The sequence below is a fragment of the Burkholderia sp. THE68 genome (genome assembly GCF_009938265.1).
Classification (GTDB): Bacteria; Pseudomonadota; Gammaproteobacteria; order Burkholderiales; family Burkholderiaceae; genus Caballeronia.
Genome location: NZ_AP022315.1, coordinates 1,418,389 through 1,532,521 on the forward strand (window position 1 = coordinate 1,418,389; position 114,133 = coordinate 1,532,521).

The 114,133-nt window shown below is 63.8% G+C and carries 105 protein-coding genes (2 of these 105 running past the window's edge); 28 read left to right on the forward strand and 77 right to left on the reverse strand.

The features are described 5' to 3' along the window. The 7 genes from pcaF to BTHE68_RS06765 all read right to left on the reverse strand — a co-directional run. Positions 1–1,152 carry the 5' portion of a 3-oxoadipyl-CoA thiolase gene (gene pcaF, locus BTHE68_RS06735; RefSeq protein ID WP_162065677.1) on the reverse strand. Its footprint begins 51 nt before the window's first position, so only the first 1,152 of its 1,203 coding nucleotides appear in the window; its start codon is at positions 1,150–1,152; the stop codon falls past the left edge of the window. 148 nt (positions 1,153–1,300) lie between these two features. Then, complete coding sequence (gene paaE, locus BTHE68_RS06740) at positions 1,301–2,389, reverse strand: 1,2-phenylacetyl-CoA epoxidase subunit PaaE (protein ID WP_162065678.1); 1,089 nt, start codon at positions 2,387–2,389, stop codon at positions 1,301–1,303. A 46-nt stretch (positions 2,390–2,435) separates the two neighbouring features. Further along, positions 2,436–2,960, reverse strand: coding sequence for a 1,2-phenylacetyl-CoA epoxidase subunit PaaD (gene paaD / locus BTHE68_RS06745; RefSeq protein WP_162065679.1), 525 nt, complete (start codon positions 2,958–2,960; stop codon positions 2,436–2,438). Beyond that, positions 2,961–3,761 carry a 1,2-phenylacetyl-CoA epoxidase subunit PaaC gene (gene paaC / locus BTHE68_RS06750; RefSeq protein ID WP_162065680.1) on the reverse strand — a complete coding sequence of 267 codons (801 nt, stop codon included), beginning with the start codon at positions 3,759–3,761 and terminating at the stop codon, positions 2,961–2,963. A gap of 13 nt (positions 3,762–3,774) precedes the next feature. Then, entirely contained in the window at positions 3,775–4,059 is a 285-nt protein-coding gene (paaB, locus tag BTHE68_RS06755) for a 1,2-phenylacetyl-CoA epoxidase subunit PaaB (protein ID WP_014191517.1), read from the reverse strand. Between the two features lie 17 nt (positions 4,060–4,076). Then, positions 4,077–5,081: a 1,2-phenylacetyl-CoA epoxidase subunit PaaA gene (paaA, locus tag BTHE68_RS06760; protein WP_162065681.1), complete on the reverse strand. Its 1,005-nt coding sequence runs from the start codon at positions 5,079–5,081 to the stop codon at positions 4,077–4,079. A gap of 319 nt (positions 5,082–5,400) precedes the next feature. Further along, on the reverse strand, positions 5,401–5,715 hold the full coding sequence (locus tag BTHE68_RS06765) for a DUF4148 domain-containing protein (RefSeq protein ID WP_162065682.1): 315 nt from the start codon (positions 5,713–5,715) through the stop codon (positions 5,401–5,403). Between the two features lie 379 nt (positions 5,716–6,094). Here BTHE68_RS06765 and BTHE68_RS06770 point away from each other — a divergent pair, with 379 nt between their 5' ends. Next, a complete protein-coding gene (locus BTHE68_RS06770; protein WP_162065683.1) occupies positions 6,095–6,421 on the forward strand; it encodes a DUF4148 domain-containing protein in 327 nt (108 codons plus the stop codon). Between the two features lie 156 nt (positions 6,422–6,577). On the opposite strand, the gene BTHE68_RS06775 is transcribed toward BTHE68_RS06770, so the two are convergent. Both BTHE68_RS06775 and BTHE68_RS06780 read right to left on the reverse strand, forming a co-directional pair. Next, the gene (locus BTHE68_RS06775; protein WP_162065684.1) at positions 6,578–7,693 is read right to left on the reverse strand and encodes a hypothetical protein; all 1,116 of its coding nucleotides are present in this window, start codon (positions 7,691–7,693) and stop codon (positions 6,578–6,580) included. Positions 7,694–7,868: 175 nt separating this feature from the next. Next, positions 7,869–8,075 (reverse strand): hypothetical protein, encoded by a 207-nt coding sequence (locus BTHE68_RS06780; protein ID WP_162065685.1) that lies wholly within the window; start codon positions 8,073–8,075, stop codon positions 7,869–7,871. A gap of 269 nt (positions 8,076–8,344) precedes the next feature. Between BTHE68_RS06780 and BTHE68_RS06785 the strand changes: the two genes are divergently transcribed. Both BTHE68_RS06785 and BTHE68_RS06790 read left to right on the forward strand, forming a co-directional pair. After that, positions 8,345–9,391, forward strand: coding sequence for a T6SS phospholipase effector Tle1-like catalytic domain-containing protein (locus tag BTHE68_RS06785; protein WP_162065686.1), 1,047 nt, complete (start codon positions 8,345–8,347; stop codon positions 9,389–9,391). A gap of 205 nt (positions 9,392–9,596) precedes the next feature. Then, positions 9,597–11,162 (forward strand): hypothetical protein, encoded by a 1,566-nt coding sequence (locus BTHE68_RS06790; protein ID WP_162065687.1) that lies wholly within the window; start codon positions 9,597–9,599, stop codon positions 11,160–11,162. Here the strand turns inward: BTHE68_RS06790 and BTHE68_RS06795 are convergent. Next, complete coding sequence (locus BTHE68_RS06795; protein WP_162065688.1) at positions 11,151–11,471, reverse strand: hypothetical protein; 321 nt, start codon at positions 11,469–11,471, stop codon at positions 11,151–11,153. The two genes, BTHE68_RS06790 and BTHE68_RS06795, sit on opposite strands and share 12 nt — an antisense overlap. Before the next feature lie 161 nt (positions 11,472–11,632). On the opposite strand from BTHE68_RS06795, the gene BTHE68_RS06800 reads away from it, so the two are divergent. Beyond that, entirely contained in the window at positions 11,633–12,391 is a 759-nt protein-coding gene (locus BTHE68_RS06800) for an SDR family NAD(P)-dependent oxidoreductase (RefSeq protein WP_162066812.1), read from the forward strand. 96 nt (positions 12,392–12,487) lie between these two features. On the opposite strand, the gene BTHE68_RS06805 is transcribed toward BTHE68_RS06800, so the two are convergent. From BTHE68_RS06805 to BTHE68_RS06820, 4 genes are all read right to left on the reverse strand, one after another. After that, entirely contained in the window at positions 12,488–13,735 is a 1,248-nt protein-coding gene (locus BTHE68_RS06805; protein WP_162065689.1) for a porin, read from the reverse strand. Between the two features lie 500 nt (positions 13,736–14,235). Then, positions 14,236–14,508 (reverse strand): hypothetical protein, encoded by a 273-nt coding sequence (locus BTHE68_RS06810; protein ID WP_162065690.1) that lies wholly within the window; start codon positions 14,506–14,508, stop codon positions 14,236–14,238. A gap of 79 nt (positions 14,509–14,587) precedes the next feature. Beyond that, positions 14,588–15,745: a Rieske 2Fe-2S domain-containing protein gene (locus BTHE68_RS06815; protein ID WP_162065691.1), complete on the reverse strand. Its 1,158-nt coding sequence runs from the start codon at positions 15,743–15,745 to the stop codon at positions 14,588–14,590. Between the two features lie 112 nt (positions 15,746–15,857). Beyond that, positions 15,858–16,778, reverse strand: coding sequence for a LysR family transcriptional regulator (locus BTHE68_RS06820; RefSeq protein ID WP_162065692.1), 921 nt, complete (start codon positions 16,776–16,778; stop codon positions 15,858–15,860). Positions 16,779–16,874: 96 nt separating this feature from the next. Here BTHE68_RS06820 and BTHE68_RS06825 point away from each other — a divergent pair, with 96 nt between their 5' ends. After that, positions 16,875–17,804 carry a DMT family transporter gene (locus BTHE68_RS06825; RefSeq protein ID WP_162065693.1) on the forward strand — a complete coding sequence of 310 codons (930 nt, stop codon included), beginning with the start codon at positions 16,875–16,877 and terminating at the stop codon, positions 17,802–17,804. On the opposite strand, the gene BTHE68_RS06830 is transcribed toward BTHE68_RS06825, so the two are convergent. Next, positions 17,805–18,452 carry a DUF938 domain-containing protein gene (locus tag BTHE68_RS06830; RefSeq protein ID WP_162065694.1) on the reverse strand — a complete coding sequence of 216 codons (648 nt, stop codon included), beginning with the start codon at positions 18,450–18,452 and terminating at the stop codon, positions 17,805–17,807. It lies immediately after the preceding gene. A gap of 352 nt (positions 18,453–18,804) precedes the next feature. Between BTHE68_RS06830 and BTHE68_RS06835 the strand changes: the two genes are divergently transcribed. The 3 genes from BTHE68_RS06835 (at position 18,805) to BTHE68_RS06845 (ending at position 21,888) form a co-directional block, all read left to right on the forward strand. After that, positions 18,805–19,341 (forward strand): ankyrin repeat domain-containing protein, encoded by a 537-nt coding sequence (locus tag BTHE68_RS06835; protein WP_162065695.1) that lies wholly within the window; start codon positions 18,805–18,807, stop codon positions 19,339–19,341. 146 nt (positions 19,342–19,487) lie between these two features. Then, entirely contained in the window at positions 19,488–20,615 is a 1,128-nt protein-coding gene (locus BTHE68_RS06840; protein WP_232077858.1) for a PRC-barrel domain-containing protein, read from the forward strand. 31 nt (positions 20,616–20,646) lie between these two features. After that, positions 20,647–21,888 (forward strand): MFS transporter, encoded by a 1,242-nt coding sequence (locus BTHE68_RS06845; RefSeq protein WP_162065696.1) that lies wholly within the window; start codon positions 20,647–20,649, stop codon positions 21,886–21,888. Positions 21,889–22,562: 674 nt separating this feature from the next. Here the strand turns inward: BTHE68_RS06845 and BTHE68_RS06850 are convergent. After that, a complete protein-coding gene (locus BTHE68_RS06850) occupies positions 22,563–23,945 on the reverse strand; it encodes an FAD-containing oxidoreductase (RefSeq protein WP_162065697.1) in 1,383 nt (460 codons plus the stop codon). Between the two features lie 197 nt (positions 23,946–24,142). Here BTHE68_RS06850 and BTHE68_RS06855 point away from each other — a divergent pair, with 197 nt between their 5' ends. Beyond that, positions 24,143–25,456 (forward strand): cation:proton antiporter, encoded by a 1,314-nt coding sequence (locus BTHE68_RS06855; RefSeq protein ID WP_162065698.1) that lies wholly within the window; start codon positions 24,143–24,145, stop codon positions 25,454–25,456. Beyond that, a complete protein-coding gene (locus BTHE68_RS06860; RefSeq protein WP_502710550.1) occupies positions 25,453–26,058 on the forward strand; it encodes a P-loop nucleotide/nucleoside kinase family protein in 606 nt (201 codons plus the stop codon). Before BTHE68_RS06855 ends, BTHE68_RS06860 begins: the two co-directional genes overlap by 4 nt. On the opposite strand, the gene BTHE68_RS06865 is transcribed toward BTHE68_RS06860, so the two are convergent. From BTHE68_RS06865 to BTHE68_RS06875, 3 genes are all read right to left on the reverse strand, one after another. Beyond that, positions 26,055–27,164: a saccharopine dehydrogenase family protein gene (locus tag BTHE68_RS06865; protein WP_162065699.1), complete on the reverse strand. Its 1,110-nt coding sequence runs from the start codon at positions 27,162–27,164 to the stop codon at positions 26,055–26,057. The two genes, BTHE68_RS06860 and BTHE68_RS06865, sit on opposite strands and share 4 nt — an antisense overlap. A gap of 158 nt (positions 27,165–27,322) precedes the next feature. Beyond that, positions 27,323–27,778: an Lrp/AsnC family transcriptional regulator gene (locus tag BTHE68_RS06870; RefSeq protein ID WP_162065700.1), complete on the reverse strand. Its 456-nt coding sequence runs from the start codon at positions 27,776–27,778 to the stop codon at positions 27,323–27,325. Positions 27,779–27,875: 97 nt separating this feature from the next. Then, positions 27,876–28,766, reverse strand: a complete 891-nt coding sequence (locus BTHE68_RS06875) for a LysR family transcriptional regulator (RefSeq protein ID WP_162065701.1) — start codon at positions 28,764–28,766, stop codon at positions 27,876–27,878. A gap of 163 nt (positions 28,767–28,929) precedes the next feature. Here BTHE68_RS06875 and BTHE68_RS06880 point away from each other — a divergent pair, with 163 nt between their 5' ends. Next, positions 28,930–29,448, forward strand: a complete 519-nt coding sequence (locus tag BTHE68_RS06880) for a Spy/CpxP family protein refolding chaperone (protein ID WP_162065702.1) — start codon at positions 28,930–28,932, stop codon at positions 29,446–29,448. A gap of 119 nt (positions 29,449–29,567) precedes the next feature. Beyond that, positions 29,568–29,996 (forward strand): PGDYG domain-containing protein, encoded by a 429-nt coding sequence (locus BTHE68_RS06885; RefSeq protein ID WP_162065703.1) that lies wholly within the window; start codon positions 29,568–29,570, stop codon positions 29,994–29,996. 7 nt (positions 29,997–30,003) lie between these two features. Here BTHE68_RS06885 and BTHE68_RS06890 read toward each other — a convergent pair whose 3' ends face one another. The 8 genes from BTHE68_RS06890 to BTHE68_RS06925 all read right to left on the reverse strand — a co-directional run bounded on the left by BTHE68_RS06890 (position 30,004) and on the right by BTHE68_RS06925 (position 38,236). Then, complete coding sequence (locus tag BTHE68_RS06890; RefSeq protein WP_162065704.1) at positions 30,004–30,369, reverse strand: DUF3022 domain-containing protein; 366 nt, start codon at positions 30,367–30,369, stop codon at positions 30,004–30,006. Between the two features lie 27 nt (positions 30,370–30,396). After that, positions 30,397–31,188 (reverse strand): YhfC family glutamic-type intramembrane protease, encoded by a 792-nt coding sequence (locus BTHE68_RS06895; RefSeq protein WP_162065705.1) that lies wholly within the window; start codon positions 31,186–31,188, stop codon positions 30,397–30,399. Beyond that, entirely contained in the window at positions 31,189–32,268 is a 1,080-nt protein-coding gene (locus BTHE68_RS06900) for a LacI family DNA-binding transcriptional regulator (protein ID WP_162065706.1), read from the reverse strand. It abuts the gene before it with no gap. Positions 32,269–32,372: 104 nt separating this feature from the next. Next, a complete protein-coding gene (locus tag BTHE68_RS06905) occupies positions 32,373–33,341 on the reverse strand; it encodes a 2-hydroxyacid dehydrogenase (RefSeq protein ID WP_162065707.1) in 969 nt (322 codons plus the stop codon). A gap of 673 nt (positions 33,342–34,014) precedes the next feature. Then, the gene (locus tag BTHE68_RS06910) at positions 34,015–35,295 is read right to left on the reverse strand and encodes an MFS transporter (RefSeq protein ID WP_162065708.1); all 1,281 of its coding nucleotides are present in this window, start codon (positions 35,293–35,295) and stop codon (positions 34,015–34,017) included. A 45-nt stretch (positions 35,296–35,340) separates the two neighbouring features. After that, positions 35,341–36,342 (reverse strand): sugar kinase, encoded by a 1,002-nt coding sequence (locus tag BTHE68_RS06915; RefSeq protein ID WP_162065709.1) that lies wholly within the window; start codon positions 36,340–36,342, stop codon positions 35,341–35,343. A gap of 55 nt (positions 36,343–36,397) precedes the next feature. Next, positions 36,398–37,198: a sugar phosphate isomerase/epimerase family protein gene (locus tag BTHE68_RS06920; RefSeq protein ID WP_232077859.1), complete on the reverse strand. Its 801-nt coding sequence runs from the start codon at positions 37,196–37,198 to the stop codon at positions 36,398–36,400. Between the two features lie 147 nt (positions 37,199–37,345). Next, entirely contained in the window at positions 37,346–38,236 is an 891-nt protein-coding gene (locus tag BTHE68_RS06925; protein ID WP_162065711.1) for a LysR family transcriptional regulator, read from the reverse strand. A gap of 116 nt (positions 38,237–38,352) precedes the next feature. Between BTHE68_RS06925 and BTHE68_RS06930 the strand changes: the two genes are divergently transcribed. From BTHE68_RS06930 to BTHE68_RS06945, 4 genes are all read left to right on the forward strand, one after another. Continuing rightward, positions 38,353–39,417 carry a YeiH family protein gene (locus tag BTHE68_RS06930; RefSeq protein ID WP_162065712.1) on the forward strand — a complete coding sequence of 355 codons (1,065 nt, stop codon included), beginning with the start codon at positions 38,353–38,355 and terminating at the stop codon, positions 39,415–39,417. Between the two features lie 72 nt (positions 39,418–39,489). Continuing rightward, complete coding sequence (locus tag BTHE68_RS06935; protein ID WP_162065713.1) at positions 39,490–42,426, forward strand: molybdopterin oxidoreductase family protein; 2,937 nt, start codon at positions 39,490–39,492, stop codon at positions 42,424–42,426. Positions 42,427–42,438: 12 nt separating this feature from the next. Next, the gene (locus BTHE68_RS06940) at positions 42,439–43,161 is read left to right on the forward strand and encodes a 4Fe-4S dicluster domain-containing protein (protein ID WP_162065714.1); all 723 of its coding nucleotides are present in this window, start codon (positions 42,439–42,441) and stop codon (positions 43,159–43,161) included. A 19-nt stretch (positions 43,162–43,180) separates the two neighbouring features. After that, positions 43,181–44,119, forward strand: a complete 939-nt coding sequence (locus BTHE68_RS06945; RefSeq protein WP_162065715.1) for a dimethyl sulfoxide reductase anchor subunit family protein — start codon at positions 43,181–43,183, stop codon at positions 44,117–44,119. 3 nt (positions 44,120–44,122) lie between these two features. On the opposite strand, the gene BTHE68_RS06950 is transcribed toward BTHE68_RS06945, so the two are convergent. Further along, positions 44,123–45,364, reverse strand: coding sequence for a cystathionine gamma-synthase family protein (locus BTHE68_RS06950; protein WP_162065716.1), 1,242 nt, complete (start codon positions 45,362–45,364; stop codon positions 44,123–44,125). Positions 45,365–45,530: 166 nt separating this feature from the next. Between BTHE68_RS06950 and BTHE68_RS06955 the strand changes: the two genes are divergently transcribed. From BTHE68_RS06955 to BTHE68_RS06975, 5 genes are all read left to right on the forward strand, one after another. Further along, the gene (locus tag BTHE68_RS06955) at positions 45,531–46,253 is read left to right on the forward strand and encodes a glutathione S-transferase (protein ID WP_162065717.1); all 723 of its coding nucleotides are present in this window, start codon (positions 45,531–45,533) and stop codon (positions 46,251–46,253) included. A 27-nt stretch (positions 46,254–46,280) separates the two neighbouring features. Beyond that, entirely contained in the window at positions 46,281–47,084 is an 804-nt protein-coding gene (locus tag BTHE68_RS06960; RefSeq protein WP_162065718.1) for an aldo/keto reductase, read from the forward strand. Positions 47,085–47,227: 143 nt separating this feature from the next. After that, a complete protein-coding gene (locus tag BTHE68_RS06965) occupies positions 47,228–48,964 on the forward strand; it encodes a ClcB-like voltage-gated chloride channel protein (RefSeq protein ID WP_162065719.1) in 1,737 nt (578 codons plus the stop codon). A 229-nt stretch (positions 48,965–49,193) separates the two neighbouring features. Further along, positions 49,194–49,460, forward strand: coding sequence for a hypothetical protein (locus BTHE68_RS06970; RefSeq protein WP_061179224.1), 267 nt, complete (start codon positions 49,194–49,196; stop codon positions 49,458–49,460). A gap of 31 nt (positions 49,461–49,491) precedes the next feature. Continuing rightward, the gene (locus tag BTHE68_RS06975) at positions 49,492–49,734 is read left to right on the forward strand and encodes a DUF2795 domain-containing protein (protein ID WP_162065720.1); all 243 of its coding nucleotides are present in this window, start codon (positions 49,492–49,494) and stop codon (positions 49,732–49,734) included. Between the two features lie 187 nt (positions 49,735–49,921). Here BTHE68_RS06975 and BTHE68_RS06980 read toward each other — a convergent pair whose 3' ends face one another. The 4 genes from BTHE68_RS06980 to BTHE68_RS06995 all read right to left on the reverse strand — a co-directional run bounded on the left by BTHE68_RS06980 (position 49,922) and on the right by BTHE68_RS06995 (position 54,137). Next, entirely contained in the window at positions 49,922–50,485 is a 564-nt protein-coding gene (locus BTHE68_RS06980) for a hypothetical protein (RefSeq protein WP_162065721.1), read from the reverse strand. Positions 50,486–50,487: 2 nt separating this feature from the next. Further along, positions 50,488–50,877, reverse strand: a complete 390-nt coding sequence (locus tag BTHE68_RS06985; RefSeq protein WP_162065722.1) for a DUF3592 domain-containing protein — start codon at positions 50,875–50,877, stop codon at positions 50,488–50,490. Further along, positions 50,874–51,365, reverse strand: a complete 492-nt coding sequence (locus BTHE68_RS06990; protein ID WP_162065723.1) for a type VI secretion system tube protein Hcp — start codon at positions 51,363–51,365, stop codon at positions 50,874–50,876. Before BTHE68_RS06990 ends, BTHE68_RS06985 begins: the two co-directional genes overlap by 4 nt. Positions 51,366–51,773: 408 nt before the next feature. Beyond that, a complete protein-coding gene (locus BTHE68_RS06995) occupies positions 51,774–54,137 on the reverse strand; it encodes an AsmA family protein (RefSeq protein ID WP_162065724.1) in 2,364 nt (787 codons plus the stop codon). Positions 54,138–54,247: 110 nt separating this feature from the next. Here BTHE68_RS06995 and BTHE68_RS07000 point away from each other — a divergent pair, with 110 nt between their 5' ends. Both BTHE68_RS07000 and BTHE68_RS07005 read left to right on the forward strand, forming a co-directional pair. After that, positions 54,248–54,955, forward strand: a complete 708-nt coding sequence (locus BTHE68_RS07000) for an ABC transporter ATP-binding protein (protein WP_162065725.1) — start codon at positions 54,248–54,250, stop codon at positions 54,953–54,955. Then, positions 54,952–55,767 carry an ABC transporter permease gene (locus tag BTHE68_RS07005; protein ID WP_162065726.1) on the forward strand — a complete coding sequence of 272 codons (816 nt, stop codon included), beginning with the start codon at positions 54,952–54,954 and terminating at the stop codon, positions 55,765–55,767. The genes BTHE68_RS07000 and BTHE68_RS07005 overlap by 4 nt, the downstream gene beginning before the upstream one ends. Before the next feature lie 10 nt (positions 55,768–55,777). On the opposite strand, the gene BTHE68_RS07010 is transcribed toward BTHE68_RS07005, so the two are convergent. The 11 genes from BTHE68_RS07010 to BTHE68_RS07060 all read right to left on the reverse strand — a co-directional run bounded on the left by BTHE68_RS07010 (position 55,778) and on the right by BTHE68_RS07060 (position 68,470). After that, positions 55,778–56,254: a VOC family protein gene (locus BTHE68_RS07010; protein WP_162065727.1), complete on the reverse strand. Its 477-nt coding sequence runs from the start codon at positions 56,252–56,254 to the stop codon at positions 55,778–55,780. Positions 56,255–56,291: 37 nt separating this feature from the next. Then, positions 56,292–56,762 (reverse strand): VOC family protein, encoded by a 471-nt coding sequence (locus BTHE68_RS07015; RefSeq protein WP_061179232.1) that lies wholly within the window; start codon positions 56,760–56,762, stop codon positions 56,292–56,294. A 131-nt stretch (positions 56,763–56,893) separates the two neighbouring features. Next, entirely contained in the window at positions 56,894–58,831 is a 1,938-nt protein-coding gene (locus BTHE68_RS07020; RefSeq protein WP_162065728.1) for a hybrid sensor histidine kinase/response regulator, read from the reverse strand. A gap of 74 nt (positions 58,832–58,905) precedes the next feature. Beyond that, the gene (locus BTHE68_RS07025) at positions 58,906–59,367 is read right to left on the reverse strand and encodes a response regulator (RefSeq protein ID WP_162065729.1); all 462 of its coding nucleotides are present in this window, start codon (positions 59,365–59,367) and stop codon (positions 58,906–58,908) included. Continuing rightward, on the reverse strand, positions 59,360–61,717 hold the full coding sequence (locus tag BTHE68_RS07030; protein WP_162065730.1) for an ATP-binding protein: 2,358 nt from the start codon (positions 61,715–61,717) through the stop codon (positions 59,360–59,362). The genes BTHE68_RS07025 and BTHE68_RS07030 overlap by 8 nt, the downstream gene beginning before the upstream one ends. After that, positions 61,714–62,343 carry a biliverdin-producing heme oxygenase gene (locus tag BTHE68_RS07035; protein WP_162065731.1) on the reverse strand — a complete coding sequence of 210 codons (630 nt, stop codon included), beginning with the start codon at positions 62,341–62,343 and terminating at the stop codon, positions 61,714–61,716. Before BTHE68_RS07035 ends, BTHE68_RS07030 begins: the two co-directional genes overlap by 4 nt. A gap of 212 nt (positions 62,344–62,555) precedes the next feature. Further along, a complete protein-coding gene (locus BTHE68_RS07040; RefSeq protein WP_162065732.1) occupies positions 62,556–62,807 on the reverse strand; it encodes a hypothetical protein in 252 nt (83 codons plus the stop codon). Positions 62,808–62,847: 40 nt separating this feature from the next. Further along, the gene (gene ligD, locus BTHE68_RS07045) at positions 62,848–65,547 is read right to left on the reverse strand and encodes a DNA ligase D (protein ID WP_162065733.1); all 2,700 of its coding nucleotides are present in this window, start codon (positions 65,545–65,547) and stop codon (positions 62,848–62,850) included. Positions 65,548–65,573: 26 nt separating this feature from the next. Beyond that, positions 65,574–66,470 (reverse strand): non-homologous end joining protein Ku, encoded by an 897-nt coding sequence (gene ku, locus BTHE68_RS07050; protein WP_162066815.1) that lies wholly within the window; start codon positions 66,468–66,470, stop codon positions 65,574–65,576. A gap of 276 nt (positions 66,471–66,746) precedes the next feature. Next, positions 66,747–67,298 (reverse strand): DUF6013 family protein, encoded by a 552-nt coding sequence (locus tag BTHE68_RS07055; RefSeq protein ID WP_162065734.1) that lies wholly within the window; start codon positions 67,296–67,298, stop codon positions 66,747–66,749. 155 nt (positions 67,299–67,453) lie between these two features. Further along, positions 67,454–68,470, reverse strand: a complete 1,017-nt coding sequence (locus tag BTHE68_RS07060) for a zinc-binding alcohol dehydrogenase family protein (RefSeq protein ID WP_162065735.1) — start codon at positions 68,468–68,470, stop codon at positions 67,454–67,456. A gap of 101 nt (positions 68,471–68,571) precedes the next feature. Between BTHE68_RS07060 and BTHE68_RS07065 the strand changes: the two genes are divergently transcribed. Further along, the gene (locus BTHE68_RS07065) at positions 68,572–69,528 is read left to right on the forward strand and encodes a LysR family transcriptional regulator (protein ID WP_162065736.1); all 957 of its coding nucleotides are present in this window, start codon (positions 68,572–68,574) and stop codon (positions 69,526–69,528) included. A 46-nt stretch (positions 69,529–69,574) separates the two neighbouring features. Then, entirely contained in the window at positions 69,575–70,414 is an 840-nt protein-coding gene (gene serB, locus BTHE68_RS07070; protein WP_162065737.1) for a phosphoserine phosphatase SerB, read from the forward strand. Between the two features lie 39 nt (positions 70,415–70,453). Here serB and BTHE68_RS07075 read toward each other — a convergent pair whose 3' ends face one another. From BTHE68_RS07075 to rimO, 5 genes are all read right to left on the reverse strand, one after another. Continuing rightward, positions 70,454–71,647, reverse strand: coding sequence for a cystathionine beta-lyase (locus tag BTHE68_RS07075; protein ID WP_162065738.1), 1,194 nt, complete (start codon positions 71,645–71,647; stop codon positions 70,454–70,456). Positions 71,648–71,728: 81 nt separating this feature from the next. Continuing rightward, a complete protein-coding gene (locus BTHE68_RS07080) occupies positions 71,729–72,373 on the reverse strand; it encodes a hypothetical protein (protein ID WP_162065739.1) in 645 nt (214 codons plus the stop codon). Between the two features lie 11 nt (positions 72,374–72,384). Next, on the reverse strand, positions 72,385–73,569 hold the full coding sequence (gene bktB, locus BTHE68_RS07085) for a beta-ketothiolase BktB (RefSeq protein WP_162065740.1): 1,185 nt from the start codon (positions 73,567–73,569) through the stop codon (positions 72,385–72,387). A gap of 42 nt (positions 73,570–73,611) precedes the next feature. Next, complete coding sequence (locus tag BTHE68_RS07090) at positions 73,612–74,535, reverse strand: sugar kinase (RefSeq protein WP_162065741.1); 924 nt, start codon at positions 74,533–74,535, stop codon at positions 73,612–73,614. Positions 74,536–74,538: 3 nt separating this feature from the next. Beyond that, on the reverse strand, positions 74,539–75,876 hold the full coding sequence (gene rimO, locus BTHE68_RS07095; RefSeq protein ID WP_197919656.1) for a 30S ribosomal protein S12 methylthiotransferase RimO: 1,338 nt from the start codon (positions 75,874–75,876) through the stop codon (positions 74,539–74,541). Positions 75,877–76,194: 318 nt separating this feature from the next. Here rimO and BTHE68_RS07100 point away from each other — a divergent pair, with 318 nt between their 5' ends. Then, entirely contained in the window at positions 76,195–76,890 is a 696-nt protein-coding gene (locus tag BTHE68_RS07100; protein ID WP_353622638.1) for a hypothetical protein, read from the forward strand. 23 nt (positions 76,891–76,913) lie between these two features. Here the strand turns inward: BTHE68_RS07100 and BTHE68_RS07105 are convergent, their stop codons facing one another. The 10 genes from BTHE68_RS07105 to BTHE68_RS07150 form a co-directional block, all read right to left on the reverse strand. Continuing rightward, positions 76,914–78,566 carry a hypothetical protein gene (locus BTHE68_RS07105; protein WP_162065743.1) on the reverse strand — a complete coding sequence of 551 codons (1,653 nt, stop codon included), beginning with the start codon at positions 78,564–78,566 and terminating at the stop codon, positions 76,914–76,916. Between the two features lie 33 nt (positions 78,567–78,599). Beyond that, positions 78,600–78,992 (reverse strand): GtrA family protein, encoded by a 393-nt coding sequence (locus BTHE68_RS07110; RefSeq protein ID WP_162065744.1) that lies wholly within the window; start codon positions 78,990–78,992, stop codon positions 78,600–78,602. Beyond that, a complete protein-coding gene (locus BTHE68_RS07115; RefSeq protein ID WP_225936144.1) occupies positions 78,989–79,927 on the reverse strand; it encodes a glycosyltransferase family 2 protein in 939 nt (312 codons plus the stop codon). The genes BTHE68_RS07110 and BTHE68_RS07115 overlap by 4 nt, the downstream gene beginning before the upstream one ends. Next, positions 79,920–80,771 carry a class I SAM-dependent methyltransferase gene (locus tag BTHE68_RS07120; protein ID WP_162065745.1) on the reverse strand — a complete coding sequence of 284 codons (852 nt, stop codon included), beginning with the start codon at positions 80,769–80,771 and terminating at the stop codon, positions 79,920–79,922. Before BTHE68_RS07120 ends, BTHE68_RS07115 begins: the two co-directional genes overlap by 8 nt. 300 nt (positions 80,772–81,071) lie before the next feature. After that, entirely contained in the window at positions 81,072–81,647 is a 576-nt protein-coding gene (gene phaR, locus BTHE68_RS07125) for a polyhydroxyalkanoate synthesis repressor PhaR (protein WP_162065746.1), read from the reverse strand. Between the two features lie 155 nt (positions 81,648–81,802). Then, a complete protein-coding gene (locus BTHE68_RS07130) occupies positions 81,803–82,543 on the reverse strand; it encodes a 3-ketoacyl-ACP reductase (RefSeq protein WP_061179253.1) in 741 nt (246 codons plus the stop codon). A 74-nt stretch (positions 82,544–82,617) separates the two neighbouring features. After that, entirely contained in the window at positions 82,618–83,799 is a 1,182-nt protein-coding gene (locus tag BTHE68_RS07135; RefSeq protein WP_162065747.1) for an acetyl-CoA C-acetyltransferase, read from the reverse strand. A gap of 78 nt (positions 83,800–83,877) precedes the next feature. Then, positions 83,878–85,890, reverse strand: a complete 2,013-nt coding sequence (gene phaC / locus BTHE68_RS07140) for a class I poly(R)-hydroxyalkanoic acid synthase (protein WP_162065748.1) — start codon at positions 85,888–85,890, stop codon at positions 83,878–83,880. Positions 85,891–86,208: 318 nt separating this feature from the next. After that, positions 86,209–87,045 (reverse strand): peptidoglycan editing factor PgeF, encoded by an 837-nt coding sequence (gene pgeF, locus BTHE68_RS07145; protein ID WP_162065749.1) that lies wholly within the window; start codon positions 87,043–87,045, stop codon positions 86,209–86,211. Further along, positions 87,042–88,202, reverse strand: coding sequence for an RluA family pseudouridine synthase (locus BTHE68_RS07150; RefSeq protein WP_502710551.1), 1,161 nt, complete (start codon positions 88,200–88,202; stop codon positions 87,042–87,044). Before BTHE68_RS07150 ends, pgeF begins: the two co-directional genes overlap by 4 nt. Positions 88,203–88,288: 86 nt before the next feature. Between BTHE68_RS07150 and BTHE68_RS07155 the strand changes: the two genes are divergently transcribed. Continuing rightward, entirely contained in the window at positions 88,289–89,122 is an 834-nt protein-coding gene (locus BTHE68_RS07155) for an outer membrane protein assembly factor BamD (RefSeq protein WP_061178597.1), read from the forward strand. A gap of 77 nt (positions 89,123–89,199) precedes the next feature. On the opposite strand, the gene yoaA is transcribed toward BTHE68_RS07155, so the two are convergent. The 3 genes from yoaA to BTHE68_RS07170 all read right to left on the reverse strand — a co-directional run bounded on the left by yoaA (position 89,200) and on the right by BTHE68_RS07170 (position 92,613). Then, positions 89,200–91,428 (reverse strand): DNA repair helicase YoaA, encoded by a 2,229-nt coding sequence (yoaA, locus tag BTHE68_RS07160; RefSeq protein WP_162065751.1) that lies wholly within the window; start codon positions 91,426–91,428, stop codon positions 89,200–89,202. Between the two features lie 84 nt (positions 91,429–91,512). Continuing rightward, a complete protein-coding gene (locus tag BTHE68_RS07165; RefSeq protein ID WP_061178599.1) occupies positions 91,513–91,698 on the reverse strand; it encodes a DUF465 domain-containing protein in 186 nt (61 codons plus the stop codon). Positions 91,699–91,809: 111 nt separating this feature from the next. Then, the gene (locus BTHE68_RS07170) at positions 91,810–92,613 is read right to left on the reverse strand and encodes a flotillin family protein (protein ID WP_162065752.1); all 804 of its coding nucleotides are present in this window, start codon (positions 92,611–92,613) and stop codon (positions 91,810–91,812) included. 264 nt (positions 92,614–92,877) lie between these two features. On the opposite strand from BTHE68_RS07170, the gene BTHE68_RS07175 reads away from it, so the two are divergent. Beyond that, positions 92,878–95,217: a Tex family protein gene (locus BTHE68_RS07175; protein WP_162065753.1), complete on the forward strand. Its 2,340-nt coding sequence runs from the start codon at positions 92,878–92,880 to the stop codon at positions 95,215–95,217. A 77-nt stretch (positions 95,218–95,294) separates the two neighbouring features. On the opposite strand, the gene BTHE68_RS07180 is transcribed toward BTHE68_RS07175, so the two are convergent. From BTHE68_RS07180 to rlmN, 16 genes are all read right to left on the reverse strand, one after another. Then, positions 95,295–97,187 carry a potassium transporter Kup gene (locus tag BTHE68_RS07180; protein WP_162065754.1) on the reverse strand — a complete coding sequence of 631 codons (1,893 nt, stop codon included), beginning with the start codon at positions 97,185–97,187 and terminating at the stop codon, positions 95,295–95,297. Positions 97,188–97,450: 263 nt separating this feature from the next. Further along, a complete protein-coding gene (locus BTHE68_RS07185; RefSeq protein WP_008349397.1) occupies positions 97,451–98,011 on the reverse strand; it encodes a phosphoribosyltransferase in 561 nt (186 codons plus the stop codon). 101 nt (positions 98,012–98,112) lie between these two features. Beyond that, positions 98,113–99,459: an adenylosuccinate synthase gene (locus BTHE68_RS07190; RefSeq protein WP_162065755.1), complete on the reverse strand. Its 1,347-nt coding sequence runs from the start codon at positions 99,457–99,459 to the stop codon at positions 98,113–98,115. Between the two features lie 151 nt (positions 99,460–99,610). Continuing rightward, on the reverse strand, positions 99,611–100,762 hold the full coding sequence (locus BTHE68_RS07195; protein WP_162065756.1) for an ATP phosphoribosyltransferase regulatory subunit: 1,152 nt from the start codon (positions 100,760–100,762) through the stop codon (positions 99,611–99,613). Positions 100,763–100,888: 126 nt separating this feature from the next. Continuing rightward, on the reverse strand, positions 100,889–101,074 hold the full coding sequence (locus BTHE68_RS07200; protein ID WP_061178603.1) for a DUF2065 domain-containing protein: 186 nt from the start codon (positions 101,072–101,074) through the stop codon (positions 100,889–100,891). Between the two features lie 60 nt (positions 101,075–101,134). Next, positions 101,135–102,037 (reverse strand): protease modulator HflC, encoded by a 903-nt coding sequence (hflC, locus tag BTHE68_RS07205; protein ID WP_162065757.1) that lies wholly within the window; start codon positions 102,035–102,037, stop codon positions 101,135–101,137. Between the two features lie 11 nt (positions 102,038–102,048). Continuing rightward, positions 102,049–103,458 carry an FtsH protease activity modulator HflK gene (hflK, locus tag BTHE68_RS07210; RefSeq protein ID WP_174257994.1) on the reverse strand — a complete coding sequence of 470 codons (1,410 nt, stop codon included), beginning with the start codon at positions 103,456–103,458 and terminating at the stop codon, positions 102,049–102,051. A 67-nt stretch (positions 103,459–103,525) separates the two neighbouring features. Then, complete coding sequence (gene hflX, locus BTHE68_RS07215; protein ID WP_162065759.1) at positions 103,526–104,794, reverse strand: GTPase HflX; 1,269 nt, start codon at positions 104,792–104,794, stop codon at positions 103,526–103,528. 88 nt (positions 104,795–104,882) lie between these two features. Continuing rightward, positions 104,883–105,119 carry an RNA chaperone Hfq gene (hfq, locus tag BTHE68_RS07220; protein ID WP_008349383.1) on the reverse strand — a complete coding sequence of 79 codons (237 nt, stop codon included), beginning with the start codon at positions 105,117–105,119 and terminating at the stop codon, positions 104,883–104,885. A gap of 161 nt (positions 105,120–105,280) precedes the next feature. Beyond that, a complete protein-coding gene (der, locus tag BTHE68_RS07225) occupies positions 105,281–106,621 on the reverse strand; it encodes a ribosome biogenesis GTPase Der (protein WP_061178606.1) in 1,341 nt (446 codons plus the stop codon). 397 nt (positions 106,622–107,018) lie between these two features. Then, the gene (bamB, locus tag BTHE68_RS07230) at positions 107,019–108,164 is read right to left on the reverse strand and encodes an outer membrane protein assembly factor BamB (protein WP_162065760.1); all 1,146 of its coding nucleotides are present in this window, start codon (positions 108,162–108,164) and stop codon (positions 107,019–107,021) included. A gap of 122 nt (positions 108,165–108,286) precedes the next feature. Continuing rightward, complete coding sequence (locus tag BTHE68_RS07235) at positions 108,287–108,916, reverse strand: tetratricopeptide repeat protein (RefSeq protein ID WP_162065761.1); 630 nt, start codon at positions 108,914–108,916, stop codon at positions 108,287–108,289. A 53-nt stretch (positions 108,917–108,969) separates the two neighbouring features. Beyond that, the gene (hisS, locus tag BTHE68_RS07240; RefSeq protein WP_162065762.1) at positions 108,970–110,319 is read right to left on the reverse strand and encodes a histidine--tRNA ligase; all 1,350 of its coding nucleotides are present in this window, start codon (positions 110,317–110,319) and stop codon (positions 108,970–108,972) included. A gap of 6 nt (positions 110,320–110,325) precedes the next feature. Then, on the reverse strand, positions 110,326–111,654 hold the full coding sequence (ispG, locus tag BTHE68_RS07245; protein WP_162065763.1) for a flavodoxin-dependent (E)-4-hydroxy-3-methylbut-2-enyl-diphosphate synthase: 1,329 nt from the start codon (positions 111,652–111,654) through the stop codon (positions 110,326–110,328). Positions 111,655–111,800: 146 nt separating this feature from the next. Further along, on the reverse strand, positions 111,801–112,901 hold the full coding sequence (locus BTHE68_RS07250; protein WP_162065764.1) for a RodZ domain-containing protein: 1,101 nt from the start codon (positions 112,899–112,901) through the stop codon (positions 111,801–111,803). 183 nt (positions 112,902–113,084) lie between these two features. Next, positions 113,085–114,133, reverse strand: partial view of a dual-specificity RNA methyltransferase RlmN gene (rlmN, locus tag BTHE68_RS07255; protein ID WP_162066818.1) — the 3' portion only. The gene runs 94 nt beyond the window's last position; only the last 1,049 of its 1,143 coding nucleotides appear in the window; its start codon lies beyond the right edge, outside the window; it ends in the stop codon at positions 113,085–113,087.

Here is a 114,133-nt window from a genome sequence, read left to right on the forward strand (position 1 = left end):
CGTGCACAGCGCATAGCGGCCATTGCGGCGTTCGAGTTCGTACAGCGCCGTCGTGACGAGACGCGCGCCCGAAGCGCCGAGCGGATGGCCGAGCGCAATGGCGCCGCCGTTCGGATTCACACGCGGATCGTCTTCCGCGAGTCCCAGTTGACGCAGCACCGCGATGCCTTGCGAAGCAAAGGCTTCGTTCAGCTCGATCACGTCGAACTGGTCGAGCGTGAGGCCCGTGCGCGCGAGAAGCTTTTTCGTCGCGGGTGCGGGGCCGATGCCCATGATGCGCGGCTCGACGCCAGCAGTCGCCATGCCGATGATGCGCGCGCGCGGCGCGAGTCCATGACGCTTCGCCGCCTCTTCGTTCGCGATGATGAGCGCGCATGCGCCGTCGTTCACGCCCGACGCGTTGCCCGCCGTCACGCTGCCATCGGGACGCACGACGCCTTTCAGCTTCGCGAGCGTTTCGAGCGAGGTTTCGCGCGGATGCTCGTCGCGATCGACCGCAATCGATTCACCCTTCTTTTGCGGGACATTCACAGCGACGATCTCCTGGGCGAACGTGCCGTCTGCCTGAGCGCGCGCCGCGCGTTGCTGACTGCGCAGCGCGAAGCGGTCTTGCGCATCGCGCGAGATGCCGAAATCGACAGCAACGTTTTCCGCTGTCTCGGGCATCGAATCGACGCCGTAACGCTCGCGCATCGCGCGATTGATGAAGCGCCAGCCGATGGTCGTATCGAAGATGTCGGCGGAACGCGAGAATGCGCTCGATGCCTTGCCCATCACGAACGGCGCACGCGTCATGCTTTCGACGCCGCCCGCGAGATAGAGCGAGCCATCGCCTGCCTTGATCGCGCGCGCGGCGCTGCCGACCGCGTCCATGCCGGAACCGCACAGACGGTTGATCGTCGAACCAGGCACATCGATGGGCAAGCCCGCGAGCAGACCCGACATGCGCGCGACGTTGCGGTTGTCCTCGCCTGCCTGATTCGCGCAGCCGTAGATCACGTCGTCGACCTGCGTCCAGTCCACGGACGCATTGCGCTTCATGAGCGCGGTGATGGGCACGGCGCCGAGATCGTCGGCGCGCACGTCCTTGAAAACGCCGCCGTAGCGGCCGATGGGCGTACGGATCGCGTCGCAGATGAAAGCTTCTGTCATGACAAGTCTCGGATGTAGTGGATGATCGATCACGACGAAGCCGCGCGATGGTTGCATCGCCAACGGCTTCGGCTTGTATGGGTCTGGGAATGCGTCGGCTTCACGCGCATCATTGCGACGCGCGTATTCACACGGATCAGGACGGCGCTTAGCGCTCGTCGAAACTCACGACCACGCGCTCGCTCACCGGATGACACTGGCAAGTCAGCACGAAACCATCATCGATTTCATGTTGTTCGAGCGTGAAGTTCTTTTCCATCTTCACTTCGCCTTCGAGCACTTTCGCGCGGCACGTGCAGCACACACCGCCCTTGCACGCGTACGGCAGCGCGAGGCCCGCTTTCAACCCCACATCGAGCACGCTCACGCCTTCGTACGGCAGTCGCAGCTTGCGCTTCTTGCCGTCGATGATCAGTTCCAGATCCGCCGCAGGCGTATTCTCCGTGATCTCGATGGCCGGCACCCCCGCTTGCGGCAACGGCGTGCCGAAGCGCTCGACGTGAATCTGCTTGGGCGCAACGCCCGAGCCCTTCAATGCCGCTTCGGCCGCATCCATCATCGGACCGGGGCCGCAGATGAACGCTTCGTCGATTTCTTCAGGCGAGAGCAGGCTTTCCAGAAACGCCTTGCACTTCGCTTCATCCAGCACGCCGTTGAAGAGCTCAACATCCTGCAGATCATCCGACAGCACGTGATACAGCGAGAAGCGATCCATATAGCGATTCTTCAGATCTTCGAGCTCCTCGGCGAACATGATCGCGTCCACGCTGCGATTGCCGTACACCAGCGTGAAGCGGCTCGTCGGCTCCGTATCGAGGGTCGTCTTGATGATCGCCAGCACCGGCGTGATGCCCGAGCCGCCCGAGAACGCCACGTAATGCTTCGCGTGATCCGCGTTCAGGTGCGTGAAGAAGCGGCCATCGGGCGTCATCACTTCGATCTCGTGGCCGGGCTTCAGGGTATCGAACGCGAAGTTCGAGAAGCGCCCGCCTCGCACGCGCTTGATGCCGATGCGCAATTCGCCATCGCGATCGTAGTCGGTCAAGCCCACGCAGATCGAATACGAACGACGCGTTTCTTCGCCGTCGATATGCGTCTTGAGCGTCACGAACTGGCCCTGCGTGAAGCGAAACGCATCGCGCAGCGCGGGCGGCACCTCGAACGAAACAGTGACCGCATCGGCGGTTTCGGGTCGCACGTCACGGATGCGCAGCGGGTGGAATTGCGGAGTCGCCATGTTTTTCGGCTCGCTTCAGTTGATTCGGTTGATTCAGTGATTCGGTTCAGTACGGCTTGAAGTAATCGAACGGCTCGCGGCAATCGATGCAGCGATACAGCGCCTTGCACGCCGTCGAGCCGAACTGCGCCAGCTTCTCCGTGTGCGTCGAGCCGCAGCGCGGACAGGCGATCACCTCGGGCTTGCGCGGCACGAAACGGATCGGCTTCACGTTCGATACGGGCGCGCTGCCGCATTGACCTGTCGGCGGCGCGATGCCGTAGCGGCGCAGCTTCTCGCGCGCTTCATCGGTGATCCAGTCGGTCGTCCACGCCGGCGCCAGCACCGTCTCCACGCGATGCGCGCCAAGCTCGGCCTGATCGATCGCCTGCGCGATGTCCTCGGCAATCTGCGACATCGCAGGACACCCCGAGTACGTCGGCGTGATCACCACTTCGAGCACGCCATCGTCGCCGTGGCGCACATCGCGCAGAATGCCCAGCTCGCGAATCGATACCACCGGAATCTCCGGATCAGGCACCGCTTCGAGCACGTGCCACGCGCGTTCGATGGTTGCGTCGGCCGTATTCATTTACCAGCTCGCGCCCGGATGCTGACGCGCCAGACTCTGCATTTCCGCCAGCAGATAACCCATGTGCTCCGAGTGCTCGCCGTGCTTGCCCGTCGTGATGTGCTGCACTTCGGCGGGCGCTTTGAGCGTGGCTTCTTCGAGCGCCGATGCAACCTGCTCACGCCATGCCGCTTCGAACGCGCTCGCCAGCGGCGCGATGCCCGCATCGGCGACTGCCTGCTCGATCGCGTCGGTAGCGAAGAACTCGCGCGTGTACGGCATCAGATAATCGAGCGCGGCCTGCGCACGGCGATGCGACTCGTCCGTGCCATCGCCGAAGCGCACCAGCCAGTCGCGCGCATGATGCAGGTGATAGCTCGTCTCCTTGATCGACTTCGCCGCGATCGCCGCGAGTTGCGCATCGCTCGATGTCTGCAACGCGCTCCACACTTCGATCATCAGCGCCGAGTACAGGAAGTTGCGCACGATCGTCACCGCGTAATCGCGCTCGGCGCGTGTCGTGCCCGCCAGCGGACCGACGTGCGGCAACTCCGCGATCGTGTAGTTGGCGAACTCACGCTCGGTGCGGAAGTACGCGTAATCGTCTTCGGTTTTTTTCACACCGTTCAGCGATGCTTCGAGCGTCGCCGCGTGCGTATAAAGAAGCCGCGACTGACCGATCAGATCCAGACTGATGTTCGCCAGCGCGATGTCTTCTTCCAGCGCCGGGCCGTGACTGCACCATTCGGCGTTGCGCTGGCCGAGGATCAGCGCGTTGTCCGCCAGCCGCAGCACGTAGGCGAGATGTTGTTCCTGACTCATGACGCTCCCGCCCTTACATGTGATTGATTTCGTCGGGCAGCACGAAGAACGTCGGATGCCGATAGATCTTGTCGGCCGCAGGCTCGAACAATTCACCCTTGTCCGCCGGGTCCGATGCTGTGATCGCCGCCGACGGCACCACCCAGATGCTCACGCCTTCCTGACGGCGCGTGTACACGTCGCGCGCCATGCGCAAGGCCGCGCCCGCGTCCGGCGCGTGCAGACTGCCGCAATGCTTGTGATCCAGTCCCTGCTTGCTGCGCACGAACACTTCCCAGATCGGCCATTCCTTGTTCATCTTCATCGTCTCCATGCTCATGCAGCTTGTTGGTGGGCGCGGACCTTCTGTTTCTCCGCGTAGGCAAGGGCCGCTTCGCGCACCCACGCGCCCTCGTCGTGCGCCTTCACGCGCGTGGCGAGGCGCTCCTTGTTGCACGGGCCGTCGCCGTTGACCACGCGCCAGAACTCTTCCCAGTCGATCTCGCCGTAATCGTGCGCGTTGCGTTGCGCATTCCACCTCAGATCGGCATCGGGCAGCGTGACGCCCAGAATCTTCGCCTGCTCGACGGTCGCGTCGACGAACTTCTGACGCAGATCATCGTTCGAGATGCGCTTGATGCCCCATGCGAAGGACTGGCCGCTGTGGATCGAATCCTTGTCGCTCGGGCCGAACATCATCAGCACCGGCCACCACCAGCGGTTCACCGACTGCTGCACGAGGTCCTTTTGCGCCTGCGTGCCTTTCATCATCGAGAGCAGCGCATCGAAGCCCTGGCGTTGATGGAACGACTCTTCCTTGCAGATGCGGATCATCGCGCGGGCGTACGGGCCGTAGGTGCAGCGGCACAGCGGGATCTGGTTCATGATCGCCGCGCCATCGACCAGCCAGCCGATCACGCCGACATCGGCCCAGGTGGGCGTCGGGTAGTTGAAGATGCTCGAATACTTGGCCTTGCCCGCGTGCAGCGCGGCGACCAGTTGATCGCGCGAGACGCCGAGCGTCTCGGCTGCGCTGTAGAGATACAGGCCGTGGCCGCCTTCGTCCTGCACTTTGGCGAGCAGAATCGCCTTGCGCTTCAGACTCGGCGCGCGGCTGATCCAGTTGCCCTCGGGCTGCATGCCGATGATCTCCGAATGCGCATGCTGCGAGATCTGACGCACCAGCGTCTTGCGATATGCCTCGGGCATCCAGTCCTGCGGCTCGATCTTGCCGTCGGCTTGCATAATCGCGTCGAAACGGGTCTGGTCCGGCGAAGCGGCCGATGAGGCTGCGTCGCTTGACTGCGTGGGGCTCGGGAGGTCGAGGGATTGGGTGTACATGCGGGGCTCCGCCGTCTTTTTTGAGATGCGATGGAGCGAGTATAACTATTAACCGACCGTCCGGTTGATTAATTTTATTTGCAATCGTTTCGGGTTAAATAGCATCGCGTTAACCCGATAAATGCTCTTCCTTCGTTCCAGAAAACGAACGCAAAAAAGCCCAGCCGTTGCGGACTGGGCAAAACCACCGGTAATCCGGCGGCGGAGGTTGCTTCAACATTCGCGCACACCGCGTCTGGCGTGCATTTCGAGTTTTGTATGCAATCGACCAGTACGCGTCACATCACGCGGCCCGGCTCCGGCATCGCTCTGAACCGATTCACTGACCGAAGAACACGCCCTGCGGATCGACGCGCTTGCTCGCGCGGCCCGATTGCGACGCCGCGCCTGTCGACGCTCCGTATCCTTCGGCCTGCGCCTGAGCGAGGCGCACGTCATCGACGCGCGCTTCAGCCGCCTGCAGTTTCGCCGGGTACGACGCGTCTTCTGCGGCCGGCGAGTAACCGGCCTTCTCGAGTTGAATGAGTTCGGCGCGAACTTCGGCACGGCTCACCGGTGCGCTCGATTGCGCAAACGACGCAAGCGGCGAGGACACGACAGCGGCTGCGATGACTGCATTAACCCACGATTTCATGATGGACCTCCCTGTTTTCGATAGCGCCCGACTCGCTTCACGAATTCAGGCACGTCGAGCGGACGATCGAAGTCTAAGTGCACCGCAGCAAATGATCATTCGCCACAATCAGGAAGCATCTTTACGAAATCGGTAAAAGAATGGCGCGTATGCCGGCACTTGAGAACGCTGCGCAGCATGCCGGAGTCCTACCACCGCGATCTAGGCTTCCTCACGCCTCGCATCGCAACAAAACACAGTTCCGATTATTTCCATCTCAACAATGGTCATTCAACGGAAACGAGAATGATCTTCGGAGGGCTCGTCTTTACACTCCGTTCACAAGCTGCTTAACACGAAACCCGCAGCACGAACAGACATCCGAATCGGAGGTAACACCATGAAGACGCTCATTTCCGCAGTCGCCGTAGCCGCTGCTCTCGCCGTTCCCGCCCTCTCGTTCGCGCAACAATCCGACGCGCCGCTCACACGCGCCCAGGTTCGCGCCGAACTGGTTCAGCTCGAAAAGGCTGGCTACAACCCGAACATCAGCGACCCGTCCTATCCGTCGAACATTCAGGCGGCGCAAGCTCGTGTGAGCGCGCAAACGCTCGCGCAAGCGCCGGTGCAATCGAGCGACTATGGTTCGGTCGCCAATGGCTCGTCGCAATCGGGCCGCACGACCGGTGTTCAACCGCGTGCGCTCGGCGCCTACTTCGGTCAGTAAGCGATCGACGTCGGCTGAGTAGCGAAGGGGCGACATCGCAAGATGTCGCCCCTTCGCGTTTTGCATGCACCATGCACGATGGCATTTTGCATTCCGCATGCTTGATTCCGGTCAGCCGCCGCGGTCCCGGCCTCCAAACCAGCTCCGCCACCCGACCTAATTCGCCGGAATCGTGACGACCGGCGACTTCGACGTATCCGTGACTTCCGCAAGCGCCATCAGATTCTGCACGACCGTGAACGCGTACTTCGAATCGAAATCGCTGCGAGCGATCCAGTAGTTCGCCTTGTCGTACAACACGCTCACGTAGGCATCCTGAGGGGGCTTCTCGCCCACCTTCACGATAATCGTCGGCCGCGTCTCTCCGCCGATCAACCCGATGCCCGGCTTGGTCGCGCCGCTGCCCACCTGTTCGTCCGGCACGGCGATCTGCGCGCCCAGATCGGTGAGGATGCCGAGCACCGAGCGCGTGACCATCGGAATGCGATCCTGATTCGACGATTGCCCGTAGACGATCTCGTAGGTTTTCATCTTCGGCGAGAGATGCAAAAGCTTTCTCACGAGCGCGAGATCGTCGACGACTTCCTTGTTGTTGCCGCTGCGCGTCGCGCCGAGCGTGATGAAGACGCCGCCCTTGTCGGCGCTGTTGCCACCGCTGCCCTTGTCCTTCTTGCCGGCCTTGTCGTCATCGGTATTACGTGACTCGATATTCAGTTCGCCCGCCAGTTGCAGTCTGCGCAGCGCCCGCAGCAGCAGGAAGAACTCGGGCGAACCCGATGCGTTCGGTCCACCGAGTGCATTGCCGTTCTGCAAGCCGCTGACCGATTGCGCGGTGATGCGTAAAAGCAAGTCGATCGGAATGCCGCTTTCCGCGAGCGGCATCACGAGCGTCGGCGAAAGCGGCCGGATATAGGCGCTCGCGTACGCGTCGCCGGTGGTCGGCGTGAACGTGAAGGTCGGATGATTCGAGTAGGAGACGCTGCCCGTCGCCTGCGCGTAGTTCGGCTGTGCGCCGGAGCCGGCGTTCAGCACGACGCCGCCGGTGGTATCGAACGTATAGGCGGCGATGATGCTGCTCACGGTGAGAAACGAAGGCGCGTCCGCGAAACGCAATCCGACGATCGCGGCAAGAATTTCACGCTTCTTCGCATCGCCGAGGGCGCGGGCGTAGTCCACCTGATCGGCTTTCAGGCGGCTCGGGCCGATGCCCACGCAACCCGCTGCGAGAATAGAGACGGAGAGAATGGCGAGCGATAAGGCTTTCCTTGTCATGAGCGTTTGATCGAGGGTGAAAAGGAGGATCGTCGGCGCGCGGCCGCGGAGCACCCGGGCGACGGTCGCAAATTTCATACCTTTGGGTGCAAACGATCTCATCCGGCGCGTTGCGCGCCGGTTTTAGAAGGCTTCGCGACTCAACGTGTTGCGTCAGGCCGCGAGCGAAGTCCGATCACGAAGTGCCGTGCTGCGCGTCCGATTGCGCCTGCTTCTCGCGCGAAGGTGCCTCGGCGATATTGCGTGCTGCTTCCTTGTGTTGGGCAACCAGCGCATCGAGACGGTCCTGCGCGAAGCGCGGGCCCTCGTCGCGAGCGAAAGCTGGTGCGGCGAGCGTCGCTGCCGTGAGGACGATGATCGTGGCGATAGGCGTTCTTTTCATGATTCACCCCGCGATATTGGATGCGGCAACCCCCAGTGCGGCCGCCCGACTAGGATCGCACATCGGCACCGAGGCTGCGCGACGCGCGCTCGCGTCTGCGCTACTCGCATCCCTCGTCTTTCCGCCAAAATCCAGCGTGCCCGCGCATGCGCCACGTTTTGCTCCGTTGGCGTGCTTGCGCATTGTTCGCGGATTACCTATTCCTTACTTCGGGGCATCTTTTGTCATACCGGCGCCGACAAGACCGGAACACCTCGGAGACCGTGCTCATGAATCTCGCCATCTTCTTCGACGGCACGTGGAACGAGCCCAACGATCGCACCAATGCGTATCTGCTCTACAAACTCGCGCCCGAGACGGACCAGCAGGAAACCTTCTATGTGGCGGGCGTCGGCACGCAAGGCAATGGATTGTTTTCGCTCGCCAACAAATTTCTCGGCGGCGCATTCGGCGACGGCCTGAGCGAGAACATCAAGAGCGGCTATGCATGGCTGTGTCAGCGCTACAAGCCGGACGCGAAGATCTACATCTTCGGCTTCAGCCGCGGCGCGTATTCCGCGCGCAGCCTGGCCGGACTGATCCGCAAGTGCGGACTCGCGAACGACTGGAGTCCGCCTTCGATCGATCAGGCGTACGGCATCTATCGCGACAAGGACGTGGGGCCTTCGGATCAGACGGTCGTCGACTTCCGCAAGCAGTTCACGCGCGAAGTCGATGTCGAATTCATCGGCGTGTGGGATACGGTCGGCGATCTCGGCATCCCGCTCGATGGCCTGCCCGTTCCGGGCTTTTCGAGCTACTACAAGTTCCACGACACGACGCTCTCGAACCGCACGAAGGCGGCTTATCACGCGATCGCGGCGAACGAGTTCCGCTCGCTCTACAAACCGACGCTGTGGACACCCGGCACCGAAACGCGCGGCGGCGATCTGCCGCTCGAACAGCGCTGGTTCGCGGGCGCGCATGCGAACGTGGGCGGCGGCTATGTCACGCCGCCGCGCACGCCCGAGGATCTGCTGCCGCTCATTCCCGCCGAATGGCTGCGCCAGAAGGCAGCGGACAAGGGTCTCGAGATCGACGGTCCGATCAAGATTCCTCAGCAAGCGTTCCAGTCACAGCCGATCGATTCGTATGCCGAATTCACCGCGCATCATCCGTTTCTGCAAGTGGTTTGCAAGAAGCAGGCGCGCGTAGCCGGCAATGCGCTTAACGAAACGATCGACCCGAGCCTGCTCGCGCGCCTCGCGACGCCGGGTTTCATCGACATGTATCCGGCGCTCGTCGCTCAGTTGAAGGCATTGCCAGTTGGAACATAAATTCAGGAATCCGCATCGTGTGATGATGTTGTGTGCGCATGCACGCACACGTCGTTGCAAAACGATGCCTAAAATTCCTCTACCAAACGTTTGCGCTGCAAACGATCGCGGATAGTTGCAGATGAAATCATCTGCGCGACGCGCACGATCCAGACCGATGTCCGCCCGCAGCCCATGCTTCGCCCGGACTTGAAGGGAGACCGGCATGAGCACACCTTCCACGACGGACTTCGTCGAACACGGCGCAGCGGGCGTCATCGACAACGACAACGACGCCGATGGCGACTTCAGCGACGGACAGCCCGGCCCGCGCGCGGAGGCGGACATAGTCAAGTGCGAGGCGCTCATCTCGCACGCGGCCGAAACCGGCACGCTTCTCGACAAGGCCGATGTCGACGCGGTGCGCGGCGCGCGCGCCGCCTTCGACCAGGGCATCTGGAGCCGCGCGATCGGCAGCGCGTTCTATGGCGCGATGAGCCGCATCGCGGCGTCGGTGCAATATCCGGGGCGGCGCATCGTCGACGATCTCGATCACTGCCGCGACATGGTTTCGTACGGCGCGCAGAACGGCAGGCTGCTCGATGAGCAAGATATCGAAGCCATGTCGAAAGCGCGCGCCGCGCAGCAGGACCACACGTGGAGTCCCGAGATCGAGAGCGCGTTCTACGCGGCGATGAGCCGTATCGCGCATGCGGTGACGCCGGTCGTCGCGGAAACGGCGGGCACCGAGGCTAGACAAGGCGCGCGGCGCGCGATCCGCATCTACACGCATTCGGCGATCGCGCTGACGTTGCTGGTCGTATCGCTGTCGTGCCTGCTGTTCGTCGCGAATCAGGTATCGACCGATATCTCGACTGTCGTCAAGCAGAACGACGCGGCCGCGCTCACGCTGCACAACCAGTTGCAGGCGCACGCGGTCGCAATCGCCGAAGCCGCCGCGAAAAAGGATGCGGTCGCCTTGATCGCGCTGCAAAACTCCCAGCCTGCGCTGCAGATCAAGGAAGAGTTGCAGAGCTTCGCGACCAATAACCGGCAGCTTTTCGCGGATGTATCGCGCATCAGCGCGTTCACGACGAGCCTCGGTCTCGGCGCGATCCGTAGCCCGTACAAGGCGCCCTGCGACGCCGAGGAGAACGTGCTCAATTTTCAGGGCGCGTATCGCACGTCGCACTCGCCGAAGTACTACGGCGGCAAGGTGGCGAGCGGCGACTGGCAATGCAATCCGGATGTCGCGCGCAAGGTGCTGGAAATCACGCTGCCGCTGCTCGCGAAGCCCAACGCCGAGCCGGGCGACACCAATCCGCCGACCGATCTCGATGCGGTCGCGCAAGGCTTTCAGAAGATCGCGGTGTATCAGGACATTCGCGCGATGGCGCTGTATGCGAACGACATCATCCTGTCGATCGTGGGCGCGGTGACGGGCTTCCTGCTGCCGGTGCTGTATGCGTGGCTCGGCGCGTGCGCCGCGATTCTGCGGCAACTATCCGCCGATTCAGCGGCCAATACCTTCCACCCCGAGCACTCGAAGGTGGCGAACCGCGCGCACGTGACGAGCGCGATCATCGTCGGCATTTCGATCGGTCTCTTCAGCAAGCTGCTCGAAGGCGGCAAGGACGTGTCGCCGCTCGCGATCGCGTTCGTTGCGGGTTATGCGTCGGACAAGTTCTTCTATTTCGTCGACCGGCTCGTCGGCGCGATGTTTCCGCCCCGCAGCGATGCGCCGGCGCGCGCCACGCGCAACGCACCCGCGCGACCGCCTTCACGACCCTGATTCGTCGAGTTCGAATTCGATGCTCGGATAGTCCTGCAGCCGGCCGCTCACTTCGGCCTCGCGCCCGCTCGTGAAAAGGCCGTCGAGATAGTCGAACGACAACTCGCCCGCGAGCGCCTTCAGCGCCAGTTCCGCGCTGCGCTTCGGTTCGGTTTTGATATCGCCCGAATCCATGCAGGCGCAGAATTCCCCGTTCTTCGAATCGATCCCGCCGATGTCGATCACCTTGCCGTCGACATTCTGGGCGAGCACGCGCTGCTCCACCGCGAATAGCCTGAACGGGCGTTCCCTGCTCTCACGATTGGCCATGGTGCGATTCTCCGGTGAATGGACCGATCAAAACGATGGAGCAAGGGCCGCGCCCGTCGCGTGTGCGTCGCAGCATCGACTCGCCTTCCTGAGCGCGCTGCGCCGTCCTACAGTGAACCATCGGTAACGCAACGACAGGAGCAGTCACCGTGAACGGAACCATGAGCGGCAAAGTCGCCGTGATCACCGGCGCGAGCCGCGGACTCGGACGCAACGCCGCATTGAAGCTCGCGCTCCAGGGCGCCGGCGTGATCGGCACTTACAACCGCAACGAGGCGGCCGCGCAGTCGCTCGTCGATGAAATCGCGCACGCCGGCGGCAAGGCGGCCATGCTCGCGCTCGATGTCGCGCGCTGCGATACCTTCGCCGCCTTTGGCGACGCGCTCTGCAAGACGCTCGAAGACACCTTCGAGCGCGAGAATTTCGACTTTCTGGTGAACAACGCGGGCATCGGCATTCATGCGCTTTTCGCGGAAACGACGCCCGAGCAGTTCGACGAGCTCGTCAATATTCAGTTGAAGGGGCCGTTCTTTCTGACGCAGACGCTGTTGCCCTATCTCCACGAGGAAGGCGCGATCCTCAACGTGTCGAGCGGGCTTACGCGCTTCGCGCTGCCGGGCTTTGCGGCGTATGCCGTGATGAAAGGCGGAATCGAGGTGTTCACACGCTATCTCGCGAAGGAGCTCGGGCCGCACGGCATCACCGTGAACACCATCGCGCCGGGCGCGATCGAGACGGACTTCGGCGGCGGCGTCGTGCGCGACGATCACGATACGAACCGGTTCATCGCGGATAACACGGCGCTCGGGCGCGCGGGCGTGCCGGACGATATCGGCGGCGCGATCGTGGCGATCCTCTCGGAGGGCAATCGCTGGATGACGGCGCAGCGCGTCGAGGTATCGGGCGGGATGTTCATCTGACGCAGTGCTTCGTTACGATTGCGCGCCGCCCGTGGGCGAAAAAAAACCGGACGCCAGGGCGTCCGGTTTTCGTGCTGCGGTACTGCGAAGCGTCGCTTAGAAGCGGTGGATGATGCCCACGCCCGCCGCGAACATGCTGCGCGATGCCGACGGCGCGCTCTGGAAGCCATCGCCGATCGTCGCGTTGGCCGCCGTCTGACGGTTCGACGTCGTGCCCGACGGAACTGCCAGCGTGTTGCCGTTCGCGCGCTGGAACGCTTCGAGCGCGTACAGGCCCGTGCGCTTCGAGAGCGAGTAGTACTGCGAGAGGTTGAACTGGTGGTACGAAGCCGCATCGTTGATGCCGTTCGCCTTGCTGGCCCACGTGTAGCTGTAGCCCGCCGCGAAGTCCCATGCCGGCGTCGCCTTCCAGTGCAGCACCGTGCCGGCCGTGTTGAACACGGCTTCGTCGGTGAACAGCGAGTTCGTGCCCGGGATGTACTGAACGTTCGTGTACGTGACCGAGATGTCCCACGCGCTGTTGAACTGGTAGCCGCCCGCAACGGCGAAGCGCTGCTGAGCCTGCGCGCGCTGATAACCGGCGGTGACCGCCGACACGCCCGGCTGACCGGCGCCGGTCGTGCTCGTCGTATCGTTGATGGTGGTCGACTGACCGCTGTAGATGCCGCCGCCGTTGGCCGCGTTGTTGATGCGCGAGAACGCCACCGCGCCGCCGATCGGGCCTTGCTGATACTGGATCGCCGCCGACCAGGTCGAGCCCTGGTACACGCTGTCGGGCACGCCAGCGAGCGAGTACGAGCCGCTCACCGTGAAGCCGTAGAGCTTCGGCGACGTGTAGACGATCGAATTGTTCGCGCGGTAGATCGTGTCGAGGCCGTCCAGATCGCCCGGGTGCGCGCCGAAGTAGCCGGTCAGCCAGTTCGTCGGGCTATACGGCGAAAGCAGCGTGTAGTACGAGGTGTACTGGCGGCCCAAGGTCAGCGTACCGTAGCCCGGGTTCGTCAGACCGACCCATGCCTGGCGGCCGAACATCGCGTTGGTGAATTGCTGGCCGCCGCTGTTGATGTCGAAGCCCGATTCCAGCTGGAAGATCGCCTTGTTGCCGCCGCCGAGATCTTCAGCGCCCTTCAGGCCGAAGCGGCTGCCCGCCCAGATGCCCGAGGCCATCTTGACGTTCGAGCGGCCCGGGTTCGTCTTGGCCAGATTGGTCTGGCTGCTTTGATAGACGATCGAATCGTCGACGATACCGTACAGCGTGACGCTGCTTTGCGCGAAGGCCGGCGCAGCGGCTGCGAACGCCGTGGCTGCGACGATTGCGCACTTGGTCATCGTGAAACCCTTCATTTTTTCTCCTCAAGCGTTGGGCAGATACTTCCGTGCGAGTCTGGAACCGGTGCCGCCGTAACGGCTTTGATATGTTTCAACTCGTAACTTTTATCGGAGGCAAGTGTATGGCTTACAGACAGAATGCGAAAGAAAGACGCGCTTTTGTGTCGTTTTTTTTCACTGTCTGGTTAACCAGTATTTTCCGGCACGCAGATATTGGGCAATCGGGCACGAAACTGACAGGAGGCTGACGAAAGCATGGCGTCGACTCAGCGCCTTCAGGGCTTCCCGAACGACATCCCAAACGCGCCAATCCGCCGTCCGGCCCGCTGTGCAAGGCCGTGACGGGACTCTGCGTTGCAAGACGCTCAGATGTTTATTGGGGTTCGAAAAGAAACCGGTCCGAACGGACCGGAGACGTGGTGTCGATGAAGCTCGACCGCCAGAAAGACGGCCGGCGTCGCCGGCGCGTCGAAAGAATTTTGCAAGCTACCCTGCAATACGCCCGTGCGAATCCTTCAGTGCTCGATCTTCCCCCGCAGCTCGCGCGCGGTTTCGAGCAGACCTTCGTAGCCCGAGCGCGCATGTGAAGGCAGATCCGGATCGCCGACGAGCGTGCCGAGCGTTTCGATGATGCTGTAGAGGATGCCCTTGGCCGCGCTCGCCGCCATCTTGCCTGCCGCGTAGGATTCGTCGACGTGCGAAATGGCCGCATCGAACTGTTCGACTTCGGGATGCGCTTCTCCGATCTCCGGGGCGTCGTCGCGCGGCTTGGTCGGATCGCTGTTCATGATGATGGTCCTCCGTAGTGGTCTGCTTTCTGTATAGCGCCACCGCGCGAAGCATGCAATCGGCGCATCGCCGCACGCATCAGGAAGCGGGCAGATCCTGCACTTGCTGGATGAAATGAATCCGCCGCGTGTCGCCCGAATTCCTGCCGGCGCCATGGGGCACGCCGCGTTCCATCAGGAGCGCGCGCAAATCGTTGATGACCGGAAAGACCTCGTGATTGTGATCCGCGCCCTGCCGGTCATGCGCTTCCTGCTCGCGCTCGACGATCCAGCGATCCTCCTTGAAGATGCGCTCGGTAAACCACACGAGCAGCGGCCATGCGGCGTCGAGCAGGACCGGCACCTTCGGACGGCGGATCGACAACAGCCCGAAGGTGCGGTTCGTGCGCTGCTCGGCGTCGAGCGGCACGTAGGCGATCCACAGGTCCATGACCATGGTGTCGTCCTTGGTGCGGATCTTCAGTGTCTGATACGGATATTCGGTGCGAACCGTCATCACGTCCTTCTGGCCGTCGGCGGGCTTCGCGCCGCGCTTCTGACCGAACACGAGCGCCTCGCCGATCGGCTGTTTGCCCGCCTCGCGCGCGAAGGTGTAGTCGACTTCGATCCAGTCCTCGCCGCGCCGTCTGCCGAGCGAACGCGCGCGCATGCTGCCCATCTGCCGGCGATGCAGGAACTGATGGTTCATGTCCATCAGGTTTTCGTGCATGAAGGAATAGTGGCAATTCACCGCGCGTCCGAAGCGGCGCGTCTTGTACGCACGATCGGTGGCCGAGACGAGGTCGGGGAATTTCGCGCCTTCGGCGAGCGCCGGGTCGCCCGGGAACACGAATACCAGACCGCCCGCCTCGCGGCACGGATACGCCCGCACGCCGTTGGGCAGACGCTCGCGGCCGAGATAGGGAACGTCGGTGCAGCGGCCGGTGCAGTCGTAGGTCCAGCCGTGGTAGCAGCAGCGGATCGATTCACCGTCGACGACACCCGCCGACAACGGCACCTGCCGATGCGCGCAGCGGTCCTCGAGCGCGAACACCTTGCCCGATGCGGTACGCACGAGCACGATCGGGTCGCCTGCGAAACGCACGCCGTGCGCGCGGCCGGCCTTCACTTCGCGTGACCACGCGAGCGGATACCAGTGATCGGGATGGATATCGATACGGCGCAGATCGCGCGGCGGGCGTGATGGTGCATCGATGGAACCGGCTTCCTGCTCGCCTTGGGGCAACGCTGCGTGCATGTACAACGCCTCCGGTGAAAAGGAGATCGGATGGAGCGCCGCGGTCACATGCGGAGCAATGAACGACCATTCGCAGTCTACACGGCGCCGGTGGTTTCGGCGCGTGCGGGCATTACAACGGTTCGCCGAGATGCGCGTGCAGATAGTCGATCAGCGCGCGCACCTTCGGCGGCAGAAAGCGGTTGGGCGGATACAGCAGCCAGACCGGCCCCTGATACGCGCGCGCCTGCATTTCCCAATCGGTGAGCACGGTTTGCACCCGGCCCGCGGCGAGCGCGTCGCGGGCGGCGAATTCCGGCAGCGCCGCGATGCCGAGGCCGGCTTCGGCGGCCTCCAGCCGCGCGCCCGCGTGATTGGCGATATAGCGCCCGCGCACTGCGACGGTCACCGTCTCGCCGTTGTTTGTGAAGCGCCAGCGATTGTCGTCGGCAGTTTCGCCCAGATGGATGCAATCGTGACCGGCAAGCTCGCGCGGATGCGCCGGCGCGCCGCGCTCGCGCACATAACCCGCCGATGTGCACAGCACCCAGCGCACGCGCCCCAGTTGCCGCGCCGCGAGCCCTTGCGGCGGATGACTCGTCGCGCGGATCACGAGATCGATGTCGCTCGCGAGCGGGTCGATGTCGTGGTCGGCGAAGACGAGTTGCAGGTCGACGTCCGGCCAGGCGGCGAGAAACGCCGGCACGAGGGGATGAATGACGGATTTCGCATAAGCCGTGGGCGCCGACAGCGCGACGCGCCCCTGCGGCTTGCCCGACAGCTGGCCCGCGGCATCGACCGCGCCGGACGCGGCCGCCGCCATGTCGCGGCAATGCCGGTAGACGTGATAGCCCGATTCGGTCACGCGCACCTTGCGCGTCGAACGTTCGAGCAGGCGCGTGGCGAGCGCCTCCTCGAGGCGCTTGATCTGACGGCTGACGGTCGATGGCGTGATGCCCAGTTGCCGCGCCGCAACCGAGAAATTGCCCGCGTCGACGACGCGCGCGAACACGGCCATGTCGGGCATCAGATCGAAGAGATCGGCTGGATTCATTTGTGCATTCGCGACAATAAAGCTGTGCATCGGAACCCGATTATCACCTCGACTGCATGATTGGACAATGATCGCTCCCTTCATCGGAGTCGCCGCATGATCATCGATCCACCCGCCCGACGCCTGCTTCCGCTATCCGATCTGCTGCTGTTCGCCGTCGCGATGGTGTGGGGCAGCAGTTACGGCATCGTCAAGAGCGCGCTCGTGTTCTATCCCGTGCTGGCGCTGCTCGCGCTGCGCTTCGGGATCACGTTCTGTCTGCTTGCCGTGCACTTGCGGCATCTGCGGCACGCGAGCGCGGCGACCCTGCGCGGCGTGCTCGTCCTCGGCCTTCTGCTGCTGTCGATCTTTCTCGCCGAGACCTTCGGCGTGCTGCACACGCGCGCCGCGAACGCCGCGTTTCTGATCAGCCTGTGCGTCGTGTTGACGCCGCTCGTCGAGTGGGCGCTGCTTCGGCGGCGTCCCGGCGCGGCGGAGTGGCTCGCGGTCGGCGTATCGTTCGCGGGCGCGTGGCTGCTCGCGGGCGACGGCGCGTTGTCCTTCGACTTCAATCCCGGCGATTGGCTGATCCTCGCCGCCGCCGTGCTGCGCGCGCTGGCAGTTTGCGTGACCAAGCGCGTGCTGCGCGCGGCGCCCTTGCCCGCGCTCACCGTGACGGCCGTGCAGGCGGGCGTCGTCGCTTCGGGAAGCGCGGCGATCGCCTTGCTCTTCGCGCCGTCGCAATGGCAGGCGTTGCCCGCGCTCGCCGGTCACGGCATGTTCTGGGGCTCGGTGCTGTATCTCGTGTGCGCGTGCACGCTGTTCGCATTCTTCGCGCAGAACTACGCGATCGGCCGCAGCAGTCCGACGCGCGTCTCTCTGTTGATGGGCAGCGAGCCCGCGTTCGGCGCGCTCTTCGCGAGCGTGTGGCTCGGCGAGCATGTGTCGATGGCGGGCTGGATCGGCGGCGGGATGATCGTCGCGGCCTCGCTGATGGCGACGGTGCCCTGGCGCGGGATGTTCGCGGCGCGTCCGAGCGAAGCTTAGCTATGCGCGCTTCTCGAACACTACGCTGAAGTTATTGGCCGGCATCGCGACTGTCTCCACCAGCGTGAAGCCGGCCTTTTCGCCCAGTTTCTCGACTGCCTCCATGTCGCGCACGCCCCAGCGCGGATCGTTCGCGCGCAACTGCTCATCGAAGGCTTCGTTGCTCGGCGCGGTGTGGGCGCCGTTGCGCCGGTAAGGCCCATACAGGTAAAGTACGCCCCCCGCGCTCAGGCGCGCGCGCGCGCCGCGAAACAGTGCCTCGGCAGCTTCCCAGGGCGCGATGTGAATCATGTTGATGCACACGATGGCCGCCGCGTTCGCGATGCCCCAGTCGTCATCGAGCACATCCAGCGCGAGCGGCGCGTTCAGGTTCGCGAGAGCCGAGTGAGCGCGCCATGCGGCAATGGAAGCGCGCGCGTTCGCGTCGGGATCGCTCGGCTGCCAAACGATGCCCGGCAGCGCCGCGGCACAATGTGCGGCGTGCTGCCCGGTGCCGCTCGCGATCTCCAGCACGACGCCGCTTGACGGTAAAACGCGCGCGAGGACCGATAGAATCGCATCGCGATTGCGCTCGGCGGCGGGTGCGCGGCGGCGCACGGAAGGGTCGGGATGCTGGGTGTCGCCGGAGCCGGATGAAGCGGAAGTCATATGCGTTCGATGCGCGTGCGCGCCAAGGGAGCGAAAGTCGCATCGAGCCTAATGGTCCACGCGACGAAGCGTCAAGCTCCACGTTCGCCCGAATGCGAAAGCTCGCCGGGTTGGCGCGTTTCGTGCTGCATCGCCGCGCGGAAAGCGCGTTCCGCGAGCAAACCTGTGTATGCTCCCGGTTGATCCCGCGTCTGCGTTTGCATTTTGCATGCATGTGCATTTCATACCGAATGCCAGTTTGAATGCATTGGAAACGCATGCAAAATGCCAGCGCGACATGACGCCGAGCGCGCCGAATCCATCCCGACGAACCGAGAACCGCGCACGCGGCGCGATCGACATGGAGTGAATCATGCAGCACGACCCGAAACGCAGCCCCACGCCGCATTCGAACGATGGCCCCGACGACGACATGATCGCGTTCGCGAGCGAAGTGTTCGATGTCGCGCGCCGTGGCGATGCCGCGATGCTCGATGCGCTCCTGAGCAAGGGCGTGCCGCCCAACCTGCGCAACGACAAGGGCGACAGCCTCGTGATGCTCGCGAGCTATCACGGCCACGCCGAAGCCGTGCGCGTGCTGCTCGGGCACAAGGCGGACCCGAATCTGCGCAACGACAACGGTCAGACGCCGATCGCGGGCGCCGCGTTCAAGGGCTTCGCCGACGTGATCGAAACGCTGCTGGATCATGGCGCGGATGTCGAAGGCGCATCGCCCGACGGCCGCACCGCGCTGATGATCGCGGCGATGTTCAATCGCGTGGAGATCGTCGACTTGCTGATCGCGCGCGGCGCGAATGCCGATGCGCGCGACGCCGGCGGTTTTTCCGCGCGTGACGCCGCCGAGAAGATGGGCGCACCCGACACGGCCGCGCGACTTTCGAAGGCATGAAGCCGTCCGCTCGACGCGATGTTCTTTGCATGCATGATGCAATCCGCTGAACGAACGACGCCCCATCTGCGTCGAAGCGTTCTGACCAGCACCGATCCAATAACGAACCAGACAAGCAGGTGACCCGGAACCATGGAGCTTTTGCGATGACAGGCGGTTTCTCGCATCGGGGTGACGTCGTCGATGCCGCCGCACGCCTGATTCTGCGTACGGCGGCACTGATCATCGCGATCGGACGCGGGTTGCGCGCGCTGCGTCCGACCACGAGCCTGTCGATCGCCGCCGCGTTGGCGCTCTCCGCTTGCGGCCTGATGCCTCAGCAGACGCCCGCGCCGATCGTCGAGCATTCCTATATCCCGGCGCCCGAAGAGACTGGCTCCGGCGAGCCCGAAGAGCCCTTGCCCGCCGTGCAGGCCCCGGAACCGGCTTCCGCCGTGAAGCCCGCGCCCGCGCCGAAGCCGAAGCGCCGTGTCGTCAGGCCGAAACCGCCGGAGCCTGCTGTCGCCCCGCCGCCCGAGCCGCCGGAACCGCCGCCTCCGCCGCAGATCATCTCCACGCGCATCATGCAGCACGAGCAACTGCACGGCCTGCTCGACGCCGAGGTGCAGCGCGCCGACGGCAAGGTCGTCGGCCGCGCGGTGGACATGTACGTCGATGCCGGCGCAAAGCCGAAGCTCATGATGGTGAATCTGTCGGGCTTCCTCGGCGTCGGCGACCGCAAGGTGAACTTCCCGTGGTCGGCCTTCCGCTTCACGCCGAATTCGAAGACCGCGCCGATCACCTTCGTGCCGCCCGCGCCGGCCGCCAAGGGCAAGCCGGCGGAACCGGCGCCGAAGCCTCAACCGGTCGCCGAGGCGCCGGCGAGCCTGCTGCAACTCGTCGATTCGACGGTGACGCAAAAGAGCGGCGCGCGTATCGGGCGCGTGGTGGACGTGCTCGTCGACTCGCAGGCTCAGCCGCAGGCGCTCGTGCTCGATCTGTCCAGCTCGCTCGCGGGCGACAAGCGGCATGTGGCCGCGAACTGGGGCGACCTGCACGTGCTCTCGCGCAACAAACAATGGCAACTGCAGATGGATTTCAACGACGCGCAACTCAAGGCCGCGCCGACCTACGCGCCCGAGCAGCCGATCAAGATCGTGTCGCCGATCGTGCCCGCCCCCGCGCCGGCTTCGACCGCGAGCGCCGCATCGGCGCCGGCAGCTTCGGCAGTGTCGGCAACGTCCGGCTCCGTGTCGGCGCAGGCGCCGGCTTCGGGTGCGCGCCCGGCCAGATAACGGATAACGAGATCGAGAACCGATTCACAACATGGTAATTGCACGCAGTCTGCGCGCGCTCGACTGGCTGAATTTCTTTGTCGCCAACGTGCAGACCGGCTTCGGCCCTTTCATTGCTTCGTACCTCGCGGCCAACAAGTGGACGCAGGGCGAGATCGGCCTGATGCTTTCCGTCGGCACGATCAGCGCGATGGCGAGCCAGTTGCCGGCAGGCGCGCTCGTCGACGCGATGCGCAACAAGAAGTTCGCCGCGCTCTCCGCGATCATCGCGATCATCGTGAGCGCGCTCCTGCTCGCCGCGAGCCCGACGTTCGTCCCGGTGTTCGCCGCCGAAGTGCTGCATGGCTTCGCGAGCTGCATGCTCGTCCCTGCGATGGCGGCCATCTCGCTCGCCCTCGTCTCACGCGCGGATCTCGGCGACCGGCTCGGCCGCAATGCGCGCTGGGCGTCGATCGGCAGCGCTTTGACGGCGGCGTTGATGGGTGCGTTCGGCGAGTATCTGTCGCTGCGCTCGGTGTTCTTTCTGACGGCCGCGCTTGCGTTGCCGGCGATCGTCGCGCTGCGCATGATTCATTACGATCTGGCGCCCGTGGTGCCGCGCGCGCCGCCGGGCAAGCCGAAGTTGACGCCCGAAGGTGAAGAGCGCGAATCCTTGCGCGAGTTGCTGAAGGACAGACGGCTTCTGATCTTTGCGGCGTGCGTGGTGCTCTTTCATCTCTCGAATGCGGCGATGCTCAATCTCGCCGCGGGCGAAGTCACTGCGCACATGGGCGACAACGTTCAACTCGTGATTGCGGCGTGCATCATCGTGCCGCAGTTCATCGTTGCGGCGATGTCGCCGTGGGTCGGACGGCAGGCGCAGAAATGGGGGCGCAGGCCGGTGCTGATCCTCGGCTTTTGTGCGCTGCCGGTACGGGCGATTCTTTTTGCGGGCGTGAGCAGCCCTTACCTGCTCGTGCCGGTTCAGATGCTCGATGGCATCAGCGCGGCGGTGTTCGGTGTGATGCTGCCGCTCATCGCGGCGGATGTCGCGGGCGGCCGTGGGCATTACAACCTGACGATCGGATTTTTTGGACTTGCTGCGGGGGTGGGGGCTACGCTTTCCACAGCGGCGGCTGGGTTTGCCGCGGATCGCTTTGGCACTGCGATGAGCTTTTTCGGCCTCGCCGGGGCGGGGGCACTTGCGGTGTTGATGGTGTGGCTAGCGATGCCGGAGACGCGGGGGGCGCATGGGGTGAAGGAGGAACCGGCTAAGCCGCCGGTGGAGGCTTGATGTTTTTTGTGTTGGGATTTTGGGTTGATTAGGTTTACGTAGAATCCTGATTTCGTGTCGGTTTATTAGCACTGCCCCTGTGCGGGGCGGCAGTCACTTTCTTTGCTGCTGCAAAGAAAGTAACCAAAGAAAGCAGCCCGACACGCCCGCGGTCACACGCAATTTGGGTATCCTTCTCCTCGCTCGTGGCCTTTGTAGCGAGTGCCCTCACAGGCCACCTCGGGCTTGGACCGCGCACGGTCTGTCACATCGCACCACGTGCGTGGCTGGTTCAGCACGAATTGGCTCCGGCCCGCTTCGCGGCCGATGGGTCAATCGGGTCTGCGTGTGCTTCTGCGTTTCTACTTTCTCGTTGGTTTCCCTTGCATACCCCACGGCAGCGCGCAGCGCTGTGCCGGAACTCTTTCGTGCTGAACCAAAGCGCTAAAAGTCCTAGCTCGTCAGACCGTGCGCGGTCCAAGCCCGATGTGGCCTACGAGGGCACTCGCTACAGAGGCCACGAACAACGAGAAGAACACCCAAATTGCGTGTGACCGCGGGCGTGTCGAGCTGCTTTCTTTGGTTACTTTCTTTGCAGCAGCAAAGAAAGTGACTGCCGCCCCGCACAGGGGCAGTGCTAATACACCGACACGATCACGGGATCCGGCGACAACAACAAACCAACAACAACAAACTCACCTCAACGGCCTCAATCCCTCAAGCAAGGTCGGAATCAACTCACTCACCGTAGGATGAATATGCATAGCCCGCTGCAGCGTAGAAAACGGCGCATCCGCATTCATGATATCGATGAAAGTATGAATCACCTCATCCCCTTCGATGCCATAAATCGCCGCACCTAAAAACCGCTTCGATTGCGCATCGACGAGCGCCTTCATGAACCCATCCGTCTCCCCGCGCTCCCGCGCGCGCCCCACGCGGGTCATCGGCATCGTTGCGATGAGCGCATCGCGTCCATCCTTGCGCACCTCCTCCTCGCTCATGCCCACCCGCGCAAACGGCGGATCGACAAACACCGCATAAGCCATGATGCGCGTATCGGCGCTGCGCGATTCCCCATCGAGCAGATTCGAAGCGATGATCTCGTAATCGTTCCACGACGTATGCGTAAACGCCCCGCGCCCGTTGACATCGCCGAGCGCATAGACGCCTTCGACGCGAGTGCGCAACTGCCCGTCCACATCGATCATGCCGTGCCGGTTCACCGCGATGCCCGCACGCTCCAGCCCCAGATCGTCGGTGTTCGGCGTGCGGCCCGTCGCGAACAGCAGATGCGATGCGTCGATCGTGTCATCGCCGCTCGATATGCGTACGCCTCCCGCCGACGGCTCCACGCGTTCGATCCGCGCCCCGAAGCGAAACTCGATGCCCTCGCGCACGAAGACATCCTGCATCGCGCGCGCGACGTCCTCGTCCTCACGCGCCAGAATGCGATCGCCCCGCACGAGCAAGGTCACGCGACTGCCGAAGCGGCGGAACATCTGCCCGAATTCGAGCGCGATATAACTCGCCCCGACAATCACGAGATGCTCCGGCACCTCGGTCAGTTCCAGGATCGTCGAATTGGTCAGATACGGCACGCGCCCGAGCCCGTCGACCTCCGGCACCACCGCGCGCGTGCCCGTGTTGATGAACACGAGATCGGCGTCGATGTCCTGCGTCGAGCCATCGCTCGCTTCGATCGATAGCGCATGCGGCCCCGTGAAGCGTCCGTGCCCCTTGAACACGGTGAGGTTCTCCGTGCCGCGCAGCCACTTCTCGATACCCGTGCGCGAGCCGCCGATCACCTCGTCCTTGCGCGCCTTCACGCGCGCCATGTCGATGGTGATATCGCCGCCGATCATCACGCCGTATTGCGCCGCCGTGCGCGCGACATGCGCAGCCCGCGCGCTCGCGACATAGGTCTTGGTCGGCGTGCAGCCGACGTTCACGCAGGTGCCGCCAAACAGATGCCGCTCGATCACCGCCGTGCGCCTGCCGCTTTGCGCGAGCCGCACGGCAAGCGGCGAGCCGCCCTGCCCCGTGCCGATGACCACCGCATCGAAATGCTGTGACATGCTGGTTCTCCCCCGGCCGTATGCGCCGCCGACGCAACCGACCGTGCGAATGAAGCGGATGACGAATGAAGATGCCGCAACCGAATTGCATCTTACGCGCATGCAGATGAGCGGTCAGACGCCCTGCCCGACGCACGTCCAGCGGGCACGGGCATGGCTCGTGCTGTCGATGAACGGTACACGAAACAAAGGCATTCATGATCGAGACGATCTGGTTTCTCGTCGTCGGCGGCCTGCTCATTTTGATGGGCCTCGCCAGTTCGACCTTCAAGCGCCTGCCGATCAGCACGGCGATGTGCTATCTCGCGATCGGCGTCGCGATGGGCCCCGGCGCGGCCAATCTGCTGAAGCTCGATCTCACGACCGATGCGACCGTCCTGCGCCGCATCACCGAAGTCGCGATGCTGGTGTCGCTGTTCGCGATCGGCCTGAGACTGCGCGTGCCGCCCACCGACCGCCTCTGGTTTCTGCCAGTCCGCCTCGGCCTCGTCGCGATGGTGCTGACCGTCGCCGCGCTCACGCTCTTCGCCGCCTACGCGCTCGGGCTCAGTTGGGGCCCGGCGCTGCTGCTCGCCGCGATGCTCGCCCCGACCGACCCCGTCCTCGCGCACGACGTGCAGGTGGAAACGCCCGGCGACATCGACATGCTGCGCTTTTCGCTGACGGGCGAAGGCGGCCTGAACGACGGCATCGCGCTGCCCTTCGCGCTGCTGGGCATCGCGGTATGCCGGTTCGAGATGACGCCGGGCGAGGCGCTGCACTGGGACTTCGCGTTGCAGGCCGTGTGGGGTATCGCGGGCGCGCTGGCGATCGGCTGGCTGCTCGGCGCGGTGTCGGTGCGGCTCGTCGCGTATCTGCGCACGCGCCACGGTCAAGCGCTCGGGCCGGAGGGTTTCTATGCGCTCGGGCTGATCGCGTTGTCTTATGGCGTCGCGGAGTTGCTGCACACGTACGCGTTTCTTGCGGTGTTCGCGGCCGGCCTGTCGATGCGTCGTGTCGAGCAGAAGACCAGCGGCGGCAAGTCCGCGCGCGAGGCGGTCGGCAAGATCGATGCGGACGATGTCGGCGCCGCCGCGGCCGATCCCGAGCGCGCGCACGCCTTCATGGCCGAGCGCGTGCACGGTTTCACGATCGAGCTGGAGCGCATCGCCGAAGTCGCGATCATGCTGATCGTCGGCGCCGTGCTCGCGACGATGTGGCGCGATCTCTTCACCTGGCAGGCCGGCGCGCTGATCGTCGCGCTGTTCTTCGTGCTGCGGCCCGCGGCGGTGGAGGCATCGCTCGTCGGTTCGCGCGCGGCGGGGCCGCAAAGGCGGCTGATGAGCTGGTTCGGCATACGCGGCGTCGGCTCGTTCTACTATCTGCTGTACGCGCTGGAACATGCGCCGCATGACGTGGCCGCGCCGCTCGCGCCGCTCGTCGTCGCGACGATCGCGGCTTCGGTCATCGTGCACGGCATCACCGCGACGCCGCTCATGAACCGCTATCAGCGCGCACGCAAAGACGCATGATCTTTTATCGAGGTCCATCAGGCGTGAAGCATCTGATCTTCTTCTGCGGCCATGCGGGCACCGGCAAGACGACGCTCGCCAAACAGCTGTTCGCACCGCTCATTCAGGCGACCGGCGAGCCTTTCTGCTTACTCGACAAGGACACGCTCTACGGCGCGTATAGCGCGGCGGCAATTGGCGCGCTCACGGGCGACCCGCACGACCGCGACAGTCCGCTCTTCATCGCGCATTTCCGCGATCCGGAATACCGTTGTCTCATCGATACCGCCGCGGAAAATCTTGCGCTCGGCGTGAGCGTCGCCGTGGTCGCGCCGCTGACGCGTGAAGTGCGCGCCTCACGCCTGTTCGATCGCGCATGGCTCGGCATCGGCGATGATGTGGCCGTTCGCGTCGTCTGGGTGCACGGGGATGAGGATGTGGCGCGCGAGCGCATCGTCGCGCGCGGCGATCCGAACGATGCGTACAAGCTCGCGCACTGGGAGGAATATCGTCAGCGGCTTTTCGTGCCGGACGCGGCGCTCGCGCAGACGCTCGTCATGTTCGACAACACCGAAGCCGACGATGACGCGCGCGAGGCACTGCTCGCGCGCCTGATCCGTTAAGCAGCCGCCAGTTGCCGCGCCGTCGCCACCGCGTTCGCGCCTTCGTACAGCTTGCCGAAACGGTTGTTGAGGAACGCTTCGAGCGGCACCTGCTCCTGACGCACGAAGCCGCTTTGCGGCAGCACGCCTTCGCGGAACAGATCGAGCTCGGCGCAGATCGCGCCGGCGGTCGTGATCTGGATCGCGCTCATCGGCACGCCGCACACGTCCTTCGCGAAAATCTTGCGCGTGAATACGTCCTGCACGAGCTGCCCGCGGCGCATGCCCGTCACCGTGACGAAGATCAATACGACGTCCTGCGCCGTCGATGGCACTGCGCGCTTGAGCATCGACTTGAGGCCGTCGCGATCGGTGGACATGCGCAGATCGTCTAGCAGGAACTTCATCAGGTCGCGATGGCCGGGATAGCGCACCGACTTGTAATCGAGCGTCTCGACCTTGCCCGCGAGTGTTTCGCACAAGGTGCCGAGGCCGCCGGACGTGTTGAACGCTTCATACTCGATGCCGTCGAGCGAAAAATGCTCGACGCCTTCGAGCGGCTGCACCCACTGCGTGCGGCCTTCGCGGATCGCCTCGCACGGCTGGCAATACTCGTTGATGAGGCCGTCGATGCTCCACGTCAGGTTGTACTTCAGCGCGTTGGTCGGAAACTCGGGCAGCGCGCCGACGCGCATCTTCACCTCGCGCACGTCGTCGAGGCGCTTCGCCAGATCGTGCGCGACGATGCCGATGAAGCCCGGCGCAAGACCGCATTGCGGCATGAACGCGAGCTCGGAATCGTCAGCGATGGCGCGGATCGCGTGCGTCGCGCGCACGTCTTCGGTCAAATCGAAATAGTGGACGCCCGCCGCTTTCGCCGCCGACGCGACGTTGATCGCGAGGTAATACGGCAGCGCGTTGACGAGCGCATCGAAGCCGATCAGCGCCTGGCGCAACGCGGGCGTATCGGCGGAATCGACGCGGCGCGTCGGGATGCCTTGCGCATCGAGCAGCGCGAGCGCGTGCTCGTCGCGATCGAACGCGACGACTTCGAAATCCCCCGTTTCACGCAGCAAATGGGCAATGCTCTGACCGATCAGTCCGGCGCCGACGAGGGCCACTTTCATATTCATCTCCTTGTTGTGTGAGTTTGGCGAGTTTGGCCAATGGGCTTCTTCACACAGTTTAGGAGCGCGTGAATATTGATCACAGACGCAAAATGATGCGCTTCGACGAGGTTTTTCGTCATTTTGACGATAATATGCGACGATTCGTATCGTTCGCCTCAGCCGACGCGGTCGATCTTGCGCGCGAGGATGATCGACGTCGTAGTCCGCTCGACGCCTTCCAGCGCGCCGATCTCGTCGAGCAGATCGTTCAGGCGGTCGGGGGAATCGGCGCGCAGCCAGGCGACGTAATCGAACTCGCCGCTCACCGCGCAGAGCAACTGAATCTCAGGCATGCGCGCGAAGCGCTTTTGCAGATCGCGGCCGTACTTCGGCGTGAGCTTGATGCCGACATACGCCTGTATGCTCGCATCGAGCACGTCCTGGCCGAGCCGCACGCCGTAGCCCGCGATCACGTTGTTCTTTTCCAGCCGGGCGATGCGCGCGATCACCGTCGTGCGCGCAACGCCCAATTGCCGCGCGAGGTTCGCGACGCTCTCCCGCGCGTCCATCTGCAGGAGCGCGACCAGATTGCGATCGATGTCGTCGAGCTGATCCAGGCGCGGCGGTCTCATGTAAGCGTCGTCCTTGGCATTTTGTGTTTTGCGTTATGCGTTTTGAATGCCATCGGGCATCCGGTGTTTTGTGTTTTGCATTATGGCCGAGACACCATCACACGCCGAGCTTCGCCACCATGAAATCGACGAAGCTCGCGAGCTTGGGTGTCGCGCGCGTGTCGCGCGGATAGACGAGATGCACCGGCGAAGGCTTCGGCAGGAAGTCCTGCAGCACGGCGACGAGCGCGCCGCTCTTCAGTTCATCCTCGACGAGCGCATGCGGCTGAAGCACGAGACCGAAACCCGCGAGCGCGGCCTTTCTGAGCGCCTGACCGTTGTTCGTGCGAAAGCGCGACGACTGCGTGCGGTGCGCGTGCATCGCCTCATCCTCGCCTTCGAGCCGCCAGCCCGCCTCGCGGCCCCGGTGCACGAAGCCGAGGCACTCGTGGCGCGCGAGATCGGCGGGCGTCGCGGGCGTGCCCACGCGCGCGAGATACGCGGGCGCTCCGCACACGGTCATCGCATACGGTTTGAGCGGGCGCGCGACGAAGCTCGAATCGGCGAGCGTGCCGATACGCACGGCCGCATCGAAGCCTTCTTCGACGATATCGACCATGCGATTCGTGAGATCGAGTTCGACCGTGATCTGCGCGAACGCCGCCAGAAACTCGGTCACGGCGGGTGTGACGAACTGCACGCCGTACGTGAGCGGCACCGTCACGCGCAATACGCCACGCGGCGTCGCGCTCATGGATTCGGCGAGCGAATCGGCCGCATCGACCTCCGCGAGAATGCGGCGGCAGCGCGCGTAATATTCGCGGCCGATCTCGGTCAGGCTCTGACGGCGCGTCGTGCGTACGATGAGGCGCGCATCGAGCCGCGCCTCCAGCGCCTGCAGATGCTTGCCGGCCATCGGCGCGGAGATGGAGAAGCGCTCGGCGGCGGCGCTCAGGCTGCCCGCCTCCACGATGGCGACGAAGACCCGCATGCTCAACAAGGTATCCACTGCGTAATTTTCCAGAGACGTATCGAATGTAAGCAGTTGTGGCAATGCGGCCGAATCCGCATGCAATCGTGATACTAATATCCGCCGGTGGTGTGCCATCGCGCTGCCTTTTCATGCAGCTTACGAAGCACGCCGCTTTCCATATCGATCGAAGGTAACCCGAATGAAAAGAACACTCGTTGCATTGGCCGCATTCTGCGCATTGAGCCCGGTATTCGCGCAATCGTCGGCGCCCGCGGCGGCATCGGCGCCGGCCATGCAGGCCACGGCATCCGCGCCGGCCGCCAGCAAGCGCGAGGCGCGCGTCGAGGAGCGTATCGCGGAACTGCATTCGAGCCTCAAGATCACGCCGCAGCAGGAAGACCAGTGGTCGAAGTTCGCCGACGTGATGCGCGACAACGGCCGCACGATGGCCGATCTGTATCGCCAGCGCATCGCGCAGCGCAAGACCATGTCCGCGCTCGACGACATGAAGCAATACGAGCAGATCACGCAAGCCAACGCCGATGGCACGAAGCGTCTCGTCGAAGCGTTCGAGCCGCTTTACGCGAGCCTTTCGCCTGAGCAGAAGAAGCTGGCCGATACGAGCTTCCGCGACGAGCATGGCAAGTCGCGCCAGAATCGCGCGCATCGCCACTCGCATGCCGCAGCGGCGGATGCCGCTTCGGCGACGAAGCCCTGAACGAGCGCAGGGCCGAACAGCCCGCATCGCACGATGCGGGCTTTTTTTCGTCCGCCGGGTGCAAAATGGCGCGAATGCCGTTACGATCCCGCACCGTCACTGCCATACCGAATCGCACCATGCTCCCTCTGTCCCAACTCGATCTGTCCGCTGATCCCGCCGCGCGCCGCGTCGTGAAGGACGAAGCCGTCGCCGTCGAATTCACCGCCGTCGCGGGCGAGTTGATGAGCCTCGAAGGGCCGAACCGCTACGCGAGCGGCGATGCGATCGTCACCGGCAGCGGCGGCGAGCGCTGGGTCGTGTCGCGCGAGCGCTTCGATGCGAAGTACGTGCCCGAAGGCGGCATCGCGCACGGCGAAGCGGGCACCTATCGCAACCGGCCGAGCGTCGTGCTCGCGAAGGAGATGCACGCGCCCTTCTCGATCGCGCGATCCGCGGCAGGCGACATTCTCACCGGCGACGCGGGCGACTGGGTCATGCAATACGCGCCGGGCGACTACGGCGTCGTGAAGGCCGCGCGCTTCGCGAAGGTCTACCGCATCATCTGAAAAAACATCAGGCGAAGTCCTCGCCCATCTCGATGTCCACTTCGCGCGGCACGGTCTCGCCGTTCGCGTACGTCTCTTCGAGCGAGCCTAGCGTCGCTTCCACATACGCGCGCAGCACCGCGTAGCTGCGCGCGTGCAGGCGCGGCGGCAGCGCACGATAACGCGCGAGCGCGGCAGGTTCGAAGCGCACGTCGATGGTGATGCGCCGCGCGGTCGAACCGAAGCGCATCGCCACGTAGTGAATCGCTAGCGACGTGCGGCCCGCGTCGTCCCGCCGCTCGGCGAACTGCGTCTGTTCGGGAAAGAGATCGCTGATCACGCGCGCGAGCATCTCGATGTCCGCGCTCGGGCAGTCGTATTGATAGTCGTCCATTCGATGTCGATATTCGATTGATGCGCTTCACGCGCCCTGCGCAGCGGCACGCCGATAGTAGCGCACGAGCGCCACCGCGACGATCACGCCGAGCACGAGGTACACGGCGTCCGCGACGATGAGCGGCACGAGCCCCGCCTGGAAGAGCGCGGCGGGCAAGCCGACGAGCGCATGCGCGGCGACGAGAAATGCGAGCGCATGACGCGAACGCTCGCGCAGCATCTGCCACATCAGCGCGGAAAAACCGATCTGAAGCACGAACGCGCTCGCGCGCTCGACGAGAAAGATGCCGGCCGACACGGGCGACAAAGTCATCAGCACCAGATGAATGCGCGCGAGCGCTTCGAGCGGCGCGCTTTCGAAGTGCGTGTCGAGCGTGCCGCGATTCGCGAGCACCGCATAGACGATCCATTGCACCTGCACGAGCACGCCGACGATCCACGCTTCCGCCCCGCCGTGCCCGATGCCGTAGCCGAGCCCAGGACCATGACGATCGAGCGCGCCCGGCTCACGCGAGATGAGCCATTTCATCGCAAGAAAACGTCCGACCTCTTCGCACAAGCCGGCCGCGATCGCACCATAGACGACGAACACCGCGGGATACCTGAGCCACACCGACGTAGCGGGATTGCTCAGCATGAAGCCGTGCAGCGCGCGTTCGATGACCATCGCGAAGAGCGCGAATACGGCGATACCGAGAATCGCCTCGCGCGGCATGATGGAAAAACGCGGGCGCAGCTTCTTGTACAGCACGATGGGCATCGCTGCAATGATGAGCGTCGCGAGCGCAAGGCTCAGCAACGTCGAAACACTGACCATTCAGATTCCTTGTGATGCGGGTTGAGTCGCGCGTGTCGTGGATGCGCGCACGACGAGTTCGCCCGGCAGCAGGCATTCGCGCGCGGCCATCGCGGCGCCGCCGAGCCGTTCGTGGAGAAATTCGACCGCGCGCCGGCCGATATCGTAGGTCGGCTGACGCACCGTCGTCATGCCGGCGAGCTGCGCCCATTCCGAATCGTCGATCGACATCAATGCGACGCTCGCCTGCCAGTCCACACCGTGGCGTTCCTTCAGATGCACCGCGACGCGCAGCGCAACCGGCCCGTTCGCCGCGAAAAGCGCGACGCGCCTGCCCTTCGCTCTTGCCGCCGCGACGCGCGTGTCGAGTTCGGCGAGTGCGGCGGCTGCATCGGCGAGATCGATCACGAGCGTCGAGCCGCTGGCGTCGAGCGCCGCGACGGTCTCGCGAAACGCGGCCTCGCGCAAGCGCCGCGAACTGATATGCGTGACGGGCTGAACGATGAAAAGCAGCTCGTCGAAGCCTTCAGCGACGAGATGACGCGTGGCGAGTTGCACGGCGGCGGGGTTATCGAGCCCGACCATATCGGTGATGAAGCCTTCGACCGAACGATCCACCAGCACGACCGGAATGCCGCCTTGCGCGAAGCCCTGCAGCAGTTCTTCCTTCACACCGAGCGCGTTGACGATCACGCCTTCGACGCGATAGGTCGTAAGCAGTTGAAGATAGCGCCGTTCCATGTCGATCTCGTTGGCCGCGTGGCAGATGAGCGGCATATAGCCGAGCGCGTGGCACGCGGCTTCGACGCCTTGCAGCACTTCGACGGAATACGGATTCGTGAGATCGGCGAGCAGCATGCCGATCAGGCGGTTGCGGCCGCGCTTGAGGCCGCGCGCCATCTGATTCGGCCGATAGTCGAGCTTGGCGATGGCCGCTTCGATGCGTTCGCGCAGGTCGGGCGACAGCACGCTCATCTCGCCGTTCAGATAGCGCGAGATGCTCGTCTTGCCGGTGCCGGCTTCGCGGGCGACATCGGTGATCGTCGCGCGGCGCGCGCCGAATGTGGCCGGGCGGTTCGTCAGTGTGGGATCGTCGGACATAGTGGTCGTGGGCCCGCGCCTCGCTCTCGAGCGCTGCGCGATGCTGTCATTATCGTTCTCCTCGCATCGCGCATGTTAGCGCATGCCCGCGCGACCACGCGTTTTCAGCGCTTCAGGACTTCGCGATTGACGATGTTTGTCGTGAGCGTGCCGTCCAGTGCCCCGACGAGGTTTTCCGCGGCGTTGCGCGCCATCGCGTGACGCGTTTCGTGCGTGGCCGAGCCGATGTGCGGTAGTGCGACGACGTTGTTCATCGCGAGCAGCGGCGAATCGGCGGGCAGCGGTTCCTGTTCGAACACGTCGAGGCCGGCGCCGCGAATCGTGCCGTTCTTCAGCGCTTCGATGAGCGCGGGTTCATCGACGGTCGGTCCGCGCGATGCGTTGATCAGGATCGCGCTTCGCTTCATCTTCTTCAGTTCATTTGCGCCGATGAGTCCGCGCGTGTCGGCCGTCAGCGGCACTTGCAGGCACACGAAGTCGGATTGCGCGAGGAGTTCATCGAGTTCGACGCGTTTCGCGCCGTATTCCTTTTCTGCCTGCTCGTTCGCGCTGCGGTTCGTGTAGAGCACGTTCATGCGAAAGCCGAGCGCCGCACGGCGCGCGACCGCCCCGCCGATGCGTCCGAGCCCGACGATGCCGAGCGTCTTGCCTTGCACATCGACACCGAATTGCGCCTCGCCGATGCTCGCCTTCCAGTTGCCTTGCTTCACCCATTCGGCAAGTTCGACGACGCGGCGTGCGCTGGCCAGGATCAGCGAGAAGACGGTGTCGGCGGTGGATTCGGTTAGGACGTCGGGAGTGTGGGTGAGGATGATGCCGCGGCGCGTCAGGTCCTCTACGTCGAACTGGTCGAAGCCTACTGAGATCGTCGACAGCGCTTTCAGGTCTTTTGCGCCTTCGATCATGGCGGGGGTGATCTTTATGCTCGCGCCGATGGCTCCGTTGGCTTGCTTCAACGCTTTGATGAAGGCGGCTTCGTCTCTGGGATCGACGTTCTCTACTTCTGCATGGTCGCGTAGGTAGGCTTCCACGTCGGAAGGTAGGGTTTTGTAGGCTACGATTTTGTGGGTCATTTTTGGATTGCTTCGGGTTGCTTAGGCTTTCGTGGAATCCAGATTTCGTGTCGGTCGGTTAGCACTGCCCCTGTGCGGGGCGGCAGTCACTTTCTTTGCTGCTGCAAAGAAAGTAACCAAAGAAAGCAGCTCGAGACGCCCGCGGTCACACGCAATTTGGGTATCCTTCTCCTCGCTCGTGGCGTCTGTAGCGAGTGCCCTCACAGGCCACATCCGGCTTGGACCGCGCACGGTCTGCCACATCGCGCCGCGTGCGTGCCTGGTTCAGCACCAAATAGCTCCGGCCCGCTTCGCGGCCGACCGGTCAATCGGGTCTGCTCGTGCTTCTGTGCTAACACCTCCATCTCGCTGCATCGGCGCTTCGTCGGTTTCCCTTGCGTACCCAACGGCAGCGCGTAGCGCTGTGCCGGAACTCTTTCGTGCTGGACCAGCACGCTATACGTTCTAGCTCGTCAGACCGTGCGCGGTCCAAGCCCGGTTAGGCCTACGAGGGCACTCGCTACTGAGTCCACGAACAACGAGAATAGTGGCCAAATTGCGTGTGACCGCGGGCGGCTCGAGCTGCTTTCTTTGGTTACTTTCTTTGCAGCAGCAAAGAAAGTGACTGCCGCCCCGCACAGGGGCAACGCTAATACACCGACACGATTACGGGATCCGGCGAAGAAACAAAAAATCAAGACCGCACAACCACCCCAGCCCCCACCGCACCCTGCGGCCTAACCGCCAAAGTAAGCCACACAGCCAGCAACAACGCCACACTCATGAACACGTAAGAGGCAGCCGGCGACCCCGTCGCCCCGTTCAGATAGCCAACAAAATACGACCCGACGAACGACCCCAACGCCCCCATGCTATTGATGAGCGCCATCGCCCCACCCGCGACATTCTTCGGCAAAAGCTCCGGCACGATCGCGAAGAACGGCCCATACGGCGCATACATCGCCGCCCCCGCAATGACGAGCAGCGTATAGGAAGCCCAGAAGTTCGTCGAGCCGAGCAGATACGATCCCGCGAACGCGATCGCGCCGATCAGCAGGAACGGCCATACGAATGCCTTGCGCGCCTGCAGCTTGTCCGACGCCCACGACGCCAGCAGCATCGCGATGGTCGCGGCAAGATACGGCACCGCCGACAACCAGCCCGTCTCGACCATCCCGAGCGTCGAGCCGTTCTTCAGAATCGACGGCAGCCACAGCACGAAACCATACACGCCGATGCTCCAGCAGAAATACTGCGCGCACAGCTTGATCACCGCCGGCGACTTGAATGCCTCGCGATAGTTCTTTACCGGCTTGATCGCGGCCTGTTCGGCGCGCAGGGTCGCATCGAGATCGTTCTTCTCCTGGTCCGTCAGCCACGTCACCTGCGCGGGCTTGTCCTTAACGATGAACCACCAGATCACCGCCCACACGACCGCCGGCAAACCTTCCGCGATGAACATGTGACGCCAGCCGAACGAATTCACCAGATAACCCGAAACGACCGACATCCACAGCACCGTCACCGGATTGCCGAGAATCAGGAACGTATTGGCACGCGATCGCTCGGATTTGGTGAACCAGTTCGCGATGAAGACGAGCATCGCCGGCATCACCGCGGCCTCGACGACGCCGAGCACGAAGCGGATCGCCATCAACGACGGAATGTTGCTCACCATGCCCGTGAGCGTCGCGCACCCGCCCCACAGAATCAGGCTCCAGAACACGAGCTTCTTCACGCTGCGGCGCTCGGCATAGATCGCGCCGGGAATCTGGAAGAAGAAGTAACCGAGGAAGAACAGCGCGCCGATCAGCGACGACAAGCCCTTGCTGATGCCGAGATCGTGATTGATGCCCGCGGCTGCGGCGAAGCCGTAGTTGGCGCGGTCGAGATACGCGAGGCTGTACGTGATGAAAACGATCGGCATGATCGCCCACCAGCGGCGCGCCGCAAGCTTGGGAGTCGTGGATTGCATGGTTGTCTCCGAACGCAATTCGGTTGAGTCTTTCGGTTGCTGGCTTCAGGCCAGATCGAACGCGGCTTTGGCCGTCTTGTCGTTGGAATCCTGTGCTTCGAGCAGGTCGAGCGCGGCGCGCGTCGGCAGTCCTTCGCTGTCGCCGATCACCTGAATCGCAAGCGCGCCGATGCGGTTGCCGCGCGCGATCGCATGACGCACGTCGCGCCCTTCGAGCAGCGCGCTGACGACGCCGACTGCGAAGCCATCGCCCGCGCCGACCGTATCGACGACATCGACGACCGGCACGCCCGGCACGATGCCCGCATCGCCATCCGCCGTGCGGAAGTACGCGCCGTGCGCGCCCAGCTTCACGACGACGCCCTTCGCGCCCCGGTCGAGATAGAACGCGGCGATGTCTTCCGGCTTCGCGTAGCCCGTCAACGTCAGACCCTCGGCCACGCCCGGCAACACCCAGTCGGCGAGCGCGGCGAGCGCGTTGAGCGACTCGGCCATCGCCTCGCGCGACGGCCAGAGCGTCGGGCGCAGGTTCGGATCAAACGAGATGGTCTTGCCAGCCGCACGCATTTCGCGGGCCATGTGAAACGCGAGTTCGCGCGAAGTCGCGGAAATGGCGGGCGCGACACCCGTCAGATGCAGATGACGCGCGCCGAGCACGTAGTCGGCGGCGTAATCGTCGAGTGAAAGGTGACTCGCGGCCGAACCCTTGCGGAAGTATTCGACGGCCGGATCGCTGCCGTCGTCGCACTTGCCCTTGAGCTGGAAGCCAGTCGGAAAACGCTCGTCGATCGTGACGCGGCGTGCGTCGATGCCCTCGGCCGCGAGCACGTCGAGCACGTAGCGCCCGAACGAGTCGTTGCCCACACGGCTCATCCAGCCCACCTTGAAGCCGAGCCGCGACAGGCCGATCGCGACGTTCAGGTCCGCGCCCGCGACGCGCTTGGTGAACTGACCGGCCTTCGCGAGATCGCCGGTGACGGCCGCGACGAACATCGTCATGGCTTCGCCGTAGGTGACGACGTCGAGAGCTTCAGGCTTGGCTTGCATGTCGGGTCCTTTGCAGATGAATGCTGAATGCAAAATGCTTAATTCAAAATGCCGCTCAAAATGCCGAGATGCGCGCGACCTGGCGTGCGGCGTCGGCGTCGAGCGAGACATCGGCGGCGGGAATGAACGGATATTCGATGCCGCGCGGCACGTCGCCCGGCAAGTGCGCGAGGAGCGTCGCGAAACGCGCGTCGCCGTTCGCAGGCGCGGCGGCGAAGCGGCGCGCGCCCTCGCCCATCACCGCCTTGCAATGCACATAGGCGACATGCGGCGCGAGGCGCGTGGCGGCGTCGAGCGGGTCCTGTCCGGCCCAGTGCCAGTTGCCGGTGTCGAAGGTCATCGCGAGTCCGCTTCCGGCCGGCAGCGCGGCGAAGAGCGCGTCGAACGCACCGATGGTGCCACCCGCCTTCAGTTGCCCGTTTTCCACGACGACGCGCGCTTTCGACGCGACGATTGCCGTCATCAGGCGATCGAGCGTGGCCGGATCGGTCGCGACGCCGCTTTCGGCGCCACCCAGTTGCAACTTCACGATGCGCGCGCCGAGCGCCGCGGCTTCGTCGATGGCGAGGGCAAGCGCGTCGATATCGAGCGCGCCGTCGTCGCGGAACAGCGTGGCGGGCGTCGAGTACACGGCCCACAAGCCCTGCGCGCGGATGCGCTCGCCCAGTTGCGCAAGCGCTTCGGCCTCTGCATCGGCATCGTTTGCGAACAATTCGCGACGCACCTCGAAGCCCTCCGCGCCCGCGCGCGCCGCAGCGGCAGCCCATACGGCGTGGCCATCGCGCCGGATCGCGTCCGCGCCGAAGGCGCTTGCGACGATCACGACTTCGGTGCGCTTCTGATCGATATCGGACATTGAGTCTGCTTGCATCGGGTAGCGGTTTCGGCCCCAAAACAGCTTTGGAACCGGTTCCATAAACATTTTTCAAAAAGGACGCCGCGGCGCCCCTGTTGAGAACGAATGGTGCGTCAGACCATCATCGACGCGCCATAGTGGAATTCCCTAGCCGAGCAGACCCGGCTCCTCGCACAACTCCAGGAAACGCGCCGCGACGCGCGAAGGCGTCGCCGCGTGCGGCAGCAGGATCGAGAACCGTCGCGTGAGGGGCTGCGGCGCGATACGCATGCGCTGCAGCGCGCTGTCCTCGTGCCGGATCGACATCGCCGAGACGAAGCCGATGCCCATGCCCGCGCGCACCGCTTCCTTCACGCCCTCCACGCCCGCGATTTCGATCGCGACGCGCATGGGCGCGTCGCTCTCCGCGAACGCGCGCTCGATGACCTGCCGCACGCCCGAGCCCGGCTCGCGCAGCACGAGGGGATGCTTGCCCAGCGCCTCGAGCGTGACCGAATCGCCGCCGCCCGCGAGCGGGTGGCCGTTCGGCAGGATCGCGACGATCTCGTCCTCGCGCCATGACGTGACCGTGGTGCCGAGCGGCAGATCGCTTCCGGGCGAACCTTCGACCAGCGCGATATCCAGCGAGCCGAGCGCCGCGACGATGTCGGCCGTATTTCCGTCTATGGTCGTCACGACGACCTCAGGAAAGCGCTTGTGAAACGCCGCTATCAAATACGGCAGCAGATAGCTCGCGGGCGTCGTGCTCGCGCCGATGCGCAGCGTGCCGCGCTCCAGCCCGCGTAACGCGTCGCGCAGCGCATGCGCCGCGCGGAAAGTTTCGCGCAGGCGCTCCGCATGGCCGAGCAACTGCTCGCCGGCGGCGGTCAGACGCACGCCGCGACCGTCGCGCTGGTAGAGCGGCTCGCCGAACTCATCCTGCAGCAGCCGCAACTGGCCCGACACGGCCGGCTGCGACAGATGCAGCGCCACCGCAGCGCGGCTGATGTTGCCGTGCTCCGCGACTGTTGCGAAAGTTATCAGTTGTTCCGGGGTCATCTATCTTAAATATCACCTAAGCCGATATATGTCATTCTAAATCACGATTTTTCATATTCATATATCGAGAATAGGATTAGCCCATCGACGTATCCAACTTACCAACGGGTTCCCTCATGTCCACGCTTCAATCCGCCCGCCCTCTCGCACCAGCCGCGTCCTCCACACGCGGACAGCTCAACGGGATTCTTTTCGTTGCGTTGTTCGCGGCAGCGGTCACGCGCCTCGCCTCCCTGCCCGCCATCGCCGGGCTCGGGATCAGCCCGCTGATCGTCGGCATCGTCGCGGGTGCGATCTATGGCAACGCGCTGCGCCACGGCATGCCCGATAGCTGGGCCGCCGGCGTCAACTTCTCCGCGCGCAAGCTCCTGCGCATCGCGGTCGCGTTCTTCGGGCTGCGCGTGAGTCTGCAGGAAATCGCGCAGGTCGGCGTGTCGGGCTTCACGGTGTCGGTGCTGGTCGTCGTCAGCACGCTCGTGATCGGCACGTGGGCCGGCATGAAGCTGATGAAGCTCGATCGCGACACGGCGCTCCTCACGGCGGCCGGCAGCGCGATCTGCGGCGCGGCCGCGGTGCTCGCGTTCGAATCGACCCTGCAATCGAAGCCGCACAAGAGCGCGATGGCCGTCGGCAGCGTCGTGCTGTTCGGCACGCTCTCGATGTTCCTCTACCCGCTCGCGCTCAACGCCGGCTGGCTGCATCTTGATACGCTCGGCGCCGGCCTGTTCTTCGGCGGCACCATCCACGAAGTGGCGCAGGTCGTCGGCGCGGCGAGCAACGTCAGCCCCGAGGCGACGCACATCGCGACCATCGTCAAGATGACGCGCGTGATGCTGCTGGTTCCGGTGCTGCTTGTGATCGGCTTCTGGATCAACCGTTCGCGTGCCGGTGATTCGTCGCAAGGCAAAGGCAAGATCGCGGTGCCCTGGTTCGCGCTCGGCTTTCTCGCACTCGTCATCGTGAATTCGCTGCACGTGCTGCCCGATACCGCGACGAGCACCATCAACATGCTCGACACCTTCGCCCTCACGATGGCCATGACCGCGCTCGGCATGGAAACGCGCATCGCGCAGATTCGTGAAGCCGGCCCGCGTGCTCTCGCCACTGGCGCGATCCTGTATGTGTGGCTGATCGGCGGCGGTCTCGCGATCACACTGGGCGTCGAAAAGCTGTTCGGCTGATCGATGCCTTGAAGTAGCAGCAATCGCGCGAGACGTCCCCTCTCGCGCGAAATCGCTTTTGAAGGAGCACTCATGGAACACGGCGCTCGCACCCAGAACGAGAAGCTCGATGTCAAGACCACGACGTGCTACATGTGCGCGTGCCGCTGCGGCATCCGCGTGCATCTGCGCGACGGCGAAGTCCGCTACATCGACGGCAATCCGAACCATCCGCTCAATCAAGGCGTGATCTGCGCGAAAGGCGCCTCGGGCATCATGAAGCAGTATTCGCCCGCGCGTCTCACGCAGCCGCTGATGCGAAAACCCGGCGCACTACGCGGCGAAGCGCAGTTCGAGCCCGTCTCCTGGGAGGTCGCGCTCGACACGCTCGAAAAACGTCTCGCGCATCTGCGCGCCACCGATCCGAAGAAATTCGCGCTGTTCACGGGCCGCGACCAGATGCAGGCGCTCACCGGTCTCTTCGCGAAAAATTTCGGCACGCCCAACTACGCGGCGCACGGCGGCTTCTGCTCGGCCAACATGGCGGCCGGCATGATCTACACGATCGGCGGGTCGTTCTGGGAATTCGGCGGCCCCGATCTCGATCGCGCGAAGCTCTTCTTCATGATCGGCACCGCGGAAGATCATCATTCGAATCCGCTCAAGATCGCCATTTCGAAGTTCAAGCGCGCGGGTGGCCGCTTCATCGCGATCAATCCGGTACGCACGGGCTATGCGGCCATCGCCGACGAATGGGTGCCGATCCGCCCCGGCACCGATGGCGCGCTGTTCATGGCGCTCATCCACGAATTGATCGCCGCCGATGCCTGGGATCACGAGTTCGTCACGCGCTACACGAACGCCGCCGAATTGCTCGACATGAACGAAACGAGCGACACGTTCGGGCTTTTCGTGAAGAACGGCGACGCGCCCGAGTCCAACGCGCTGTTTCCGCAGAATCATTTGTGGTGGGATGCGAAGACCAATCGCGCGGTCCCGCATCATGCCGATGACGCCGAACCCGCGCTCGACGGCCGCTACACGCTCGAAGACGGCACGCCGGTCACGCCCTCCTTCGCGCTGCTGCGCGAGCAAGTGGCATCGTGCACGCCCGACTGGGCCGCCGACATCACCGGCATTCCCGCCGCGACGATCAGACGTCTCGCCGCCGAGATGATCCAGGTGGGCCGCGATCACAAGATCACGCTGCCGATCGAATGGACCGACTGCTGGGGCAGAAAGCACGACACCGTGACCGGCAATCCCATCGCCTTCCACGCGATGCGCGGGCTCGCCGCCCACTCGAACGGATTCCAGTCGATCCGCGCGCTCGCGGTGCTGATGTCGCTGCTCGGCACGATCGACCGCCCGGGCGGCTTCCGTCACAAGTCGCCGTTTCCGCGCGCCGTGCCGCCATCGGCAAAACCGCCGAATCATCCCGATCAGGTCAAACCGAACACGCCGCTCGCGAGCGGCCCGCTCGGCTGGCCCGCCGCGCCCGAAGACCTGTTCATTCACGACGACGGCACGCCCGTTCGCATCGACAAGGCGTTCTCGTGGGAATATCCGCTCGCGGTGCACGGCGTGATGCACAGCGTCATCACGAACGCGTGGCGCGGCGATCCTTACCCCATCGACACGTTGATGATCTTCATGGCCAACATGGCCTGGAACTCGTCGATGAACACGATGGAAGTGCGCAAGATGCTCGCCGACAAGAACGACAACGGCGAGTACAGGATTCCGTTCATCGTCGTGTGCGACGCGTTCCAGTCGGAGATGACCGCGTTCGCCGATCTCATCCTGCCCGACACGACCTACCTCGAACGTCACGATGCGATGTCGATGCTCGATCGCCCGATCTCCGAGTTCGACGGTCCCGTCGATTCGGTGCGCGTGCCGGTCGTTCCGCGCACGGGCGAATGCCGGCCGTTTCAGGAAGTGCTGGTCGAACTCGGCGGCCGGCTCAAGCTGCCCGCCTTCACGACGCCCGAAGGCACGCGCAAGTATCGCGACTATCCGGACTTCATCGTCAATCATCAGACCGCGCCGGGATCGGGCGTCGGCTTTCTGATGGGCTGGCGCGGCAAGGACGGCAAGGATGCGCTCGTCGGCGAGCCGAATCCGAACCAGTGGGAAGAGTACGCGAAGCACGATTGCGTGTATCACTACACGCTGCCCGAGTCGCTGCAATACATGCGCAACTGCAACGGGCCGTATCTGCAATTCGCCGTCGACAAGGGGTTTCGCAAGTTCGGCGAGCCGATCCTGATCCAGCTCTACTCCGACGTGATGCAGAAGTTCCGCCTCGCCGCGCAGGGACGCACGCAAGGCAGGCAGCCGCCCGATCATCTGCGCGCGCGCATCGAGCAGTATTTCGATCCGCTGCCGTTCTGGTACGCGCCGCTCGAACTCGAGACGACGAATCTCGATCAATACCCGCTCGCGGCGGTCACGCAGCGCCCGATGGCGATGTATCACTCGTGGGATTCGCAGAACGCATGGCTGCGGCAGATCCACGGCGAGAACATGCTGTTCATGAACCCGCGCATGGCGAAGGCGAACGGCATCGAGGATGGCGGCTGGATCTACGTCGAATCGCAATGGGGCAAGGTGCGCTGCATGGCGCGTTATAGCGAAGCGGTCGAGCCGGGCACGGTGTGGACGTGGAACGCGATCGGCAAGGCGTCGGGCGCGTGGAGCCTCGGCCCCGACGCCAACGAATCGCAACGCGGCTTCCTGCTCAATCACCTCATCACGGACGAGCTTCCGGCGTCCGAACGCGAAGGCATGCGCTTCTCCAACTCGGACCCGATCACGGGCCAGGCGGCGTGGTACGACGTGCGCGTGCGCGTCTATCCCGCCGAGGCCGATGCGCGCCACACGCTGCCGCAATTCGCACCGATGCAGGCAGCGCCCGGCATGACCGGTTCGGTTCAACGCGTCGTGCAGACCTATTTCGCCGGACGCGGCGAGTTCGCGGCGCGCTTGCGCAACGTCCTCAAGCGAAACACGACCAACCAGAACTGAAAGGAGACCATCATGACTCAAATGGCCCTGGTGATCGATTTGAACGTGTGCGTCGGATGCCACGCGTGCGTGACGAGTTGCAAGGAGTGGAACACGTCCGGTGAAGCGGGCAGTCTCGCCGATCAGCGCCCTTACGACGCCGATCCCTCCGGCACGTTCTTCAATCGCGTGCAGACGTATGAAGCGGGCGAGTTTCCGCTCGCCGACACGATCCATTTCCCCAAGTCGTGCCTGCACTGCGAGGACCCGCCATGCGTGCCCGTCTGTCCGACCGGCGCGAGCTACAAGCGCAAGGAAGACGGACTCGTGCTCGTGGACTTCGACAAATGCATCGGCTGCAAGTACTGCGCGTGGGCGTGTCCCTACGGCGCGCGCGAACTCGACGAAGAGCGCAAGGAGATGACGAAGTGCACGCTGTGCGCGGATCGCATCTACAACGAGGCGTTGCCCGAACGCGACCGCAAACCGGCGTGCGTGCTCGCGTGTCCCACATCGGCGCGGCTGTTCGGCGATATCCACGATCCCGAATCGGTCGTGTCGAAGGCGATCGAGGAACGCGGCGGCTATCAGTTGATGCCCGAATGGGAGACGAAGCCTGCGAACCACTATTTGCCACGGCGCCCGGTGAACTCGTGCAGCAGCGGCGGCTCGTGCGGTTGCCAAAGCCAGGAAAGCACCGAAGCCCTCGAAGCGCACGGCGATCTGAACCTCGCGTCGATGGCCGTGCGCGTCTGATCTTTCATCGGAGCCAAACATGAAACCCGCGTTTTCCGTCGTGTTCCTCACGACCTTGAGCGGCGCCGCGCAAGGCTTGCTGATCGCGCTCGTCGGCGTCGAAGTGTTCGCGAAGCTCGGTTTGACCGGAGCGCCCGCGCAGCTGTTCTTCGTCGTCGGCGCGGCCTTGTCGGTCGTGCTCGGCGTGCTTGGGCTGATCGCTTCGTTCTTTCACCTCGGGCATCCCGAGCGCGCGTGGCGTGCCATCGCGATGTGGCGCACGTCGTGGCTGTCGCGCGAATGTCTGTGTCTGCCCGCCTTCCTCGGATGCAGCGCGCTGTATGGCATCGCGCACTGGCTGAGCGCGCCGTGGTCGCTTGCGATCGGCGTGATCGGCGTGATTGCGTCGGCGGCGCTGTTCGTCTGCACGGCGATGATCTACGCGTGCCTGCGCTTCCTGCAGGAATGGGCGACGCCGCTCACGATGGTCAACTTCGTGCTGCTCGGCTGCGCGTCAGGATTCACGCTCGCGACGGCATGCGCCGCGTGGCTCGCACCGTCGCTCGCAGCGGGTCTTGCGGCTTGCGCATGTACGTTGACGCTCGCGGGCTGCGCGACGCGCGTCGCTGCATTGAAGCGCAACGCGCGTCTGCGGCCGAAGTCGACCGTGCAGAGCGCGACGGGCATCAAGGGGCCGAACGTCGTGCAGAAATCGCGCGGCTTCACGGCGGGCGCGTTCAATCTGCGCGAGTTCTTTCATGGACGGTCGCCCGAAGCGATCGCGCGCATCAAGTGGACGTTTCTGGTCGGTGCGTTCGGCGTGCCGTTCGTGCTGATGCTGCTCGGCATCAGCACGCAGTCCGTCGCGCTGTTCTGCCTCGCGTCGGTCACGCAGTATCTGGGACTTGTCGCCGAGCGATGGTTCTTCTTCGCCGAAGCGCGGCATCCGCAAAATATTTACTATGCGCGCGCTTCGTGAGGCTTACACCGCGCGCTTGAGCGCCTGATCGAAATCGGCGATGAGATCGTCGGTATCCTCGATGCCCGCCGACAGCCGCAACATGCCGTCCGAAATGCCCATCGACTTGCGCACTTCGGGGCCGGCTTCGAAGAAGATCGTCGGCGCGACGGGGATGATCAGCGTGCGCGTATCGCCGAGGCCGGTCGCCTTGACCGGCAATTGCAGCGCATTGACCACTTCGATCATGCGCTCGGCATTGCGCAACTCGAACGACAGCAGCCACGACGCGCCCTTGAACAGCGTCTGCGCGATCTCATACTGCGGATGACTCTTCAGCCCCGGATAGAACACGCGCCCGATGGCCTCGTGCCGTTCCAGAAACTGCGCGAGGGCGAGCGCGTTCTCGCTGCACTTCGCGACGCGCAGCGCGAGCGTTTCCGCGCCCATCGCGATCGAATGCGCCTGCTCCGACGACAGCGACGCGCCCATGTCGCGCAGGCCTTTCTTGCGAATCTGCAGAAGCCCTTGCTCCTTCGACGGCGAGCGCCGGTATTCATCGGCGATGTTTGGGTACGCGCTCCAGTCGAACAGGCCCGTGTCGGTCACCGCGCCGCCGAGCGCCGCGCCATGCCCGGCGATGGTCTTCGTGAGCGAATTGACGACGAGACTCGCGCTGACCGCTTTCGGCCTGAACAGCGCAGGCGACGTGATCGTGTTGTCGACGACATACGCGAGCCCGCGCTCGCCGCACAGCTCGCCGATGCCCTTCAGATCGGGAATCTGCGTGCCCGGATTCGCGATGGTTTCGACGAACACCATGCGCGTGTTCGGCTTGATCGCGTTCGCGACATTTTCGGCGGAGGTGGCATCGACCATCGTCACTTCGATGCCGAGCGTTCGCAGCGTGCCGAAAAGGCTGTTGGTGTTGCCGAACACGTAGCGGCTCGACACGAGATGATCGCCCGCGCGCAGCAGCGTGAGGAACACGGCGGTCAGCCCCGCCATGCCGGTGCTGAAGCAGATCGATCCGACGCCCTCTTCGAGACTCGTGATCTTGCGTTCGAGCGCGGCCGTAGTGGGCGTGCCCTGACGCGCGTAGTTGAAGCCGCCCTTCTTCGTGCCCTGGAACACGCCGATCAGATCCTCCACGCGCTCGAATCCGTACTGGACCGATGTGTGGATCGCCTGGCGCACGCCGCCGTGCTCGACGCCGACGATTCTGTCGCCGTGAACGATGCCTGTGGTGAAGCCTTGCTTGTCCATCCCTTCTCCGCTACGTCGAAAACGCAAAACATCGATTTTGCACGATCTGCGCCCGTTCATGGCGTTATCGCGCGACGGGAACGTGTGTTGCTCGCCGCTTCATCGAAAAAGCGCACACTCACATGTCGCCGCGAACGCGGCATGCCCCAACCAGGAGCCCTTTCTCATGGCTTACGAACTTCATTACTGGGACGGATTGCAGGGCCGCGGCGAATTCGTGCGGCTCGCGCTGGAAGATGCCGGGGCGCAGTACATCGATGTCGCGCGCGCATCGAACGGCACGAACGCGATGATGAAAGTCCTGAACAGCAAGACCGAGCCGCATATCCCGTTCGCGCCGCCGTTCCTGAAGGACGGCGAGCTGATCGTGGCGCACGTCGCCAACATCCTTCTCTATCTCGGGCCGAAGCTCGGACTCGCGCCGAAGGACGAAGGCCTGCGCTACGTCGCGCATGGCGTGCAACTGACGATCGCCGATTTCGTGACCGAAGTGCACGACACGCATCATCCGCTCGCCACCGATCTCTACTACGAAGATCAGAAGGACGCCGCGAAAATCCGCACGCGGAGTTTTCTCGACAAGCGCGTGCCCAAGTTCATGAACTATTTCGAGCGCGTGCTGAAGCAGAATCCGCACGGCGACACGCAGATGATCGGCGATACCACGACTTACGTGGATCTTTCGGTCTTTCAGATCGTCGATGGGCTGCATTACGCGTTCCCGCGCGCGATGAAAAAGTTCGGCACGCAGTATCCGCGCGTCGCGGCGATTCACGACGCGGTGCTGCAAAGACCGAATATCGCGGCGTATGTCGATTCGGAACGGCGCATCCCCTTCAACGAATCGGGCATTTTCAGGCACTATCCCGAACTCGATCAGGACGCGTGAAATCCCCACGCAAACTCAGGAGCCAGCATGGTAGAAACGATTCCTTCCTTCGGTCTCGGCACGTTTCGCGTCGACGCCGCGAAGACCACGAACGCTGTGAAAAGCGCGTTGCAGATCGGCTATCGGCATATCGACACCGCGCAGTACTACAACAACGAAGCCGCCGTCGGCCAGGGCGTGCGCGAGTCGGACGTGCCGCGCGACGACATCTGGGTCACGACGAAAGTCTGGTGGGAGCGGCTTTCGCGCGATGCGCTCGTCGCGAGCCTGCAGGACAGTCACGCGAAGCTCGATATCGGCACGATCGATCTCGCGCTCGTGCACTGGCCGTCGCCCGACGGCGCGGTGCCGATCGCCGAAACGCTGGCGGCGATGCAGGAAGCGCAGAAGCTCGGGTTGATCCGTCATTACGGCGTGTCGAACTTCACCGCGCCGCTGCTCGAAGAAGCGCTGAAGGCGCCGGGCGGCAAGGACATCGTCACGAACCAGTTCGAAGTGAGCCCGTTTCTCGCGAACCGCAAGCTCGTCGATGCGACGCAGCAGCTCGGCGTGAAGGTGACCGCGTACATGCCGCTCGGCGAAGGCCGCGCGCATACGGACGCGACGCTCAAGGCCATTGCGGACAAACACGGCGCGACGCCCGCGCAGGTCACGTTCGCGTGGCTGCTGTCGCGCGATATCGTGGTGCTGTCGGCATCGACGAATCCGGCACATCAGCAGGCCAACTGGGACGCGCAAAAGCTCAGGCTGGACGCCGACGACATCGCGAAAATCGATGCGCTCGACGAAGGCAAACGCCACGCGAATCCGCCGTTCGCGCCGAAGTGGTGACGTCCGACGCAACGAACGCAGCCCGGCCGAGCGCGCCGGGCTTTTTTGCGCCCGCCGCACGCGGGCCGCAGCGAGACGGCGCAATGCTATCCTTGCGACTCCCTTATTCCGTTTCCTTCTAAGCTTTCCACGATTTAGCAAAAGTGCTCTCATTCCTGCTCAAGCTCCGTACACGCGCCCAACGGCTCTTCCGTCTGTCGGACTCGCATACGATGCTCGTCTGGGCGGTCGTCGTCGGCGTGGCCGGGGCTTTCGCGACGTCCGTCTTCCGCGAAGGCATTGAGTTGCTGCAGCGTCTTCTGGGCAATCATTCGGAAGGTCTCGTCGCGCTCGCCCGCAGCCTGCCGTGGCCCGTGCGTATCGTGCTGCCGGCGGCGGGCGGGCTCATCGCGGGCTTCTGCCTGCTGATCGCCCGCAAGCGCGCCAGCAAGAACGCCACCACGGACTACATGGAAGCCGTCACCATCGGCGATGGCGTGGTGCCCGTGTGGCAGAGCCTGTGGCGCAGCCTGTCTTCGCTCATTACGATTTCGAGCGGCGGCTCCATCGGTCGCGAAGGCTCGATGGTCCAGCTCGCCGCGCTCGTCTCATCGCTGATCGGCCGCTGGGTTCACTTCGATCCGCCGCGCCTGCGGCTGCTCGTTGCGTGCGGCGCCGCGGCCGGTATCACGTCGGCGTACAACGCGCCTATCGCGGGCGCGTTCTTCGTCACCGAACTCGTGCTCGGCTCGATGGCCATGGAAAGCTTCGGGCCGATCGTCGTGTCGTCGGTCGTCGCCAATATCACGATGCGCGAATTCGCCGGCTATCACCCGCCGTACGAGATGCCGGTCTTTCCGGCCATCACGGGCGTCGAAGTGCTGCTGTTCGTCGTGCTCGGGCTGCTGTGCGGCGTGCTCGCGCCGCATTTCCTGCGGTTGCTTGCGGCATCGAGAAAACGCTTCTCGACGCTTCCCTTGCCCTTGCCCGTGCGCCTCGCGCTGGGCGGACTGATCGTCGGCGTGATCTCGATCTGGTGGCCCGAAGTCTGGGGCAACGGTTACGAAGTGGTGAACTCGCTGCTGCACGAGCCGTGGACTTGGGGCGCGCTCCTGACCGTGCTGGTCTTCAAGCTCATCGCGACGGCAGCCACGGCGGGCTCGGGCGCGGTGGGCGGTATTTTCACGCCGACGCTCTTCGTCGGCGCGGTACTCGGCTGCCTGTACGGCATCGGCGTGCACGCGATCTGGCCGGATCACACGTCCGCGCCCTTCGCCTACGCGATGGTCGGCATGGGGGCGTTTCTCGCCGCCGCGACGCACGCGCCGCTCATGGCGATCCTGATGATTTTCGAGATGACGCTCTCGTATCAGGTGATGCTGCCGCTGATGCTCTCGTGCGTGATCGCGTACTTCATCGCGCGCACGTCGGAGCAGACCTCCATGTACGAGGTCACGCTGCGCCGCAATCGTGAGGAGAAAGAGCGTCTGCGGCTGGCCGCGACGCAGATGCGCGAACTGGTCAAGCCCGCCGATACCGTCGTGCCGCTCACCGCGAATATCAAGGACATGACGCGCGTGTTCCTCGAATATCCTGTGAAGTATCTCTACGTGGTCGATGAAGGCGAGCGCTTTCGCGGCGTGGTCGCACTGAAGGACATCACGTCCGACTTGCTCGACGAGCACGACACCAAAACCAAAACCGCCGCGGACTATCTCCAGCCGCAATTCGACGTGCTCACGCCCGACATGTCGCTCGGCGAGGCGCTGCAACACTTCCTCGCGTTTCAGGGCGAGCGGTTGCCGGTGATCGAGAAAAAGACCCAGCCGCTCCTGCTCGGCGTCGTGTACAAAACCTCGCTTCTGGACGCATACTTCCGTTTGAACCCGACTTCGCGCTGAAACTGCGCAGCCGTGCAATTTCGCGGCGCGCAACGACGCGTGCGCGCGTCTCGCGCGCGAGTCGGATCAACTTCATATTTCACTCGAAATACGTCCGCGCGACGCCCACTCGTCGCGCCCGTGCGCGCATCGTCCGAACGGAAACGCGCGCACGGCGAGCAGCTTGACGATGCATCGGCATAGGCTTTGCTTGGTGCTTCTCGCTGCTTCCGTGAGGAGGGGTTGCCCGATGAAGACCTCAACGTTGTTGTCGATGGCCCTGGTTTCGGTCTCGTGCTATGCGGCGCCGCTGCACACGAGTTCGACGGATGACGCCACGGCCACCGCTGCCGCGACGCGCGCCGCGTTGCGTGTGAATGCCGCGCCTGTCTCGCCGCCCGCGCCGGAAGTCGCGGCGCAGGATCTCGATCATGCGCGCTGGCGTCACGTGCCGCTGCCGAAGTCGCGCACGCCGAGCCACGGCATGGCGAGCCAGCCGATCCAGGTGCAGACCTGACGCGGCCTCCTTTCACTTTCCGGACCTCGCAATGACCGACACGCATGCAAAACACGCCTTGAACGACGAGCCGATCGACGATGAGATCGCTCAGGTGCTGCGCCTCGTGAAATATCCCGCGAACAAGGACGCGATCGTCGATGCGGCGCGCGAAGCGGGCGTGTCGAACGACGTGATCACGCTGTTCGATGGCTTGCCGGAACAGGATTACAAGGACGCGGATTCGGTCGAGCAACTGTTGGGCAGCAATGGGGGACCGGGGATTTCGATTTAGCGTGCGCGGTTGTGTTGCGCGGATTCGCGCAGGTCTGACAAATCGTTATTCACCAATCACTTAGCGTGACTACGCGAGGCTTTTCAACATTGCTGTCCACAGAAATTGTGGATAAGTCAGGCACGCGCCGTGGTCTAGGGTTCATCGCCTTGGACCACGGCACTGTCACGGCTGGCAAGCGATTTCGTTACCCGTCGTAAAGACCGTTGTAAGAAATCTGGCCGAACATAAGGCCGAATCCTATGCTATCAATCAAGCCAACGCTCTTCCCTTGCAAAAGAACTAACGGAGCCGGACTTGTAAAAAGATAGTCGCCAAAAATGGCGGGCGCAAACATGAATGGGACAATAATTTCCTTTCGCATTCCGGTCATGAAAATAGAGCCAGCCTCCGCAGCAATCACCCCAGCACCCCCATCCAAATATAAGGTGAATCCCGCAAAATCTTCCGGATTTGGTTCGTGCCCACCTGAATAATATACACTGCCGCCCCCATCAAAATTTGTTGTCGAGCCGCCGCCAGCAACACTCCCCCCTTTCATCACGGTTTTAGGCAAGGGTATCTGAGGCAATCGAAAACCTTTGGGTAGCAATGCGTGTTCAAAGCCAGTTCCAAATCCTTTATAGGAAAACCGATGTGGCACTTCTTGCGGATCGTTCAATACAAACATGCCACCAGACATGAGCAACCTGCCTAGCCCCACGCCTGCACTGGCAGCAGTGTTATAGGTCCATTTACTCGAATGCAACATGTTTAATCTTTCTTCTCTGTTTTATTCGGGAACAAACCTTTCCAGATAAAAAATAGACCGATACTCGCGAAAGTAATAAATGGCCCCCAGACGCTCATCACACCATTAATCCTCGCTATGCGAGGCGACTCGGGACTGTAACGCATCACCACTTGTTCTCCCACTACGACCGAATGAAAATAGCTGCTTGCCGGAACTGAGATTCGTTCGCCATTATTCGCTGTGAATTCAACTTGGGGCTTTCTGCTCCCCGAATTCAGTTTCACCACCACACCCGTTGTCAGGGTCGACTGTCTGTACCAGTCGATTGTCGGAATCAGCATTGGAATTTGAATGACGAGAAGAGCGCTGCCCGCCAATAGTGAAGCAAGATCAAGCTTCCCTTTCTTCATGATTGCTGGTTGTCAGGCCGACAGACATATTGAGCGATAGCCGTCCCACAAGGTATTCCCGCCTTCATCTTTACGGATTCGAATCGAACCTCATCGAAAGATAAAGTCACTTGCTCAAAATGCCCCACTGCAGAACCACGCGGCGAAATTTTCATAATGAGCACGTTCTTCATAATTATTTTCGTGGCGTCCTTTGGTGGGATGACCTTGCCTATTCCTCCAGGAATGGCCTGAGCGAAGGGACTGCGCAACGACAGAACAGCTTCCTTCGCTACCTTGTTCATAGTCATACAGCTAATCAAACTCGGTGTTACAGCATCCATGTCACGAACGATTGACAGATGATGAACCGTAGTCGCCTTGCCTACTGCATTCCGACTGCTCTTTGTAAGCCCCCACCACCAACTCAACACTTCAATTTCGCCCTCATGTCCGAGGTCTGTTGCCAGCCCTTCGATACCATCGATCTTTAACCAAATATTCGACATTTCCGTGCCTTTTCGCTGCTTGTTAACAAAGATATTCAGTGATGCTTATTTAGTTTCGACAAATATCGCGACTGCGAAAGAGGAAGCACGAAATTTGACAGGGTGTTGCGTTCATTCGGGCAACGCGATGTCGAGCCTGTGGATAAGGTAAGACGCCCATTCAACGCACCGAGCGCGAACAAAAAACCCGGCGCGATCCGCGTCACGCCGGGTTTTCTGAGCCAAATCAAGAAACTAGGTGAGTCGCCAAGCGGTTTTCCACAACCCTGTCCCCTTGCACTGGGGATAAGTCATGCAAGCAATGGCGCGTCTTGAAGCGCCGGCAACTTTCCCTTCCGCGTCACGCACTTAGCCAACTTCCCGGCACGTTTTCAACAGGGTGCTCCCCAATTGCTGGGGACAAGTATCTCAACTCCCCCGATACTGCGAAGCACTCGCCGGCGCGGGCGCGGCAGGCTTCTTCGCCGCGTCCTTGGCCGCCGCCGCACCCGACGACATATAAGCCGGCGCCGCCTTCGCCTTTTCCTTCTGCCCCGCCGGCGGCGCGCTCGGCGCTTTGCCTATATCGGCGAGCATCTGCTGGCAAGGCAGCGGCTTGTTGTTGCTCGGCGCGATCAGCGGAATCAGCGCCGCGAACGGATTGATGAGCCCCAGACCGACCATCGCGCCACCGCGCACCGCGAGCGCCCCGACGCTCACGCCGACCTTCGGATCCTTGAGCGTGCCCTTCACATACAGCGGCGAGCGCAGCGAAAACACGCGAAAGCCCTTCGTATGCGGATGGATGCCCAAATCCATATCCTCGGTCTTCATGTTGATGGTGCCGTCGACGTTGATGACCGCGTCGTCGGTATCCAGCGCGAAGACGCGCGAATCGAGCACGCCATCGGTCACGACGAAGTCCGCCGCCGCGCAGTTGATGTTCACGTCGCGCTTGCCGAAGAGCTTTTCGTACACGACATTCGCCACGTTCAACCCGGCGGCCTCCATGTACAGCCGGCTCACGGTGCCCTCCGTGATCAGCGCCTTCACCTCGCCATTCGATGACGCCGCGAGCGCCGCAGGCGAATTGCCGGTCGCCGAAAGCGCGGCATCGCCATTGATCTCGCCGAGCGCCGATTGCATCGTCTTCACGGTCGGGAATAGCTGCTTCAGCTTGAGATGCCGCGCCTGTGCCGACACGCGGCCTTTCAGCGGCGCGGCGCTGCCATCGAGATGAATGTTGGTTGCAATCGACCCGCCCGCCACGCCGAACTTGAGCGGCTCGAACGACAGCACGCCGTCGGTCATCAGGACGTGCGTGTACAGGTCCGTGATCGGCAGGTCCGGGTCCTTGATGATGCGCTGGCCGGTGAACTTCACATCGGCGTCGATAGACTTCCAGCGATCGGTCTTGAATTCCTCGGTGGGCAGCGCCTTCGACGACGGCTGCTTCTCCTTCTCGCCGCGCTTGGCCTTGCTCGCGTTCGAATCGGCGCCGATGATCGGCGCGAGATCCTTGAACTGCAACAGATGCGACACCAGTTCGCCCTTGAGCAACGGACGCGGCTTCCTGCCCGCATAGACGAGCGAACCATTGATGTCACTGCCGCCCACGCGTCCCGTGAAGTTCTCGTAGTGGAACACGTTGCCGTCCTCGCGGAACTGGCCGGTGAGACGCCCTTCGGTCGCGAACGGCGGTGTTTCGGGCAGCGTCACGCCGGTGAACGGATACAGATGCGCCATGCTGACGGCCTGAATCCACAGCCGCAGATCGAGCGCGGCGAGATGCGCGGGATCGGTCACGGTGCCGACGAACGCGATATGCGTGTCGCCGAGGCGCACGTCGGCCTGCACAGGGAACGGCCGCGTCGCGTCCTGCACGGCGAGCACGCCGCCCAGCTTGCCGTCGCCCGAGACCTTGCCGCCGTTGTACGTGCCCTTCACCGTCCAGCCGAATGCGTACGGCGGAATGGGCGGCTTGGGCCCTTCCTTGGTCGTGATGCTGGCGTTCGCCGACACGCTCGCCGGATTCGGCGCCGATGCATTCGCCGCCGCCGCAGCCGACGCCGCCGATGCCGCCGACGCTTCGGATGCCGCGGCCGCGTCGGCCTGTTTGTTGAGCTTTGCCGCGCCGCTCTTGCCGACCATCTCCGCCGATGATTTCGCCGACGCCGCCTCTTGTTGCTTCATCACGTCGCCGATCGGCACGGGCTGGCCGAGCGTATCGACGACGACCTTCATCTCCGCCTTCGTCACCTGATCGGAAATGCTGATCGTGCCTTTCGCGAGCGAGATGTCGCCGAGCTTCAGATTCCACGTCGACGGCTCGGTCGACTGCTTGAACTTGAAAGTCCAGTTGTTGCGGTTGTCCTTGAGCCGCTCGATGTCGACCGACGGATTCACGAGGTTGATCGTCGGGATCACGATGTCATGCGCGAGCAGCGGCAGCACGGCTACCTGGAAGTCGATTTCATCGAGCGTCGCGAAGAATTTTTCGCGCGTCCAGTCCGGATTCGCGATGGTGATCTTTTCGGCGGAGAAGCGCGGCCACGGCACCCAGCGCTTCCAACCCGTCTCGTTCGGCGGACGATGCCAGCCGACTTTCAGATCGCCGGTAATTTCGAAGCGCCGTCCGATCGCCTCCGATACCTTGTCATCCACCCACGGCCTCAGCCGGTTCCAGTCGAAGGTCAGGAATATGACCACCAGTATTGCGATCAGAACCGCCAGAACGGCAAAAAACCATGCGACGATCCTTCCGATTTTTCCGGTCGTGCGGGCCTGCACCATGACGGCTCCATCCGTTTTTTCTGATTATGTGTGCGGCAGCACATAGTGTGCCCGCCGAACGCCGAATGTCCGTAAGATGTCCGCTTATAAAAACGAGCCCCGCGAAAACGATGCCCGACGCGACATCGCCCACTTACACGCCTTCGATCGAACTGGTCGCGGCGCACGGCATCGTGCGCCGTGACGCCGTGCGCGCCACGACGCTTCTGCAGCCGACGGACTTCGCGCTCTACGCGGGCCAGCGCGCGTCGATCACCGGGCCGTCCGGCTCGGGCAAGAGCGTCTTGCTGCGCACGCTCGCGCTGCTCGATGCGAGCGATGCCGGGTACGTCACGTGGCGCGGCGAGCGCATCGCGCGGGCACGGATACCGGCCTATCGGCGGCGGGTCGCGTATATCGCGCAGCGGCCTGCGATGCTCGACGGCACCGTCGAGGACAATCTGCGCTATCCATTCACGCTCAAGACCTATTGCGACGCACACTTCGATCGCGACACCGCGATGCGCCTCGCGCAAGCCGCCGGACGCAGCGCCGATTTTCTCGACAAGCTCGCCAGCGATCTTTCGGGCGGCGAGGCGCAGATCGCCGCGCTCGTGCGCGTGCTGCAGCTCGCACCCGACGTATTGCTGCTCGATGAACCGACCGCATCGCTCGATCCGGCTTCGGCGCGCGCGATCGAAGCACTCGTCTGCGCATGGTTCGACGCCGATGCCGAACGCGCCTGCATCTGGGTATCGCACGATCCGGCGCAGGCGGGGCGCGTCGCCACGCGTCATCTGACGATGAACGCCGGCGTGCTCGGCGAGGACACACGATGAACGGCTATCAGAACCTCGGTCTCGTCGACATCGGACTGGCAGCGGCGCTGATCGTCGTGAACGGCGCGCTGTCGGTCGCGCTCAATCTCGGGCTCGAACGCAAGTTGCTGGTGGCCGCAATCAGGACCGTCGTGCAATTGCTTTTGATCGGCTATGTGCTCGGCTGGGTGTTCGCGTTCGATCGCTGGTATGTCGTGCTGCCGCTGATGGCGTTGATGACCGTCATCGCCGGCTTTGCGGCATCGGGTCGTGGTCGGCGCACCTACGCAGGACAGCGCGCGGACAGCATCGTCTCGATCTGGGTCAGTTCGTGGCTGATCGGCGCGTTCGGGCTGTTCGTCGTAATCCGGATCCATCCGTGGTACGAACCGCAATATGCAATTCCGATTCTCGGCATGATCCTCGGTAACACGCTGACGGGAGTGTCGCTCGGCATCGAGCGCATGACGGAGGAACTGACCGCGGGGCGCGCGGCGGTGGAGATGTCGCTCGCGCTCGGCGCGTCGCGCTGGGAAGCGGCGCAGGGACCCGCGCGCCAGGCGGTGCGCGCGGGCATGATTCCTACCTTGAACCAGATGGCCGTGGTCGGCCTCGTCAGCCTGCCGGGCATGATGACCGGCCAGGTGCTCGCCGGGCAGTCGCCCTTGCAGGCGGTGCGCTATCAGATCGTCATCATGTTTCTGATCGCGGCGGCGTCGGGGCTCGGCGTGGTCGGGGCCGTCGTGATGACGTATCGGCGGCTCTTTTCGCGCGATCACCGGTTCATGGCGGCGAAGCTCGTGGAGCGCAAACCCCGCAAGCGCGCCGCCTGACGCGTCCGCATCACGCGCCGTTGTACGCCCGGTCCAGCTCCGCGATATCCAGCTTGATCATCTGCCGCATCGCGTGCATCGTGCGATCGGCCTTTGCCGGGTCGGGGTCCTGCAGCATCGCGAGCAGACGCCTTGGCGCGATCTGCCACGTCACGCCGTAGCGGTCCGTGAGCCAGCCGCACGCCAGCGACTGGCCGCCGTCCAGCAGCTTGTCCCAGTAATGGTCGATTTCTTCCTGCGTTTCGCATTTGATGAACATCGACAACGCCGGCGAGAATTTGAAATCGGAGTTGCCGTTCAGCGCCAGGAACGCCTCGCCTTCCAGTTCGAACAGAATGGCGAGCACGCTGCCGACCGGGCCGGGGCTCGATTCGGTATGGCGCATGATCTCCGTGATGCGCGCGCTCCTGAATATGCCGACATAGTAGTTCACAGCCTCCTCGGCGTTGGCGTCGGCGAACCATAGACAAGGGGAAATCTTGTTCATGTGCGGGTCTCCGTTCGTGGAATCGTGGAATCGTGCGTCATGCGCACGGCTGTTGTCCCATCGCCTGCTTCATTTCTTCCGGCGCGACGTCGCGCACGTGCGTCGCGACCGACCATTGATGGCCGAACGGGTCTTCCAGGCGCCCGTATCGATCGCCCCAGAACATGTCGGCGACGGGCATCGTCACTTTCGCGCCGGCGCTTTCGGCCTGCTTCACGGTGGCGTCGACGTCTTCGACATACAGGTGGATCGTGACCGGCGATCCCTTCAGTTCCTTCGGACCGACCGAGCCAAATTGCGGAAATTCATCGACGAGCATCAGGGTCGAATCGCCGATCTTCACCATCGCGTGCATGAGCTTGCCGTCTGGTCCGGGCAGGCGGCCCAGTTCGACGGCGCCGAACGCGCGTTTGTAGAACTCGATCGCATCGGCAGCGCCCGCGCAGACGAGGTGCGGGGTCAGCGTATGCATGCCTTCGGGAATCGGCTTGACGGCGGAAGTGGACATATCGGCTCCGTGTAGAAAATGAGGCACGCCGGTCTGGCGCGGCTCTCTACCCTACAACGAACGGCCGTGCCGTCAATCGACATATACGCGCGCGCAACGTCAAATTTTTTCACGCCGGTACGCGCGATAGCTTATTTCGAAGGCTGCTCCGCGAGCGATCGAATCAGCGCTTCGAGCCGCGAGAAATTCACGGGCTTGGTCAGATGGTCGCGAAATCCCGCTTCGCGGCAACGGCGGATGTCCTCGTCCATGCCATAGCCCGTGATCGCCACCGAAGGCTTGTCGGGCTGCAAGGTCTGCCACGCCCGCGCGATGTCGAGCCCGCTGCCATCCGGCAAGCCGATATCGCTCACCAGCAAATCGAACGGCCCGCCCTTCGCGCGCTCCAGCGCGTCCCCGACGGTCACGGCGACCGTCACTTCGTGGCCGAGCATTTCGAGCACTTCGGCCATCGCCGACGAAGTCTGCTCGTTGTCCTCCACCAGCAGCACTCTCAGCGCGCATCCCTGCTCAGCGCGCGCAGCCTCGACGAGCGGCTCATCCTCGTGCGCGGGCTGCAGTTTCGCGAGCGGCAGCGTGAGCGTGAAGCGCGCGCCCGTATCGCGGCCCTCGCTATGCGCCGAGAGCGTGCCGCCATGTTTCTGCGCCAGCGTGCTGGCGATCGCGAGGCCGAGGCCCAGGCCGCCGAACGAGCGCGTGATGGAATCGTCGGCCTGTTCGAACGCCGAGAAAATGCGCGGCAGCGCTTCCGCACTGATGCCGATGCCGCTGTCCGTCACCGACACCGCGATCGTCATCGGGTCCGGGTTCCACGTCCGCACGTCGATGCGCCCGCCAGCCGGCGTGAACTTCACCGCGTTCTTCATCAGGTTCCAGACGATCTGCTGCAGGCGCGCGGCATCGCCGAGCACGACGAACTGCGCCGCGTCGAAACGCGTGTCGAGCGTCAGGCCCTTCGCGCGCAGATCGGCCTCGGACATGTCGAGTGCGCTCGTCAGCAAGGTATCGAGCGCGACGCTCGCGAAATTGAGCGACAGCTTGCCGCGCGCGATGCTCGTGAGGTCGAGCAGATCGTCGATCAACCGCGCTTCGAGTTCGACGTTGCGGCGGATGAGATCCAGCGTTGGATGCGCCTCGCGCGGCAGCGAGTGCTTCATCTCCAGCAAACGCACGGCCGCGAGAATGGGCGTGAGCGGCGTGCGCAACTCATGCGACAGCACCGCCAGAAAATGGTCCTTGGCGCGGTTCGCCGATTCCGCCTGGTCCTTCGCGAGGCGCAGCGCGTCGGCGGCCATGTGGGCATCGGTCGCGTCGCGCACGATCTTCGAAAAGCCGATCAGCTCGTCGTGCTCGCTGCGGATCGCGGTGGTCACGCCCGACGCGAAGAACGAATGGCCGTCCTTGCGCCAGAGCCAGCGGTCGTCGCTCGCGCTGCCTTCGCGCCGCGCCGTCGCGAGCTCGGCCTCGAACACGCCCGCTTCGCGGTCTTCCTGCGCATAGAAGATGCTCGCGGACTGGCCCAGCACGTCCTGCGCCGGAAAGCCGAGAATGCGCTCGGACGCCGCGTTCCACGTGCGGATGCGTCCTTCCGGGTCGAGCGTGATGACGGCGTAGTCCTTCAGCGCGTCGATGAGCAGGCGGAAGTGCGTCTCCGTCTCGCGCAACGCCCGCTCGACCGCGATGCGTTGCGCGCGCTCCGCGCTCTCGCGCATCGCGCGGCGCACGACGGCGGGCAGGCGTTGCAGACGCTGCTTCAGCACGTAGTCGGTCGCGCCGCGCTTGAGCATGTCGACGGCATGCTCTTCGCCGAGCAGGCCCGACACGAAGATGAACGGCGTGTCCGGTGCGCGCTCGCTCGCGATCGTGAGCGCCTCGATGCCCGAAAACGTGGGCATCACGAAGTCGGCGAGGATCACGTCGAAACGCTTTTTCTCCAGTTCGGCGATGAAGGTCGCGGCGTCGTACACGATCGCGGCATCGACCGCGTAATCCGCGCGCTCAAGTTGGGCGATGGTCAGCTCCGCATCGAGTGCGTTGTCTTCGACGAGAAGCAGATGCAGGGGCTGCATGATCTAGGCGTCCTCTTCAAAGGACGCTTGGGCGGGCATCGGACTGGGCGAGTTCGCGAACATGAGCGCAGCGGTCATTGCGCGGGCGGGCGGCGAAAACGCGTCGAGCCCGGCGGCGGTTCGTTGAGCACGGCCCAGAACACGCCGAGATCGCTGATCGCCTCGACGAACTCCGCGAATTCCACCGGCTTCACCACGTAGGCATTGACGCCGAGTTCATAGCTGCGCACGAGATCCTGTTCTTCGCGCGATGACGTGAGCATGACCACCGGAACGCTCTTCAACGACGCATTCGAGCGGATCATGTCGAGCACTTCGAGACCGTCGATCTTCGGCAATTTCAGGTCGAGCAGGATCACCGCCGGATTGCCGGGCGCGCGCTCCTTCCATTCGCCTTCGCAAGTGAGATAGTCGATGGCTTCCTGACCGTCGCGCGCCACGATCACTTCGTTCGCGAGCTGGCTCTTCCCGAGCGCGACGAGCGTGAGTTCGAGGTCATTTGGATTGTCTTCGACGAGCAATATCGGTTTAAGCATGGTCTTTTTTTGGCTTTGTGACTGACGCCCCCGGCGTGACGCTGGCGCTGCGGAACACGACCGGCAGGGAAAAATAGAATACCGCGCCCTCTCCCAGCCGCCCTTCTGCCCACGTGCGTCCATCGTGACGCTCGACGATGCGCCGCACGTTGGCGAGTCCGATGCCAGTGCCTTCGAACTCTTCCGCGCGGTGCAGCCGTTGAAACACGCCGAACAGCTTCGCACCGTATTTCATGTCGAAGCCGACGCCGTTGTCGCGCACGCCGATCACGTATTCATCGGCGCTTCGGGTAGCGAATATCTCGATTTTCGCCGATTCCCGCGTTCTCGTATATTTCACCGCATTCGAAACGAGGTTGCGCAGCGCGAGTTGCAGGAAAGTGGCGTCGCCGGTCACGCGCGGCAGTTCGCCGATCACCCAGTCGATGTGCCGCTCCGAGCCTTCCGCCTCGAACTCCTGCACCACGCCGCGCACGAGCTGGCCGAGATCGACCGGCGCGGGCCTGAGTGCCGCGCGGCCCATCTGCGAGAAGGTCAGCAGGTCGTCGACGAGCGTCCCCGCGAAGCGCGCCGAATCCAGCATGTTGTTCAGAAAGCGCCGGCTCTTGTCCGACATGCGCTCGCCTTCCTGCTCGCGCAGCAGGTCGCCATACCCCGCGATATGGCGCAGCGGCGCGCGCAGATCGTGCGACACCGAATACGAGAACGCCTCCAGCTCCTTGTTCGCGCGCGTGAGTTCGGTCGCGAGTTCGGCGCGTTCTTCGGCACGGCGCAACACGATGTTGAGCAACGCGCCGCGCAATTCGCTGGCGATTTCGAGTTCGCCCTGACGCCACATCGCGGAATGTCCGCGCACCGTTTCGAGCCACGGCGAAAAATTCGTGCGCGGCGCGCTCGCGCCATCGGCGTCTTCGATCTTGACCGGCTCGCCCGCCCATTTGATCGTCTGCATCAGCTCGGGCCTGAACCAGAGCAGGTAGTTTCGAAAGATCTGCGAGACCGGCAGCGCGAGCACGCCGCAAGCCTTGTCCTGGTGCGCCTGCGCGGGCGGCCATTCGCGCGCGAGCGAATCCGTCGCCCACACGCCGGAGGTGTGATCCGCGAGCCAGTGCGTGAGCGCGCGCACGGTGTCCTCGTCGGGCGTCGAGCCGAGCAGCGTGATCTGATCGTCGAAAACGATCGCCGCGCCCGCCGAGCGCGCGAAGCTCAGCACGTCCTTCGGCACCGACTGCAAGCCGCCGACGAAGTTGTCGTGCTCGCCCATCGCGGAGATCAGGCGTCCCATCGTGCGGCGCAGCGCGGCCAGATACTCGCCTTCCTCGCGCTCTTCCTTCGCCTCGATCTGCAAGGACAGCATGTGCCCGAGATGCTCGACCGCCACGCGCGTGCTGAACGGCACGATGCGCGCGTCGTGATCGTGGCAGGACACGAGTCCCCACAGCTTGCCGCGGACGACGATCGACACGGACATCGACGCATGCGTGCCCATGTTGCGCATGTATTCCAGATGCACGGGCGAGAAGCTGCGCAGCGTCGCGTAAGTGAGATCGGTCGGCCGGTTCGTGACGGGGTTCACGTTCGGCACGAGGCGCGCGGGCCGGTAGTTCACATCGGCGACGAGACGGATGCGGTTCTTCAGATACAGCGCGCGCGCCTGGCGCGGAATGTCCGACGCGGGAAAGAACTGATGCAGGAACGACGCGTAACCTTCATCGCGGTCTTCCGCGAGCACATGACTGCGCCCTTCTTCGTCGAAGCTGTAGAGCATCACGCGGCCGAAGCCCGTGATCGCGCGCACTTCGCGCACCGCGAGTTCCGCGAGCGCCTGCACGCTCGCCGCGTCCTGAAGCCCGCGCGCGAACGTGCGCACGAGCGGATACATCGATGCGAACGCGTCGCCCGTCGCCGCCGCGGCTTCCATCTCGACGATCAGCATGCCGTCGTGACGATGCAGCGTGATGTCGAAGCGCGTCGCCGGCGCGACCTCGACCGCACCGATATAAAGCGGCGCGTCGTCGAGCGCGGAGGTGGCCGCCGCCTGCGCGATGCGTTGCGCGCCCGCTTCGCCCAGCACGGCATCGAGCGGTGCGCCGAGCAATGCTTCGACGCTCGCGCCGGTCAGCGAAGCCAGGTTTTCGCTCGCCTGCACGATGCGCAACTCACCGTCGAGCACGAGCAGAAAGCCATGCGGCTGGATGCCGCCGGGAATGTGGATCGGCTCGGCGTCGCAGTCCTTGCTCGCGACGCCCGAACTGAGCGTGCGCCGGCGCGCTTCGGCATCGGGCGGACCTTGCGATGCTTCGTGCAATGCCCGCGCGCCGATGGGTGGCTGGCTCGCGGATTCGCTCATGAAGCCGCTCCCTGCCCCGGTTGCGATGGCGCGAGATCAGCGGCTTCGGGGCACAGCCACGCGTGCAGGCTTTCGAACGTCGCGATGGCTGCTTTCACTGCATCGTCGTGATGAAGCGCCGGCACCGATGCCGCCGCGATCTCGCGAAACGCGTTCCACATGCTGCCCGTGCGCGGGCCATAACCATCGAAATAGGCATTGCCGATACCGGGCGTCAGAGCGAGACGCTGCGCCACGTGCGGCGCGATGAAGCGGCCACCAAGCGTGCTGCCTTCCATCACGTACATCGACCCGAACGCTTCTGCTACGTTATGCATGTGCGGCAGGTCGTTGCGCGGATCGGCCTGCGGTACGCAATCGCCCGTGCGCTGTTTGCCCGTCAGCGCGGCGAGATCGGCGGCGAGGAGCGGCGCCTTGCGGCGCGCATCGAAAAAGTCTTTCAGCGATGCGGGCATGCATGCGCCCGCGGCGTCTTCCCAGGGCGCGACGTAGCCTTGAAAGCGTTCGAGCAGCGCGACGTACTCGTCGCGCTGCAGATCGTCGCGCATCAGGTCGAGCGCATTCTCCAGCCGCGCATGGCACGCGGCGGTTTCATTCTTCAAACGCGACAGAAGGTCGAGTGGCATGTTCCGTTGTATTGGCTTCGGGCCGCGAGGCGGGCAAAGGATGCGGGCATCGGAAGGGCTTACCGGTTCGCGCGTATCGTGCAGCGCGTGCATCGGTAGAAAAAACGCGGCAAACGTTGATCCCCGGACCGCTCTTGAATTAACGACTCATTCTACGCAAGCGGCCCGCGCACTGCTATTTGCCGAGGCTTTTCACCGTTCGGTTCATCGCTTCACCGGTTCACCGGTTCAGCGTCGTCGCCTTCGCCTTGCCCCGGAGGAAACCCTCGCAACGGCTTGTCCGTATCCACGAGACCGCGTTCGATATCCTCATGCGCCTGCTTGCCGACATCGCGCGCTTCATGTTCCCGCTGCGATTCAACGTTCTGATCCGCCTCGTGAGGCAGCGGCGCGTTCGAGGCATCGTCGTGCTGCTTTCCCGCGCGCTCGGGCGCGCTCTTCGGACTGGTGCTGGCCTGCTTCATGATCGTCTCCCTCTGTGACTTGCGTGACCTGTGTGACCGCTCACTTGCGCGAGCCGTTCATGCCGAGCCGCTTCTTCATCGCCGCCGTGAGCCGTTGACGCGCCTTGTCATAGCCCGTCCACGGATCGCGCTTCAATGCGTCGAGCCGCTCGCGCACGTTGCCGATATGCCATTGATCGCCGCTTTTCACGTCGTCGAGTTCGTCCCACGAGATCGGCATCGATGCGCCGAGCCCCGGACGCGCACGCAGCGAAAACGCCGCAACCGTGCTCGACCCGCGGTTGTTGCGCAGATAGTCGATGAAGATCTTGCCCTTGCGGTTTTGCATGCCCATCTTCGCGGAGAAGAGCTTGGGCAGCGTGCTCGCCATGTGCTGCGCGACCGCCTGCGAGAAGTCCTTCATGTCGTCCCAGCTCGCCTGCTTCGCGAGCGGCACGACCACATGAAAGCCCTTGCCGCCGCTCGTTTTGCAGAATGATGTAAGGCCCAGTTCGGCGAGCAGTTCCTTCGTGAGCTTCGCGGCCTCGAGCATGCGTTCCCAGCCGACGCCTTCGCCCGGATCGAGATCGAACACCATGCGATCCGGCTTCTCGATGTTCGACGCCACCGCGTTCCACGTATGCAATTCGATCGTGCCCATCTGCGCGGTGCCGACGAGCGCCTGTGCCGATTCGATCGTCAGCAGCGCGGGATGTCCCGGATCGATATCGGGATGCTGCTTGATGTGCGGAATCGCGAGCTTCGCGCTGTGCTTCTGAAAGAACAGCTCGCCGCCGATATCTTCCGGCGCGCGCACGAGCGACACCGGCCGGTCCTTCAGATGCGGCAGCATCCAGTCGGCGACCGACGCGTAATACTCGACGACATCGAGTTTGGAGCAGCCCGACGATTTGTCGATCACACGCTCAGGATGACTGATCTTCACGCCTTCGACTTCCGCCGAAGTGGCCTTGGCCTTCGCAGCCGCCTTCTTCGCCGTCGTCTTCGACGCCACCTTCTTCGCCGATGCCGGCACTTCCTTCACGATCTGACGCGCGGGTTTATCGTCGCGCAGACTGACGAACGAGGCTTGTCGCACGATGCGCTCCTTGGTCCATTCCGCGAAATTGCACTCGGCCACGAGATCGGGCCTGACCCAATGCACAGGCGTGCGGCTGCGTTCCTGCGGTTCGCTCGCAAACGGCATGCGTTGCGTCTCGCGGCGGTCGAGTTCGTTCTTCACCGCGACGAGCGTCGCGTGGTCGAAACCGCTGCCCACGCGTCCCGCGTATTGCAGCTTGCCGTGCGCGTCGTAGACGCCGAGCAGCAGCGCGCCAAATTGCGCGCGGCTGCCCGCCGGCTCCGAATAGCCGCCGATCACGAACTCCTGGCGGCGCCTGCACTTGAGCTTAATCCACGCCTTGCTGCGCCCCGACACATAGGTACTGTCGATACGCTTGCCGATGATCCCTTCCAGCGCCATGTCGCAGGCGCTCTTGAGCAACGCCTCGGCGTGAAAGGCGAAGTCCTGTGAATAGCGCAGCACGGGTTCGTCGACGGGTTCGATGAGCGCCTTCAAGATTGCGCGACGCTGCACGAGCGGCACATGGCGCAGGTCGTAGCCGTTCAGATACGGCGCGTCGAAGAAATACACGACGATGTCCTGCGGCCGTCCCGCGTCGAAGGCGTTCTGCAGCGCCTGGAAATCGGGCAGACCGCGATGGTCGAGCACCACGGCTTCGCCGTCGAGCCAGCCGCTTTCGATGTCGAGCCGCTCCAGCGCCTTCACCTGCTTCGAAAACTTCGCGGTCCAGTCGTTGCCGTTGCGCGTATGAATGCGAATCTCGCGCCTGCCCTTGATCGTTTCGATCCGCACCAGCACGCGATAGCCGTCGAACTTGATTTCGTAGGCCCAGTCGTCGCCGGGCGGGGCGGCATCGACGAGCGTCGCGAGCTGCGGCTCGAACGTCGCGGGCAGCTTAGCCTTGCGCGCGCCTTCGATCGCCGGTTCATGCGACAAGGTGCGCAGCGACTCGGCGCTCCGATTCGCGACGATGTCCGGATGCGCGTGTCCATTGCCTTTCGTGCTGACCGTCTTGCGCGCCGGCGCTTTTTTCGCGCTGGCTTTGCGCTCGGTCCGCCCGCGCACGGCACCGCTCTTGTCGCGCGCGCCAAGTGATGTCGACAGCACGCTGCCGGGCTTCTTCAAGAGGATGTCGTATTCGGTCTCGGGCCGCGCGTCGTCGTCGCGTTCCTTGATGAGCAGCCACTGCTCCTTGTCGCCGCTGCCGCGCATGTGGCTCTTCACGAGCGTCCAGCCGCCATGCAGCTTCTCGCCGTCGAGCGTGAACTTGAGCTTTCCTTTCTCGTACTCGCGTGCAGCTTCATCGACGCTGCCCGACTGCGGCGCCCACGTTCCGCGATCCCACACGATGACGCTGCCCGCGCCGTAGTTGCCCTCGGGAATCTCGCCTTCGAACGAACCATAATCCAGCGGATGATCCTCGACATGAACCGCAAGCCGCTTCACCGATGGATCGAGGCTCGGGCCTTTCGGCACCGCCCACGACTTGAGCGTGCCATCGAGTTCGAGACGGAAATCGTAATGCAGACGACGCGCATCGTGTTCCTGGATCACGAACGACAACGCGCGCTTCGCCGATTTCTTCGCGCGCGCGCTGCGCTTCGCGGCAGCGCCGGACGGTTCCGGCGTCTTGTCGAAGCTGCGTTTGCGCTGATAGGTTGCGAGTTTCTCAGCCATCGTCGTCTAGCCGTGATGTCAGACGCTCATGCGCGCTTGCGGCGAGCCGCCGTCTTGCGCGCCGGGCGCGAGGGCGCTTCGTCCTCTTCCTTCGACTGCGCGGCCTTGCCCGCGCGCTTCGCCGTGCCGCCCGTCTTCAGACTGCGCTTGAGCAGTTCCGAAAGATCGAGAATCTCGGCGGACGGCTTCTGCTCGCCGCCTTCGTCGATCTTCGTCACTTCGGCGACCTTGCCATCCTTCACCTTCTTCTCGACGAGCGCCATGATGTCGTCCCGGAAGGTGTCGTGATACTTGGCGGGGTCCCAACTGTCGCTCATGTCTTCGATAAGACGCTTCGCCATTCCCAGTTCTTTCGGCGTGACGCCGGCCTTCTTCGTGTCCTCGTCGGGAAACTTGAATTCGCTGAAGTCGCGCACTTCGTCGCCCCAGCGCAAGGTGTTGAGCGCGAGCGCGGGACCGACGGGAATCAGCGCCGCCAGATGCTGCTTGTTGTGCAACACGACGCTCGCGATGCCGACCTTGCCCGTATCCTTCAGCGCGTCGCGCAGGAGCGCATAGACTTTCTCGCCCTTGCGATCCGGCGCAAGGTAATAAGGCGTGTCGAGCGACAGGAACGAGATTTCGGGCGCCTCGACGAAAGCGAGAATGTCGACCGTCTGCGTCGATTCGGGATTGGCCGCGCGAATCTCGGCGTCGGACATCACCACGTACTTGCCCTTCTCGTACTCGAAGCCGCGCACGATGTTCTCGCGCGTGACTTCCTTTCCCGTGCTCTTGTTGATCTGCTTGTAGCCGATCGGATCCATCGAGCGCTTGTCGAGCAGGTTGAAGCCGACCTTCTCCGACTGCGTCGCCGGATAGAGTTGCACGGGCACGTGGACCAGCCCGAAGCTGATCGCGCCTTTCCAGATCATGTGCGGCATCGCGGCACCTTCGAAGCGTTGTTGACGCGCGTGCGATTGCGGCGCGGTATCGGAGGGAATCGCACGAAGCGTGCCAAGCGTGATTGCGCGTAGCGATGCGCGCCGCGCCTGAAGCCATGCGCGAATGCGTGGCAAGGCATGGCCACGCATCTGTAAGCTTTACTGACGAGGCATGGCGCGCCGCCGCCTTAAAGGCGTTCGAGAGAAAGGACGGTTAGTTGCGAACGAAACTTAGAAAAAACGCGCCGGTGCAAACCGGCGCGCATGTGACAACACTTACTTTCGGCTCGCCGTGACGGTCAGTTGTGTACCGTCGTCGAGCGTGATGGTTTTCTTCGAACCGGTCGCGGTCGGCATCGTGAAGCGGACGATCTGACTGAGGCGGTTATCGACCGGACACTGGAGTGTCTTGCCGCCTACAGTCACCTTGCTGGTGCCCTTCGGCGCATAGGCGCGAAAGCTGATCTGGACATTCGCCGATCCGTTGTCGCCGACCATCGGCGCGAAGCGGATCTGCACCTGCCGCACCGCCTGTCCGTCCGCGCTCTTGGGCACAGACGCCGCCTGCGGACAGCCATCCGGCACCGGCTGCGCGCCGCTCGCGGCGGTGCCCTGCCAGGTGAAGTCGTCGGTCTGGCCCGAGCGAATGGTGCGGGTCTCCTGCTCGTTGCCGAAATTCTTCGACGCCATCTTGACCGTGTATTTGATGGGGCCGTCATTGGGCGCTTCGGAGAGAACCTTGATGCCTGGCGTCGCCTGGGCGGTCGCGGCGAACATCGCGAGCGCGGCGACGGAAACGATGCGACGAACGATCAAACGACGATTCATGCCGCCACCTCCGTATCGAGCGCTTTTAGGAAAGGCCGGCGCGGCGAAGCGCCAGCGTACTGCAGGGCCGATCCAGTCTAGCGCTCCGCATGCCGGGTCATCCTAGTGGAAAACCCGCGTGCGGCGCGATCCCGATGACGTTCGTCAACGCGCGATCAGAAGCCGGTCAGCACCAGCTTGCCGACCGTGCGCCCTTCTTCCAGCAGGCGATGCGCCTCGCGCAGATTCGCCGCATCGATCTTGCCGAGATTCTTGCCGAGCGTCGTGCGGATCGTGCCTGCGTCGATCAGCCGCGCCACTTCGGAAAGCAGCTTGTGCTGCTCGATCATGTCGGGCGTCTTGAACATCGCGCGCGTGAACATGAACTCCCAGTGAAACGCCGCGCTCTTCGATTTCAGCAATTCGACCGGCACCGGCTTCGCATTCTCGACGATCGTCGCGATGCCGCCTTGCGGCTTGACGACTTCGGCGGCGGCGGGGAAATGCCTGTCGGTGTCGTTGAAGATCAGCACGTAATCGACCTGTGCAAATCCGATCTCCTTCATCTGCTTCGGAATGTCTTCGAAGTGATTGACGATGTGATCCGCACCGAGGTCCTCGGCCCATTGCGCCGATTCTGGCCGCGACGCCGTGGCGATCACCTGGAGCTTCGCGACGCGCTTGGCGAGTTGAATGCCGATGGAACCCACGCCGCCCGCCCCGCCGATGATCAGCACCGACTTGCCCGCGTCCTTGCCTTCCGCCGACACGCGCAGCCGGTCGAATAACGCTTCCCACGCGGTGATGGTGGTGAGCGGCAGCGCCGCCGCGCAGGTGAAATCGAGCGTTTTCGGCTTCGCGCCGACGATGCGCTCGTCGATCAGATGGAACTCGCTGTTCGCGCCCTGCCGCGTGATGTCGCCCGCGTAGTAGACCGGATCGCCGACCTTGAAGAGCGACGCCTCGGGCCCGACTGCCGCCACGACGCCCGCCGCGTCCCAGCCGAGCACGCGCGGGGTTTCCTCGATTTTGTCCTTCGGTGCGCGCACTTTCGTATCGACGGGATTGACGGCGATCGCCTCGATTTTCACGAGCAGGTCGCGGCCGGTGGGCGTGGGTCTGTCGAGTTCGATGTCGATGAGCGATTCGGGATGGGAAATCGGCAGGTAGCGCGTCAGACCGATGGCTTTCATGTTTCTGCTCCGTCGAAGGTGGATTTGCTTCGATCTTAATGCGCGTCCGGCATCTCGAAAACAGTCATAATCGCTGAAACATTTTTCGGGAAATCCATCGAATGGCGAGCGATCTTTCAGCGGAAAGCGCACCGCGCGAGCGGCTCGATCTGCTCGATGTCGGACTGTTCATGCGCGCGGCGGCGCTGGCGAATCTGTCGTCGGCGGCGCGCGAGTTCGGCTTGTCGCCGGCGGTGGCGAGCGCGCGCATCGCGGCGCTGGAGCGCATGCTCGGCACGCGGCTTCTGCATCGCACGACGCGGCGCGTCTCGGTCACGCAGGAAGGCGAGATTTTCGCGGCGCACGCGCGCGAACTGCTCGATGCCGCCGACGCCGCGCGTGCGTCGGTCGGGCGTGCGCGCGAACATCCGCATGGCCGCCTGCGCGTGACGATGCCCTCGTCACTCGGCCGCCAGCACATTTCACCGCTGATTCCCGCGTTTTTGCGCGCGTATCCCGGCGTGAGCGTGGAGTTGCGCATGACCGATCAGATCGTCGATCTCGTCGATGAAGGCATCGACCTCGCGATCCGCATCGGCGCGCTCAAGGATTCGACGCTCATCGCCCGGAAACTCGCGAGCAACCGGCGTGTGCTGTGCGCGTCGCCTGAGTATCTCGCCGCGCACGGCACGCCGCGACATCCCGCCGATCTCGTCGAGCACGAATGCGTGATCCTCGCCGATCAGCGCGACTGGAGTTTCGAGACGCCGACCGGCGTGATCGAGGTGCGCGTGTCGGGGCGGCTCGTCACGGACAATGGCGAAGTGATCCGCGATGCGCTCGCGGCAGGCATCGGCATCGGGCTGAAATCGACGTGGAGCGTCGCACCGCTGCTGGCGAGCGGCGAACTCGTCACCGTGCTCGACGATTACCCGCTCGCGCAGACCGTGGCGATCTGGGCCGTGTATCCGAGCCGCGCGTTCGTGCCCCCGAAAACGCTCGCGTTCATCGACTTTCTGAGCGAGCGCTTCGGGGAGCCGCCTTACTGGGACCTCGATCCGGCGCGCGTGCAGCGCTGAAGGTTCTTTACAATGGCGGTTTCGCCTTCACGCGCTTCCACCTTCGATGAACCTCGTCATCCAAAGTCTCGCCCCGATTTCCGATTCGCATCTTCGGCCGCTGGCTGCGCTCGCCCGCTCGCACGAGACCCGGCGCGCCGACGACACGCTCCTGCGCCTGATAGACGCCGATCCACTCCAGCGCCCCGATATCGACGCATATTGCGGCGCGCATGCGCTCGATTACGCCTACATCGCACCGGACGCGAAACTCGCCGATTTCGGCCTCGTCGCGATGGACATGGACTCGACGCTCATCACGATCGAATGCATCGACGAGATCGCGGACTTTTGCGGACTGAAGGCCGAGGTTGCGGCGATCACGGAAGCATCGATGCGCGGCGAGATCAAGGACTTCAACGAGAGCCTCACGCGCCGGGTCGCGCTGCTGAAGGGTCTAGACGCGAGCGCGCTGGAACGCGTCTACGAGGAGCGCCTCAGGCTTTCGCCGGGTGCGGAACGCATGCTCGAAGGCGCGCGCGCCGCGGGACTGAAGACGCTGCTCGTGTCGGGCGGGTTTACGTTCTTCACCGAGCGTCTGAAGGCGCGCCTCGGGCTCGACTACACGCGCGCGAACACGCTCGAAATCGTCGATGGGAAGCTGACCGGGAAGGTCGTCGGGGATATCGTCAACGCGGAGGAGAAAGCGCGTACGCTGGTCGAGACATGCGCGAAGATCGGCATCCATCCGAAACGCGCCATCGCCATGGGCGACGGCTCGAACGACCTGAAGATGATGGCCGAAGCGGGTTTGTCGGTGGCGTTTCGCGCGAAGCCGGTCGTGAGGCAATCGGCGAGTGTCGCGTTCAACTTCGTCGGGCTCGACGGGTTGTTGCGGCTGTTTTGATCGATGCTGGAACGGCGCCTTCGCGGCGCCGTTCGCAATTCAGCCGAGCGCCTTGACGAGCGCGGCTTCCAGATCTCCCCGCAAATCCGCCTCCGCTTCCAGCCCGATATAAAAGCGCACCAGCACACCTTCGTGCGGCCATTGCGAAGCCGTCCGCATCGAGCGAATGTTGTACGGCATCGCGAGGCTGTGCGCGCCGCCCCAGCTCCAGCCGATCGCAAACAACTCGAGCGCTTCGACGAAAGCATCGACCTGTGCGGACGTGTAACGGCCGTCGAACACGATCGAGAACAGGCCACCCGCGCCACCCTTGAAATCGCGCTCGTAAAACGCGTGGCCCGGACAATCCTCCAGCGCGGGATGCAGCACCGCCGCGACTTCCGGACGCGCCTTCAGCCACTGCGCGAGCGCGAACGCGGTGCGAGCGTGGGCTTCGTAGCGCGTCTTCATCGACGGCAGGCTGCGCAGCACGAGCGACGCGTCGTCCGCCGATACGCCGGTACCCATTCTCATGCGCGCCCGCTTCAGCTTCTTGTGCAACTCGACATCGCGCGTGATGGTCGCGCCCATCAACAGGTCGCTGCCGCCCGACTGATATTTCGTCAGCGCCTGCACGGAGATATCGACGCCGTGCTCGAACGGCTTGAACGCGAGGCCCGCCGAAAACGTGTTGTCGATCGCGGTGACGATGCCCTTCGCGCGCGCCACGGCGACGATCGCGGGCACGTCCTGTACTTCCATCGTCACCGAGCCGGGCGCTTCTAGCCAGATGAGCTTCGTGTTCGGACGGATCGAATCGGCGATGCCCGCGCCTGTCATCGGGTCGTAGTAGGTCACTTCGAGCCCGAAATCGGCGGCGAGCCAGTCGGCGTGGTCGCGGTTCGGTGAATACGCGTTGTCGGGCACGAGCACGTGATCGCCCGCCTTCACCAGCGCGAAGTAGACGTTGGAGATCGCCGCGAGCCCCGACGGCTGCAGCAACGCATGCTCGCCGCCTTCGATCGCGGCGAGGCGCTGCGCGAGCGCGATGGTCGTCGGCGTGCCGTGCAGGCCATAGCGCCATTTGGAATCGTCGCTCCAGACGAGCGAGCGCATCGTGGCGAGATCGGGGAACACCACGGTCGAGGCGCGCGCGACCGGCACCGAGAACGACTCGAAGCCGGGCGTGATGCGATCCTCGGGCTGCACGATACGGGTTTGCAGATCGCGTGCGTTGTTGCTGGAATCAGTCATGGCTTGAATGCAAAACGGAAAACGAAGCGGAAAACGAAGAGACCGCCGCCGGAAACCGCCCGGCGGCGCGAAGAAGGCGCGTCATTCGCCGATGATGACGTTGCTCGTGCCGCCCACGGCATTCTTCGGCGGCGCAGGCGGCGCGGGTTCCAGCGATGGCGCGGCCGGCGTCCTGGCCGCGCCCGTCGGCGGCAAGGTTTTGCCGGCGACGGCCGGACGCAGGTCGAACGGCTGCGCGTTCGAATCGTCCGGGTCCATGCGCTCGCCCGACACGCTGCCGTCCGCCGCGAACTTGCCGACCCAGTTGCCCGTGATATGCGTGCCGTCGTTCGATTCCTCGATCTCGAGCGTGTCGCCGTCGCGATCGCCCGCGACGAGAATCACGGCCGGGCTGCCGGCGAACGTGTACTCGCCGTGCACGCCGGACGGCTCGTCGGTTTTCGCGCCGAGCTTCATCTCGATCTGCCGGTTGCCGAGCGTGCCGACGTAACGCGGAAACCGCGCGTACTCCGGATTCGGCGTAAGCGGCTTTTGCGGCGGCAGCGCAAGCTCCTTGATGGCGGCCTGCGCGCCGTGCACGTCGGCGCCCGCGGGCTCGCGCTGATCGCGCGGCAGCACGCCGGTCGAACCCGAAGGCATCGGCGAACTGCAGCCCACGAGCGCGCACAGCGCGATCGAGATCGTCGAGGCCGCGACAAGACGCGGCCCTTTCAAGCTTTGCATCATCCCTCAGTCCTTCAAATGCGCTCGAAAATCGCCGCGATGCCCTGTCCGCCGCCGATGCACATCGTCACGAGCGCGTAACGCCCGCCGATGCGCTGCAGCTCGTACAGCGCCTTCACGGTGATGAGCGCGCCAGTCGCGCCGATCGGATGGCCGAGCGAAATGCCCGAGCCGTTCGGGTTGACCTTCGCGGGATCGAGCTTCAGTTCCTGCGACACCGCGCACGCCTGCGCGGCGAACGCCTCGTTCGCTTCGATCACGTCGATATCGGCGACGGTCAGGCCCGCGCGCTCCAGCACCTTCTGCGTCGCGGGAACCGGGCCGATGCCCATGATCTTCGGATCGACGCCCGCATGCGCGTAGGCGACCAGGCGCGCGAGCGGTTTCGCGCCGCGCTTTTCCGCGACGGACCGCTCCATGAGCACGACCGCCGCCGCCGCGTCGTTGATGCCCGACGCATTGCCCGCCGTCACCGTGCCGTTTTCCTTCACGAAGACGGGTTTGAGCTTGGAGAAGTCTTCGGCGGTCGCGTTCATACGCACGTGCTCGTCGCGTTCGAACACGGTGTCGCCCTTCTTCGAGGCGAGCGTGATCGGCAGGATCTGCTCCTTGAAGTAGCCGGCTTCGATCGCCTTCGCCGCGCGCCGGTGCGATTCGAGCGCGAGCGCGTCCTGCATCTCGCGCGTGATGCCGAACTTCTGCGCGACGTTTTCGGCCGTCACGCCCATGTGGATCTTGTCGAACGGATCGTTCAGCGCGCCGACCATCATGTCGACGATGCGCGTGTCGCCCATGCGCTGGCCGAAGCGCGCGGCGGGCATGATGTACGCCGCGCGGCTCATGTTCTCCGCGCCGCCGCCGATGGCGACGTCGGCATCGCCGAGCAGAATCGATTGCGACGCCGAGACGATCGCCTGAAGGCCCGATCCGCACAGGCGATTCACGGTGAGCGCGGGCGCGTGCTGCGACACGCCGCCCTCGATCGCCGCGACGCGCGCGAGATACATGTCGCGCGGCTCGGTATGCACGACGCTGCCGAACACGACATGGCCGACTTCGTCGCCCGCGACGTTCGCGCGCGAAAGCGCTTCGCGCACGACACGCGCGCCGAGATCGGTCGGGCTGAAGTCTTTCAGCGCGCCGCCGAAATCGCCGATTGCCGTACGCACGCCGCTCACCACCACCACTTCACGTTGCATGTTGTCGTCTCCGTCAGTTGTATTCGTCAGATCATGGATGGGTTATTCGGCGAGCGCGCGCTCGACGGTGGCCTGGTCCGGAATCGGCGCGACGGCGCCGAATCCCTGCGTCGACAGGGCCGCCGCGACATTCGCATAACGCGCCGCCGCGAAAGGATCGTCGCCCGCGACGATGCGCGCGATGAACGCGCCGCCGAAGCAGTCGCCCGCGCCGGTCGCATCGACCGCCTGCACGACGCGACCCGGCACGACGCGCCGCTCGTCGGGCGTCGCGATGTACGCGCCTTCGCGGCCGAGCTTGAGTGCGACGACCTTCGGGCCGAGACTCAAGAGTGCATCGACGATCGCGTCCTTGTCTTCGTGGCCCGTGAGCAGCGTCACGTCGTCCCAGCTCGGCAGGCAGATATCCGTCGAGCGGATGGCTTCGAGCATCACCGCGCGGGCGCGCGCGAGCGGCCACAGCTTCAGGCGCAGGTTCGTATCGAAGCTGACCTTCACGCCGTGCGTGCGCGCGTGATCGATCGCGGCGAACGCGGCATCGCACGCCGACACGCCGATCGCGAGGCTGATGCCCGACAGATGCACGACGCTCGCCGCCGCGATCGCATCGAGCGGCAGATGGGACGGCGCATAACGGCTCGCCGCCGAACCCGCGCGCAGATAGTCGAAGCGATGCCCGTTCTCGCCGTGCGACACGAAATAGACGCCCGTGGGCGCATCGTGATCCACGCGTACCGTGGCGGTATCGACGTTTTCCGTGCGCCACAGATCGAGCAGCAACTGCCCGAAATGATCGTTGCCGACCGCGCACACGAAGCCCGTCGACGCGCCCTGTCGCGACGCCGCGATCAGGAAGTTGGAAACGTCACCGCCGAAACCTTGCAGATAGTTCGGCTGATCGCGCGTCGACTGGTTGAACTCGACCATCGCCTCGCCGAGCGCGAGCACTTGCGGAGTCTGCGGCATGCGTTAGACCTCGCCCCAGAGATCGTGGCCATCGGCGCCGGTGATTTTCACCGAGACGAAGTCGCCGGCCTTGTAGCGCTTCGATGCCTTGGTTGCCGGCGCGATGTAGACCACGCCGTCGATTTCCGGCGCATCCGCCGCCGTGCGGCCGATGCCGCCCTCCGAGCTCACTTCATCGACGAGCACCTTGAGCGTCTTGCCGACCTTTTTCTTCATGCGCTTGGCCGACAGCGCTTCCGCGAGTTCCATGAAGCGCGCGCGGCGATCCTCGCGCACTTCATCGGGCAATGCGCCGTCGAGCTCGTTCGCGGTGGCGCCTTCGACCGGCGAATACGCGAAGCAGCCGACGCGGTCCAGATCCGCTTCCTCGATGAAATCGAGCAGCGTCTGGAACTGCTCTTCCGTCTCGCCCGGAAAGCCCGCGATGAACGTGCTGCGGATGGTCAGGTCCGGACAGATCTCGCGCCAGATCTTCACGCGCTCGAGCACCTTTTCGGCGTTGGCCGGGCGCTTCATGCGCTTGAGGACTTCCGGATGCGCGTGCTGGAACGGCACATCGAGATACGGCAGCACGTGGCCGCGCAGCGGGCCTTCGGCCATCATCGGGATGACTTCGTCGACGCTCGGATACGGATACACGTAATGCAGGCGCACCCACGCGCCGTATTGCGCGGCGAGTTCGCCGAGCGCGCCGACGAGGTCGGTCATGCGCGTCTTGAGCGGCTTGCCGTTCCAGAAGCCGGTGCGGTACTTCACGTCGACGCCGTAGGCGCTCGTGTCCTGCGAGATCACGAGCAGTTCCTTCACGCCGGACTTGAAGAGATTTTCGGCTTCGAGCATCACCTCGGCGACGGGGCGCGAGACGAGATCGCCGCGCATCGACGGAATGATGCAGAACGTGCAACGATGGTTGCAGCCTTCGGAAATTTTGAGATACGCGTAGTGGCGCGGCGTGAGCTTGATGCCGGCGGGCGGCACCAGATCGACGAACGGATCGTGCGGCTTGGGCAGATGCGCGTGCACCGCGTTCATCACTTCGTTGGTCGCGTGCGGGCCGGTCACGGCGAGCACCTTCGGATGCACTTCCTCGATGAGGCCCGTGCCGCTCGCGCTCTTTTTCGCGCCGAGGCAGCCCGTGACGATGACCTTGCCGTTTTCGCTCAACGCCTCGCCGATCGCGTCGAGGCTTTCCTGCACGGCTTCGTCGATGAAGCCGCAGGTGTTGACGACGACGAGATCCGCGCCGTCATAGGTGCCGGAGATTTCGTAACCTTCGGCGCGCAACTGGGTGATGATCTGCTCGGAATCGACGAGCGCTTTCGGGCAACCGAGCGACACCATGCCGATTTTCGGTGCGGGAGTCGTCCGGGCGGTTGAATCTAAAGAATTTTTCACGGGGGAGATGTTTTTGCGGGGCGCGATGGGCCAATCCGACATTTTACCCCGGAGCGTTGGCGCGGACTCACTACACGGCTTAACCGATCCCGATGAGGACTTCGGACACTTCTTCACAATCGCGGGCGAGTCGAGAGCTACCATCGCGCTTCCCTCATGCAATGTCACCGCCCGATGCTCGACTTCTCTGCCCTTCGCGACTTCAACCCGCTTTTCATCACCCCATGCTATTCCGGCCAAGTGACTTCCGGCTACGCCACCAGCATGCTCACGCTGACCAACGAACTCTGTCGTCTCGGCCTGCAAGGCTCGATGCGTATCCGCTCCGGCGAAAGCCTCATCACCCGCGCGCGCAATGAGGCCGTCGCGCATTTCCTCGCGCAGGAGCAGCATACGCATCTCTTCTGGATCGATGCCGACATCGGCTTCACGCCCGACCAGGCGCTGCGTCTGCTGCTGGCGGACCGCGATGTCGTCGCGGGCGTCTATCCTTTGAAGCGCATCGACTGGACGGGTGACATTCCCGCCGGCCTCACGCAAGAGCAGTTTCTGACGCGCGCGCTGCGTTATCCGGTGAATTCGCACAAGCGTGCGCGCGTTGCGATCGACAGCGACGGCTTCATGGAAGTGGACGAAGCGCCGACGGGCTTCATGTGCATCCGCCGCTCGGTGCTCGAAACGATGATCGCGCGCATGCCCGAGCTGCAATACGTTCCCGACGCGCCGCCTGATTCCCCGTTGCATGGCTACTGCCATCGCTTCTTCGACGTGATGATCGAGCACGAGACCGGACGCTATCTTTCCGAGGATTACGCGTTTTGCCGCCGCTGGCGCGACCTGGGCGGAAAGGTTTTTGTCGATGCGCGTTCGAAGCTCGCGCATCATGGGTCGTACACGTATCGCGGGGATTTCAGCGCGGCGTGGGCGCAGGACCCGGAGCGCGCCGTGGGCGGGCTATGAGGGGACGACGCGCCGCGTCGTGCTCATTGACGCCTGAAGACGCTCACCGGCGAACCATAGCGCCCCGGTATCGGTGCCGTGGTATGTACCAGCACGTAGTGCTGTCCCGTCAGTTGTTCAAGCAGCGCCTCGGACATCGCAAAATTCTTCATTCCCTCGATGACCGACAGCTGCTCCTGCATCGCGACGACGACGTCGGGCGGCGTGCTGAGCGTCCGCGCAAGCATCTGCATGCGCGTCGATTCTGACAGCGCAACCGCTATGTACGGCCAGCACATGTTGAGCGGATAAGCGCTCGGCGCTTCGTGGGCCAGCAGAACATGCGGCAGGCAGCTCCAGGAAAACACCTTGTCCTGCGGCTTGATGTACTGCATCACCTCGCGAGTGGACTGGTTGATCGGTGCCCGCTGGCTTTTGAGTTCGTTCTCGGCCCTCATCCCCGAATAGGTGAACACGAGGCCTGCCGCGAGAATGATCGAGACGGCGGAGCCGGACAGTGAGACGTGCGGGGACGAACTGGCGAGCAACAGTCCCATCGTGAACGCCACTGGAGCCAGGCACGCGAGGAAATAGTGCGGAAAGAAAGTCAGCGCCAGTACCGCCTGCAACCACGCGCCGACCATCCACGCGACGCCGAGCGTCAAGGCAATCCGACGTCTCGTCCAACCTTGCTCACGGGTGCGGAACAGCCACGAGAACGCCCACGGAACCATCGCGATCATCGCAATTGCGGTCCATACGCGGTGTGCGCTCAGGAACTGGGCCAGATTCAATTTCCACAATGGAATCAGGAAGGACCGTTGCGCATTCGTTAGAAAATCCGTCACCAGGCTCGTCGAGAGGCCCGCACGGTAGTACATCGTGCTGAACAAATAATTGTGCAGGGTCCCGGTGAGCATCAGATGGAGCGCGAAGCCGCCGAGGCAAAGCGCGGCCGCGCAACCGGCCCCCAGCGCCCATGGCAGCAGCGAGCGGCGCCGCACGATCGCCATCCAGCAGACGATCAGGAGCGCTGCGGGAAGAATCGAGGTTTGCTTGACGAACCACGCGAGAAACACAAGCATCCCGATCAGCAGACCATGGGCGAACCAATGTCGCTCCGGCATGCGCGTCAATGCGGCCAGCAGCGCCAGTTCAGGCAACGCCTGATACAGCGCGATATTGAGTCCATCGTCCGTTGCGCGTACATCGGAAGCCAGAACGACATAAAGCGAAGCCGCCGCGAAACCCGCCAGAACGAATGAACGCGATCGCGCGCCTGCGCTGATTTTCTCCGCGCGATCGCGCGACACGCTCACGATGACGCCGAACAGGAGCAAGCCTGTAGCGCCGATCCATAGTGCCTCGGCCACGCGTGCCGCCCCCGCCAGCCCGAGCTTGTGGGCCAGCAGCAGCAGAATCGGGCTCCAATAGATCTCGACGAGCGGATTCTTCGTTTCGAACGACGCCCAGTAAGGCGCCTGACCATGCGCGATGTTGTTCGCCATGAAAACGAAGTGCGCGCCATCGCGTTGGACGGGTGCGGGAAGATTGGCGTACGCGTAAAGCGCGACGAGCGCCGCGATGATTACGGATGCCAGCAGCACCCAGCGGACGACGCCATGGGCCGCCCGCGCTTCTGCGTGTATCGGATTCGGCGCGCCGCGAGAACGGACCACGTCATGATCGACTGCCAACTGCTTCTCTCCTTCTTCACGTGCGCTCGACGACTAGCCCGAGACGCGCCTCGTCGCATCGAACGTCCAGTAGCGATTGACGATGAAATTGCACACCGGGACGACTGCGATCACATAAAGCTGCGCGTTGAAATAGTTGCAATGCAGATATTCGACGAGGCTGTAGACCATCGCCGTATTCAGCCCAAGACCGCCCAGCGACACGATGACATAGCGCCAGAGCCCCGCCAAATGCGATCGCTGCGACTGAAACGTCCATCGGTAATTGAGCGCGAAGGAAATGAGCAAGGCAGCGCTGAAACCCGCTGCGGCCCCCGCCGCAGGACGCCAGCCGAACCATTCGACACAACACGCGAGGATCGCGAGATGGGCGAGCGTGCCGAGCCCGCCTGCCACCAGATAGCGGATGAATTGCCTGGTTATCATTCGGCGTTCCACTGCGCGATGACATAGCGCGGTCTTCGCTTCACCTCCTCGTAGATGCGCGCGACATACACACCGATCAGGCCCATGCCGAGCATCAGCGCGCAGCCGAGGATCAGTAACAGAAGGATGATGGTCGTGAAGCCATCGACGGCCGTCCCCGACAGTTTGCGAAGCAGCGTCTGAGCGCCGAGTATCACAGCGAAGGCCGCGAAGCCAAGGCCGGTGCCGATCAACAGATAAAGCGGCGCGGAAGAAAACGAAGCGACAGCCGTGACGGCGAGACGCATGAGTTGCATGGTCGACCAGCCGCTCTCGCCGCCTGCCCGCTCGTCCACGTCGTAGCGAATCTGCGCGCGCTCGAAACCGAGCCACGCGTTCATGCCGCGGAAGAACAGGTTGCGTTCGTCCATCGCCCGCCACGCCTCGACGACCCGGCGATCCATCAGCTTGAAGTCGGAAGCGCCGCGCAAGTCGAAGCCAGTCAGTCTGGAGAAAACCGCGTAAAACGCCCGGCTATTGATGCGGGTAAAAATGCTTTCCTTCGCGCGCGCCCGTTTGACGGCCTCGACGACATCGGCGCCTTCACGCCAGCACGCGACCATTTCGGGGATCAGCGTCGGCGGATGCTGAAGATCGCCGTCCATCACGATTACGGCATCGCCGCGCGCATGTTCGAGGCCCGCCGCGAGCGCGGCTTCCTTGCCGAAGTTGCGGCTGAGTCGCGCGGCCTTTACTTCGGCGAACAGAGCGCATTGCTGCTCGATCACTTCCCAGGTGTTATCGGGAGAGCCGTCGTCGATCAGCACGAGTTCGTAGCGAATCGGAATGTTTTTGAGAACCGCGATGATTTCCTGCAACGATTCGGCGAAATGGCTGGCTTCGCGATAAAGCGGAATCACCAGCGACAGCAAGGCTTTCTCGGACCGGTCAGACACGATGCACACCCATGCAGGCAACCGTCGTGGCGGGCAGCCACATGTTGTAGCGGTTCAGCGCCTGAGGCACCGTGAGGCCGAACTTCGCGGCGATCAGCGGCAAGGGGAAAGCGTGCGGATACGGCACCTCTTCGACCACGTCGAGCCCGCGTTCCTTCATCAGGCGCGACAGCGTGCGTTCGTCGAAATACAGCACATGCTCAGGATATTTGAACGATGGCCATCGGCTACCCATGAGCCGCCGCCAGAAACTGCCGAAGTCCGGAGCCGCGAGCAGCAGCGTGCCGCCCGGCTTGAGCCTGCCGATCAGCGCATCGAGAAATTCCTTCGGATGGTAGGTATGCTCGATGACGTGCGTCGCGATCACACAGTCGAAGCGCTCGCCTTCGGGAACGGCGTCCGCACCGCCGAGCCAGACCTGATCCGCAAACCGGCGGGCGCTCTCGACCGCGTTGCGCGAGAAATCCGTCCCGGACCGACGCTCGAAGAATGGGCGCGCTTCGTCGAGCAGATAGCCGAATCCGCAGCCGACTTCCAGCAATGAACCGCCCGTTTTGCCCCGGCTTTTCAGAAACGACAGCAGTCGCCGGAACGTTCGGCGCAGAGCCTCTTCCTGATCGGAGTAGCTTTCGTATCCCTCGCCGTCTTCGCCGCCAAAATAATTGTCGTCCTGATAGAGGGCGAGCACTTGCTGCTCTGTCGCGCGCGGCGCAAGGTAAGCCATGCCGCATTGCGCACATGCGCAAACTGCATAGGGATTGCCGGTTTCCCCGCCATACAGCCGAGCGCGCTGCGAGCTGCCGCAAAGCGGGCAATCCGGAATCTCGTATTGCAGTGCAGACATAAATTAGACGCGAGACGCGGTCCGAACCGTGGCTCGAGGCTGGCCGCAGTGACCCGCTTGCTGAAGGATCAAACGCGCATTATATGTGATCGAGAACAGCAATCTCGGGTATATGGATGACTAAAAGCAGTCAAAGCGCGGTATATCGGTGAAACGCGAAAGATCGCGTGCGAAGCTGTGCGATTTGGAATTGAACAACCTGAGCCGCGCGTGCGGACCGACGCGGATAGTCAGAGCGACGGGCGGCGCTCACGCCCGCGTCGCCCACAGAGCGGGCATTCGAACCCGCCCATCACGCGATTACTTCTTCTCCGTCGACGGCGGCGGGGGCGTCGGGAACGGGAACGTGTTGAACATCGATTTCGCCTGCGACTGCATCTGCTCCTGCATCTGCACGAACATGTTCTTCGACTGCTCAATGTAGCTCGTCATCATGCCCTGCATCATCGGCGCCTGCATGTTCATGAATTGCGACCAGACTTCCGGATTGAGCGCGTTGCCGTCATAGATGCCCTTGCTCTGCTCCGTCAGCTTCTGCTGGATGTCGATGAACGCCTGGATGTTCTTTTCCAGGTATGTGCCCATCATGCCCTGCATCGCGTGGCCGTAGAAGCGGATGATCTGCGAGAGCATCACCGACGAGAACATCGGCAGGCCGCCGCTCTCTTCTTCCAGAATGATCTGCAGAAGGATGCTGCGCGTCAGGTCGTCGTTGGACTTCGCGTCCAGCACCTTGAACTCTTCCTGATCGAGCACGAGTTGCTTCACATCCGACAACGTGATGTACGTGCTCGTCTCCGTGTCATACAGCCGACGGTTTGGATATTTTTTGATGAGTCGTTCGGCGGCTTTCTTTGTAGTAGTAGTGGTGGTCATTTAACGCCTTTAAACGCAAAACTTTACTGCGATCGCAGCAAGCAGGTCTTGCGTTGTCGCAAAAAAGCGCTGCTGCATGTTCGCCGCATCGTTGATAAATCCGGCGAGTGGCGGCTTCCCGCGACGCTGAACAGCGCGCGGGAAGCCGCCGCCCGTCAGCCCATATGCAAGCCGCCGTTCAGCGAGAAGTCGGCGCCGGTCGAGAAGCCGGACTCATCGGACGCCAGCCACGCGCAGATCGAGCCGATCTCGTCGGGCGTGCCCAGACGCCGCACCGGAATCGTCGCGACGATCTTCTCCAGCACTTCCGGACGAATCGCCTTCACCATGTCCGTGCCGATATAGCCCGGCGACACCGTGTTGACGGTCACGCCCTTGGTCGCCACTTCCTGCGCGAGCGCCATCGTGAAGCCGTGAATGCCGGCCTTCGCGGTCGAATAATTCGTCTGGCCGAACTGGCCCTTCTGCCCGTTCACCGACGAAATATTGATGATGCGACCGAAGCCGCGCTCGACCATGCCGTCGATGACCTGCTTCGTGACGTTGAAGAGGCTCGTCAGGTTGGTGTCGATGACCGCGGTCCAGTCTTCGTGCGTCATCTTGCGGAACACGACGTCGCGCGTGATGCCCGCGTTGTTCACGAGAATATCGACCTCGCCGACTTCGGCCTTGACCTTGTCGAACGCGTTCTTGGTCGATTCCCAGTCGCCGACATTGCCTTCCGAGGCGATGAATTCGAAGCCGAGCGCCTTCTGGTCTTCGAGCCATTTCACCCGGCGCGGCGAGTTCGGGCCACAGCCCACGACGACCGTGAAGCCGTCCTTGAGCAGGCGCTGGCTGATACTCGTGCCGATGCCGCCCATCCCGCCGGTTACATACGCTATGCGCTTCGCCATTCCTCACTCCATTTTCGTTATGCGGACGACGATCTCCGTGCCGTCCGCTGGCCCTTCCCAATCCTGCCAGTGACTTACAGACGTTCTACCGCCAGCGCGACACCCATGCCGCCGCCGATGCACAGCGACGCCAGACCCTTCTTCGCATCGCGCTTCTGCATTTCGTGCAGCAGCGTGACGAGAATCCGGCAGCCCGATGCGCCGATCGGGTGACCGATCGCAATCGCGCCGCCGTTCACGTTGATCTTCGACTGATCCCAGCCCATCTGCTTGTGTACCGCCAACGCCTGCGCCGCGAACGCCTCGTTGATTTCCATCAGATCGAGATCGTTCACCGACCAGCCCGCGCGCTCCAGACAGCGCTTCGATGCCGGCACCGGGCCCATGCCCATGATCTTCGGATCGACGCCCGCGTTCGCGTACGCCTTGATGCGCGCGAGCGGCGTCAGACCCAGCGCTTCCGCCTTCTTCGCCGACATCACGACGACCGCCGCCGCGCCATCGTTGAGGCCCGATGCGTTCGCCGCCGTCACCGTGCCTTCCTTCGAGAACGCCGGCTTCAGGCCCGCGAGCGCTTCGGCGGTCACGCCGTGACGCACGAATTCGTCCGTGTTGAACTGCAGCGGCTCGCCCTTGCGTTGCGGAATCGAGACCGGCACGATTTCATCGTTGAAGCGGCCCGACTTCTGTGCGGCCTCGGCCTTGTTCTGCGACAGCGCCGCGAACGCGTCCTGCTGCTCGCGCGTGATGCCGAATTCCTTCGCGACGTTTTCCGCCGTCGTGCCCATGTGGTAGTTGTTATAAACGTCCCACAGGCCATCGACGATCATCGTGTCGATCAGCTTCGCGTCGCCCATGCGGAAACCGTCGCGCGAGCCCGGCAGCACGTGCGGCGCCGCGCTCATGTTTTCCTGACCGCCGGCGATCACGATTTCCGCATCGCCCGCGATGATCGCGTTCGCCGCGAGCATCACTGCCTTGAGACCCGAGCCGCAGACCTTGTTGATCGTCATGCCGGGGACCATGTCGGGCAAGCCGGCCTTGATCAGCGACTGGCGCGCCGGGTTCTGACCCGAGCCCGCTGCGAGCACCTGACCCAGAATCACTTCGCTCACCTGGTCCGGCTTCACGCCGGCGCGCTCCAGCACGGCCTTGATCACCGTTGCGCCCAGTTCCGGGGCGGCGATCTTCGCGAGCGAACCGCCGAACTTGCCTACCGCCGTACGCGCGGCCGATACGATCACTACGTCAGTCATTTCAGTTTCCTTTGGCATCGAATGTTAATGCGGTTCCGAACGGTTCAATGCGCTCTCGCGCACAGTCACACGCGCCGTTCAGGAGTCGCGTTCCAATACGTAACGGCCAGGTGCGGCCTCGATCACCGGATAGGTCTTCGACCCCTGCGCGCCCGGTTTGACCTGCTCGCCCGCCTGCGCGGCGAGCCACTTCGACCAGGTGGGCCACCAGCTTCCAGGATGCTCCGCCGCAGCCTCGAACCACGCATCGGGGTCCTCGGGCAGATGCTCGTCGTTGCTGTCGATCATCCAGAAACTGCGCTTGTTCTTCGACGGCGGATTGATCACGCCCGCGATATGCCCCGACGCGCCGAGCACGAACGTTTGCGGACCGTTCAGCACCGGAGCGGACGCATACGCCGATTTCCACGGCACGATATGGTCTTCGCGCGAACCGTAGATGAAGGTCGGCAGCGTGAGGCGCGACAGGTCGACCTTCTCGCCGCATACCGTCAGCGCATTCGGATTCTTCAGCTTGTTCTCGAGATACGTATTGCGCAGATACCAGACGCACATCGGGCCCGGCAGGTTCGTCGAATCGCTGTTCCAGAAGAGCAGATCGAACGCCTGCGGCGTGCGGCCCTTCAGGTAATTGTCGACGACGTAGTTCCACACCAGATCGTTCGGGCGCAGATACGAGAACGTGTTCGCGAACTCGACGCCGCGCATGAGACCGGCAGGCGCGCCGTTCTTGCCGCCGATCGACTGCTCGCGCATCTGCACGTGCGCTTCGTCGACGAACACGTCGAGCACGCCGGTGTCCGAGAAGTCGAGCATCGACGTGAGCAGCGTCATCGATGCCGCCGGCTCCTCGCCACGCGCCGCCGCCACGGCGAGCGCGGTCGCGAGAATCGTTCCGCCGATGCAGAAGCCGAGCGTGTTGATCTGATCCTCGCCGGTGATCTCCCGCACGACGCCGATGCTCTCGAGCACGCCCTCTTCGACGTAGTCGTCCCACGTCTTGTGCGCGATCGACTGATTCGCATTGCGCCACGACAGGATGAACACCTGATGCCCTTCTTCGAGCGCATAGCGCACGAGCGAGCTTTCCGGCGAAAGATCGAGGATGTAGAACTTGTTGATGCAGGGCGGCACGATCAAGAGCGGCCGCGCGTACACCTTCGGCGCGAGCGGCTTGTACTGGATCAGTTGCAGCAACTCGTTCTCGTACACGACCGAGCCTTCCGTCGACGCGATGTTCTTGCCGACCAGAAAACGCGATTCGTCCGACTGGGAGATCTTGCCGCGCTGCATGTCGTTCAGCAGGTTCAGCATGCCCTGCCGCAAGCTTTCGCCCTTGCTCTCGATCAGCGTCTTCTGCGCATCGGGATTGAGCGCGAGGAAATTGCTCGGCGCGGCGGCGGCCGCCCATTGCTGAATGGTGAAGCGGATGCGCTCGCGCGTTTTCGGATCGCTCTGCACTGCGTCCGCGAGTTCCTGCAGATAGCGCGCGTTCAGCAGATACCACGCGGCGGTGAACGCGTACGCGGGCGTCGATTGCCATGAGACGTCGGTGAAGCGGCGGTCCTTCAGCGCAGTCGGATCGATGCTCTGCGCGCCCGCCTGCTTGAGCAGTTCACCCGCATCGCGCGAATAGTTGCTCTGCAGTTCGTGAAGACGCTCGGGCGGAATCGCGGCAGTCGGAATCTTCGGCAGCGTGGGCAAACCCTGCATCGCCGCGCCGAAGCCCGGCATGCTGCTCGCCAGCTTCGCGAATTCCGCGATGCCGTTCATCTTCGTGAAGTCGGGCATTTGCGGCATCGCGCCCAGTGTCGGAAACGCATTCGGGAACGCGGACGGGAAACCGTTCGGAAAACCGTTGGCGAATGCGCTGAGCGCGGCAAATGGATTTGCAGCCGCGCCGGCCGCATCGCTCGCGGCATTCGTCTGTGGAGTGAATTTGGACCATTGCGCGGGATCGGCGACGGAGCGCCACGCATTGAGCCATTGATCGAACGCTTGCTGTACGCCAGTCGTATCGGCCGGTGATGCCTCGGCCGAAGTGTCGGCGGTACGGGAGCGGGAAGATGAGGAAGTAGATTTGGAAGCCATACCCGCTATTGACCTGTGAGTCTCGCAAGACTTGGATTGCTAACGCAGGCATCGCCGGGCTTTCCTCGACCAGCGCGCAAGTGTTGGTGCGCCTTATGCGCGTGGCAAGTATGTGCCTTGCTACGCCGTGCCCGATTGAATGAATTCCAGGAACATTCTTGCTCCAGGATGTCAGGCATGTCAATGCTTCGTCCCGATTTTGCCGCAGTGCGATATTTTTTTAATTATCGTTTTCCCCCATGCGAAATATTACGCTCATACGGGGCTTCGTCACGGGAAGGAAACGGTTGTCAGGCAGACTGCGACTGCCGACTCCGGTCAATCCGCGAGCCAGATCATCGCCGCCATGCGGCCAGTCACGCGGTCGCGCCGATACGAATAAAAGCGCTCCTGTTCCGTGACCGTGCAATGCGTGCCGCCATGAACGCGCGCGGCGTCCACGCCCAGATCGGCGAGACGCAGGCGCGCGAGTGCGTAGATATCGGCGAAATATTTGGCAGGCGCGCCGCCCGCAGGCCTGAACGCGGCTTTCGTCACATCACGACGATCCGGCCGCGCGGCCGCGACGAACGCATCGAGGACGTCCTCGCCGACTTCGAACGCGACCGGACCGATCGCCGGGCCGAGAAACGCGTTGAGCGCCGATGCCGGCACGCCCGCGAGCGTCGCCACGCGCTCGCCCGTCTTCTCGATGATGCCGCCCGCGAGACCCCGCCAGCCAGCGTGCGCGGCGCCGACCGCGCGGCCGTCGTCGTCGCAGAAGAGCACCGGAAGGCAGTCGGCCGTCATCACGACGCAAACCACATCCGCGCGATCGGTCACGCTGGCGTCGGCGCGCGTGCGCTCGCCGTGCGCGAGGCGTTCGACGACCGCTTGCGCGTCCTCGACCTGCGTGCCGTGGATCTGTTCGAGCCACGCAGCCGGGCGCGTACCCGTCGATGCGAGTACGCGGCGGCGATTCTCCTTCACCGCCTCCGGCGCATCGCCCGACGAAAAACCGAGATTGAGTCCGCCCGCTCCGGGCGTGCCGCCGCCGTAGGGCGCCTCGCTCACGCCGCCCGCGCGCGTCGTCACGAATGCGCGCACGCGCGGCGAAACGCGCCATTGCGGCCACAGACAGTCATTCGGTTGCAGTTCGGCTGCGTCGCGCGTCATGCTTCGTCGTCCTCGTCATCTTCGTCGTCCCAGTCGTCTTCGTCCGCGCCCATTTCATAGGCTTCGGCGAAGTCGTCGTCCTCATCGAATTCGACGTTCTCGTCCTGCCCGAAGCCGAGTTCGGCCGCGAGCGCCGCGAGGTCCTCGGGCACATCCGCGCGCCAGTGCACCTCCTTGCCCGTCGCCGGATGAATCAGGCCGAGCCGCCAGGCGTGCAGCGCCTGACGCGCGAAATCGTTGGGCAGCGGCTTGACGGAGCGTTTGCCGCGCGCGTGCCCGTACACCGGATCGCCCAGCAACGGATGCTGGATATGCGCGCAATGCACACGAATCTGATGCGTGCGGCCGGTTTCCAGGTCGCAGTGGATCGCGCTGACCGGTTGTCCGTGCCACGTGGTGCGGTCGATGGTCCGAAAATGCGTGCGCGCGGGCTTTCCCGATGCGGTCTTCACCACCGCCATGCGCGTGCGCTCGCGCGGATCGCGGCCGATGGGCGCGTCGATCGTGCCGTCCTCGGGCATCGTGCCCCAGACGAACGCGACATAGCGGCGCTTCACCGTGCGCGCCTGCAACTGGCGCACGAGGTCGGTCTGCGCCTCGAGCGTGCGCGCGACGACCATCAGTCCGGACGTTTCCTTGTCCAGCCGATGCACGATGCCCGCGCGCGGCAGCCCGGCGGCTGCATCGCCGTAACGATGCAGCAGGCCGTTGAGCAGCGTGCCGCTCCAGTTGCCCGCGGCCGGATGCACGACCATGCCCGCCGGCTTGTTGACGACGACGAGCGTGTCGTCCTCATACACGATATGCAGCGGCACCGGTTCGGGCGCGAACGCGAGCTGCTCCGGCAGGAGGTCCGGCACGAGCGTGATCGTCGCGCCGAGCGGCACGGGCTGGCGCACTTTCGCGCCCGCGCCGTCGACGAGCACGCGCCCTTCCTCGATCCAGCCCTGCAGGCGGCTGCGCGAGAACTCCGGAAAAAGTTTCGCGAGCACCTTGTCGAGCCGGTCGCCCGCAAGTGCGTCGGGCACGCGCGCCTTGCGCGGCGCCTCGCGGCCCGCGCCGCCGGTCGAATCGGCGGGTGCTGAGTCGGCGCGGGTGGCGCATGGGCTATAATCTTCAGGTTGGTCTTTGGTACTACGAGTACTTGAGCGGGTCATTTGAACGAGATTCGGCGGCATGATTTGAATGCCGCGCCGGAAATACAGCTAGAACAGCGAGAATCAGCCAGGAATAGCAAGCACTGATGCGAGCCTTCAACACCATTCATCTCTCGATGCGTCAATCGATCAAGTATCTGGCACTGGCCGCGAGCGTCGCCATCGTAACGGCCTGTCATGGCCTGCCCGAGAAGACCGACGAAACGGCAACGTGGAATAACAACAAATTATATACGGAGGCTCAGGACGCGCTATCCGGCAGCGACTGGGGCAAGTGCGCCAAGTATTTCGAAGCGCTCGAAGGCCGCGACCCGTTCGGCCATTTCGCGCAGCAGGCGCAGATCAACGTCGCGTACTGCAACTGGAAGGATAGCGAAACCGCCAACGCCGACCAGGCCATCGACCGTTTCATCAAGTTGCACCCGGATCACCCCGAGATCGCCTATGCGTACTATCTCAAGGGCATGATCCACTTCAACGACGACCTCGGCCTCTTCGGCCGCTTCTCGGGTCAGGACATGAGCGAGCGCGATCCCAAGTCGCTGCGCGAGTCCTATGACGCGTTCAAGGTCGTCGTCGACAAATATCCGCAAAGCAAGTACGCGCCCGACGCCGCGCAGCGCATGCGCTATATCGTGAACGCGCTCGCATCGCACGAAGTCCATGCGGCCGATTATTACTATCGCCGTGGCGCGTATGTGGCCGCGATCAATCGCGCGCAACTCGCGATCCGCGAGTACAAGAACGCGCCGGCGACGGAAGACGCGCTGCATATCATGATGCTTTCGTATGAGAAGCTCGATCAGCCGCAACTCGCCGACGACACCAAGCGCGTGCTCGCCGCCACGTTCCCGGACAGCCCGTATGTCACGGGCAAGCGCCGCGCGAACGCCGACAAGCCCTGGTATCAGATCTGGTAACGCGCTTCCAGACAGAAACGGCCGGTTGAATCAACCGGCCGTTTTTTTGCATCGAAGAAAACTTAGGATGCCGATCGTTATTCGGCCAGCTCCGTCTTCCATTTCGCTGCATCGCTGAAGAATTCGCGCACGACGTCCAGTTCGCGCGTGCGCTTGAACGGCGGCAGGCTTTGCCAGATGCGTCGCCCGTAGGGCTTGTCGACGAGCCGCGTGTCGCAGATCATCAGCACACCGCGATCCGTCTCCGCGCGAATCAGACGCCCCGCGCCCTGCTTGAGCGTGATGACCGCCTGCGGCAACTGGTGCACCGCGAACGGGCTCAGGCCTTTCTTCGTCAGCGCGTCGAGACGCGCCGCGAGCACCGGATCGTCGGGCGGCGCGAACGGCAGCTTGTCGATGACGACGAGCGACAGCGCATCGCCGCGCACGTCGACGCCTTCCCAGAAGCTCTGGCTGCCCACGAGAATCGCGTTGCCGTACGCCCGGAATCGATCGAGCAGCTCGGTGCGGCTCGCGTCGCCCTGCACGAGCAGCGGATTGTCCCAGCCGCGCCGCTCGATCACATCGCGCAGGCGCGTGGCGATCCGGTCTACCGCGCGCAGCGTCGTGCACAGCACGAACACGCCGCCACCCGCCGACTCGATCACGGGCAGCGCGGCTTCGAACACGGCATCGGTGAATTGCGGCGAGGAAGGCTGCGGCAGATTGCGCGGCACGTACAGCAAGCCTTGCGACGGGTAATCGAAGGGGCTCGGCAAGGTCATCGAACGGCGCGCGTTGAGGCCCATCTGCGCCGCGTAATGCGTGAAGTCGCCGCGCACCGAAAGCGTCGCCGACGTGAAGATCCACGCGCGCGGCACGCCCGCGCGCTGTTTCGCGAAGATCGGCGCCACCGACAGCGGCGTCTCGTGCAATTGAACCGTGTGCGAGAACACTTCGATCCAGCGCACCATTTCGTTCGGCTCTTCCTTCGCGGCTTGCCTGGCGGTCTCTTCGTCGCCAACGACAGCGCGTTCGAGCGACGTGGGCGGCGTGGTCCATCCGGCGAGCAGGTCCTGCAGCTCGCGCGCGCGACGAACCAGCGCCTGCAGCGACTCCGCCCGCTCCGCATGCACGGACACCGCGGACGTGAGCGCCGACAGATGCGTCTCCAGCGTGTCGAGCGCATCGAAGAGCGGATGGCCGTCCGGCAACTGCCCGAGCGACAGGCGCACCGAATCTTCTTTGAACACGAGCCGCAGATCGCGCGCCGCGCGCTCCAGCGCCGCGCCGAGCTTGGTCCAGTCCGCCGCGTCGCGCGCGTGAGAAAGACCTTCGGCGACCGTATCGCGCGCGAGTTCGAGCAACTGCGTGGTCGAGAGCGTCTCGCCGAAAAAGAGCGTCGCCGTCTCGGGCAACTGATGCGCCTCGTCGAAGATGATCGTGTTCGCCGTCGGCAGCAATTCAGCCATGCCGGTGTCGCGCAACATCACATCGGCGAAAAACAGGTGATGATTCACCACGACGATGTCCGCCTGCTGCGCTTCCTTGCGCGCCTGCATCACGAAGCATTCCTTGTAGTGCGGGCATTCCTGGCCGAGACAGTTGTCGCGCGTGGACGTGACCATCGGCCAGACCGGTGAATTTTCCGGCACGCTCGCAAGCTCGGCCTTGTCGCCGGTGCGGGTGATCTTCGCGAAACGGATGATTTCCTGCAGATGCGACGTGTCCTGGCGCGACGGCAGGCGGCCGTTGTCTGCGGTGCGTTCCAGGTAGTAGTGACACAGATAGTTGGCGCGGCCCTTCAGCATCGCGATGGATACCGGCACCGCGAGCGCGTCGCGCACGGTCGGGATATCGCGCTGAAAGAGCTGATCCTGCAGATGCTTGGTGCCGGTCGACACGATGACCTTGCCGCCCCACAGCATGGCCGGGACGAGATACGCGTAGGTCTTGCCCGTGCCCGTGCCCGCCTCGACGATGAGCGTGTTCTCGCCGCCGTCGATGGCCGCCTTCGCAGTCGCGATGCCGATGTCGTCGGCCGGCTGCTCGTCGGGCGCGTACGGCTTGTCCGACGGCCCGAGCTTGCGCGCGGGGCGGCGCTGCGCCTCGAACATCGCGGGCTCGGGCATCGCGCGGCCCGACGCTTCCATCGCGGCCGCGACCGAGCGCGCCATTTCGATCTGCGAGGCGCGCGGCCGGTAACCGTCGATCGCGCGCGCGAGCAGTCCTTGCGCGGCGAAGATGGCGTCGAGTTCGACGCTGCGCTTGCCGGTCAGCGCGAGCGGCGCGGTCGCATCGTCAGTGTTTTGTGTGGGTGAGTTCAAGGCGTGCTAGATCCTGCGAGATTCGGCGCGGCCACGTACGCGAGGCGCCGGCGCCAGCACGAGCCCGCGGCCGGCGCGCGGCGTTCAGTGCGCGTCCGAGTCCAGCTGCAATTGCAGCAGGAGAATGGTGTCCTTGACCTTGAGCTTGCGCTTTTTCAGGCGTCTCAGCTCCAGGTCGTCGATGCCGGATAGCTTGTCGATCAGCGTGTCCAGGCTATGGTGCTCTTCCTGCAATTGCGCGATGCGATCGCGAAGCACGGCGGCATCCATGGCGGGTTGTCGGGGTGCGTGCGGGGATTCACTCAAGCGCTGCTGCATGCTCGCCTCCTTTCATCCACTTTGCTCGGGCCTGCCCGCGCTCGCGCGGCGAGTCCGACTGTCCTACTTGGCTTGCTGTTGCTGTTGTTGCTGCTGCAGTTTCAGTTGTTGCTGGCGCTCCTGTTCCTGCTGCTGCGCCTTTTCCTGCGCCTTCCTGGCGGCTTCCTTCTGACGCGCTTCGACTTCCGCGCGATGCTGCGCGGCTTCCTGCTGCTTCTGGTCGAAGCGCTGAGCCTTTTGCTCGCGCTCCTGCGCATCCTGCACGCCGCGCGCGCGCGCTTCGTCCAGCTTCTTCTGATAGTCCGCCTGCTTTTGATCGTACGCCGCCTGATTGGCCGCGCGCTGCGGCGCTTCGGCATTGCGCTCGGCGGCGGCGAGCGCGTTCTGGCGCTGCCTGTCCTCGAAAGCCTTCTGGCTCGCCTGCTCGTTCGCCGCGCGCTGTGGCGCTTCCGCCTCATATTGCGCCCGCTTGAGCGCCGTCTGCTGGTCGCGTTGCTTCGCGCGTTCGGCGCGCTGCTCGTCGTCGAGTGCGAGTTGTTGCTGGCGGATCTGCTGACGCGTTTCGCGCATTTCGTTGCGCGCGTTGTCGAGACAGTGGTTCACGAAGAACTTGCTGTAGCAATCGTGTTGCTTCACGCCGTAGCGGTAATTGTTTTCCTCGGTGCGCTGATCCAGCGCCTTCTGACGCTGGGCGAACTCGCCCTTCAGCGCGTCATCGGCGCTTTGTTCGGCCGACGGCGCGCCATCGAGCGGACGCGCGCTCACGGACGTACCGGAATCGATCGGCCTGGCGGATTGGGCGAGCGCGACGTGCGGCGCGAGTGCGCCCGACGCGCACAGCAGCGCCAGAGTCGCGGCGGCAGGCACATTTGAAAGGCGAAAGTTGTGCAAATGGATGAACGGCAACGTGATAGAGAATCAGGTGCAGAAAGGTATGCAATAGGCCTGTGCGATGTCCAAATTCTATCACCGCGCGCCGGAGCGCTCCGCCATTTATGGCAAAATGCCCCGCTCAGTATCCCGGTCCGAACCCCGCTCGCCATGCGGCCGCCCGCCCGCAGCGCCTCGCCTACGCGAATCGGCGCACCCGGAGCGGACTCGCCGCCGCCGAGCCGCAGACAGCGCAGAATCATGACGGAAACCGTAGCACTCAAGATCGTACAGCGCATTGCCACCGAACTCACCGTGCAGCCGCGCCAGGTCGCCGCCGCCGTGCAGCTTCTGGACGAAGGCTCGACTGTCCCGTTCATCGCCCGGTATCGCAAGGAAGTCACCGGCAATCTCGACGACACCCAGTTGCGCACGCTCGAAGAGCGCCTGCTCTATCTGCGCGAACTCGAAGACCGCCGTGCGACGATCCTGCAAAGCATCGACGAGCAAGGCAAGCTCTCCGACGAACTGCGCGGCGCCATCGAAGGCGCGGACAGCAAGCAGGTGCTCGAAGATCTCTACCTGCCGTACAAGCCGAAGCGCCGCACGCGCGCGCAGATCGCCCGCGAAGCCGGCCTCGAGCCGCTCGCCCAGGCGCTGCTCGCCGATCCCACACTCGATCCGCAAGCCGAAGCCGCGAAGTTCGTCGATGCGGAGAAAGGCGTCACCGATACCAAAGCCGCGCTCGACGGCGCGCGCGACATCCTCTCCGAGCAGTTCGGCGAAACGGCGGAAGTCCTCGGCAAGCTGCGCGAGCATCTGTTCGGTCAGGGCCTCGTCATGTCGAGCGTGGTGGACGGCAAGCAAGGCGAGGAAGGCGAGAAGTTCCGCGACTACTACGACTACAGCGAGACGATCCGCACCGTGCCGTCGCATCGCGCGCTGGCGCTCTTTCGCGGCCGCAATGCGGGCGTCCTGAGCGTCAAGCTCGGTCTCGGCGAGGAACTCGACGCGCAAATTCCGCATCCGTGCGAAGCGATGATCGCGCAGAAGGTCGGCATCGCCAATCGTGGCCGCGCCGCCGACAAGTGGCTCTCCGACGTGTGCCGCTGGTGCTGGCGCGTGAAGGTGCAGCCGCATCTCGAAACGGAACTGCTCACGCAGTTGCGCGAACAAGCCGAGCATGAAGCGATTCACGTGTTCGCGCGCAATCTGAAGGACTTGCTGCTCGCGGCTCCCGCCGGCCCGAAGGCCGTGATCGGTCTCGATCCCGGTCTGCGCACGGGCGTGAAGGTCGCGGTCGTCGATCGCACCGGCAAGCTGCTCGCCACCGACACCATCTACCCGCACGAGCCGCGCCGCGACTGGGACGGCTCGCTCGCGAAACTCGCCCGTATCGCGCAGGCGACGCAGGCCGAACTCGTCTCCATCGGCAACGGCACCGCGTCGCGGGAAACCGACAAGCTCGCAAGCGAGCTCATCGCGAAGCATCCGGAGCTGAAGCTGCAGAAAATCGTCGTGTCCGAAGCGGGCGCGTCGGTGTATTCGGCCTCCGAGCTTGCCGCAAAGGAGTTTCCGGAACTCGACGTTTCGTTGCGCGGCGCGGTATCGATCGCGCGGCGTCTGCAGGACCCGCTCGCGGAACTCGTGAAAATCGAGCCGAAGGCGATCGGCGTCGGCCAGTATCAGCACGACGTGAATCAGCGCGAACTGGCGCGCTCGCTCGATGCAACCGTCGAGGATTGCGTGAACGCCGTGGGCGTCGATGCGAACACCGCGTCCGTCGCGCTGCTCGCGCGCGTGTCGGGCTTGAACGCGACGCTCGCGCGCAATATCGTCGAGTATCGCGATGCCAACGGGCCGTTCCCGTCGCGCGAGCATCTGAAGAAGGTGCCGCGCCTCGGCGACAAGACCTTCGAGCAGGCCGCGGGCTTCCTGCGCATCAACAACGGCGAAAATCCGCTCGATCGTTCGTCGGTGCACCCGGAGGCGTATCCGGTCGTCGAGCGCATTCTCGCGAAGATCAAGAAGCATATCGGCGATGTGCTCGGAAAGCGCGAAGCGTTGACGGGACTTTCGCCGACCGAATTCGTCGACGAACGTTTCGGCCTGCCGACCGTGCGCGACATTCTCACCGAACTGGAAAAACCCGGCCGCGATCCGCGCCCCGAGTTCAAGACGGCGACCTTCAAGGAAGGCATCGAGAAGATTTCGGACCTCGTGCCGGGCATGATCCTCGAAGGCGTCGTGACGAACGTTGCGGCGTTCGGCGCGTTCGTCGATATCGGCGTGCATCAGGACGGGCTCGTGCACGTCTCGGCGTTGTCGACGAAATTTATCAAGGACCCGCACGAAGTGGTGAAGGCGGGTCAGGTCGTCAAGGTGAAAGTGCTGGAGACCGATGTGAAGCGCCAGCGCATCTCGCTGACGATGCGCCTCGACGACGACCTCGCGCCTGCGACACCGGGCAATGCGGGCGCGCCATCGCGTGGCGGGCAGGATCGCCGTGCGGGCGGCGGACGTGATACCCGCCCGAACCAGCGTCGCGAGCCCGAAGCGGCCGGCGCGATGGCAGCGGCGTTCGCGAAACTGAAACGCTGACGCGCGAAGCTGCCAAACAAAAACCCCACGTTTTGCGACGTGGGGTTTTCTTTTTTACGCTGTCGAAAAACGAAGCGTCAGATCTCGATCTTCGTGCCCAGTTCCACCACGCGATTCGCGGGAATACTGAAGAAATCCGTCGGCTTGGCCGCGTTCTGGTGCATCCAAGCGAACACGCGCTCACGCCATACCGACATGCCCGGCAATTCCGTCGGTACGACGGTTTCGCGCGCCATGAAGAACGACGTGTCCATCAGTTCGAAAGTCATCGCGTGCGTGCGCGTGATCTGCTCCAGCACGGCCTTCACATCGGGCGTCTCGTTGAAGCCGTAGGCCGCCTTCGTGAGGAACAGCCCGCCGCCGATGTCCTTCACTTCGAGACGATGCGCATCGTCGACATAGGGAATGTCGCGCGTCGTGAAGTTCATGAAGATGGTGCGTTCGTGCAGCACCTTGTTGTGCTTCAGGTTGTGCAGCAGACTCACGGGCACGAGCGAATCGCTGCCGGTGAGATAGATCGCCGTACCCGACACGCGATGCGGCGGATGCGCAAGCAAGCCCTGCAGGAACGGCATCAGCGGGATACCGTCGGCGGCCGTGCGATCCTTCACGATCATGCGGCCCTTGTACCACGTCATCAGCAGGAAGAAGAGCGCCCCGCCGATACACAACGGCAGCCAGCCGCCCTGCTCGATCTTCAGCAGGCTCGCGCCGAAAAAGCCGATGTCGATCATCAGGAACACGGCGATCATCCCGCCGACGAGCCAGCGGTTCCAGCCCCACAGATTCACCATCACGACCGACACGAGGATGGTGGTCGTGAGCATCGTCGCGGTGACGGCGAGGCCGTACGCGGCGGCGAGATTCTCTGAACTCTTGAAGCCGATGACGATGCACAGGATGATGAAAAGCAGCATCCAGTTGACGAGCGGAATATAGATCTGGCCGATCGCCAGTTCCGACGTGTGCAGAATCTTCATGCGCGGCACGTAGCCGAGCTGGATCGCCTGGCTCGTCAGCGAATACGCGCCGGAAATGACCGCCTGCGATGCGATCACCGTCGCGACCGTCGACAGAATCACGAGCGGCAGCAACGCCCAGTCGGGCGCGAGCAGGAAGAATGGATTCTCGATGGCCTGCGGCGAGTGCATCAGCAACGCGCCCTGCCCGAAATAGTTCAGCAACAGCGACGGCATCACGAAGCCATACCAGCCGTAGCGGATCGGCTTCACACCGAAGTGGCCCATGTCCGCGTACAGCGCTTCCGCCCCGGTCAGCACGAGCACGACCGAGCCGAGCACGATATACGCCTGCACGACGTGCTGCGCCATGAAGGAAAAGGCGTAATACGGATTGAGCGCGGCGATGATGCGCGGCTCCATCACGATATGCATGGCGCCGAGCACCGCGAGCGTCGCGAACCACACGACCATGATCGGCCCGAACAGCCTGCCGACCACCGCCGTGCCGTGGCGCTGAATCCAGAACAGCGCAATGAGGATCACGATCGTGATCGGCAGCACGTACGGCGTGAGCTTGGGCGCGGCGATCTCGAGGCCTTCGACCGCCGACAGCACCGACATCGCCGGCGTGATGACCGCATCGCCATAGAACATGCACGCGCCGAAGATGCCGAGCATCATCAGCACGCCCGAGACCTTGCCCCCGCCTCCCACGCTGCGCAGCGCGAGCGTGGTCATCGCGAACACGCCGCCTTCGCCGTTGTTGTCGGCGCGCATGACGAACAGCACGTACTTGACGGCGACCACCATGACGATCGCCCAGAAAAGCAGCGAAATGACGCCGAGGATCGACGCCTCGGACAAGCCGATGCCATGCGATGGGCTAAAGGCTTCCTTCAATGAGTAGAGAGGACTCGTGCCGATGTCGCCGAAGACGACGCCGATGGCCGCGAGCGCAAGCGAGGACATGGGTTGTTTATGCTCGTGCGCGTGAGTCGTGTTAGTCATATGAGCGGAATATCCGTCCAGGGCGGAAAAAAAACGAACGCCATTCTATCCAACGTCGCACGATACGACGCCTGCTCGGGTGTTGCTGCAACGCCACGAGAGACGCGAGTGAGAGTTTAGCATCGTGCCCCGCGTGCGTCGGCGGGCTTGCGCGTCACCATTTGTAGCTACTTCGTCGAGTGCTGCAAAAGCAAAACGCCGTTGCGCCCGGCTGTGTGCCAGGCGAACGGCGTCGATCCTGCGTGGCGTTCAGCCCTCGTGAATCATCCGCGTCCGTTTTGCGTGCCTCGCTTGATCCACGCGCCGAGGTTGTGCGGGCGCACCGTGTCCCATTCCTCGAACGGCTGATGAATCCACGGGTTCGTTTCAAGATGCTGAACGTGATAGTCGGGCTTGACCTTGGAGCACGCCTTGTACCAGAGCACCGCCGAGCGCACCGCCGTGATCGCCGGATAACGTTCCTTCAGATGCTCCTGCACGCGCGCGAGCGTCACACCCGAATCGACCAGATCGTCGACCAGCAGCACGTTGCCGGAGAGATCGCCGCGCGTCATCGTGATGTACTGCGCGATGTCGAGATCGCCCTGCTCCGTGCCCGCCGCTTCGCGGTACGAACTCGTCGCCAGAATGGCGAGCGGCAGGTCATAGATGCGCGAGAGCTGATCGCCTACGCGCAGGCCGCCGCGCGCGAGACACAGGATCTTGTCGAACTTCCAGCCCGACTCGTGCACCTTCAGCGCGAGGAGTTCGATCAGCCGGTGGTATTCATCCCAGCCGACCCAGAGGTTCTTGTCGTCGTTGCGCGGGTCCGTCATCGCGATCATGGTGAGGCTCTTTCAAATGCTTAGGTTATATACGAAATGTGGCCGCAGGGAGGCGGCCACATTCTTTACAGCGTCCGAATCAGATTGAGGCTCTTGGGCGCTCAGACCTTGAACGGATGGCGCAGCAGGATGGTTTCGTCACGATCCGGACCGGTCGACACCATGTCGATCGGCACGCCCGCGACTTCCTGCACGCGCGACAGATACTTGCGCGCGTTTTCCGGCAGGCTGTCCCATTGCGTGATGCCGATGGTGCTTTCCTTCCAGCCGCCGAAGGTTTCGTACACCGGCTCGCAACGCGCCACTTCCGACGCGCCGCGCGGCAGGATGTCGACCAGCTTGCCGTCGAGCGTGTAGCCCGTGCAGAGCTTCACTTCGTCGAGGCCGTCGAGCACGTCGAGCTTGGTCATGCACAGGCCCGAGATGCCGTTGATCTGGATCGAGCGGCGCAGCGCGGCGGCGTCGAGCCAGCCGGTGCGGCGCGGACGGCCGGTGACCGAGCCGAATTCCTTGCCGACGGTCGCGAGGTTCAGGCCGATCTGATCCTGACGCTCGGCGTTGTCGGCGTCGTACAGCTCGCTCGGGAACGGGCCCGAACCGACGCGCGTGCAATACGCCTTGGTGATGCCGAGAATGTAGTTCAGACGCTGCGGTCCGATGCCCGCGCCCGCCGTCGCCGCGCCCGCGACGCAATTGCTCGACGTGACGTACGGATACGTGCCGTGGTCGATATCGAGCAGCGTGCCTTGCGCGCCTTCGAACAGCAGGTTGCGGCCGGCGTGGTTTTCGTCGTAGAGGCGACGGGAGACATCCGTGACCATCGGCGCGAGACGGTCGGCGTAGCCGAGCATCGTCTCGAGTGTTTCCTGAAAGTCGACGGCCTTCGCGCCGAGATACTGCGTCAGCACGAAGTTATGGAATTCGAGCGTCTCGCGCAGGCGTTCCTCGAACACCGCACGGTCGAACAGATCCTGCACGCGCAAACCGCGACGAGCCACCTTGTCTTCGTACGCCGGGCCGATGCCGCGGCCGGTCGTGCCGATCTTGCCCGCGCCGCGCTTGGCTTCGCGCGCCTGGTCGATGGCGACGTGATACGGAAGAACGAGCGTGGCGGCTTCGGAAATGAACAGACGCTTGCAGACGTCGACGCCAGCCGCTTCCAGTTCGTCGATTTCCTTGAAGAGCGCTTCCGGCGACAACACGACGCCATTGCCGATGTAACAGGCCGTGCCCGCGCGCATGATGCCCGAAGGAATGAGGCGCAGAATGGTTTTCTTGCCGCCGATGATGAGCGTATGGCCGGCATTGTGACCGCCCTGGAAGCGCACGACGCCCTGGGCGTGGTCCGTCAGCCAGTCGACGATCTTGCCCTTGCCCTCATCACCCCACTGGGTGCCCACCACGACGACATTGCGCCCGGGGTTCACATTCACTGCACTGGCAGACATGTTGATTCGTTAGCTGGTTAAAAACGTATTTTACCTATGTTCGCGAAAGGTTCCGAGTTTTTCGGGCCTGCTTCGCGATTTCGTCACGCTTGTGTGATTGGCATGGACTAAGAAAAAGTCCTTGCCGATCAAGCGATTGTATTCGTCGCGCTCAGGCGCGCGCCTCGACCGTCCACTTGCCGTCGCGCTCGACGAGCACGCGGTCGAACGCGAATTCGTCCAGAACGTGATCGTGGCCGGGCAGCGCCTGAATCACCACTTCGCCGGCGTCGCGCAGCGCGAGAATCGCCGCGAGCAAGGGCTCGTCGTGCTTCCACGGCGCGAGGATCGCGCTCCCGCGCGCATCGACCGGTGAAATGCGCGCCACTTCGCGCAGGTCGAGCGAAAAGCCCGTCGCGGGCCGCGCACGTCCGTACGCGAGACCGACGTCGTCGTAACGGCCGCCGCGCGCGACCGCGTTCGGCACGCCGTCGACGTAAGCGGAAAACATGACGCCGCTGTGATACGCATACCCGCGCAGGTCCGCGAGATCGATCATCAGCTCCGCGCCTTCGACCCGGCCGGCGAGGAACGCGAGATCGTCGAGCGCGCGCGCGATGACCGGCAGATTCGGCAGACGCCCGCGCGCGATCTGCAGCACCGAAGCATCGCCATACAGCGACGGCAGCGCGCGCAGCGCCTCGCGTGGCACCTGCCCGAGATGCGCGGTGAGTTCGTTCAGACGCGGTACGTCCTTGCTCGCGAGCGCGTCGTACAGCGCTTCGCCCAGCGTGGCCGCAGCGGGCTCCAGTTCCAGCAGCGCGGCAAGCACGCCCGCGTGGCACAGATCGAGACGCACTTTCCTGAGACCTGCCAGATGCAGCGAATCGAGCATCAGTTGCTGAATCTCGAGATCCGCTTCGAGGCCGGCATGGCCGTAGATTTCGGCGCCGATCTGAATCTGCTCGCGCGTCGCATGCAGCCCGCGCGGACGTGTGTGCAGCACGACGCCCGCGTAGCACAGGCGCGTCACGCCCTGCCGGTTCAGCAGGTGCGCGTCGATGCGCGATACCTGCGGCGTGATGTCCGCGCGCAGGCCGAGCGTGCGCCCGGACAGCTGATCGACGAGCTTGAAGGTGCGCAGATTGAGATCGCTTCCGCCGCTCGTCAGCAACGATTCGAGATACTCGAGCATCGGCGGCATCACGAGTTCGTAGCCGTACGAACGGAAACGGTCGAGCAGACGGCGGCGCAGTTCTTCGATCTTGCGGGCTTCCGACGGCAAGACGTCGGCGATATTCTCGGGCAATAACCAGGTGGACATCGATACGTTTCCTACGGGACGCGAGGCTCGGCGCATTTCACGCGGCGCTCGCGGACTTCAACGGTCAGGGACGAAGGGATAAGGACAAGATAGGCGAAATGGCGGCATGCTGCCGGCGGCGCCGGTTCACGTCGCGATCAGCAGCAGAATCAGGCCGAGCACCATCGCGATCAGCCCGCCGATGCGGATATGGTGCAACGGCCGCTCCGCGATGCGGCGAAAGGTATCGCGCCAGGCGGTCGGAAAAACGAAGGGAAACATGCCTTCGATAATCAGCATCAACGCAAGAGCGAGCAGTAACGTCTCGGCCATGTCCGGGGAAGTTGAAGCGCCGCGCGACGAACACAGTCCATTGCGCGGCGCGGGCGATGATCAGCGCTTCGCCGTGGCGGGGGCCGACGCATCCGGCGCGCCGCCCGTCGGGCTCTTCATGAAGCGGAAGAAGTCGCTGCTCGGATCGACGACGATCACGTCGCCCGGCTTGAACGTCTTCTTGTACGCTTCGAGGCTCTGATAGAACTGGTAGAACTGCGGATCGCGACCGTACGCGTCGGCTGCGATGGCCGCCGACTTGCTGTCGCCTTCGCCCTTGATCGACTGCGCCTGGCTGTAGGCGTCCGCGAGAATCGCCTGTTGCGTGCGTTCGGCGTCGGCCTTGATCTTGTCCGCTTCTGCCGTGCCCTTCGCGCGCTCGTTCGCCGCCGCCTGCTGGCGCGCCGCGATCATGCGCTTGTAGACAGAATCGGCCACCGCCGACGGAAAGTCGATGCGCGTCATCTGCAAATCGACGAGTTGCACGCCGAACGCCGCGGCCGCGGCCTCCACGCTCTTCTGCGACTCGCTGGCGAGCGCCTGTTGATTGCCGAGCGCGTCGGTCAGCGAACGCTTCGCGAAGCCGCTCGCGAGCGAGGCGCGCGCGAGCGCGACGATGCGCTCCTCAGCCGTCTGCGTGTTCTTCTCGTTGCTTTCGAAAAGCTTCAGCGGATCGGCGACGCGGTACTTGATCACCGTGTTCACCAGCACTTCGTTCTTGTCCGCGGTCGAGAAGCGATCGGCGCCGGATTCGTCGATGGTGAGCGTGCGCGTGTCGATAAGCGTGAGCGTCTGGAACGGCGGCGGCAGCTTGAAGTGCAGGCCGGGGCCTTCCTGTCGCGGATTGCCTTCGCCGTGTGCGGCGACGATGGCGGCATGTCTTTCGTCGACGGTGAAGATCATCGACGAACCGATGAACAGCACGATGACGACGGCGACGACGAGCGCAATGATTCGATTCATGTTCGCGCTCCTTATTGCAGGTCTTCCGACCGGCTGCGGGAGCGGAACGCGTCGCGCGAGCGCAGCGGATCGCCGGCATTCGCGCTCGCCCCACTGGCGGCGCTGGCAGCGCTCGCCGCGCTGGCGGGTGCGGCCGCAGCCGGCGCCGATGCGCTCGCAGGACCCTGCGCGCGCGCCTGCGGACCTTCGGCCGTAGCCGGAGCACTCGATACGGCCCCGCCGCTCGTGCCTTCCGTGGATTCCTTCGCCTGCTGACGATTGGCTTCGATGAGCTTGTCGAGCGGCAGATAGACCACGTTATTGCCGGCCTTGCTGTCGACGAACACCTTGGTAGTGCGCGAGTAGATCTGCTGCATCGTGTCCAGGTACATGCGTTGACGAATGACCGCGGGCGCCTTCGAATACTCCGCGTACACCTCCTTGAAGCGTTCCGCGTCGCCCTGCGCCTGCGTGACTTCGCGATTGCTGTACGCCCTCGCCTCGTCGATCAGCTTGCCCGCGTCCGCCTTCGCGCGCGGCAGCAACTGATCTGCGTAGGCTTGCGCGGTGTCGCGCGCGCGTTCGTTGTCCTGGCGCACGCGCGCCGCTTCCTCGAACGCGGACTGCACCTGTTGCGGCACCTGCACGCTCTGCACCGCGACGCCCGTGACCTGCAGACCGGTGCGATACGTGTCGAGCGAACGCTGGATCGCTTCGATCAGGCGCGCGCGCAGCGCCTCGCGATCCTTGTAGAGCATGTCGTCCGTCTTGAGTCCGCCCGCGATCTCGCGAATCGCCGCCTGCGCGGCCTGCGTGACGCTGTCATCCGCGTTGACGCTGCGGAACAGAAAATCGGTGGGTGACTTGATCTGATACTGCACGGCGAAGCGCACGTCGACGATGTCGGCGTCGTTCGTCAGCAGCGATGCGTCGCGCACGTTGCCTTGCGACAGCGCGGTGCCGCGCCCCACTTCGACAGAACGAATCTGCGACGTATCGACGATGTCGTTCGACTGGAACGGATACGGCAGGCGCCAGTGAATGCCTTGCGCGACCGTCTGACGATACTTGCCGAACTGCGAGACGACGCCGACATGTCCGTCCTGAACGACGAACACGCCGCTGCCGAGATAGATGGCGATCAGCACGCCGATGACGATGCCGACACCGATCTTCGTGCCGCGCCCGTTGTCGCGCGGCGCGCCGCCGTTGCCGTTGCCGGGCTTGCGTCCGAACACACCCGCGAGGCGACGATTGAACTCGCGCCACATCTCGTCGAGATCGGGCGGACCTTCGTCCTTGCCGTTCGGGCGCTTGCCGTCTTGCGGACGCTTCGTGTCGTTCTTCACGCCATTGCCTTCGCCCCGACCCCAGCGCGGATCGTCGATCGAAAAGACGGCATGCTCAGCTTGCCGGTTAGTCCGCTCTTTGTAGTCGTTCACTCGGTGATTCACCATTAGACAGCCGGTCGGCCGGGTCGATGCCGGGGCGATGCGATTCCGAAGCAGCTCAATGTCCGTGCTCGGGAACCTTTCGATCGTCACGCTCAACGGGTGGCCGATGGTCGTCCGGCTGCGCGTTGGTGTCGTGTATGGCGTTTGACCCGGACTGCGTGGATTGCGTTGCTTCGGACGCCTCGTGCGACTCCGGAAATTCGGCGAGCACGCTGGGCAGTCCCGCGTCGGGTTCGTCGGATTCCGCCGTGGCGATTTCGGCGATGGCAGCGCGCAGCGCATCGAGCCCCTGACCCGTGCGTGCACTCAAGAAAACGCGCGAAATATTACCATACTCGTCCCTTTCAACCGCCTCGCCGCGGGCCGCGAGTTCGGGCACGGCATCGATCTTGTTGAAGACGAGAATCTGGCGGATATTGTCCGCGCCGATGCCGCGCAACACCTCGTTCACCTGATCGATCTGATCGAGGCGCACCGCGCTCGATGCATCGACGACGTGCAGCAGCACGTCCGCGTGAATGGTTTCCTCCAGCGTCGCGCGGAAAGCCGCGACGAGCTGGTGCGGCAATTCGCGGATGAAACCAACCGTGTCCGACACGACCACATGCCCCGCTTCCTCGCCGAGGAACACGCGACGCGAAGTCGTATCGAGCGTGGCGAAGAGCTGGTCGGCGGCGTACGCCTGCGCCTTCGTGAGGGCGTTGAAGAGCGTCGATTTGCCCGCATTCGTATAGCCGACGAGCGACACCGACATCGTGCGATTGCGCACCCGCTGACGCCGCTGCGTACCGTGCTGGCGGCGCAGTTTTTCGAGCCGCGACTTGAGCGCTTTGATGCGCTCGCCGATCAGACGGCGGTCGGTTTCGAGCTGCGTTTCGCCCGGTCCGCGCAGGCCGATGCCGCCCTTCTGGCGTTCCAGGTGAGTCCACGCGCGAATCAGGCGCGTCGACAGATATTGCAGCTGCGCGAGTTCGACCTGCAGCTTGCCTTCGTGGCTGCGGGCGCGTTGCGCGAAGATATCGAGAATGAGGCTGGTGCGATCGACCACGCGGCGATTCAGCGCGACCTCAAGATTGCGCTGCTGCGCGGGCGCGAGCGCGTGATTGAAGATGACGAGTTCGACGTCGTTCGCTTCGCACTGCAGGCGCAGTTCCTCGACCTTGCCGCTGCCGATGAACATTTTGGCATCGGGGCTCGAACGGCGGCCGGTGAGCGTGACGGCGGGATGGGCGCCCGCACTTTGTGCGAGCAAGCTGAGTTCTTCCAGACTGGCTTCGAAATCGATCTTGCCGAAGTCGATGCCGACGAGCGCTGCGTTGATCAAATTGATGTGTTCAGGTTTTTTGAAGCGACCGGCGAGTTGCTTAATGTTCGCTTTAGAAATGGCAAATTTGCGCCGGCCGCAACGATGTTTAGGACGGTTCAGCGTCCGGGTGGAAATTCACCGGACGGGCCGGCACGACCGTGGAAATGGCGTGCTTGTAGACCATCTGGGTGACCGTATTTCGGAGCAACACGACGTACTGGTCGAACGATTCGATGTTCCCTTGAAGCTTGATGCCGTTGACCAAATAGATCGACACCGGCACGTGCTCTTTACGCAGTGCGTTCAAAAACGGGTCTTGTAACAATTGCCCTTTGTTGCTCATAGCAAACTCCGTGTTTTTTTGCAGGTTGGAAGTATTGTGGACGAAGAAAAAGAGATCCGCCGACAATCGCTACACTATAGCCGATTTTCGCTGTTTTACGTTTTCGGCCCCCGTCGGCCAAATGGCCAGCGAACGCCGTAACGCAAGGCTTCACGCGGTTCTCACTCCTTGTCCGCGTAAGGATTCCGGCTCGACCGGAACTCTATGCGAAGTGGAGTGCCGGCGAGCCCAAAAGTTTCGCGAAAACGCCCTTCCAGATAACGCTTGTAGGTATCCGTGATCGCATCGAGCGCGTTGCCGTGCACGACGATGATCGGCGGATTCTGCCCGCCCTGGTGCGCGTAACGCAGCTTCGGCCGCACCGGGCCGCGGCGGCGCGGTTGCTGGAATTCCACCGCGTCGATCAGCGCGCGCGTGAGCTTCGGCGTCGGCAGTTTGGCCATCGCGGCGGCGTAGGCATCGTCGACCGATTTCATCAATGCACCGATACCCGTCTTCTCCAGCGCGGAAACGTAGTGGAATTTAGCAAAGTCCAAAAACTTGAGCTTGCGCGTGAGGTCCGCCTTCGTGCGCTCACGCACATGCGAATCCAGCCCGTCCCACTTGTTCACGCCCACGACCAGCGCGCGCCCCTGTTCGACCACGAAACCCGCGATGTGCGCGTCCTGTTCCGAAATGTCCTGCTGCGCATCGAGCAGCAGGATCACGACATTGGCGTCCGAGATCGACTGCAGCGTCTTCACGACCGAGAACTTTTCGATCGCTTCGAATACCTTGCCGCGGCGACGCAGGCCGGCCGTGTCGATCAAGGTGTATTTGCGGCCTTGCCGCTCGAAATCAACATAGATCGAATCGCGCGTGGTGCCGGGCATATCGAACGCGATCACGCGCTCCTCGCCGATCAGCGTGTTCACGAGCGTCGACTTGCCGACGTTCGGACGCCCGACGATCGCGATCTTCACGCCGTGTTGCGCCTTCTCTTCTTCCGATTCTTCCGGCTGATCCTTGTACGCGAGATCGAGCGCGTCGTTGATCATCTCGAGGACGCCATCGCCGTGCGCGGCCGAGATCGCGCGCGGGTCGCCGAGGCCGAGTTCATAGAAGTCCGACGCGACCGCCGTGTACTTCATGCCCTCCGCCTTGTTCACGACCAGAAAGAGCGGCCGGCCGGTCTTGCGCAGATAGTCGGCGATCGCCTTGTCCTGCGGCGCGAGGCCGTTGCGCCCGTCGACGATGAACACGACGACGTCGGCTTCTTCGACCGCCTGGCGCGTCTGGCGCGCCATCTCGTGCAGGATGCCGTCCTTCGCCACCGGCTCGAAGCCGCCCGTGTCCACCACGAGATACGGCCGCTCGCCGCCCAGACGGCCTTCGCCGTAATGACGGTCGCGGGTCAGGCCGGGCAAGTCCGCGACGAGCGCGTCGCGCGAACGCGTGAGCCGGTTGAAAAGGGTCGATTTCCCCACATTGGGGCGCCCGACGAGGGCAATCACGGGTTTCATCTGATTTTGTTCAAGGTTGAACGCAAGGCGAACGCGGAACGGGCGGTAGAAACATCTCGTTGCGTTCCGCTACGCCGCGCAATGGCTGCGCTTATCGAAAATTAGCATGGATTCGGCTTGCCGCACGCGAGGCGCGTCGGCCGACCAGACTTGACGGCGGTCATTCGCCGGTTTGCCTCTTGGGAGGCTCATCTTGCGCGACGCTCACGCGCGCCGCGCTTCATTCTTGCGACCCTGCTCTTGCATGCGGGTTTTGTCGCGATGCGCGCGGCGCACCGCTTCTTTCTCGTGCGGCTCGTCGTGGCGAGCCTGCCGCACCGCCATGAAACGACGGCGCGCTTCTCTGCCGGCAACCGCGAGCGCGCGTCACTCACGCTCGCGGCCGCCGCATTTCGGATCAGTTGCCGGGCCTGAAGCCGTAGAGATCACCGTCATGCGTCTGCACGACGAGCGTGTTGCCCGCGAGCACCGGCGCCGCGGTGATCGCACTGCCGTCGGTCGGCGCGCGGCCGACGAGCTCGCCGTTCTCCACGTTGAGGAAGTGCAGGAAGCCCTTGTAATCACCCACCACGACAGCGCGGCCGAGAATATACGGCACGCTGACACTGCGGTTCTTCAGCGTATCCGTTTTCCAGATCTGCGAGCCATCCGACGCGCGGAACGCGTTGACGACCGACCAGTCGTCGCCAGCCGCGACGATCTGTTCGTCCTGCGCGAGGCCGCTGTCGCTCGAGAAATTCTTTTCCCACACCGGACGGCCCGAGTTCGCATCGAAGCAGCCGATGCGGCCCTGGAACGTCACCGCGCAGGTCTGCGCGCCGACGAGGCCCGGCGCGCCGGTCACGTCGTTGATGCGCTCGACTTCGGTCACGCCCTTCGGATACGACACCGGCGCCTGCCAGTAGGCATCGCCCGTCTGCAGGTTGATCGCCGCGAACGTGCCGCCGGGGAAGCCCGCGAGCACGGCCTGATTGCCGGCGAAGGTCATGCCAGCCGCGACACGCAGGTTCAGCGGTACGGCGCGCAACTGGAAGACCCACTTCTGTTCGCCGGTCTGCGCGTTGAACGCGATGACCTTGCCGTCGATCGTGCGTACGATCACGAGATCGTTGCCGACGAGCGGCGGCGAGACGATCTCGCCCGGCGCCGTGGCGGTCCACAGCAGCTTGCCGTCGGAGCCGAGCACATCGACCTGGCCCTTCAGGCCGCCCACGGCCGTCAGATTGCCGTCGCTGCCGACGCCGGCGGAGAGATCGTCCTTGAGCTTGGTGCGCCAGACGTCCTGGCCGGTCTTCGAATCGATCTTGGCGACGGTGCCGTTCGTGCCGGCGGCGAAGACGTAATCGCCCACTGCCACGGGCGAGAACAGATAACGGCCGGCCTTGCCGACGCTCGCCTTCCACGCCTGGTTGACATTCAACACCGGCTTGAACTCCGCGAGCGGTACCGGCGTGCGGCGCTCATCCTTGGTCGACGAGCAAGCGGCCAACAAGACGGTCATCGCGCAAGCGAGCGGCACAGCGTAGCGTTTCAAAAAAGTCATCGGTGGACGCAACATGAATGGGTGAATTGGGTTGACCGGCGCTCTGCGCCGCGTCGCTTCATGCGACGCTTCGGCGCGGCGGCTCGATTGAGCGATGGTTGACGATACGAAAACGCAGCGGATCAACCGCCGAGCGCATCGAGCTTGAACTGGATCAGCTGACGCGCGGACGTGTCGTTCTCGGGCAGCGCGGCGAGCGCGACCTGGTAAGCCGAGCGCGCATCGTCGCGTTTGCCTTGGGCGGCGAGCAGGTCGCCACGGCGATCCGCGATCACGCCCTTGAACGCATCGAGAGGCTGATCCGCGAGCAGCTTCAGGCCTGCGTCGTAGTTCTTCTCGTCGAGCAGAACGAGCGCGAGACGCAGCTTCGCGATCTGCTTGTACTCGTTGTCCTTCGCGTGATCGATGGCCCATTGCAACTGAGCCTTCGCACCCGCCGTGTTGCCCGCCATGTAGAGCGATTTGGCGGCCGCGAGCGCGGACATCTGCGCGTAACCCGTGCCGCCGAACTTGTCTTCCATGTCCGTCGCCACACGTGTGACCAGCGCCTGATCGTTGCCGTTCACCGCCTGCTGCAGGTGGTCGTACAGCACCGATGCCTCGGCTGCCTGATGGCGCTGCCAGTAGTTCCAGCCGTTGTAGCCGGCCGAAATGATGAGCGCCACGAGCACGATCCAGGTCGTGGCGTTGCCCCATTTGGCCCACCAGGCCTTTACGCTTTCAAGTGATTCTTGTTCGTCGTGATAGCTCATCGTCCAGCTATTCCTTCCTGCGTTTCAAATTCCTCAAACGAGTGGCGCGCTTTTCAGGCACCCTCGTCATCGGCGGTTGCAACCATCGCATTGATTAGGTATTCGGTCAAGTCTTCCGCCGGAACGTTGACCTGCTCGTTCTTTTGCCCGTCGGACATTTCGTTGCCCGAACGGCGCAGCGGTTTGACGCCGATCATGCCTTGCGCGAGTTCGTCCTCACCGAGCACGATCGCGAAGGCCGCGCCGCTCGCGTCGGCCTTCTTCATCTGCGACTTGAAGCTCGAGGACGCACCGTCCGGGCTGCAATGCAGGATGACATCGAGACCGGTATCGCGCAGACGCTCGGCGACGATGAACGCCTGCTCCGCCGCCTGTTCGCCCTGATGCACGACGTACACGTCCGTGCCTTCCGCTTCCGGCACGAGTTGCTCTTCCTTCAGCAATTCGAGGATGCGCTCGACGCCCATCGCCCAGCCGCACGCGGCCGTCGGCTTGCCGCCGAGCTGCTCGATCAGCGGGTCATAGCGACCGCCGCCCGCGACCGTGCCTTGCGCGCCGAGCTTGTCGGTGACCCACTCGAACACGGTGAGGTTGTAGTAGTCGAGACCGCGCACGAGACGCGGATTGATCTTGAACGGAATGTTGTTGGCCTTGAGCAGCCGTTGCACGCCTTCGAAATGCTTGCGCGACGCATCGCCCAGAAAATCGACCAGCTTCGGCGCGTTCTGCGCGATCTCCTGCATGGCAGGATTCTTCGTGTCGAGCACGCGCAGCGGGTTCGTGTAGAGCCGGCGCTTTGCTTCCTCGTCGAGCGAATCGACATGCTTCTCCAGATACGCGATCAGTTCCTTGCGATGCGCGGCGCGCTCCTCGGCCTGCCCCAGCGAATTCAGTTCGAGGCGAATGCCGGTGAGCCCGAGATCGTCCCAGAGACGCTGGCACATCATGATGATTTCGGCGTCGGTATCCGGGCCCGCGAAGCCGAGCGCTTCCACGCCGACCTGATGAAACTGCCGGTAACGCCCGCGCTGTGGACGCTCGTGACGGAACATCGGGCCGACGTACCACAGGCGCTTCGGGCCGTCGTACAGCAGGTTGTGCTCGATGGTCGCTCGCACTACGGCAGCGGTGTTCTCCGGGCGCATCGTCAGATGCTCGCCGTTCAGAGAATCCGTGAAGCTGTACATCTCTTTCTCGACGATATCGGTCACTTCGCCGATACCGCGCGTGAACAACTGCGTATGTTCGACGATCGGCGTGCGGATGTTCTGATATCCGTAAGCGCGCAGCATCGACTTGACGGTGGTTTCGAAGAAGTCCCACAACGCGGCATCCTGCGGGAGGATGTCGTTCATGCCCTTCACGCCGCTCAGTTTTTCGAGCCGTTTCTTCTGTTCAGTCATCTGTCTTCAAAGGGTTGCGGTAGATGTCTCTTCACGCTTGCCTGCTTCCTGCCCGTAGGTGCGCTCGACATAGTCGCTGACGATTTGCTGGAATTCCTCGGCGATGCGCTCGCCGCGCAGCGTCTTTACCTTGACGCCGTCGATGAACACGGGCGCCGCCGGATTCTCGCCCGAACCCGGCAAGCTGATGCCGATGTTCGCGTGCTTCGATTCGCCCGGCCCGTTGACGATGCAGCCCATCACTGCGACATGCATTTTCTCGACGCCGGGGAAACGGTCGCGCCACGTGGGCATCGAGTTGCGCAGATACGACTGGATTTGCGAGGCGAGTTCCTGGAACAGCGTGCTGGTCGTACGGCCGCAGCCGGGGCACGCGATGACCATCGGCGTGAAGGAACGCAGGCCCATCGTCTGGAGGATTTCCTGGCCGACGACCACTTCACCCGTGCGCGCGCCGCCCGGCTCGGGCGTGAGCGAGATGCGGATCGTGTCGCCGATGCCTTCCTGCAGCAACACCGACAGCGCCGCCGTCGACGCGACGATGCCCTTCGAACCCATGCCCGCCTCGGTCAATCCGAGGTGCAGCGCGAAGCTGCAACGCTTCGCGAGTTCACGGTAGACGGCGATGAGGTCCTGCACGCCGCTGACCTTGCACGACAGGATGATCTTGTCGCGCCCGAGGCCCAGTTCGACCGCGCGCTCCGCCGAGCCGATCGCCGACTGGATCAGCGCTTCGTACATCACGCTTTGCAGTTCCCACGGCGTCGAGCGCGCGGCGTTTTCGTCCATCATGCGCGCGAGGAGGTCCTGATCGAGACTGCCCCAGTTCACCCCGATGCGCACCGGCTTGTCATATTTGATCGCGGCTTCGATCATCTGCGCGAACTGCGTGTCGCGCTTCGCGCCCTGCCCCACGTTGCCCGGATTGATGCGGTACTTCGAGAGCGTCTCGGCGCACGCGGGATAGTCGCGCAGCAGCAAATGGCCGTTGTAATGAAAGTCGCCGACGAGCGGCACCGTGACGCCCATGCGATCGAGCTGCTCGCGCACATGCGGCACGGCGGCCGCCGCTTCCGGCGTGTTCACGGTGATGCGGACGAGTTCGGAACCTGCCTGCGCGAGTTCCTTGATCTGGATCGCGGTGCCGATCGCGTCGGCGGTGTCGGTGTTGGTCATCGACTGCACGCGCACCGGCGCGTCGCCGCCGATCGTGACGAGCTGGCCGCCCCAGCGCACGTCGACCGCATGCGAAGCGCGACGCGCCAATGACCCGCCGAAGACCGGTTCGGTCGAACAAATCTTGCTGCTAATCAGAGATTGAGCTTCGGATTGCATCGAAAAACCCTTTGGCAACCGTCGCGCCGAAGAGGCGGCGAGTTGCGTGTGTTTAATCTCAAACGGGCGTCACGGCCTGCACCGTGACGCCCCTGACTGATCGGTCGCGCTGATCGGTCATGCCTTGCTCAGACGACCTCGCGCGCTCAGGGCAGCGAAAGGCGCGCGACGTTTCCGCGTGCGGATGAATAGCGCTTGGCGTCGACCGGTTCGTCGTCGACGGACAGGGATTCGACACCCTTCACGTTGCCGACGGTCACCTTGAACGGCGCCTCGCCTTCCACGCGCTGCGTGTTGCCGGCGCGCACGAGGCCGGAAAACAGCTCCTTGCCGTCCTTGCCGCGCACGCTGAACCAGCTATCTTCCTTCACTTTCAATTCGACTGCGCCGGAGCCGCTGCCTGCGACCGTCGGAGCGGACGCCGCAGCCGGTGCCACCTTCGCCGCCGATGCAGCCGCCGGCGCGCTCGCGCCCTGCACCGCCGACAGCGTAGACGACGAGGCCGGCAGCGCGTTCGTGCCGAGCGGACGCGGCATCGGCTGCTCGCCGGGCGCGGCGGCCACTTCGGGCAGCGACGCTTCGCCCGTGTTCGCAGCGGCCGCCTCGTCGGGTGTCGGCGCGGACGACGTGGCGGCCGGCTCGTTCGACGTCGAACTCGGCGTCGACGAAAGGCCAACGCCCGTGCTCGCCTTCAGGCGCGCGAGCCAGTTGCTCGAATCGCCGCCGGTGTGCCACATCACGAGCACCGCCAGCACGACGATGATCGCGAGGACGCCCCACATCCACGAACGCCGGCGACCCGACGATTTGCCGAGCGGCACCGACACGCGTCCGCGCGGCAGACCCGCGCCCGCCGATGCCGGCACCTTCAGATTCTGCTCGAGGTCGCCGCCAGTGCGCCGGAACGCCAGCGTGAAGGGCGCCGGATCGGCACCGAGGATTTTCGCGTAGCTGCGCACGATGCCCGCGGCAAACGTGCGATCGGGCAGATGACTGATATCGCCGGACTCGAGCGCGAGCAGCTTCGACGGCGACACCTTGAGGCGCGCCGAAACGTCGTCGATCGACCATGCTTTCGCCTGACGGAGCTGCGCGAGACGCGCGCCGACCGCCTGTATCGAGTCCAGCGGCACCGCCTGACTCGGATTCGACGCCGCCCCTTCCGCACCGGTCTGACCGTCGTGCTGACCGCCGGGCCGGTTACCGGTTTGACCGCCGAAAGGCGTCGGGTGCTGCGGCTCACTCATGCCAAATTCCTCGCATCGATTCTTCTATATAGCGCTATTGCTACGTTCGGTTCGAAAAAACCATGTGAACGATACAACCCCGGCGCCATTGCAGACCGCTTTATAACAAAATGTTCGGCTTCTCGTGCCACGTGCTGGCGTTTGCCACGCTTTTCGCTGCGGCCGTTTCACCTTGAACTGCCGTCAGACCGCGCGCACCTCGATCGTCTTGCCGCCCGTCCGGCTCATGCGCTCCGCGAGACGCGTGCGATCCTGCACCGCGCCGGCAAGCTGGCCACAGGCGGCGTCGATGTCGTCGCCGCGCGTCTTGCGCACCGTGGTGACGACGCCCGCATCCATCAAAACCTGCGCGAAACGCTTGATCTGCTCGTTCTTCGAACGCGTCAGGCCCGATTCCGGGAACGGATTGAACGGGATGAGGTTGAACTTGCACGGCACGTCGCGCGTGACGGCGAGCAATTCGCGCGCGTGCGCTTCGCTGTCGTTCACGCCGTCGAGCATGCAATATTCGAACGTGATGAAGTCGCGCGGCGCAACCTTCAGGTAACGCTGGCACGCGGCCATCAATTCGCGCAACGGGTACTTCTTGTTGAGCGGCACCAGCATGTCGCGCAGCGGATCGTTCGGCGCGTGCAGCGACACCGCGAGCGCGACGGGCAAGTCCGCAGCCAGACGGTCCATCATCGGCACGACGCCGGACGTGGACAGCGTCACGCGCCGGCGCGACAGGCCGTAGGCGTTGTCGTCGAGCATCAGGCGCATGGCCGGCACGACCGCGTCGTAATTGAGCATTGGTTCGCCCATGCCCATCATCACGACGTTCGTGACGACGCGTTCGCCCTTGCCCGGGCCGCCGACCTCACGCCCGAGCGACCTGCGCAGCGCGAACTCCGCCATGCGCAACTGACCGATGATCTCGCCCGTGGTCAGGTTGCGGGAAAAGCCCTGCTTGCCGGTGGAACAGAACCGGCAGTTCACCGCACACCCCGCCTGCGACGACACGCACAGCGTGCCACGCGTTTCTTCGGGGATGAACACGGTTTCGACCGCGTTGCCGTTACCGACGTCGATCAGCCACTTGCGCGTGCCGTCAGTGGAAACGTGGTCCTGAATGATGTCGGGCATCGCCATATTGGCGCGGCCCTTGAGTTTTTCGCGCAGCGATTTCGCGAGGTCCGTCATGCCGTCGAAGTCGTCGGCACCGTATTGATGGATCCAGCGCTGCAATTGCT

Bases quoted from the DNA above. Each gene is read 5' to 3' on its own strand.
- BTHE68_RS06840 (WP_232077858.1), top strand. From the start codon at position 19,488: ATGACAGGCGGTTTCTCGCATCGGGGTGACGTCGTCGATGCCGCCGCA.
- BTHE68_RS07250 (WP_162065764.1), bottom strand. From the start codon at position 112,901: ATGAGTGAGCCGCAGCACCCGACGCCTTTCGGCGGTCAAACCGGTAAC.
- BTHE68_RS07060 (WP_162065735.1), bottom strand. From the start codon at position 68,470: ATGAAAGCCATCGGTCTGACGCGCTACCTGCCGATTTCCCATCCCGAA.
- BTHE68_RS06900 (WP_162065706.1), bottom strand. From the start codon at position 32,268: ATGTCCGACGATCCCACACTGACGAACCGCCCGGCCACATTCGGCGCG.
- BTHE68_RS07030 (WP_162065730.1), bottom strand. From the start codon at position 61,717: ATGAGCGAATCCGCGAGCCAGCCACCCATCGGCGCGCGGGCATTGCAC.
- BTHE68_RS06880 (WP_162065702.1), top strand. From the start codon at position 28,930: ATGAAAAGAACACTCGTTGCATTGGCCGCATTCTGCGCATTGAGCCCG.
- BTHE68_RS06935 (WP_162065713.1), top strand. From the start codon at position 39,490: ATGGAACACGGCGCTCGCACCCAGAACGAGAAGCTCGATGTCAAGACC.
- BTHE68_RS07180 (WP_162065754.1), bottom strand. From the start codon at position 97,187: ATGACTAACACGACTCACGCGCACGAGCATAAACAACCCATGTCCTCG.
- BTHE68_RS06915 (WP_162065709.1), bottom strand. From the start codon at position 36,342: ATGCAAGCCAAGCCTGAAGCTCTCGACGTCGTCACCTACGGCGAAGCC.
- BTHE68_RS07130 (WP_061179253.1), bottom strand. From the start codon at position 82,543: ATGGCGAAGCGCATAGCGTATGTAACCGGCGGGATGGGCGGCATCGGC.
- BTHE68_RS07040 (WP_162065732.1), bottom strand. From the start codon at position 62,807: ATGAAGCAGGCCAGCACCAGTCCGAAGAGCGCGCCCGAGCGCGCGGGA.
- BTHE68_RS06980 (WP_162065721.1), bottom strand. From the start codon at position 50,485: ATGTTGCATTCGAGTAAATGGACCTATAACACTGCTGCCAGTGCAGGC.
- BTHE68_RS06845 (WP_162065696.1), top strand. From the start codon at position 20,647: ATGGTAATTGCACGCAGTCTGCGCGCGCTCGACTGGCTGAATTTCTTT.
- BTHE68_RS07110 (WP_162065744.1), bottom strand. From the start codon at position 78,992: ATGATAACCAGGCAATTCATCCGCTATCTGGTGGCAGGCGGGCTCGGC.
- BTHE68_RS06820 (WP_162065692.1), bottom strand. From the start codon at position 16,778: ATGAATCCAGCCGATCTCTTCGATCTGATGCCCGACATGGCCGTGTTC.
- BTHE68_RS06975 (WP_162065720.1), top strand. From the start codon at position 49,492: ATGACCGACACGCATGCAAAACACGCCTTGAACGACGAGCCGATCGAC.
- BTHE68_RS07135 (WP_162065747.1), bottom strand. From the start codon at position 83,799: ATGACTGACGTAGTGATCGTATCGGCCGCGCGTACGGCGGTAGGCAAG.
- BTHE68_RS06930 (WP_162065712.1), top strand. From the start codon at position 38,353: ATGTCCACGCTTCAATCCGCCCGCCCTCTCGCACCAGCCGCGTCCTCC.
- BTHE68_RS07155 (WP_061178597.1), top strand. From the start codon at position 88,289: ATGCGAGCCTTCAACACCATTCATCTCTCGATGCGTCAATCGATCAAG.
- ligD (WP_162065733.1), bottom strand. From the start codon at position 65,547: ATGGCTGAGAAACTCGCAACCTATCAGCGCAAACGCAGCTTCGACAAG.
- paaB (WP_014191517.1), bottom strand. From the start codon at position 4,059: ATGAACAAGGAATGGCCGATCTGGGAAGTGTTCGTGCGCAGCAAGCAG.
- der (WP_061178606.1), bottom strand. From the start codon at position 106,621: ATGAAACCCGTGATTGCCCTCGTCGGGCGCCCCAATGTGGGGAAATCG.
- BTHE68_RS06925 (WP_162065711.1), bottom strand. From the start codon at position 38,236: ATGACCCCGGAACAACTGATAACTTTCGCAACAGTCGCGGAGCACGGC.
- BTHE68_RS06865 (WP_162065699.1), bottom strand. From the start codon at position 27,164: ATGAAAGTGGCCCTCGTCGGCGCCGGACTGATCGGTCAGAGCATTGCC.
- paaE (WP_162065678.1), bottom strand. From the start codon at position 2,389: ATGGCGACTCCGCAATTCCACCCGCTGCGCATCCGTGACGTGCGACCC.
- bamB (WP_162065760.1), bottom strand. From the start codon at position 108,164: ATGACTTTTTTGAAACGCTACGCTGTGCCGCTCGCTTGCGCGATGACC.
- BTHE68_RS06810 (WP_162065690.1), bottom strand. From the start codon at position 14,508: ATGAACAGCGATCCGACCAAGCCGCGCGACGACGCCCCGGAGATCGGA.
- BTHE68_RS06855 (WP_162065698.1), top strand. From the start codon at position 24,143: ATGATCGAGACGATCTGGTTTCTCGTCGTCGGCGGCCTGCTCATTTTG.
- BTHE68_RS06940 (WP_162065714.1), top strand. From the start codon at position 42,439: ATGACTCAAATGGCCCTGGTGATCGATTTGAACGTGTGCGTCGGATGC.
- BTHE68_RS06885 (WP_162065703.1), top strand. From the start codon at position 29,568: ATGCTCCCTCTGTCCCAACTCGATCTGTCCGCTGATCCCGCCGCGCGC.
- pgeF (WP_162065749.1), bottom strand. From the start codon at position 87,045: ATGACGCGCGACGCAGCCGAACTGCAACCGAATGACTGTCTGTGGCCG.
- BTHE68_RS06765 (WP_162065682.1), bottom strand. From the start codon at position 5,715: ATGAAATCGTGGGTTAATGCAGTCATCGCAGCCGCTGTCGTGTCCTCG.
- BTHE68_RS07100 (WP_353622638.1), top strand. From the start codon at position 76,195: ATGCTCACGCTGACCAACGAACTCTGTCGTCTCGGCCTGCAAGGCTCG.
- BTHE68_RS07025 (WP_162065729.1), bottom strand. From the start codon at position 59,367: ATGCTTAAACCGATATTGCTCGTCGAAGACAATCCAAATGACCTCGAA.
- ku (WP_162066815.1), bottom strand. From the start codon at position 66,470: ATGCCGCACATGATCTGGAAAGGCGCGATCAGCTTCGGGCTGGTCCAC.
- BTHE68_RS06800 (WP_162066812.1), top strand. From the start codon at position 11,633: ATGAGCGGCAAAGTCGCCGTGATCACCGGCGCGAGCCGCGGACTCGGA.
- BTHE68_RS06780 (WP_162065685.1), bottom strand. From the start codon at position 8,075: ATGAAAAGAACGCCTATCGCCACGATCATCGTCCTCACGGCAGCGACG.
- BTHE68_RS07055 (WP_162065734.1), bottom strand. From the start codon at position 67,298: ATGAATCGTCGTTTGATCGTTCGTCGCATCGTTTCCGTCGCCGCGCTC.
- BTHE68_RS06960 (WP_162065718.1), top strand. From the start codon at position 46,281: ATGGTAGAAACGATTCCTTCCTTCGGTCTCGGCACGTTTCGCGTCGAC.
- BTHE68_RS06815 (WP_162065691.1), bottom strand. From the start codon at position 15,745: ATGCACGCAGCGTTGCCCCAAGGCGAGCAGGAAGCCGGTTCCATCGAT.
- BTHE68_RS06950 (WP_162065716.1), bottom strand. From the start codon at position 45,364: ATGGACAAGCAAGGCTTCACCACAGGCATCGTTCACGGCGACAGAATC.
- BTHE68_RS06805 (WP_162065689.1), bottom strand. From the start codon at position 13,735: ATGAAGGGTTTCACGATGACCAAGTGCGCAATCGTCGCAGCCACGGCG.
- BTHE68_RS07010 (WP_162065727.1), bottom strand. From the start codon at position 56,254: ATGAACAAGATTTCCCCTTGTCTATGGTTCGCCGACGCCAACGCCGAG.
- BTHE68_RS07200 (WP_061178603.1), bottom strand. From the start codon at position 101,074: ATGGCCGAGACGTTACTGCTCGCTCTTGCGTTGATGCTGATTATCGAA.
- ispG (WP_162065763.1), bottom strand. From the start codon at position 111,654: ATGCAATCCGAAGCTCAATCTCTGATTAGCAGCAAGATTTGTTCGACC.
- BTHE68_RS06895 (WP_162065705.1), bottom strand. From the start codon at position 31,188: ATGGTCAGTGTTTCGACGTTGCTGAGCCTTGCGCTCGCGACGCTCATC.
- hisS (WP_162065762.1), bottom strand. From the start codon at position 110,319: ATGACTGAACAGAAGAAACGGCTCGAAAAACTGAGCGGCGTGAAGGGC.
- BTHE68_RS07090 (WP_162065741.1), bottom strand. From the start codon at position 74,535: ATGCCGCAGACTCCGCAAGTGCTCGCGCTCGGCGAGGCGATGGTCGAG.
- BTHE68_RS07035 (WP_162065731.1), bottom strand. From the start codon at position 62,343: ATGCCACTCGACCTTCTGTCGCGTTTGAAGAATGAAACCGCCGCGTGC.
- BTHE68_RS07235 (WP_162065761.1), bottom strand. From the start codon at position 108,916: ATGAGCTATCACGACGAACAAGAATCACTTGAAAGCGTAAAGGCCTGG.
- BTHE68_RS06920 (WP_232077859.1), bottom strand. From the start codon at position 37,198: ATGTCCGATATCGATCAGAAGCGCACCGAAGTCGTGATCGTCGCAAGC.
- paaA (WP_162065681.1), bottom strand. From the start codon at position 5,081: ATGTACACCCAATCCCTCGACCTCCCGAGCCCCACGCAGTCAAGCGAC.
- BTHE68_RS06945 (WP_162065715.1), top strand. From the start codon at position 43,181: ATGAAACCCGCGTTTTCCGTCGTGTTCCTCACGACCTTGAGCGGCGCC.
- paaC (WP_162065680.1), bottom strand. From the start codon at position 3,761: ATGAGTCAGGAACAACATCTCGCCTACGTGCTGCGGCTGGCGGACAAC.
- BTHE68_RS06795 (WP_162065688.1), bottom strand. From the start codon at position 11,471: ATGGCCAATCGTGAGAGCAGGGAACGCCCGTTCAGGCTATTCGCGGTG.
- BTHE68_RS06910 (WP_162065708.1), bottom strand. From the start codon at position 35,295: ATGCAATCCACGACTCCCAAGCTTGCGGCGCGCCGCTGGTGGGCGATC.
- BTHE68_RS06860 (WP_502710550.1), top strand. From the start codon at position 25,453: ATGATCTTTTATCGAGGTCCATCAGGCGTGAAGCATCTGATCTTCTTC.
- paaD (WP_162065679.1), bottom strand. From the start codon at position 2,960: ATGAATACGGCCGACGCAACCATCGAACGCGCGTGGCACGTGCTCGAA.
- BTHE68_RS06990 (WP_162065723.1), bottom strand. From the start codon at position 51,365: ATGTCGAATATTTGGTTAAAGATCGATGGTATCGAAGGGCTGGCAACA.
- phaC (WP_162065748.1), bottom strand. From the start codon at position 85,890: ATGGCTTCCAAATCTACTTCCTCATCTTCCCGCTCCCGTACCGCCGAC.
- BTHE68_RS06985 (WP_162065722.1), bottom strand. From the start codon at position 50,877: ATGAAGAAAGGGAAGCTTGATCTTGCTTCACTATTGGCGGGCAGCGCT.
- BTHE68_RS07150 (WP_502710551.1), bottom strand. From the start codon at position 88,202: ATGACCCGCTCAAGTACTCGTAGTACCAAAGACCAACCTGAAGATTAT.
- BTHE68_RS07190 (WP_162065755.1), bottom strand. From the start codon at position 99,459: ATGTCTGCCAGTGCAGTGAATGTGAACCCCGGGCGCAATGTCGTCGTG.
- BTHE68_RS06785 (WP_162065686.1), top strand. From the start codon at position 8,345: ATGAATCTCGCCATCTTCTTCGACGGCACGTGGAACGAGCCCAACGAT.
- BTHE68_RS06970 (WP_061179224.1), top strand. From the start codon at position 49,194: ATGAAGACCTCAACGTTGTTGTCGATGGCCCTGGTTTCGGTCTCGTGC.
- BTHE68_RS07015 (WP_061179232.1), bottom strand. From the start codon at position 56,762: ATGTCCACTTCCGCCGTCAAGCCGATTCCCGAAGGCATGCATACGCTG.
- BTHE68_RS07185 (WP_008349397.1), bottom strand. From the start codon at position 98,011: ATGATCGCGATGACGGACCCGCGCAACGACGACAAGAACCTCTGGGTC.
- serB (WP_162065737.1), top strand. From the start codon at position 69,575: ATGAACCTCGTCATCCAAAGTCTCGCCCCGATTTCCGATTCGCATCTT.
- BTHE68_RS06825 (WP_162065693.1), top strand. From the start codon at position 16,875: ATGATCATCGATCCACCCGCCCGACGCCTGCTTCCGCTATCCGATCTG.
- hfq (WP_008349383.1), bottom strand. From the start codon at position 105,119: ATGAGCAACAAAGGGCAATTGTTACAAGACCCGTTTTTGAACGCACTG.
- rimO (WP_197919656.1), bottom strand. From the start codon at position 75,876: ATGGTGTCGCTCGGTTGCCCGAAAGCGCTCGTCGATTCCGAGCAGATC.
- BTHE68_RS07165 (WP_061178599.1), bottom strand. From the start codon at position 91,698: ATGGATGCCGCCGTGCTTCGCGATCGCATCGCGCAATTGCAGGAAGAG.
- phaR (WP_162065746.1), bottom strand. From the start codon at position 81,647: ATGACCACCACTACTACTACAAAGAAAGCCGCCGAACGACTCATCAAA.
- BTHE68_RS06850 (WP_162065697.1), bottom strand. From the start codon at position 23,945: ATGTCACAGCATTTCGATGCGGTGGTCATCGGCACGGGGCAGGGCGGC.
- BTHE68_RS06995 (WP_162065724.1), bottom strand. From the start codon at position 54,137: ATGGTGCAGGCCCGCACGACCGGAAAAATCGGAAGGATCGTCGCATGG.
- BTHE68_RS07175 (WP_162065753.1), top strand. From the start codon at position 92,878: ATGACGGAAACCGTAGCACTCAAGATCGTACAGCGCATTGCCACCGAA.
- BTHE68_RS07080 (WP_162065739.1), bottom strand. From the start codon at position 72,373: ATGATGCAAAGCTTGAAAGGGCCGCGTCTTGTCGCGGCCTCGACGATC.
- BTHE68_RS07120 (WP_162065745.1), bottom strand. From the start codon at position 80,771: ATGTCTGCACTGCAATACGAGATTCCGGATTGCCCGCTTTGCGGCAGC.
- BTHE68_RS06770 (WP_162065683.1), top strand. From the start codon at position 6,095: ATGAAGACGCTCATTTCCGCAGTCGCCGTAGCCGCTGCTCTCGCCGTT.
- BTHE68_RS06905 (WP_162065707.1), bottom strand. From the start codon at position 33,341: ATGACCCACAAAATCGTAGCCTACAAAACCCTACCTTCCGACGTGGAA.
- BTHE68_RS07005 (WP_162065726.1), top strand. From the start codon at position 54,952: ATGAACGGCTATCAGAACCTCGGTCTCGTCGACATCGGACTGGCAGCG.
- BTHE68_RS06955 (WP_162065717.1), top strand. From the start codon at position 45,531: ATGGCTTACGAACTTCATTACTGGGACGGATTGCAGGGCCGCGGCGAA.
- BTHE68_RS07065 (WP_162065736.1), top strand. From the start codon at position 68,572: ATGGCGAGCGATCTTTCAGCGGAAAGCGCACCGCGCGAGCGGCTCGAT.
- BTHE68_RS07000 (WP_162065725.1), top strand. From the start codon at position 54,248: ATGCCCGACGCGACATCGCCCACTTACACGCCTTCGATCGAACTGGTC.
- BTHE68_RS06870 (WP_162065700.1), bottom strand. From the start codon at position 27,778: ATGAGACCGCCGCGCCTGGATCAGCTCGACGACATCGATCGCAATCTG.
- BTHE68_RS07075 (WP_162065738.1), bottom strand. From the start codon at position 71,647: ATGACTGATTCCAGCAACAACGCACGCGATCTGCAAACCCGTATCGTG.
- BTHE68_RS06775 (WP_162065684.1), bottom strand. From the start codon at position 7,693: ATGACAAGGAAAGCCTTATCGCTCGCCATTCTCTCCGTCTCTATTCTC.
- BTHE68_RS06790 (WP_162065687.1), top strand. From the start codon at position 9,597: ATGAGCACACCTTCCACGACGGACTTCGTCGAACACGGCGCAGCGGGC.
- BTHE68_RS07195 (WP_162065756.1), bottom strand. From the start codon at position 100,762: ATGTCCACCTGGTTATTGCCCGAGAATATCGCCGACGTCTTGCCGTCG.
- BTHE68_RS07020 (WP_162065728.1), bottom strand. From the start codon at position 58,831: ATGCAGCCCCTGCATCTGCTTCTCGTCGAAGACAACGCACTCGATGCG.
- bktB (WP_162065740.1), bottom strand. From the start codon at position 73,569: ATGCAACGTGAAGTGGTGGTGGTGAGCGGCGTGCGTACGGCAATCGGC.
- hflC (WP_162065757.1), bottom strand. From the start codon at position 102,037: ATGAATCGAATCATTGCGCTCGTCGTCGCCGTCGTCATCGTGCTGTTC.
- BTHE68_RS06890 (WP_162065704.1), bottom strand. From the start codon at position 30,369: ATGGACGACTATCAATACGACTGCCCGAGCGCGGACATCGAGATGCTC.
- BTHE68_RS06830 (WP_162065694.1), bottom strand. From the start codon at position 18,452: ATGACTTCCGCTTCATCCGGCTCCGGCGACACCCAGCATCCCGACCCT.
- BTHE68_RS06835 (WP_162065695.1), top strand. From the start codon at position 18,805: ATGCAGCACGACCCGAAACGCAGCCCCACGCCGCATTCGAACGATGGC.